93 protein-coding genes, 1 pseudogene and 1 riboswitch (2 of these 95 running past the window's edge) are annotated in these 115,343 nt (G+C 71.2%); of the genes and pseudogenes, 45 read left to right on the top strand and 49 right to left on the bottom strand.

The genetic code is table 11. The annotated features are described in order from the left end of the window. Positions 1–280: the end of an AMP-dependent synthetase/ligase gene (locus tag K1J60_RS33000; RefSeq protein ID WP_220649395.1), read on the top strand. It extends 1,517 nt beyond the left edge of the window; only the last 280 of its 1,797 coding nucleotides appear in the window; the start codon falls outside the window, past its left edge; its stop codon occupies positions 278–280. Between the two features lie 18 nt (positions 281–298). Here K1J60_RS33000 and K1J60_RS32995 read toward each other — a convergent pair whose 3' ends face one another. Beyond that, positions 299–1,921 (bottom strand): GMC oxidoreductase, encoded by a 1,623-nt coding sequence (locus K1J60_RS32995; protein WP_450167298.1) that lies wholly within the window; start codon positions 1,919–1,921, stop codon positions 299–301. Between the two features lie 90 nt (positions 1,922–2,011). After that, positions 2,012–3,154, bottom strand: coding sequence for a glycosyltransferase family 4 protein (locus K1J60_RS32990; protein ID WP_220649393.1), 1,143 nt, complete (start codon positions 3,152–3,154; stop codon positions 2,012–2,014). Positions 3,155–3,297: 143 nt separating this feature from the next. On the opposite strand from K1J60_RS32990, the gene K1J60_RS32985 reads away from it, so the two are divergent. Further along, complete coding sequence (locus K1J60_RS32985; RefSeq protein WP_220651814.1) at positions 3,298–4,524, top strand: glycosyltransferase family 87 protein; 1,227 nt, start codon at positions 3,298–3,300, stop codon at positions 4,522–4,524. Positions 4,525–4,718: 194 nt separating this feature from the next. Here K1J60_RS32985 and K1J60_RS32980 read toward each other — a convergent pair whose 3' ends face one another. The 5 genes from K1J60_RS32980 to K1J60_RS32960 all read right to left on the bottom strand — a co-directional run bounded on the left by K1J60_RS32980 (position 4,719) and on the right by K1J60_RS32960 (position 10,286). Then, the gene (locus K1J60_RS32980; RefSeq protein WP_220649392.1) at positions 4,719–5,984 is read right to left on the bottom strand and encodes a basic secretory family protein; all 1,266 of its coding nucleotides are present in this window, start codon (positions 5,982–5,984) and stop codon (positions 4,719–4,721) included. 54 nt (positions 5,985–6,038) lie between these two features. Then, positions 6,039–7,070 (bottom strand): C40 family peptidase, encoded by a 1,032-nt coding sequence (locus K1J60_RS32975; RefSeq protein WP_220649391.1) that lies wholly within the window; start codon positions 7,068–7,070, stop codon positions 6,039–6,041. Positions 7,071–7,375: 305 nt separating this feature from the next. Then, positions 7,376–8,410 (bottom strand): C40 family peptidase, encoded by a 1,035-nt coding sequence (locus K1J60_RS32970; RefSeq protein WP_220649390.1) that lies wholly within the window; start codon positions 8,408–8,410, stop codon positions 7,376–7,378. Positions 8,411–8,669: 259 nt separating this feature from the next. Then, a complete protein-coding gene (locus K1J60_RS32965; protein WP_220649389.1) occupies positions 8,670–10,013 on the bottom strand; it encodes an NYN domain-containing protein in 1,344 nt (447 codons plus the stop codon). A 33-nt stretch (positions 10,014–10,046) separates the two neighbouring features. Then, a complete protein-coding gene (locus K1J60_RS32960; protein ID WP_033528168.1) occupies positions 10,047–10,286 on the bottom strand; it encodes a hypothetical protein in 240 nt (79 codons plus the stop codon). Between the two features lie 197 nt (positions 10,287–10,483). Here K1J60_RS32960 and K1J60_RS32955 point away from each other — a divergent pair, with 197 nt between their 5' ends. Both K1J60_RS32955 and K1J60_RS32950 read left to right on the top strand, forming a co-directional pair. Continuing rightward, positions 10,484–11,239, top strand: coding sequence for a rhomboid family intramembrane serine protease (locus K1J60_RS32955; protein WP_220649388.1), 756 nt, complete (start codon positions 10,484–10,486; stop codon positions 11,237–11,239). Next, positions 11,236–11,517, top strand: a complete 282-nt coding sequence (locus tag K1J60_RS32950; RefSeq protein ID WP_033528170.1) for an Lrp/AsnC family transcriptional regulator — start codon at positions 11,236–11,238, stop codon at positions 11,515–11,517. The genes K1J60_RS32955 and K1J60_RS32950 overlap by 4 nt, the downstream gene beginning before the upstream one ends. A 272-nt stretch (positions 11,518–11,789) precedes the next feature. Here the strand turns inward: K1J60_RS32950 and K1J60_RS32945 are convergent, their stop codons facing one another. The 6 genes from K1J60_RS32945 to ctaE form a co-directional block, all read right to left on the bottom strand. Next, positions 11,790–13,151, bottom strand: a complete 1,362-nt coding sequence (locus tag K1J60_RS32945; protein ID WP_220649387.1) for an aminotransferase class V-fold PLP-dependent enzyme — start codon at positions 13,149–13,151, stop codon at positions 11,790–11,792. Between the two features lie 128 nt (positions 13,152–13,279). Further along, positions 13,280–13,395, bottom strand: a riboswitch (SAM riboswitch). A 212-nt stretch (positions 13,396–13,607) separates the two neighbouring features. Continuing rightward, positions 13,608–14,672, bottom strand: coding sequence for an anthranilate phosphoribosyltransferase (gene trpD, locus K1J60_RS32940; protein WP_220649386.1), 1,065 nt, complete (start codon positions 14,670–14,672; stop codon positions 13,608–13,610). Positions 14,673–14,824: 152 nt separating this feature from the next. Then, positions 14,825–16,465 carry a cytochrome bc1 complex cytochrome b subunit gene (gene qcrB, locus K1J60_RS32935; protein ID WP_220649385.1) on the bottom strand — a complete coding sequence of 547 codons (1,641 nt, stop codon included), beginning with the start codon at positions 16,463–16,465 and terminating at the stop codon, positions 14,825–14,827. Beyond that, the gene (gene qcrA, locus K1J60_RS32930) at positions 16,462–17,517 is read right to left on the bottom strand and encodes a cytochrome bc1 complex Rieske iron-sulfur subunit (protein WP_220649384.1); all 1,056 of its coding nucleotides are present in this window, start codon (positions 17,515–17,517) and stop codon (positions 16,462–16,464) included. The genes qcrB and qcrA overlap by 4 nt, the downstream gene beginning before the upstream one ends. Then, a complete protein-coding gene (gene qcrC, locus K1J60_RS32925) occupies positions 17,514–18,323 on the bottom strand; it encodes a cytochrome bc1 complex diheme cytochrome c subunit (RefSeq protein ID WP_220649383.1) in 810 nt (269 codons plus the stop codon). Before qcrC ends, qcrA begins: the two co-directional genes overlap by 4 nt. A gap of 99 nt (positions 18,324–18,422) precedes the next feature. Beyond that, on the bottom strand, positions 18,423–19,043 hold the full coding sequence (ctaE, locus tag K1J60_RS32920) for an aa3-type cytochrome oxidase subunit III (RefSeq protein ID WP_033528179.1): 621 nt from the start codon (positions 19,041–19,043) through the stop codon (positions 18,423–18,425). 144 nt (positions 19,044–19,187) lie between these two features. Between ctaE and K1J60_RS32915 the strand changes: the two genes are divergently transcribed. Further along, a complete protein-coding gene (locus K1J60_RS32915) occupies positions 19,188–19,589 on the top strand; it encodes a response regulator (RefSeq protein ID WP_220649382.1) in 402 nt (133 codons plus the stop codon). On the opposite strand, the gene K1J60_RS32910 is transcribed toward K1J60_RS32915, so the two are convergent. The 4 genes from K1J60_RS32910 to ctaC all read right to left on the bottom strand — a co-directional run bounded on the left by K1J60_RS32910 (position 19,586) and on the right by ctaC (position 24,197). Next, positions 19,586–20,926 carry a L,D-transpeptidase gene (locus tag K1J60_RS32910; protein WP_259408033.1) on the bottom strand — a complete coding sequence of 447 codons (1,341 nt, stop codon included), beginning with the start codon at positions 20,924–20,926 and terminating at the stop codon, positions 19,586–19,588. The two genes, K1J60_RS32915 and K1J60_RS32910, sit on opposite strands and share 4 nt — an antisense overlap. A 144-nt stretch (positions 20,927–21,070) precedes the next feature. Further along, on the bottom strand, positions 21,071–21,469 hold the full coding sequence (locus K1J60_RS32905; RefSeq protein ID WP_033528182.1) for a cytochrome c oxidase subunit 4: 399 nt from the start codon (positions 21,467–21,469) through the stop codon (positions 21,071–21,073). Further along, positions 21,466–23,208 carry an aa3-type cytochrome oxidase subunit I gene (ctaD, locus tag K1J60_RS32900; protein ID WP_220649381.1) on the bottom strand — a complete coding sequence of 581 codons (1,743 nt, stop codon included), beginning with the start codon at positions 23,206–23,208 and terminating at the stop codon, positions 21,466–21,468. The genes K1J60_RS32905 and ctaD overlap by 4 nt, the downstream gene beginning before the upstream one ends. Continuing rightward, complete coding sequence (gene ctaC / locus K1J60_RS32895; RefSeq protein WP_398683654.1) at positions 23,205–24,197, bottom strand: aa3-type cytochrome oxidase subunit II; 993 nt, start codon at positions 24,195–24,197, stop codon at positions 23,205–23,207. Before ctaC ends, ctaD begins: the two co-directional genes overlap by 4 nt. A gap of 282 nt (positions 24,198–24,479) precedes the next feature. Here ctaC and K1J60_RS32890 point away from each other — a divergent pair, with 282 nt between their 5' ends. After that, positions 24,480–25,862 (top strand): cysteine desulfurase/sulfurtransferase TusA family protein, encoded by a 1,383-nt coding sequence (locus tag K1J60_RS32890; RefSeq protein WP_220649380.1) that lies wholly within the window; start codon positions 24,480–24,482, stop codon positions 25,860–25,862. 121 nt (positions 25,863–25,983) lie between these two features. Here K1J60_RS32890 and K1J60_RS32885 read toward each other — a convergent pair whose 3' ends face one another. Then, on the bottom strand, positions 25,984–26,958 hold the full coding sequence (locus K1J60_RS32885; RefSeq protein ID WP_033528186.1) for a carbohydrate kinase family protein: 975 nt from the start codon (positions 26,956–26,958) through the stop codon (positions 25,984–25,986). A 134-nt stretch (positions 26,959–27,092) separates the two neighbouring features. Here K1J60_RS32885 and K1J60_RS32880 point away from each other — a divergent pair, with 134 nt between their 5' ends. Together K1J60_RS32880 and K1J60_RS32875 are read left to right on the top strand one after the other, a co-directional pair. Beyond that, positions 27,093–27,302: a hypothetical protein gene (locus K1J60_RS32880; protein ID WP_033528187.1), complete on the top strand. Its 210-nt coding sequence runs from the start codon at positions 27,093–27,095 to the stop codon at positions 27,300–27,302. Between the two features lie 84 nt (positions 27,303–27,386). Continuing rightward, positions 27,387–29,201: a cell envelope integrity protein TolA gene (locus tag K1J60_RS32875; protein ID WP_220649379.1), complete on the top strand. Its 1,815-nt coding sequence runs from the start codon at positions 27,387–27,389 to the stop codon at positions 29,199–29,201. 121 nt (positions 29,202–29,322) lie between these two features. Here K1J60_RS32875 and K1J60_RS32870 read toward each other — a convergent pair whose 3' ends face one another. Further along, positions 29,323–29,679, bottom strand: coding sequence for a HesB/IscA family protein (locus K1J60_RS32870; protein WP_059080740.1), 357 nt, complete (start codon positions 29,677–29,679; stop codon positions 29,323–29,325). A gap of 314 nt (positions 29,680–29,993) precedes the next feature. Here K1J60_RS32870 and nadA point away from each other — a divergent pair, with 314 nt between their 5' ends. After that, positions 29,994–31,178: a quinolinate synthase NadA gene (nadA, locus tag K1J60_RS32865; RefSeq protein WP_220649378.1), complete on the top strand. Its 1,185-nt coding sequence runs from the start codon at positions 29,994–29,996 to the stop codon at positions 31,176–31,178. 39 nt (positions 31,179–31,217) lie between these two features. On the opposite strand, the gene K1J60_RS32860 is transcribed toward nadA, so the two are convergent. From K1J60_RS32860 to K1J60_RS32835, 6 genes are all read right to left on the bottom strand, one after another. Then, positions 31,218–33,470, bottom strand: a complete 2,253-nt coding sequence (locus K1J60_RS32860) for a protein kinase domain-containing protein (protein ID WP_220649377.1) — start codon at positions 33,468–33,470, stop codon at positions 31,218–31,220. Between the two features lie 121 nt (positions 33,471–33,591). Then, positions 33,592–36,726 (bottom strand): efflux RND transporter permease subunit, encoded by a 3,135-nt coding sequence (locus K1J60_RS32855; protein ID WP_220649376.1) that lies wholly within the window; start codon positions 36,724–36,726, stop codon positions 33,592–33,594. A gap of 204 nt (positions 36,727–36,930) precedes the next feature. Further along, entirely contained in the window at positions 36,931–37,620 is a 690-nt protein-coding gene (locus K1J60_RS32850; RefSeq protein ID WP_033528193.1) for a response regulator, read from the bottom strand. 57 nt (positions 37,621–37,677) lie between these two features. Continuing rightward, complete coding sequence (locus K1J60_RS32845; RefSeq protein ID WP_220649375.1) at positions 37,678–38,919, bottom strand: sensor histidine kinase; 1,242 nt, start codon at positions 38,917–38,919, stop codon at positions 37,678–37,680. A 150-nt stretch (positions 38,920–39,069) separates the two neighbouring features. After that, positions 39,070–39,348 carry a PspA-associated protein PspAA gene (gene pspAA / locus K1J60_RS32840; protein ID WP_220649374.1) on the bottom strand — a complete coding sequence of 93 codons (279 nt, stop codon included), beginning with the start codon at positions 39,346–39,348 and terminating at the stop codon, positions 39,070–39,072. A gap of 28 nt (positions 39,349–39,376) precedes the next feature. Next, the gene (locus K1J60_RS32835) at positions 39,377–40,180 is read right to left on the bottom strand and encodes a PspA/IM30 family protein (protein ID WP_220649373.1); all 804 of its coding nucleotides are present in this window, start codon (positions 40,178–40,180) and stop codon (positions 39,377–39,379) included. A gap of 363 nt (positions 40,181–40,543) precedes the next feature. On the opposite strand from K1J60_RS32835, the gene K1J60_RS32830 reads away from it, so the two are divergent. Next, positions 40,544–41,173: a DUF3043 domain-containing protein gene (locus K1J60_RS32830; protein WP_220649372.1), complete on the top strand. Its 630-nt coding sequence runs from the start codon at positions 40,544–40,546 to the stop codon at positions 41,171–41,173. Between the two features lie 158 nt (positions 41,174–41,331). Next, positions 41,332–41,967, top strand: coding sequence for a class I SAM-dependent methyltransferase (locus K1J60_RS32825; protein ID WP_398684315.1), 636 nt, complete (start codon positions 41,332–41,334; stop codon positions 41,965–41,967). A 206-nt stretch (positions 41,968–42,173) separates the two neighbouring features. Here K1J60_RS32825 and K1J60_RS32820 read toward each other — a convergent pair whose 3' ends face one another. Next, positions 42,174–42,386 (bottom strand): hypothetical protein, encoded by a 213-nt coding sequence (locus K1J60_RS32820; RefSeq protein WP_220649371.1) that lies wholly within the window; start codon positions 42,384–42,386, stop codon positions 42,174–42,176. 123 nt (positions 42,387–42,509) lie between these two features. Between K1J60_RS32820 and K1J60_RS32815 the strand changes: the two genes are divergently transcribed. After that, positions 42,510–43,712: a bifunctional adenosylcobinamide kinase/adenosylcobinamide-phosphate guanylyltransferase gene (locus tag K1J60_RS32815; protein ID WP_220649370.1), complete on the top strand. Its 1,203-nt coding sequence runs from the start codon at positions 42,510–42,512 to the stop codon at positions 43,710–43,712. On the opposite strand, the gene K1J60_RS32810 is transcribed toward K1J60_RS32815, so the two are convergent. Continuing rightward, complete coding sequence (locus tag K1J60_RS32810) at positions 43,701–44,609, bottom strand: class I SAM-dependent methyltransferase (protein ID WP_220649369.1); 909 nt, start codon at positions 44,607–44,609, stop codon at positions 43,701–43,703. The genes K1J60_RS32815 and K1J60_RS32810 overlap by 12 nt on opposite strands. A 163-nt stretch (positions 44,610–44,772) precedes the next feature. Here K1J60_RS32810 and cobT point away from each other — a divergent pair, with 163 nt between their 5' ends. Both cobT and K1J60_RS32800 read left to right on the top strand, forming a co-directional pair. Continuing rightward, positions 44,773–45,888, top strand: a complete 1,116-nt coding sequence (gene cobT / locus K1J60_RS32805) for a nicotinate-nucleotide--dimethylbenzimidazole phosphoribosyltransferase (protein WP_259408032.1) — start codon at positions 44,773–44,775, stop codon at positions 45,886–45,888. A 196-nt stretch (positions 45,889–46,084) separates the two neighbouring features. Beyond that, a complete protein-coding gene (locus K1J60_RS32800; RefSeq protein ID WP_220649368.1) occupies positions 46,085–46,801 on the top strand; it encodes a hypothetical protein in 717 nt (238 codons plus the stop codon). Here K1J60_RS32800 and K1J60_RS32795 read toward each other — a convergent pair. Then, positions 46,741–47,508: a hypothetical protein gene (locus tag K1J60_RS32795; RefSeq protein ID WP_220649367.1), complete on the bottom strand. Its 768-nt coding sequence runs from the start codon at positions 47,506–47,508 to the stop codon at positions 46,741–46,743. The genes K1J60_RS32800 and K1J60_RS32795 overlap by 61 nt on opposite strands. A 70-nt stretch (positions 47,509–47,578) precedes the next feature. On the opposite strand from K1J60_RS32795, the gene K1J60_RS32790 reads away from it, so the two are divergent. Then, the gene (locus tag K1J60_RS32790) at positions 47,579–48,388 is read left to right on the top strand and encodes an adenosylcobinamide-GDP ribazoletransferase (protein ID WP_220649366.1); all 810 of its coding nucleotides are present in this window, start codon (positions 47,579–47,581) and stop codon (positions 48,386–48,388) included. Positions 48,389–48,424: 36 nt separating this feature from the next. Here the strand turns inward: K1J60_RS32790 and K1J60_RS32785 are convergent, their stop codons facing one another. The 5 genes from K1J60_RS32785 to K1J60_RS32765 form a co-directional block, all read right to left on the bottom strand. Further along, positions 48,425–49,234: an endo alpha-1,4 polygalactosaminidase gene (locus K1J60_RS32785; protein ID WP_220649365.1), complete on the bottom strand. Its 810-nt coding sequence runs from the start codon at positions 49,232–49,234 to the stop codon at positions 48,425–48,427. After that, positions 49,231–49,944 carry a spherulation-specific family 4 protein gene (locus tag K1J60_RS32780; protein ID WP_220649364.1) on the bottom strand — a complete coding sequence of 238 codons (714 nt, stop codon included), beginning with the start codon at positions 49,942–49,944 and terminating at the stop codon, positions 49,231–49,233. Before K1J60_RS32780 ends, K1J60_RS32785 begins: the two co-directional genes overlap by 4 nt. Continuing rightward, positions 49,941–51,446 carry a hypothetical protein gene (locus tag K1J60_RS32775; protein ID WP_220649363.1) on the bottom strand — a complete coding sequence of 502 codons (1,506 nt, stop codon included), beginning with the start codon at positions 51,444–51,446 and terminating at the stop codon, positions 49,941–49,943. Before K1J60_RS32775 ends, K1J60_RS32780 begins: the two co-directional genes overlap by 4 nt. Beyond that, the gene (pelF, locus tag K1J60_RS32770; protein ID WP_220649362.1) at positions 51,443–52,969 is read right to left on the bottom strand and encodes a GT4 family glycosyltransferase PelF; all 1,527 of its coding nucleotides are present in this window, start codon (positions 52,967–52,969) and stop codon (positions 51,443–51,445) included. Before pelF ends, K1J60_RS32775 begins: the two co-directional genes overlap by 4 nt. A 106-nt stretch (positions 52,970–53,075) precedes the next feature. Beyond that, the gene (locus tag K1J60_RS32765) at positions 53,076–55,112 is read right to left on the bottom strand and encodes a hypothetical protein (protein ID WP_220649361.1); all 2,037 of its coding nucleotides are present in this window, start codon (positions 55,110–55,112) and stop codon (positions 53,076–53,078) included. Between the two features lie 486 nt (positions 55,113–55,598). Here K1J60_RS32765 and K1J60_RS32760 point away from each other — a divergent pair, with 486 nt between their 5' ends. The 7 genes from K1J60_RS32760 (at position 55,599) to K1J60_RS32730 (ending at position 66,637) form a co-directional block, all read left to right on the top strand. Next, positions 55,599–57,146 carry a leucyl aminopeptidase gene (locus K1J60_RS32760; RefSeq protein ID WP_220649360.1) on the top strand — a complete coding sequence of 516 codons (1,548 nt, stop codon included), beginning with the start codon at positions 55,599–55,601 and terminating at the stop codon, positions 57,144–57,146. 290 nt (positions 57,147–57,436) lie between these two features. Next, a complete protein-coding gene (gene lpdA, locus K1J60_RS32755) occupies positions 57,437–58,825 on the top strand; it encodes a dihydrolipoyl dehydrogenase (protein WP_033526487.1) in 1,389 nt (462 codons plus the stop codon). 61 nt (positions 58,826–58,886) lie between these two features. Beyond that, complete coding sequence (gene sucB / locus K1J60_RS32750) at positions 58,887–60,707, top strand: 2-oxoglutarate dehydrogenase, E2 component, dihydrolipoamide succinyltransferase (RefSeq protein ID WP_220649359.1); 1,821 nt, start codon at positions 58,887–58,889, stop codon at positions 60,705–60,707. Between the two features lie 292 nt (positions 60,708–60,999). Then, positions 61,000–61,641: a GntR family transcriptional regulator gene (locus tag K1J60_RS32745; protein ID WP_220649358.1), complete on the top strand. Its 642-nt coding sequence runs from the start codon at positions 61,000–61,002 to the stop codon at positions 61,639–61,641. Positions 61,642–62,169: 528 nt separating this feature from the next. Continuing rightward, positions 62,170–64,872: a pyruvate dehydrogenase (acetyl-transferring), homodimeric type gene (gene aceE / locus K1J60_RS32740; RefSeq protein ID WP_220649357.1), complete on the top strand. Its 2,703-nt coding sequence runs from the start codon at positions 62,170–62,172 to the stop codon at positions 64,870–64,872. A gap of 150 nt (positions 64,873–65,022) precedes the next feature. Next, positions 65,023–66,057 carry a helix-turn-helix transcriptional regulator gene (locus tag K1J60_RS32735; RefSeq protein WP_220649356.1) on the top strand — a complete coding sequence of 345 codons (1,035 nt, stop codon included), beginning with the start codon at positions 65,023–65,025 and terminating at the stop codon, positions 66,055–66,057. Between the two features lie 61 nt (positions 66,058–66,118). Further along, positions 66,119–66,637 carry a DUF4240 domain-containing protein gene (locus tag K1J60_RS32730; protein ID WP_220651810.1) on the top strand — a complete coding sequence of 173 codons (519 nt, stop codon included), beginning with the start codon at positions 66,119–66,121 and terminating at the stop codon, positions 66,635–66,637. A 58-nt stretch (positions 66,638–66,695) separates the two neighbouring features. On the opposite strand, the gene K1J60_RS32725 is transcribed toward K1J60_RS32730, so the two are convergent. Beyond that, a complete protein-coding gene (locus tag K1J60_RS32725) occupies positions 66,696–66,980 on the bottom strand; it encodes a hypothetical protein (RefSeq protein ID WP_220649355.1) in 285 nt (94 codons plus the stop codon). Positions 66,981–67,158: 178 nt separating this feature from the next. Then, a complete protein-coding gene (locus tag K1J60_RS32720) occupies positions 67,159–67,959 on the bottom strand; it encodes a peptidoglycan recognition protein family protein (RefSeq protein WP_220649354.1) in 801 nt (266 codons plus the stop codon). Positions 67,960–68,328: 369 nt separating this feature from the next. Here K1J60_RS32720 and K1J60_RS32715 point away from each other — a divergent pair, with 369 nt between their 5' ends. Beyond that, positions 68,329–69,513, top strand: a complete 1,185-nt coding sequence (locus K1J60_RS32715; RefSeq protein WP_033527467.1) for a MarP family serine protease — start codon at positions 68,329–68,331, stop codon at positions 69,511–69,513. Positions 69,514–69,580: 67 nt separating this feature from the next. On the opposite strand, the gene K1J60_RS32710 is transcribed toward K1J60_RS32715, so the two are convergent. Beyond that, the gene (locus tag K1J60_RS32710; RefSeq protein ID WP_220649353.1) at positions 69,581–70,069 is read right to left on the bottom strand and encodes a GNAT family N-acetyltransferase; all 489 of its coding nucleotides are present in this window, start codon (positions 70,067–70,069) and stop codon (positions 69,581–69,583) included. Positions 70,070–70,170: 101 nt separating this feature from the next. On the opposite strand from K1J60_RS32710, the gene K1J60_RS32705 reads away from it, so the two are divergent. Together K1J60_RS32705 and K1J60_RS32700 are read left to right on the top strand one after the other, a co-directional pair. Further along, complete coding sequence (locus tag K1J60_RS32705) at positions 70,171–71,094, top strand: TIGR01777 family oxidoreductase (RefSeq protein ID WP_220649352.1); 924 nt, start codon at positions 70,171–70,173, stop codon at positions 71,092–71,094. Between the two features lie 300 nt (positions 71,095–71,394). Then, the gene (locus tag K1J60_RS32700) at positions 71,395–72,792 is read left to right on the top strand and encodes an NAD(P)/FAD-dependent oxidoreductase (protein ID WP_220649351.1); all 1,398 of its coding nucleotides are present in this window, start codon (positions 71,395–71,397) and stop codon (positions 72,790–72,792) included. 142 nt (positions 72,793–72,934) lie between these two features. Here the strand turns inward: K1J60_RS32700 and K1J60_RS32695 are convergent, their stop codons facing one another. Beyond that, positions 72,935–74,374, bottom strand: a complete 1,440-nt coding sequence (locus K1J60_RS32695) for a hypothetical protein (RefSeq protein ID WP_033527463.1) — start codon at positions 74,372–74,374, stop codon at positions 72,935–72,937. Between the two features lie 491 nt (positions 74,375–74,865). Here K1J60_RS32695 and lipB point away from each other — a divergent pair, with 491 nt between their 5' ends. From lipB to K1J60_RS32675, 4 genes are all read left to right on the top strand, one after another. Then, the gene (gene lipB / locus K1J60_RS32690; protein ID WP_220649350.1) at positions 74,866–75,657 is read left to right on the top strand and encodes a lipoyl(octanoyl) transferase LipB; all 792 of its coding nucleotides are present in this window, start codon (positions 74,866–74,868) and stop codon (positions 75,655–75,657) included. A gap of 243 nt (positions 75,658–75,900) precedes the next feature. Then, complete coding sequence (lipA, locus tag K1J60_RS32685; protein WP_220649349.1) at positions 75,901–76,866, top strand: lipoyl synthase; 966 nt, start codon at positions 75,901–75,903, stop codon at positions 76,864–76,866. 272 nt (positions 76,867–77,138) lie between these two features. Further along, the gene (locus tag K1J60_RS32680; protein WP_220649348.1) at positions 77,139–77,342 is read left to right on the top strand and encodes an SCO2195 family GlnR-regulated protein; all 204 of its coding nucleotides are present in this window, start codon (positions 77,139–77,141) and stop codon (positions 77,340–77,342) included. A 150-nt stretch (positions 77,343–77,492) separates the two neighbouring features. Beyond that, on the top strand, positions 77,493–78,194 hold the full coding sequence (locus tag K1J60_RS32675; protein WP_220649347.1) for a DUF4191 domain-containing protein: 702 nt from the start codon (positions 77,493–77,495) through the stop codon (positions 78,192–78,194). A 118-nt stretch (positions 78,195–78,312) separates the two neighbouring features. Here the strand turns inward: K1J60_RS32675 and K1J60_RS32670 are convergent, their stop codons facing one another. Next, positions 78,313–78,780, bottom strand: a complete 468-nt coding sequence (locus K1J60_RS32670) for an RDD family protein (protein WP_033527458.1) — start codon at positions 78,778–78,780, stop codon at positions 78,313–78,315. 196 nt (positions 78,781–78,976) lie between these two features. Here K1J60_RS32670 and glnA point away from each other — a divergent pair, with 196 nt between their 5' ends. From glnA to pspAB, 4 genes and pseudogenes are all read left to right on the top strand, one after another. Next, the gene (glnA, locus tag K1J60_RS32665) at positions 78,977–80,386 is read left to right on the top strand and encodes a type I glutamate--ammonia ligase (RefSeq protein ID WP_033527457.1); all 1,410 of its coding nucleotides are present in this window, start codon (positions 78,977–78,979) and stop codon (positions 80,384–80,386) included. 117 nt (positions 80,387–80,503) lie between these two features. After that, entirely contained in the window at positions 80,504–80,761 is a 258-nt protein-coding gene (locus K1J60_RS32660; protein WP_220649346.1) for an SCO2583/SCO2584 N-terminal domain-containing protein, read from the top strand. A 108-nt stretch (positions 80,762–80,869) separates the two neighbouring features. Beyond that, positions 80,870–81,721 (top strand): annotated as a pseudogene (htpX, locus tag K1J60_RS32655) (zinc metalloprotease HtpX); the annotation flags it as partial. A gap of 75 nt (positions 81,722–81,796) precedes the next feature. Then, positions 81,797–82,432: a PspA-associated protein PspAB gene (gene pspAB, locus K1J60_RS32650; RefSeq protein WP_220649344.1), complete on the top strand. Its 636-nt coding sequence runs from the start codon at positions 81,797–81,799 to the stop codon at positions 82,430–82,432. 19 nt (positions 82,433–82,451) lie between these two features. Here the strand turns inward: pspAB and K1J60_RS32645 are convergent, their stop codons facing one another. After that, the gene (locus tag K1J60_RS32645; RefSeq protein WP_220649343.1) at positions 82,452–82,745 is read right to left on the bottom strand and encodes a hypothetical protein; all 294 of its coding nucleotides are present in this window, start codon (positions 82,743–82,745) and stop codon (positions 82,452–82,454) included. Between the two features lie 194 nt (positions 82,746–82,939). Here K1J60_RS32645 and K1J60_RS32640 point away from each other — a divergent pair, with 194 nt between their 5' ends. Together K1J60_RS32640 and K1J60_RS32635 are read left to right on the top strand one after the other, a co-directional pair. Next, the gene (locus K1J60_RS32640; RefSeq protein ID WP_220649342.1) at positions 82,940–83,875 is read left to right on the top strand and encodes a phosphotransferase family protein; all 936 of its coding nucleotides are present in this window, start codon (positions 82,940–82,942) and stop codon (positions 83,873–83,875) included. 278 nt (positions 83,876–84,153) lie between these two features. Next, the gene (locus K1J60_RS32635; RefSeq protein ID WP_220649341.1) at positions 84,154–85,344 is read left to right on the top strand and encodes a winged helix DNA-binding domain-containing protein; all 1,191 of its coding nucleotides are present in this window, start codon (positions 84,154–84,156) and stop codon (positions 85,342–85,344) included. A 226-nt stretch (positions 85,345–85,570) separates the two neighbouring features. Here the strand turns inward: K1J60_RS32635 and K1J60_RS32630 are convergent, their stop codons facing one another. Then, entirely contained in the window at positions 85,571–86,218 is a 648-nt protein-coding gene (locus tag K1J60_RS32630; protein WP_220649340.1) for a DUF4360 domain-containing protein, read from the bottom strand. Between the two features lie 242 nt (positions 86,219–86,460). Next, positions 86,461–86,775: a hypothetical protein gene (locus K1J60_RS32625; RefSeq protein WP_220649339.1), complete on the bottom strand. Its 315-nt coding sequence runs from the start codon at positions 86,773–86,775 to the stop codon at positions 86,461–86,463. 176 nt (positions 86,776–86,951) lie between these two features. On the opposite strand from K1J60_RS32625, the gene K1J60_RS32620 reads away from it, so the two are divergent. The 7 genes from K1J60_RS32620 (at position 86,952) to K1J60_RS32590 (ending at position 94,687) form a co-directional block, all read left to right on the top strand. Beyond that, positions 86,952–87,311 (top strand): arsenate reductase family protein, encoded by a 360-nt coding sequence (locus tag K1J60_RS32620; RefSeq protein WP_220649338.1) that lies wholly within the window; start codon positions 86,952–86,954, stop codon positions 87,309–87,311. Between the two features lie 199 nt (positions 87,312–87,510). Continuing rightward, on the top strand, positions 87,511–88,218 hold the full coding sequence (locus K1J60_RS32615; protein ID WP_220649337.1) for a septal ring lytic transglycosylase RlpA family protein: 708 nt from the start codon (positions 87,511–87,513) through the stop codon (positions 88,216–88,218). A 300-nt stretch (positions 88,219–88,518) separates the two neighbouring features. After that, positions 88,519–89,550, top strand: a complete 1,032-nt coding sequence (glnII, locus tag K1J60_RS32610; protein ID WP_220649336.1) for a glutamine synthetase — start codon at positions 88,519–88,521, stop codon at positions 89,548–89,550. 94 nt (positions 89,551–89,644) lie between these two features. Then, positions 89,645–90,673: a DUF6891 domain-containing protein gene (locus K1J60_RS32605; protein ID WP_259408031.1), complete on the top strand. Its 1,029-nt coding sequence runs from the start codon at positions 89,645–89,647 to the stop codon at positions 90,671–90,673. A gap of 334 nt (positions 90,674–91,007) precedes the next feature. Then, positions 91,008–91,604 (top strand): winged helix-turn-helix domain-containing protein, encoded by a 597-nt coding sequence (locus tag K1J60_RS32600; RefSeq protein WP_220649335.1) that lies wholly within the window; start codon positions 91,008–91,010, stop codon positions 91,602–91,604. Positions 91,605–91,750: 146 nt separating this feature from the next. Beyond that, positions 91,751–92,773 (top strand): NAD-dependent epimerase/dehydratase family protein, encoded by a 1,023-nt coding sequence (locus K1J60_RS32595; protein WP_220649334.1) that lies wholly within the window; start codon positions 91,751–91,753, stop codon positions 92,771–92,773. A gap of 336 nt (positions 92,774–93,109) precedes the next feature. Next, positions 93,110–94,687 (top strand): DUF1996 domain-containing protein, encoded by a 1,578-nt coding sequence (locus K1J60_RS32590; protein ID WP_220649333.1) that lies wholly within the window; start codon positions 93,110–93,112, stop codon positions 94,685–94,687. A 95-nt stretch (positions 94,688–94,782) separates the two neighbouring features. Here K1J60_RS32590 and K1J60_RS32585 read toward each other — a convergent pair whose 3' ends face one another. After that, a complete protein-coding gene (locus tag K1J60_RS32585) occupies positions 94,783–95,235 on the bottom strand; it encodes a hypothetical protein (RefSeq protein WP_033527517.1) in 453 nt (150 codons plus the stop codon). Between the two features lie 115 nt (positions 95,236–95,350). Here K1J60_RS32585 and K1J60_RS32580 point away from each other — a divergent pair, with 115 nt between their 5' ends. From K1J60_RS32580 to K1J60_RS32570, 3 genes are all read left to right on the top strand, one after another. After that, the gene (locus K1J60_RS32580) at positions 95,351–98,479 is read left to right on the top strand and encodes an alpha-N-acetylglucosaminidase (RefSeq protein ID WP_220649332.1); all 3,129 of its coding nucleotides are present in this window, start codon (positions 95,351–95,353) and stop codon (positions 98,477–98,479) included. A gap of 144 nt (positions 98,480–98,623) precedes the next feature. Continuing rightward, a complete protein-coding gene (locus tag K1J60_RS32575; protein ID WP_220651808.1) occupies positions 98,624–100,570 on the top strand; it encodes a hypothetical protein in 1,947 nt (648 codons plus the stop codon). A gap of 69 nt (positions 100,571–100,639) precedes the next feature. Further along, positions 100,640–101,332, top strand: a complete 693-nt coding sequence (locus K1J60_RS32570; protein WP_220649331.1) for a TetR/AcrR family transcriptional regulator — start codon at positions 100,640–100,642, stop codon at positions 101,330–101,332. Positions 101,333–101,364: 32 nt separating this feature from the next. Here the strand turns inward: K1J60_RS32570 and K1J60_RS32565 are convergent, their stop codons facing one another. The 7 genes from K1J60_RS32565 to K1J60_RS32535 form a co-directional block, all read right to left on the bottom strand. Next, positions 101,365–101,721 carry a 5-carboxymethyl-2-hydroxymuconate Delta-isomerase gene (locus K1J60_RS32565; protein ID WP_220649330.1) on the bottom strand — a complete coding sequence of 119 codons (357 nt, stop codon included), beginning with the start codon at positions 101,719–101,721 and terminating at the stop codon, positions 101,365–101,367. 4 nt (positions 101,722–101,725) lie between these two features. Next, positions 101,726–103,330, bottom strand: a complete 1,605-nt coding sequence (locus tag K1J60_RS32560; RefSeq protein WP_220649329.1) for a fused response regulator/phosphatase — start codon at positions 103,328–103,330, stop codon at positions 101,726–101,728. Between the two features lie 85 nt (positions 103,331–103,415). Continuing rightward, positions 103,416–108,842 carry a pullulanase-type alpha-1,6-glucosidase gene (pulA, locus tag K1J60_RS32555; protein ID WP_220649328.1) on the bottom strand — a complete coding sequence of 1,809 codons (5,427 nt, stop codon included), beginning with the start codon at positions 108,840–108,842 and terminating at the stop codon, positions 103,416–103,418. A 44-nt stretch (positions 108,843–108,886) separates the two neighbouring features. After that, a complete protein-coding gene (locus K1J60_RS32550) occupies positions 108,887–110,554 on the bottom strand; it encodes a transposase (RefSeq protein ID WP_220649327.1) in 1,668 nt (555 codons plus the stop codon). A 283-nt stretch (positions 110,555–110,837) separates the two neighbouring features. After that, a complete protein-coding gene (locus tag K1J60_RS32545; protein WP_220649326.1) occupies positions 110,838–112,220 on the bottom strand; it encodes an alpha-amylase in 1,383 nt (460 codons plus the stop codon). Between the two features lie 699 nt (positions 112,221–112,919). Then, entirely contained in the window at positions 112,920–114,596 is a 1,677-nt protein-coding gene (locus tag K1J60_RS32540; protein WP_220649325.1) for a glycoside hydrolase family 13 protein, read from the bottom strand. Between the two features lie 119 nt (positions 114,597–114,715). Beyond that, a protein-coding gene (locus K1J60_RS32535) for a sugar ABC transporter permease (RefSeq protein WP_220649324.1) crosses the window boundary here: on the bottom strand, positions 114,716–115,343 show its 3' portion. The gene runs 296 nt beyond the window's last position; the window shows 628 of its 924 coding nt (coding positions 297–924); its start codon lies beyond the right edge, outside the window; the stop codon is at positions 114,716–114,718.

Below are 115,343 nucleotides of genomic sequence, written 5' to 3'. Positions count from 1 at the left end.
CGACGAGGAGTTCCTGGGCCGTTGGGCCGCCGAGCACGGCAAGCCGGCGGGCTCCACCGCGGCGTCGCTGAGCGCGGACGCCGATCTGAACGCGGCCGTCCAGGCCGCGATCGACGACGGCAACGCCGCGGTGTCGAAGGCGGAATCGGTGCGGAAGTTCCGCATTCTGTCCTCCCAGTTCACGGAGGAGTCGGGCCACCTGACGCCGTCTTTGAAGCTCAAGCGCAACGTGGTGGCGAAGGACTACGCGGACGAGATCGAGGCGATCTACCAGAAGTAGTTCAGACACGTACGACGGTCATGGCGCGGTGTCCTCCACGAGGACCCGCGCCATCGTGCGTTCCGCGAGCGCGGTGATCGTGACGAACGGGTTCACCCCGATCGAGCCGGGCACCAGCGAACCGTCGGTGACGTACAGCTTCGAATACCCCTTCACCCTCCCGTAGCCGTCGGTCGCCTTGCCCAGCACACAGCCGCCCAGCGGGTGGTACGTGAAGTCGTCGGCGAACACCTTGTTGGACGAGCCGAACAGGTCGTACCGGTACATCGTGGAGTTGGCGGAGTTGATCCGGTCGAAGAGCTTCTTGGCCATGGCCGAGGAGACCGCGCTCTGGGCGGCGCTCCAGCCGAGCTTCGCCGAGTCGCTGGCGGCGTCGTAGGTGAAGGAGGCGCGCTCGGTGTTCTTGGTGATCGCCAGGTAGAGGCTGACCCAGTGTTCGAGGCCGGTGGGCAGCGGGGCGATCTCGGCGAAGACGGGGTTGGCGGTGTTGGCCCAGTCGTCGATGCCCATGACCGGCATGGTCGACTGGTTCGCCCCGACCGTGTCCCACAGGTGGTTGGCCCGGCCGAGCATCACGTTGCCGTTCGAGCCCCAGCCGGCGCCGACACTCGTGTCCAGCGCGGGGAGGGTGCCCTTCGCCCGTGCGCGGACGAGGAGTTCGGTGGTGCCGACGCTGCCGGCGCCGAGGAACAGGTAGGTGCAGCCGTACTCCTTGGTCTCGACGACCGCGCCCGTGCCGTCGATACGGTCGACGGTGACGACGTACGTGCCGTCGCTCAGCCGGCGGATGCCCCTGGCCCGTTCCAGGGTGTGGATGGTGACGTTGCCGGTGCCGAGGGCGGCGGCCAGGTACGTCTTGTCGAGGCTCTTCTTGCCGTGGTTGTTGCCGTAGATGACCTCTCCGGCGAGGGCCGACTTCGTCGCCGTGCCGGCGGCCTCGCGCCGCATGTGGTCGAAGTCGTAGACGCTGGGCACGAAGGTGGTCTTCAGGCCGGTCTTCTCGGCGTGGGCCCGGGAGATCCGGCTGAAGCGGTACCACTCGGTGGACTCGAACCACGCGGGGTCGATGGTGTTGACGCCGAGCATGGCGCGGGCGCGCGGGAAGTACGTGGCGTACATCTCGGCGGTGTCGACGGTCGGGAACTGCTCGGCGAAGTACGACCGGAGCGGGGTGACGGCCATGCTGCCGTTGACGAGGGAGCCGCCGCCGACGCCCCGGCCGAGGAAGACCGACATGTTGGCGTAGCGGACCCGGTCCAGCACGCCGGGGTAGGGGCTGATGTCCTGGTTGACGACGTCCAGCCAGAGGAACGTGGCGAGCGGGGCCTCGGTCCGGGTCTTGAACCACATGGACCGCTCGTCCGGTTCCCTGGTCGAACAGAAGATCTTGCCGTCGGAGCCGGGCGTGTTCCAGGCCTTGCCCATCTCCAGGACGAGGGTGCGGATGCCGGCCTGGCCGAGCCGGAGGGCGGCCACGGCGGCGCCGTAGCCGGAACCGATGACGATCGCCGGGGCGTTGTCGACGGCGTCGGGCTCGGCCGCGTGTGCGGACCGGAGGTCGATGCGGGTGAGCCCGAGGGCGGCCGCCGTCTGGAGGGCGGCCATACCAAGTATGTGACGTCTCGTCAGGTGACGCTGCATCAGTTTTGCTGTCATGTGCGCAGCATGTGCGGATTTTCCGGCTCCGGCTAGATGCGCGACAGGGATTGGAACGGACCTATGGGGCGGCCTTCACAACAGGGCTTCCAGCCGCTCCGCCAACTGGTCCCAGCGCCATTTCTCCTCCACCCACTCCCGTCCCCGCTGTCCCATGCGGGCCCGGAGCTCCGGGTCACCGAGGAGGGTGACGACGCGTTCGGCGGTGTCCGTCGAGGAGCCGCCCCGTACGACCCAGCCGGTCTCGCCGTCGAGCACGGCGTCGGGGGCGCCGCCGGAGTCGCCCGCCACGACGGGCAGACCGGTGGCGGAGGCTTCCAGGTAGACGATCCCCAGCCCTTCGACGTCCAGACCGCCCCGTCGGGTGCGGCACGGCATGGCGAAGACGTCACCGGCGCCGTAGTGGGCGGGCAGCTCGGACCAGGGGACGGCGCCGGTGAAGCGGACGGACCCGGCGACCCCGGTCTCGTGGGCGAGCCGGCACAGCTCCTTCTCGTACGGTCCGCCGCCGACGATCAGGAGCACCGCCTCGGGCTCCGCCGCGAGGATGCCGGGCATCGCCCGGATCAGCGTGTCCTGCCCCTTGCGCGGCACCAGCCGGGAGACGCAGACGACGACCGGGCGGTCGGTGAGGCCCAGCCCGGCGCGGACGTCGGCGCCGCCGGAGCCGGGGTGGAACGTCTTCTCGTCGACGCCGGGCGGCAGCTGGACCATCCGCCCGGCCGCGTCCGGGGTGAGGGCCGTGGCGATCCGGGAGCGGGTGTACTCGCCCAGGTAGGTGATCGTGTCCGTGCCCTCGCCGATGCGCCGCAGCAGCTGCCGGGCGGCGGGCAGCTGCGCCCAGCCCGCCTCGTGGCCGTGCGTGGTGGCCACCAGCCGCCGCGCGCCCGCCCGACGCAGCGCGGGGGCCATCAGGCCGAGGGGGGCCGCCGCGCCGAACCACACCGACGTACAACCGTGCTCGCGCAGCAACGAGACCGCGCGGCGGGTGACGGCGGGCGTCGGCAGCAACATGGTCGTCCGGTCACGGACGACGGTGAAGGGCTGCTCGGCGTCGAAGGCGGCCGTCGCCTCCACGCCCTCCCGGCTCCGCTTCCACGTCGACGCGTAGACGACGAGGCGCTCGGGGTCCAGCCGCAGCGCCATGTTGTGCAGAAACGCCTGGATGCCGCCGGGCCGGGGCGGGAAGTCGTTGGTCACGATCAGGGTCTTGTACATCGCCGCCGACCCTACCGAACGGGCCCTCGCCCCACCGCCCCGGCCATGCTTCACGGCAGCCTCACAGCCCGACGGGGGATCATGTCCCTCACCAACACGAACCAGCGCGCGGACGGACAGGGACTCACGTGGCTCAGACGGACATGACGGGCTCGCGACGGTTGCCGTTCGGGCTGCTCACCCTCTGGGGCGCGAGCCGGCTGCTCCTGCTGCTGTTCGTCTTCAAGGTGTTCGTGTTCCCGGGGCCGGACGTCACCGGCGACGTCTCGGTGATCTACCACGGCTGGTACGGGACCCTGCGTGCGGGAACGTATCCCCTGGACGACGTCACCTGGCAGTACCCGCCCGCCGCCGCCCTCGCGATCCTCTCCCCCGCGCTGCTGCCCTTCCTGGACTACGCGTCGGCCTTCTTCGTCCTCGCCTTCCTCGCCGACCTCGGGGTCCTCGCGCTGCTCCTCCACGCGGGCGCGCGTCCCGGGAAGACCTGGCGCGGCGCCCGGGTGTGGGTGGTGGGCCTGCCCCTGCTGGGTCCGACCGTGTACGCCCGGTACGACGTGATGGTGACGGCGGTGGCGGTCGCGGCCCTCCTGGCCGGCAGCCGCCATCCGCGCGCGATGGGGGCGCTGACGGCCTTCGCGGCCCTGCTGAAGGTGTGGCCGGCGCTGCTGCTCCTGGGCGCCCGCCGGCGTGCCGCCTGGACCTGGGCGGCGGCCACCGGCCTCACACTGGCGGCCGGCTTCGCCCTGGCCATGCCCGGCGCCTTCGCCTTCCTGACCTTCCAGCGCGACCGGGGCACCGAGGTGGAGTCGCTGGGCGCGCTGGTGTTCCATGTGGCCCGGCAGTTCGGCTGGGAGGGGGAGGTACTGCTCAACTACGGCTCGGTGGAGTTCCTCGGCCCGCACGTCGACGTCGTCAGCGACGCGGCCCTGGTGCTCAGCGGGGTGGCCTTCGCCTGGCTGCTGCTGTGGCGGGTGCGGGCGCGGCGGTTCGCGCCGCACAGCCTCGCGGACGCGGCGTTCGTGGGGGTCCTGATGTTCACGGCCACGAGTCGGGTGATCAGCCCCCAGTACATGGTGTGGCTGGTGGGCCTGGCCGCCGTCTGTCTCTGCTTCCGGGCGAGCCGTATGGGGCCGTCGGCGGTCATGGTCCTGGTGGCGTCCTTCGTGACCGTCCTGGAGTTCCCGATCTGGTTCGGCCATGTCGTGGCCAGCGACTGGCTGGGCGTCACGCTCCTCTTCGTCCGCAACGGCCTCCTCGTCCTGGCGGCGCTCCTGGCGGCGTTCGAGTTGTGGCGGGAGACGGTGGTGGGGGGCGCTCCGGGGCGCGCCCCGGAGCGGGCCGAGCGTGCGAAGGAGCCGTTGGGTTCCTGAGGGTGGGGGTGTGGGGTGCGGTGTCGGGTGCGGGCGCGTGGGGGCTGGTCGCGCAGTTCCCCGCGCCCCTGAAAGCGCAGGCCCTGCGGGCCTGAAGAGCGCGGGGCGCAGCCCCTGCTTTTCAGGGGCGCGGGGAACTGCGCGAGAAGCCCCACCGGACCCGCACCCGACACCGCACCCCCACACCCCCACCCTCAACCCAGCTGCGCCCGAACGTACTCCCGCCACTCCCCCGTGAACTCCTCGACCGACGTGCCCAGAACCTCCTCCAAGGCACCCTCCACCGCCCCCTCCCGCTCCCCGTGCGCCCCGACCGCCCGGTAGAACTCGTCCAGGCGGACCTCGCCCCAGCGGTCGGCGATCAGGCGGCAGGCCAGCCACCCGCTCTCGTAGGCCTGGGCGAGTCTCCCGGAGTCGCCGTCGAAGCCGAAGTCGGCGTCGGCGGGGAGGGCGGCCGGGAGCCGTCCCTCCGCCAGCGCACGCCGGAGCTCCGGGGCCACCTCGGGGGCCGCGCGGCCGGTGCCCCGGTAGCCGACCCAGTCCGCGTAGCCCTCGGAGAGCCACAGCGGGGTCGCGGCGTTGGTGTGGGCGCGGGTGGCGACGTGGGTCGTCTCGTGGGTGAGGACGACCTGCTTGCCGAAGTCGCCGAGGACGGCGTACGCGTCGGGGTTGACGACGATCCGGTCCGCCGGTGCCTTCGCCGAGCCCCCCGCCTCCCCGGTGGTGACCGCCGCGATCCCCCGGTACCCGGACGCCGGCGCCCCCAGCAGCCCCGCCATCTCGTCCAGCGACTCCGGTACGACGACCACGACCCGCCGCGCCCAGTCCTCGCCCCACGCCTCCGTCACGGCGGGCACGGCCCGGTCCGCCAGCGCCGCGTACGCCCGCAGGAGGTCCGCCGACCGCCCGACCCCCAGCACGAGGCTCCGCTGCCCCCGTACCGCGATGATCCGCCCCTGCTCCCAGAGTTGTTCGGTGCCCTTGGTCGAGGGCTCGTCGGCGGCGACCCGCCACGCCCCGTCGTCGTCCCGGACGAGGGTCAGGGTCCGTACTGCGGTGACGGGCGCCTTGTCGTAGCCGCGGATGCGGTAGCGCAGGGCCGCCTCGGCCGTGGCCCGGTCGCCGGAGCGGTCGAAGGAGTTGAGGTCGTACGACCAGGAGGACAGCGGCAGACCGCGGAGGTTGGCGAACTCGGCTGCCCCGGTGGCCAGTTGACCGGCGACGGAGGAGTGGGGCGCCTCGGTGGCGCGGTAGGCCGCCCCGTCCCGCTCCAGGACCGCCGTGGCCCGCCGGTCCAGCATCCGCTGGACGTCGGCGCGGGCGGCGTCCGGGGCCGCGTTGCCGCCGCAGCCGACGAGGAGGGCGAGGACGAGGGCCGAGGGGACGCCTACGCGTCCCGGGAGCCCGCGCCGGCCCCCCGACCCGGGCCGGGAACGCGTCGTGCGCCTTCGACCAGCCACGTTCCCGATCGTACGGGGGTCCGGCCGCCCTGCGGCGGCCGGGAGCCAAAGCGGTCAGGGGCGGGTGACCGAGGCGATCGGCATCATGCCGACGGGGTCGTAGCGGACCGGGGCGCCCGGGTACGGGGCGTGGATGACCTGTCCGTTGCCGACGTACATGCCGACATGGCTGGCGTCGGGCCGGTAGGTGACCAGGTCGCCGGGCTGCGCCTGGGAGAGCGGGACCTGCGTGCCGGCGTACCGCTGGGCCTGCGAGGTACGGGGCAGACCGACACCGGCCTGCCCGTACGACCAGACCATGAGGCCGGAGCAGTCGAAGCCGTCGGGGCCGGTGGAACCCCACACGTACGGCTTGCCGAGGGCGGAGCGGGCCGCGGCGACGGCGGCGGCCGCGCGGCCGTTGAGGGCGACGGCGCCGGAGGGTTCGGGCATGTCGGTACGGCCCGAGGCGGTGGAGCGGGAGGCGCGGTCGTACTCGGCGCGCTCCTCGTCCGGGAGGGAGTTGAGCAGCTGCCGGGCGGCGGCGAGCTTGCCCTCGACGGTCCGCTTGTGCCGGGCGACGGCCTCGCGGCTCTTCTCCAGCTCGGTCAGCTTGTCGCCGGCCTCCGCGCGGTTCTGGTCGAGGCCGCGCATGGCCTGCTGGAGGTCGTGGAGTTCGCCCGCCTGGTGGGCGCTGATGCGGTCCAGGGCGGCGGCCCGGTCGAGGTAGTCGTCGGGGTTCTCGGAGAACAGCAGGGCGATCGACGGATCGACGGCGCCGGAGCGGTACTGGGCTCCGGCGAGCGAACCCAGCGACTCCCGCATGGCGTTGACGCGGTCCTGCTGCCGGGCGATCGAGTCCTGTGCGGTGCCGATCTGCTCACGCAGCTCGTCGGCGCGCTCGTCGGCCTTGTTGTACGCCTCGGTGGCCTTCTCGGCCTCCTCGTACAACCGGTCCACCTCGGCGCGGGTGTTGTCGTGCGGCGCGGCGGCGGCCTGCTGGACGGGAATGGCGCCGAGGGCGGCGGCAGCGGCGGACAGCACACCGAGGGCGGCGGCCGCGCCCCGGTCGAACCCGGACGGTACAAGGCGACTGTGGGACACCACGGGAAGCCGCACTCCCTTCGACGATGGACAGGGACCTCCCCCGGGCCGGGCACGCCCCGTGGGGCGCTCACGGCGGGTGAGGGAAGCGCGGCCGACAGTAGCCGCGCGACGGTGTCCCAGCCAAAGACCTCCACGACAACGCAGCGTGACGTCCGGCCTGGGACCCAGGTCACCAGCGGGGGAAGGGGTCAGCACGAGGTGTCGGAATTCGCCCGTTCGGGCGGCACTGTGTCCTGATCTTGAAGAAAAACAGGGCCGATCGTCACAGAGTGTGACGATCGGCCCTGTCGGAGGCGAAACGGGTGTCAGGCGACGCGGACACCGAACTGGAAGCTGCCGATGGTGCTCATCGACTCGTAGCGGACGACCTTGCCCGGGTACGGGGCGTGCAGGACCATGCCGTTGCCCGCGTAGAGGCCGACGTGGCCGAGGTCGTTGAAGAACACCAGGTCACCCGGCTTGAGTGCGTCACGGCCGATCTTCGTGCCGTCGTTCTGCTGGGTGTACGTGGTCCGGGTGATCGAGACACCGGCCTGGGCATAGGCCCACTGGGTCAGCCCGGAGCAGTCGTAGGAGTTGGGGCCGCTGCCGCCGGAGACATAGGGCTTGCCGACCTGGGTGTCGGCGGCGGCGAGGGCGGCGGCACCCCAGTTGGAGGCGGGCGCCTCGTTGCCGAGTTCGACGCGTTCCCCGGCGTCGCGGCTGGCGCGGGTCTCCTGCTCGTCCAGGGCGGCCTTCTCCTCGGCCGTCAGGGTGTTGAGGAGCTTCTGCGCGGCGGCCAGCTTGCTCTGGACTTCCTTCTTCTTGTCGGCCAGGGTCTCGCGGGTGTCCGCGAGGTCCTCCAGCTTCTCCGTGGCCTCCTGGCGCTGCTGCGCGAGCGTGCGCTGCTTCTCCTGGATCTTCTTGAGCGCCTCGACCTGCTGGCCGGTCAGCTGGTCGAGCGTGGCGGCCTTGTCCAGGTAGTCGTCGGGGTCGGCGGAGAGGAAGAGCTGGATCGAGGAGTCGATGCCGCCCGAGCGGTACTGGGCGCTGGCCGCCAGGCCTATGCCCTCACGCAGCTCGTTGAGCTCCTCCTGGCCCTTGGCGACGTTGTCCTGGATCGTGGAGATCTCTTTTTCGAGCTTCTCCTGCTTCTCCTCGGCCCCGTTGAGCTTGTCGGTGGCCCGCCCGGCGTCCTCGTAGAGCTTGTGGACCTTCGCCTGGACGTCGTCCTTGCTCGGCTTCTCGGCGGGCGCCGCGTTGGCGGCCTGCGAGCTCAGGGCCACGGCAGCGGCGGCAGCAGAGGTGAGCACGGTCACACGCGCACGGCTCGGCTGCTTGGGTCGACGGTGGGACGCCACGGTAGGTGAACTCCTTCATGTGAGCGACCGACCGGCGGGGACTCCGGCGACGATCACCCGTTCAGAGGTTTGAGCCCAGACCCTAGTGACCCAATGGTGATCACTTCAAATCCCCCACAGGAAAAATCCCGCCCCAGGGCGCACAATTTACACTCAACACACACGCAGTAGCGCTCGGTTGACGCTACGTTGCGCAACAGTTCCGTCAATTCGGGCATAGAGCCCGTACGTTGCCCTTGGTGCGCACGGCGTCAAAAGGTCACGAAAGGCGCTTGAGGAGCACCGCGGAGGCGACCGGCCGGGCCCCCGCCCTGGCGATCCCGTCGGCCACCTCACGGTCGGTGGAGGCGACGATGACCGGCCGACCGGGCGGTTCGGCACGCACCAGCTGGCGGATCAACTCGTCGGCCGTGACACCCGGTTTCGAGAACAGCACCCGCACCCCGCGCGGCGGCGCGAGCAGCACCGGCGCGGCCAGCTCCGCACCATCGAAGACACAGGTCACCTCGGCGCCGGTCTGCGCGGCGAGCTGAGAGAGCTGCCCGAGGAGCCGGAGCCGCTGCTTCTCCAGCGGCATCTGCGGATAGCCGGTCTTGGTGACGTTGTAGCCGTCGACGACGAGATGGGCCTGCGGCAGCGCCAGCAACTGGTCCAGGATGGCCGGGTCGTTCTCCGACAGCGCGCGAGCGGCGATGTCCTTCGGGGTCATCCGGCCCGGCTCGACCGCGTCGACGGTCTCGGCGGGCCGTACGGAGACCGGCGGCAGTGCCAGTTCCCGCCGCAGGCCCTGGGCCGCGTCCAGCACGGTGTCCAGCAGCAGCCGAACCCGCATGTCCTCGACGCTGCGGCCCTCGCGGGCGGCCCGCCGGGTGGCCTCCAGGGCGGCCTCCGCCTCGCCGAGCCGGGCCTTGAGCCGCCGGGTCTCGCTCTCGGCGGCGGACACCTGGGCGTGGCCCTCGGCTCGCAGGGTCTCCATCTCGGCGTGCAGCTTGCGCAGGGCGGCCTCGCCGCGCTTGACGTCGCTGAGGGCGGCCCGGAGCTTGCGGTGCAGCGAGTCGGCGTCCTTCTTGGCCGATTCCAGCTCCGCGCGCAGCCGCTCCGTCTCGGCCTTGGTGTGGCCGCGGGCCTCGGCGAGTTGCTCGCGCAGCCGCTCCAGTTCGGCCCGGCTCTCCTCGTCGGCGCGCTCGGCGTCCGCGCGCAGGGCCTCCTCGCCGGCGGCGGCGACCAGCTTCACCCAGCCCGTGGGACGCAGTACGTAGGCCGCGGCCGCCACGTCCAGCGGGTCCGCGGCCGGGGGCGGCGCGCCCGTGTCGAGAGCGCCGGCCAGCTCCGGGTGGGCCTCCCGGAACCGCTCCCCGATGCGCTGCCTGAAGAGCGTGTCGCCCTCCACGGCGGCCGCCATCGCGTTCCCGGCGAACTTCACCCGGCGGTTCGGGGCGAACCGGGCGTACTGCCTGAGCTGGGCGGGCAGTTCGGCGACGGTCAGCCCGCCGAAGCCGTCGGAGACGATCTGCACGACGCGTTTGCGGACGCCCTCGGGCAGCGGACGGTCGAGCACCTCAGCGGCGCCGTCGCCCGGCCCCCCGCCTGAGCTCTCCACCATCCGTCACCCCAATGTCTGTGCGGGACCGCTCCCTCAGGAGCCGGCGCCCGGCCTGTCCACGAGTTCCACCTGGTCCACGGCGTTGCACCAGCGGCAACGGACCGACTCGATGGTCTCACTGACCACGTTGCGCTCCTCGACCTCCGGCTTCCCGGCGAGGTCGAGGTGAACGTACTCGACGACCTTCGACGAGCGGGTCACGTCGAACCGCGTGAGGTTGCCACAGAGCGTGCAGCGCCAGCGGGTGGTGTCCGTCGGCAGGGGAACCGTCATCGTGGCTGCTCTTCCTTCTTCCAGTCTCCGTGAAGCACCGGCTCCCGGTGCGTGTGGCTCGTAACCCTACGGCCTGACCGGTCCTGGACGCCTGTTCGCCTGCGGTGACGGCGCGGATTGCCCGCGAGGGCGGGGCCACTCACCGTCGGCGGCGAGGCGGTCTGTGCGGTTGAGTCCCGTTACGTCATGCTCTGTTCATGATCGGCAAGTGGAGCACCTCGGCCGCCCGGGCCGTACGAAACGAGTCGGCGCCGGTGACGTACGGGCTGATCGCCGTCTGCTGCGCGATCTTCCTGATCGGACCGGCGGCGGGCCTCAACCCCGTGTACGGCACCGGCGACGAGCTGCTCGCCGCTCAGAGGGCGTACTTCCGACGCTGGGGCGTCGTCCCGGCCGAGCTGTTCCACGGCCCTCCGCGCGCGGCGCTCACCCCCCTCACGGCGCTCTTCGTCCACGGCAGCTGGCTGCATCTCCTCGGCAACATGCTCTTCCTCTTCGTCTTCGGGGCGATGGCCGAGGAACGCATGGGCCATGTGGAGTTCGCCCTCTTCTACGCGGGCTGCGGTTATCTCGCCCTGGTGGCGTACGCGGCCGCGCACGCCGGGTCGCCGCAGTCGCTGGTCGGTGCGTCGGGGGCGATCTCGGCGGTCCTCGGCGCGTTTCTCTTCCTGTTCCCCAGGGCGCGGGTGACGAGCCTTCTGCCCTTCCTCTTCTTTCTTCCGTTGCGGTTCCCGGCGTGGGTGACCCTGCCGTTCTGGGTGAGCCTGCAGTGGCTGGCCGCCGGTCGCCAGACCTCGGGTCCGGGGGTCGCTTATCTCGCGCATCTGGTGGGGTTCGGACTGGGTTTCGTCTACGCGTGGGGGCGTTACGGGCGTGGGGCTAGAGTGAAAGCGCCCGTGGATGTTCCGTCGGACGTCCCCGCTCCGGCCCCCGAGGGAGAGAAACAGCCGTGATCACCGCGATCGTGCTCATCAAGACCAGCGTGGACCGGATCCCGGAGATCGCGGAGTCGATCGCCGCGCTCGAATCCGTGAGCGAGGTGTTCTCGGTGACCGGTACCTACGACCTGGTCGCCATGGTCCGGGTGAAGGCCCACGACGACCTGGCCGATGTGATCCCCGGGTCCATCAGCAAGATCCCCGGCGTGCTGGGCACCGACACGCATGTGGCGTTCCGGACGTACTCACAGCACGACCTGGAGGCCGCGTTCGCCATCGGACTGGACGGCTGAGCGCCCACAGGCCGTGCCGAGATGAAGAAGTCCTCATCTCGCCCTCATCCGCGCCGACGGGTCCGCTCCGCGGGATCGTCTCCATGCTCTTCTCTCGCCGGCCTGGTGATGGCCCTCGCCGAGGCCATGGTCCGCGCGAGTGGACTCCTCACGGACGCCACGGAACGGGCCCTACGGATGATCGTGCTGGGCGCGGGGGTGACGGCGGGCAGCCGGACGACCGACCATCAGCCGGCCGACCGTCGGACAACCGACCACCAGCCGGACGACCGTCAGACGGCCGGGACGCAACGGCCGTCCTCCGTACGGTAGTTCCACTTCGCGCCGTCCCGTACGAGTTCCTTCACCGCGCCCACGAACCGCTCCACGTGCTCGTCGGGCGTGCCCGCGCCGAAGCTCACCCGGATCGCATTGAGGGAGCGCTCGCCGGGCGCGGCCTCGGGGGCGCCGCACTCTCCCTGGGTCTGCGGGTCACTGCCGAGAAGGGTGCGGACGAGGGGGTGGGCGCAGAAGAGGCCGTCGCGTACGCCGATGCCGTACTCGGCGGAGAGGGCGGCGGCGAAGTGGGAGCTGTTCCAGCCGTCGACGACGAAGGAGATGACGCCGACGCGCGGGGCGTCGTCTCCGAAGAGGGAGAGGATCCGCACCTCGGGCACCTCGGCGAGCCCGGCGCGCACGGTGTCGATCAGGTGCCGCTCACGTGCGACCAGCGCGTCGAACCCGGCCTCGGTGAGGGCCTTGCAGGCGGAGGCGATGGAGTAGGCGCCGATGACGTTGGGCGAGCCGGCCTCGTGCCGGGCGGCGGTGTCGTGCCACTCGACGTCCACGCCGCCGTCCGTGCGCCGGGTCACCTTACGGGAGGCGCCGCCTCCGGCGAGGTACGGCTCGGCCGTGGCGAGCCAGTCGGCGCGGCCGGCCAGGACGCCCGCCCCGAAGGGCGCGTACAGCTTGTGGCCGGAGAAGGCGACCCAGTCCACGTCCAACTCCTGTACGGAGAGGGGGTGGTGGGGTGCCAGCTGGGCGGCGTCGAGAACGATGCGCGCGCCGTGCGCGTGCGCGGCCGCAGCCAGCTCACGCACCGGCCAGATCTCGCCGGTGACATTGGAGGCACCCGTGACGCACACCAGCGCCGGCCCGCGCGGATCACGTTCGGCGAGGGCGGCCTCCAGGGTGGTCACGGCCTCCCGCGGCGTACGCGGCGCGTCCAGGTACGTCACCCGCGCGTTCCGCCAGGGCAGCAGGGAGGCGTGGTGCTCGGTCTCGAAGACGAAGACCTGGCAGTCGGCGGGGAGGGCCGCGGCCAGGAGGTTCAGCGAGTCGGTGGTCGACCGGGTGAACACGACCTGGTCCCCGGCCCGGCAGTCGAGGAACTCCGCGACGGTCCTGCGGGAGTTCTCGAAGAGGTCGGTCGACAGCTGGGAGAGGTAGCCGGCACCGCGGTGGACGCTGCCGTAGTAGGGCGCGTAGGCCGCCACGTCGTCCCAGACGCGCTGCAGGGCCGGGGCGCTGGCCGCGTAGTCGAGAGCGGCGTAGGTGACCTCGCCGCCGGTGACGAGCGGGACGGTGACATCTCGCCCCAGAACGGGCAGCGGGGCACAAACGGACCGGTCGGCGGCAAGGGTGGAGACAGACATGGCGGGACTCCCGTGAGGAGGCATGCGAAAGGAAGGCATGCGGAAGGAAGAGAAAGATGAGAAAGGGGTGCGCGGAGGCGGGGCTCGGCGGCCCTATCGCATTCGCTTGCTCACGGAAGACTCCCTCGAAACCGCGCTTGCCGTAGACCTCACTGCCTACGACCCGGTCTTCACCCGGGGCACCCCGCCACGGACGGAGGGTTGCCGGACAGCCAGCCGGGGCTATGGGCTGTCACTCATGACCTGAACGAGAACGTACGTGAAGTGATCGTCGCGCCGCAACTTATGTCCGGATGGCGGGATGGACGCGTGAGAGGTCGGAGGTGCGGGAGCGATGGCGGGTGCGGGTGGGTGGGGCTTCTCGCGCAGTTCCCCGCGCCCCTGAAAAGCAGGGCCTGCGCTTCTAGGGGCGCGGGGAACTGCGCGACCAGCCCCCACGCACCCGCACCCGACCCCCTACCTGTTCGTCGCCGCGACCCACCGCTCAAGAACTCGCCGCGCCGCCCCGGAATCGATCGACTCCGCGGCCTTGGCCATCCCACCCCGCAACTGCTCCGCCAGCGACCCGGACGTCGGCTCCAACGCCACCAGCGCCGCAGCCGAGTTCAACAGCACCGCATCCCGCACCGGCCCCGTCTCCCCGCCCAGCAACCGCCGCGCGACATCCGCGTTGTAGGACGCGTCGGCCCCCCGCAGCGCCTCCACCGGCACGAGTTCCAAGCCCACGTCACGCGGGTCGAAGCCCTCCTCGGTCACCTTGCCGTCCCGCACGACCCACACCCGCGAAGTCGCCGTGGTCGTCAGCTCGTCCAGCCCGTCGTCGCCCCGGAAGACGAGCGAGGAGTTGCCGCGCTCGGCGAAGACACCGGCCATGATCGGTGCCATTCGGGGGTCCGCGACACCGACCGCCTGCGCCCGTACCTTCGCGGGGTTGGCCAGCGGCCCGAGCGCGTTGAAGACGGTCCTGATGCCCAACTGACCGCGCGCGGCCGCCACATGACGCAGCGCCGGATGGAACTTCACCGCGAAGCAGAAGGTGATCCCGGCCTCCTCGGCGACCTCGGCGACCCGCTGCGGCGTCAGCTCCAGATTCACGCCGAGCTTCTCCAGCACATCGGACGCCCCGGAGGCCGACGACGCGGCCCGGTTGCCGTGCTTGACGACCTTCGCGCCCGTACCGGCGACGACGATCGACGACATCGTGGAGATGTTGACCGTCCTGGCGCCGTCCCCGCCCGTACCGACGATGTCGACGGTCCTCCCGGACACCTCGATCACCTTGGCGTGCTCGTACAGCGCCTCGACGAGACCGGTGATCTCCTCGACGGTCTCCCCCTTGGCCCGCAGTGCCACCACGAATCCGGCGATCTGCGCGTCCGTCGCCTCACCGCGCATGATCTGGTCCATCGCCCAGAAGGTCGCACCGGCGTCCTGGTCGTGCCCGGACAGCAACGCGTTCAGCACGGCGGGCCAGGAACGGCCCGCCGCGGTGTCGCCTCCAGCGGGGGTCACAGCGCTCATAGCCGCTCCTGGGTGTTCTGGCGCGCGAGAGAACCGCGCGATCCGTGAGACCTGTTGGTGCGTCCACCCTATCCAGGTCGGAGCACGGCGAAGGGCCCCCGTCCGAAGATCGGACGGGGGCCCTTCGACCGTGGTGTGGCGAAGCGAAGCGATCAGTGGTGGCCGTGGCCGCTCGTGATCTCCTTGTACTCCTCGACGGTCGGCTTGGCGATCTGGCTGTCCTCGCCGTAGTAGCCCTTGCTCAGCTTGACGCGGGCCTTCTCCAGGCGCGAGACCTTGCGGGCGACACCGTTCTCGTCGACCGCGGGACCGATCTCGGCCGGCTTGTACTGCTCGTGCGCCGTGAGCGTGTGCAGCTGCTCCTGGCTGAGCGGCTCGTGGACCTCGATGAACTCACCGTGCGGCAGACGCTTGATGATGCCGGTCTCGCGACCGTGCAGGATCTTGTCCTTGTCCCGGCGCTGCAGGCCGAGGCAGATGCGCTTGGTGACGATGAACGCGAGGACCGGGGCCACGAAGAACCCGATCCGGACGAACCAGGTGATGGCGTTGATCGACAGGTGGAAGTGGGTCGCCCAGAGGTCGTTTCCACCACCGATCAGCAGGACCATGTACCAGGTGATCCACGCGACACCGAAGGCCGTACGGGTCGGCGCGTTGCGCGGGCGGTCCAGGATGTGGTGCTCGCGCTTGTCGCCGGTGACCCAGGACTCGATGAACGGGTAGACCGCGATCGCGACCAGGACCAGCGGGAAGATCACCAGCGGGATGAAGACGCCCAGGACGAGCGTGTGACCCCAGAAGTTGATCTCCCAGCCCGGCATGACACGGATCAGACCCTCGGAGAAGCCCATGTACCAGTCGGGCTGGGCACCGGTGGAGACCTGGTCCGGCCGGTAGGGGCCGATGCTCCAGATCGGGTTGATCGTGGCGATCGCCGAGATGATCGCGATGACGCCGAAGACCAGGAAGAAGAAGCCGCCGGCCTTCGCCATGTACACGGGGAGCAGCGGCATGCCGACGACGTTGTTGTTCGTCTTTCCGGGGCCCGCGTACTGCGTGTGCTTGTGGTAGAAGACCAGGATCAGGTGCGCCACCACCAGACCGAGCATGATGCCCGGCAGCAGCAGGATGTGGACCGAGTAGAAGCGGGCCACGAAGTCGCCGCCCGGGAACTCTCCGCCGAAGAGGAAGAACGACAGGTACGTGCCGACGATCGGCACGGACAGGACCGCGCCCTCCATGAAGCGGACACCGGTGCCGGAGAGCAGGTCGTCCGGGAGCGAGTAACCGGTGAAACCGGTGAACATGCCGAGGACGAACAGCAGGAAGCCGAACAGCCAGTTGACCTCACGCGGCTTGCGGAACGCGCCGGTGAAGAACACGCGCATCATGTGCACGAACATGCCGGCGAGGAAGACCAACGCGGCCCAGTGGTGGATCTGCCGGATCAGCAGACCACCGCGCACCTCGAAGGAGATGTGCATGGTCGAGTTGAACGCCTCGGACATCAGCTGGCCCTGCAGCGGGACGTAGCTGCCGTGGTACTCCACCTCGTTCATCGACGGGTGGAAGAACAGCGTCAGGTACACACCCGTGAGGATGATGATGATGAAGCTGTACAGGCAGATCTCGCCCAACATGAACGACCAGTGGTCGGGGAAGATCTTGCGCATGTTGGCCTTGGCCAGGGAGTAGATCCCGAGCCGGCCGTCGGCCCAGTCGGCGACGCGCTCGCCGGCCGGGGCCTTGTCACGCTTGTCGCGCGCGTCGGTGCTGGTCGTAGTGCTCATCCGCGCTCCCAGAAGGAAGGACCGACGGGCTCTTCGAAGTCGCTGACCGCTTCGAGGTAGCCGTCTTCACCGACGGTGATCCTCAGCTGCGGAAGGGCGTGACCCGCGGGGCCGAAGATGACCCGGCCGCCGTCGGCGAGGTCGAAGGTGGACTGGTGGCAGGGGCAGAGCACGTGGTGCGTCTGCTGCTCGTACAGGGAGATCGGGCAACCGACGTGGGTGCAGATCTTCGAGTACGCGACGATGCCCTCGTGCGACCACTCCAGCTCGCGCTTGTCCTTGATGTCGTCCGGCTGGATCCGGACGATCATCAGGGCGTCCTTGGCGATGTTCTTCTGGAAGTCGTGGTCGTGCTCGTCCAGGCCGTCCGGCATGGCGAAGGTCAGCGACCCGACCGCGACGTCCGAGGGACGCAGCGGCTCCATGGTGTTCATGTTGACGAGCTTCTTGCCCTTGGCCCACGTGGTGTGCCGCAGCTTGGTGCCGGGCGCGGGGCCGAGGCCGCCGAGCAGGAAGACACCGGAGAGCGGGAACAGCGTCAGCGCGCCGAACATCGTGTTGCGGATCAGCTTGCGGCGGCCGAGCGCGGACTCCTTGGCGCCCTGCTTGAAGTCGGCCAGGACCTTGGCCTTGACCTCGGGCGAGGCCTCGATCGGGTGACGCTCGTCGGCGACCTCCACGTCCGACATCAGCGTGCGGGCCCAGTGGACCGCGCCGGCGCCGATGCAGAACAGCGACAGGCCCAGCGTCATGCCCAGCGCGAAGTTCAGCGCGCTGATGTGACCGATCGGCCAGACGTAGATCGACTTGTCGACGTCGATCACCAGGTACGAGGCGATGAAGCCGACGGTGGCCAGCATCGACACCGTGAACAGCAGGGCGACCGTGCGCTCGGACCGCTTGGCGGCCCGCTCGTCGATGTCCTGGACCCGGTGCTGGTGGGGCGGCAGGCCGGGGTCCGCGAAGGGGTTCTCCTCGTCCGCGACCGTCACCACGCCGTGCGTGTCCTGCTCGGTGGGCAGGTTCTCTTCTGGAATCTCTTGGCTACTCATGACTTCTTGGCCTTTGCGGTCCGAGCGGCGACCCACACGGCGACGGCGATCAGCGAGCCGAGCCCGAACACCCAGCCGAAGAGGCCTTCGCTGACCGGGCCGAGCCCGCCGAGGCTGAGGCCACCGGGCTCCACGGTGTCGTCGCTGTTGACCGCGTCGAGGTACGCGATGATGTCCTTCTTGTTCTCCTCCGACAGCGTGGTGTCGGGGAAGGACGGCATGTTCTGCGGGCCCGTCTGCATGGCCTCGTAGATGTGCTTCGGGTCGACACCCTCAAGGGACGGCGCGTACTTGCCCTCGGACAGCGCACCACCCTTGCCGGTGAAGTTGTGGCACTGGGCGCAGTTGGTGCGGAAGAGTTCGCCGCCCTCGGCGATGTCCGCGCCCTCGGGGTCGTACTCGTTCTCGGTCGGGATCTCCGGGCCCGCGCCCAGGGAGGCGATGTACGCCGCGAGCTGGTCGATCTCGGCCTGCGAGTAGACGACCGGCTTCTTCGGGACCTGCGCGCCCGGCTGCTGGGCCGGCATACGGCCGGTGCCGACCTGGAAGTCGACGGCCGCCGCGCCCACACCCACCAGGCTGGGACCGTCGGAGGTGCCCTGACCGCCGGTGCCGTGGCAACTCGCGCAGCCGACGGCGTAGAGCTTCTTGCCCTCCTCGATGGTGAGGGTCTGCGCGGTTTCTTCGGCCACCGCCTTGTCCGCGGGTGCGAAGGCGGTGTACAGCCCCGCGCAGGCCGCCAGCGCGATGGTTAGGACGACGAGCGCCGCCAGCGGATGGCGTCGTCGTGCGGAGAGCTTTTTCACGGATTACCCCGGTGTCAGGATCTTCTGCGTCGGTGCTTCTGGAAGGGTCGTTCTCGGTGCGAGGCGGGCGCGTCGGTCGGCCCGGCTCGGCCGACCGATCTACTTGATCATGTAGATCGTGGCGAAGAGGCCGATCCAGACGACATCGACGAAGTGCCAGTAGTAGGACACGACGATGGCCGCGGTCGCCTGCTCGTGGGTGAACCTCTTGGCCGCGTAGGTGCGTCCGAGGACCAGCAGGAAGGCGATGAGACCGCCCGTCACGTGCAGGCCGTGGAAGCCGGTGGTCAGGTAGAAGACCGAGCCGTACGGGTCGGACGAGAGCGACAGGCCCTCGTGCTTGACCAGCTCGGTGTACTCGAAGACCTGACCGCCGATGAAGATCGCACCCATCACGAACGTGACGATGAACCACATCCGGAGCTTCTTCACGTCCCCGCGCTCGGCGGCGAACACGCCGAGCTGGCAGGTGAGGGAGGAGAGCACCAGGATCGTGGTGTTCGTCGCCGAGAACGGGAAGTTCAGGGTGTCGGCCTTCTCCGACCAGAACTCCGGACCGGTCACCGATCGCAGGGTGAAGTACATCGCGAAGAGGGCCGCGAAGAACATCAGCTCGGAACTCAACCAGATGATGGTTCCGACGCTGGTGAGGTTCGGCCGGTTGACCGACGGGTGCGCGTGCCCGGTTTCTACTGTCGTTGCTGTCGCCACGACCGACATTATGTCGGTCGCTTATCCCGCCCTCACTCCGGGGGGTGCCGTTCGGAGTGTTGCTCCCTTCCGTACCGGTGCTGACGTGGTGTTCGAGGGAGTAGCATCCGCGCATCGGGCCTGTCCTTAAGACGCTGACGTCACGGAGGAACAATGCAGCCGACCGCCACGGTGCTGGTCTACAGCGACGACTCCAACACCCGCGAACAAGTTCGGTTGGCGACGGGGCGCCGTCCGGCACCGGATGTGCCCCAGGTGGAGTTCCTGGAGTGCGCGACCCCCGCCGCCGTCATCAAGGAGCTGGACAAGGGCGGGATCGACGTCTGCGTCCTGGACGGCGAGGCCGTGCCCATGGGGGGCATGGGGGTGTGCCGCCAGATCAAGGACGAGATCTTCGAGTGCCCGCCGGTGCTGGTGCTGATCGGGCGGCCGCAGGACGCGTGGCTCGCGACGTGGAGCCGGGCGGACGCCGCGGTGACCCTGCCGGTGGAGCCGGTGGAGTTCGCGGCGGCGCTCGCCTCCCTGCTCCGTAGCAGGCAGGCACTGAGCGCCTAGACCGACTCCGGCCTCAGGCGGGCCTGCACCTGGGGCCCGGGGACCTCCTTCGTGCCGCCCACCAGGGCGCTGCCCTCGCGCCAGTTCTTCCAGTCGAGGTTCCAGTCGCCGTAGCCGTTGCCGAAGGGGGCCATGGTGTCGCCGGCCGAGTTGACGACCTCGACGATGTCGCCCTCGTTGATGGTGTCGTAGAACCACTGGGCGTTGCCCATGCTCATGCCGGTGCAGCCGTGGCTGACGTTGGCGTATCCCTGGGAGCCGGTGGACCAGGGGGCGGCGTGGACGTACTCGCCGCTGTTGGTGACCCTGACGGAGTGGTGCACGGTCAGGTCGTAGAAGTCCGACGCACCTATGCTGGCGCTGGTCATGCGAACGGTACCTTCCTTGGCCAGTACCACTTTGACGCCGTTGCGGGTGTCGTAGCCGGGCATGCCGGTGGTGACCGGTATCTGCTTGATGACCTCGTCGTTCTTGTAGACGGTCATCTGGTGCGAGGCGGCGTCCGTGACGGCGACTATCTTGGCGCCGGTCGTCAGCTCGATGGGCTCGGCCTTCCCGCCCCAGAGCCGGTCGCCTATCTTGAGGCCCTCCAGGTTGCTGTGCACCCGGATGGTGGCCTCGGCGGGCCAGTACTCCTTGGGCCGGTAGTGCAGCTTCTTGTCGTCCACCCAGTGCCAGGCGCCCTCCGCCGCGGGTGTGGAGTCCACCTTGAGCGCCCGTTCGACGACGGCCCGCGCGGCCTTGTCCTTGACCGGTCGGCTGAGCTCGGCGGTGACGGGCTGGCCGACGCCGTACCTGCCCTCCTTCGGTCCGAAGGTGACGTTCAGGCGCTTCTTGGTGAGCGGGCGGCCGGTGTCGAAGGCGACGGTCTCGCGGCCGGGGGCGCCGTCCTCGTCCTCGGTGCTCACGTGGACCGTGTAGCGGGCGTTGGCGGCGAGCGGTGAGGTGGAGTGCCAGCGACCCCCGTCGGCGGAGAGTTCGCCCGCCACGTAGCGTCCTGCGGCGTCCACGGCGGTGACGTCGGTGATGCGTCCGTCGTTCTCGGCGGTGACTTCCAGCGGCTTGTCCGGGTCGGCCTTCTCACCGTCACCGGGGGTGTTGAAGGAGACGTGGTCGGCCGCGTCGTAGGGCTTGCCCGAGAGGGGGTGGCCGCCGGAACCGCAGGCGGTGACGCCCGCTCCCAGGGAGACCACCAGCAGGGCGCAGCCGGCGACCGTGCGGTTACGGCGCGGGCGCGCCGGTGTCGAGAGTCCGAGCGCGCGGAGGCCCGAAGGGTCGAGCACGGTCGGGCTCTCGACACCGGCTGTGGCGCCCTTGCAAAGTTCTGCTGTGTTCATGGGTTCAACGTAGGAACGCCCGTCGGGCGTGGCGCGCCGGGTGACCCGAGTGGGCTACGCGGGACGTGGCGAAAGGGGGAAGCCCGGACCTCCTGTCGGAGTGTCCGGGCTTCCGTGCGCGCGGTGCGTGCTAGCGGCGCCGTGCTACTGGTTCTGGTTCTCGCCGCGGTAGTACTCGAAGACCCAGCCCCACAGGCCGATCAGGATGATCGGGGTCGAGAAGTACAGCAGCCACCAGCCGAAGACGACGCCCATGAAGGCGAGCGCGCCGCCCACGCCCAGGGCGAGGGGCTGCCAGCTGTGCGGGCTGAAGAAGCCCAGCTCACCGGCGTCGTCCGCGACGTCGGCCTCCTTGTCGTCCTGCGCGCCCACGTCGACCCGCCGAGCCGTGAAGGCCAGGTAGTAGCCGACCATGATGCACAGGCCGAAGGCCAGGAAGAGGGCCGTGGTGCCGGCCGGCTCCTTCGACCACACGCCATAGACGATCGCCATGGCGAGGACGAAGACGCTCAGCCAGATGAACATCTTGCCTTGGACCTTCACTTGCCGGCCTCCTTGCCGCTGGTCGCGAGCTCGTTGGCCGCCGGGCCGCCTTGCGCGAGCTGTTCGAGCGCGGCGATCTCCGGGTGGTGCAGGTCGAACGCCGGGGATTCACTGCGGATCCGCGGCAGGGTGAGGAAGTTGTGCCGCGGCGGCGGGCAGGAGGTCGCCCACTCCAGGGAGCGGCCGTAGCCCCACGGGTCGTCGACGCCGACGGGCTTGCCGTACTTGGCGGTCTTCCACACGTTGTAGAGGAACGGCAGGATCGACAGACCGAGCACGAACGAGGCGATCGTGGAGATCGTGTTCAGCGCGGTGAACCCGTCGGCCGCGAGGTAGTCCGCGTACCGGCGCGGCATGCCCTCGGCGCCCAGCCAGTGCTGGACGAGGAAGGTGCCGTGGAAGCCGATGAACAGCGTCCAGAAGGTGATCTTGCCGAGGCGCTCGTCGAGCATCTTGCCCGTCATCTTCGGCCACCAGAAGTGGAAGCCGGAGAACATCGCGAACACCACGGTGCCGAAGACGACGTAGTGGAAGTGCGCCACCACGAAGTACGAGTCGGAGACGTGGAAGTCCATCGGGGGCGAGGCCAGGATGACACCGGTCAGACCACCGAAGGTGAAGGTGATCAGGAAGCCGGTCGCCCAGAGCATCGGCGTCTCGAAGGACAGCGAGCCCTTCCACATCGTGCCGATCCAGTTGAAGAACTTCACACCGGTCGGTACGGCGATGAGGAACGTCATGAAGGAGAAGAACGGCAGCAGTACGCCACCGGTGACGTACATGTGGTGCGCCCACACCGTGACGGAGAGGCCGGCGATCGCGATGGTCGCGCCGATCAGGCCCATGTAGCCGAACATCGGCTTGCGGGAGAAGACCGGGATGACCTCGGAGATGATGCCGAAGAACGGCAGCGCGATGATGTACACCTCTGGATGGCCGAAGAACCAGAAGAGGTGTTGCCAGAGCAGGGCGCCGCCGTTGGCCGCGTCGAAGACGTGCGCACCGAACTTGCGGTCCGCCTCCAGGGCGAACAGCGCGGCCGCGAGGACCGGGAAGGCGAGCAGGACCAGGACACCGGTCAGCAGCACGTTCCAGGTGAAGATCGGCATGCGGAACATGGTCATGCCGGGCGCGCGCATGCAGATGATCGTGGTGATGAAGTTGACCGAGCCGAGGATCGTGCCGAAGCCGGAGAAGGCCAGACCCATGATCCACATGTCGGCGCCGATGCCCGGGCTGCGGACCGCGTCCGACAGCGGGCTGTAGGCGAACCAGCCGAAGTCGGCCGCGCCCTGCGGGGTGAGGAAGCCACCGACCGCGATGAGCGAGCCGAAGAGGTACAGCCAGTACGCGAACATGTTCAGCCGCGGGAACGCCACGTCGGGCGCGCCGATCTGCAGCGGCATGATCCAGTTGGCGAATCCGGCGAACAGCGGCGTCGCGAACATCAGCAGCATGATCGTGCCGTGCATCGTGAACGCCTGGTTGAACTGCTCGTTCGACATGATCTGCGTACCCGGGCGGGCGAGCTCGGCGCGCATGAAGAGCGCCATGACGCCGCCGATGCAGAAGAACGCGAACGACGTGACCAGGTACAGCGTGCCGATCGTCTTGTGGTCGGTGGTCGTCAGCCACTTCACCACGACGTTGCCGGGCTGCTTGCGCCGTACCGGCAGCTCGTCCTCGTACGAGCCTCCGGTCTCGGCGGAAGCACCCTGGGGTTCGTTGAGGATGCTCACAGTTGGTTCGTCTCCCGGTTCTTCTCGTGGCTCGTCTGCTCAATGCCGGCCGGGACGTAACCGGTCTGGCCCTTCTCCACGAGCGACTTGAGGTGCTCCTCGTAGCGCTCCTGGGAGACGACCTTCACGTTGAAGAGCATCCGAGAGTGGTCCACGCCGCAGAGTTCGGCGCACTTGCCCAGGAAGGTGCCCTCCTGGTTGGGGGTCACCTGGAAGGCGTTGGTGTGGCCCGGGATGACGTCCTGCTTCATCAGGAACGGCACCACCCAGAAGGAGTGGATGACGTCACGCGAGGTGAGGACGAAGCGGACCGTCTTGCCCTCAGGGAGCCAGAGGGTCGGGCCGGGGTTGCCGGTCTGCGGGTTCTTGTCGCCAGGAATGCCGCAGGTGTAGGCACCGCCGGCGTTCGCCGGGAAGTCCTCCTTGAACCGGTCCGGGATGGCGGCCAGGTTCTCGTCGGTCTTCGCGTCGCCCGTGGAGCCGTCGACGTTCTCGATGTAGTTGAAACACCAGCTCCACTGGAAGCCGACCACGTTGACCGTGAGGTCGGGCTTCTTCGACGTGTCGAGGAGCTTCGACTCGTCGCGGGCGGTGAAGTAGAAGAGCACCGAGACGATGATCAGCGGGACGACCGTGTACAGCGCCTCGATGGGCATGTTGTACCGGGTCTGCGGGGGAACTTCGACCTTGGTGCGGCTGCGCCGGTGGAAGAAAGCACTCCACAGGATCAGGCCCCACACCAGCACGCCCGTGGCGAGCGCGGCCGCCCACGACCCCTGCCACAGGGAGAGGATCCGCGGAGCCTCTTCCGTGGTCGGGGTGGGCATACCCAGGCGGGGGAAGTCCTCCCATGTGCAACCGGTGGCGGTCGCCAGGACCAGGCCTGCGGTCATTGCCTGCAGCAGCTTCCGCCGCATCGGGCGCCGCGGCATGGGGGTACCGCCCACGCCCTTAAGGCGGTGGGGGAGGTCGGAGCCGTTGGGACTCACGTAGCGCCTTCCCGAGGTTCTCGCCCGCGCGGTATGGGTGCGGCCTTCTCGCTGGTCGGTCGCCGCCCTGCGACGGGCAGGGGTTTGGATGTTTATGCGGACCAAACCCTACTGGACGCGTTTTGGGGTCGCGCGGGGAGGGGGTACCAACTCGCCGGGGGTCACGCCCGGCGCCTAATAGCTCGGGGGTTCGGGTGTTTTGGCGGGTGCGGGGTGTGTTGTGGTCGTTCGCGGAGTTCCCCGCGCCCCTTTGTTGTCGGCCCGAGGCTTTAGCGTTGACCTGTGGCCTACTTCGACTCCGCTTCCTCCGCTCCTCTCCATCCCGTCGCCCGGCAGGCGTTGCTGGCTTCGCTGGACGAGGGGTGGGCGGATCCCGCGCGGTTGTACCGGGAGGGGCGGCGGGCCCGGCTGTTGCTCGACGCGGCCCGGGAGGCCGCCGCCGAGGCCGTGGGGTGCCGGGTGGACGAACTGGTCTTCACGTCGTCCGGGACGCGGGCCGTGCATTCCGGGGTCGCGGGCGTGCTGGCCGGGCGGCGGCGGACGGGACGTCACCTGATCGTGTCGGCGGTCGAACACTCTTCGGTGTTGCACGCGGCGGAGGTGCACGAGTCCGTGGGCGGAACGGTCACCCAAGTGGCGGTGGACCGTGCCGGAGCCGTCACCGCCTCCGCCTACGCCGAGGCCCTGCGGCCGGACACCGCGCTCGCCTGTCTCCAGTCCGCCAACCACGAGGTGGGGACCGAGCAGCCGGTGGCCGAGGTGGCGGCGGCCTGCCGGGAGGCCGGGGTGCCGCTGCTGGTGGACGCGGCACAGTCGCTCGGCTGGGGGCGGGTGAACGGGGACTGGTCGGTGTTGACCGGCAGTGCCCACAAATGGGGCGGACCGTCCGGAGTCGGGCTGCTCGTCGTCCGCAAGGGTGTGCGGTTCGCGGCACAAGGGCCCACCGACGAGCGGGAGTCGGGGCGGGCCGCCGGCTTCGAGAACATCCCGGCGATCGTGGCGGCCGCCGCCTCACTGCGGGCCGTACGGGCGGAGGCCGACGAGGAGGCCGTACGGCTGCGGGAGTTGACGGAGCGGATCCGGGCGCGGGTGCCGTCGCTGGTGCCGGACGTGGAGGTGGTGGGCGACCCGGAGCGCCGGCTGCCCGGCGTGGTCACCTTCTCCTGTCTCTATGTCGATGGGGAGACACTGCTGCACGAGCTGGACCGCGAGGGCTTCTCCGTCTCCTCCGGGTCCTCCTGTACGAGCAGCACGCTGACGCCGAGCCATGTGCTGCGGGCCATGGGGGTGCTGAGCGAGGGGAACGTGCGGGTCTCGCTGCCGACGGGTGCGGCGGCCGAGGATGTCGAGCGGTTCCTGTCCGTGCTGCCGGGGGCCGTCGCGGCGGTGCGCGAGAAGCTCGGGGCGCCGGCGGCCACCACCGTGGCGGCCGTGCGGGAGGACACCCTCGTCGTGGACGCGCTCGGCAAGCGGTGCCCGATCCCCGTCATCGAGCTGGCCAAGGTGATCGGGGACGTCCCGGTCGGCGGCACGGTCCGTGTCCTGTCGGACGACGAGGCGGCCCGCCTGGACATCCCGGCGTGGTGCGAGATGCGGGGCCAGGAGTACGTGGGCGAGGAGCCGGTGGAGCGGGGTTCGGCGTACGTGGTGCGCAGGGTGAGCTGATGTTCCCCGCGCACCGGGAAACCCGGGGCGCGGGAAACTGCGCGAACAAGCGCGAATAAGCGCATCGAACCGGCGGCCGACGACGAGCGGCCTCGGCGACCCGGTGGTCGCGGCGGCGACCTCAGCCGAGGTGAGCCTGAACCTCTTCGGCGGCGTCCTGCCCGTACGCCTTGGTGAAGCGCTCCATGAAGTGCCCACGCCGCAGCTGGTACTCCTGCGTGCCGACCGTCTCGATGACCAGCGTCGCGAGCATGCAGCCGACCTGCGCGGCCCGCTCCAGCGAGACGCCCCACGCGAGCCCGGACAGGAACCCGGCCCGGAAGGCGTCGCCGACGCCGGTGGGGTCGGCCTTGCGCTCCTCCTCGGCGCAGCCGACCTCGATCGGGTCGTGCCCGGCCCGCTCGACCCGGACACCGCGCGCGCCGAGCGTGGTCACCCGGTGGCCCACCTTCGCGAGGATCTCCTCGTCCGACCAGCCGGTCTTGGACTCGATGAGGCCCTTCTCGTACTCGTTGGAGAACAGGTACGTGGCGCCGTCCAGCAGTATCCGGATCTCCTCCCCTCCCATACGGGCGATCTGCTGGGAGAAGTCCGCGGCGAACGGGATGGCCCGCGAGCGGCACTCCTCCGTGTGGCGGAGCATCGCCTCCGGGTCGTCCGCGCCGATGAGGACGAGGTCGAGGCCGCCGACCCGGTCGGCGACGGTCTTCAGCTCGATGAGGCGGGCCTCGCTCATCGCGCCGGTGTAGAAGGAGCCGATCTGGTTGTGGTCGGCGTCCGTGGTGCACACGAAGCGGGCCGTGTGCAGCGTCTCGGAGATGCGCACGGAGGAGGTGTCCACCCCGTGCCGGTCGAGCCACGCGCGGTACTCGTCGAAGTCGGCACCCGCCGCGCCGACCAGGATCGGCCGCGTGCCGAGCTGCCCCATGCCGAACGCGATGTTCGCGCCGACACCGCCTCGGCGTACGTCGAGCTGGTCGACGAGGAAGGAGAGGGAGACCGTGTGCAGTTGGTCCGCGACGAGTTGGTCGGCGAAGCGGCCCGGGAAGGTCATCAGATGGTCGGTGGCGATGGAGCCGGAGACTGCGATACGCACGGCGAGGACACACTCCTGCGAAGGGAGGGGGATTGACAGTTCACGCTACCGGGTCGTACGCGTGCGCTGAAGCAGGCGAAACTACCCGATAGTAGGTCTTTCTTCGTGGGGTTTCCGGTGCGTACGGTGCCGTTATGACAAACCCCAAGATCCACGGCACCGTCCCGTTCGACCCGGACGGCGGCCTCGCGGCCCTGCGTGGCGACTGCGCCCGGATGGTTCCGCACTGGGCGGCCCCCGCGAAGGTCATTACGGCTCCGGTGTCCCCTTCGCTCATTCACGGGGTGACGGTGCCGGCGACGTCCGCGCGCCTGGTGGACGCGATGCCGGAGTACGGCGACTGAGGGAACCGTCGGCTCCTCCGCCGCGTCCCATCGCTGTCCCCCGTATAGGGGAGGCGGTGTACGACTTGCCGAAGGAGCGATGCGGTGAACCCCGAGCGACCCGACAACCCCGAGAACCCGGACGAGGGCCCCGAGCCCGACGCCACCGCGGAACTCGGGGCTGCCGGGGACGACGCCCCTGAGGCCGACGCGACCGGGAAGGCCGACGCGACCGGGAAGGCCGAGGGGACAGAGACGGCCGCGCGGGCGGAGAGCGCCGAGAAGACCGTGCAGGCCGAGAAGGCCGAGAAGGCCGATGCTCCTGCCGAGCAGGCTCCGGCTTCCGATCCGGCTCCGGCGTCCACTTCCGTTACCGATCCGGCTCCGGCTCCGGCCCCAGCTGCGGCTCCGGAGAGTGACCGGGCCGAGCCCGAGCCCCTACGACGTCCGCGGCGTCCCCGTTCGCGGCTGGTCGTGGCGTCGGTGGCCGCCGCCGTGTTGCTGGTCGGGGGTGGCGGGGCGCTTCTCGCCTCGACCTCGTCCGGTGGGCCCGGCGGCAGCAGTGGCGGCTCCGGCTCGCCCGGCGGTGACGGCACTCCCCCGCCGCTCGCGCTCGACGGGTACACCGGCGGTGGTTCGAACGGCATCGCACCCGGTGAGCCCGACCCCAACGGGGTCACCTACCGCGCTGACGGCGACCTGCCCGACGGCCCCGACTCCGCCGCGGTCCACCTGGTCAAGGGCGAGGTGACGGCCGCGGAGGTCGCGCGGCTGGCGAAGGCACTCGGAGTGGAGGGCGAACCGACCACCGAGGGTGAGGCCTGGCGGGTGGGGGCGGCCGGAGACGGTTCGGGGCCGGTGCTGCGGGTGAACCGGCAGGCACCGGGGACCTGGACGTTCAACCTGTACACACCGGGCACCGACAACTGCCGGAAGGTCGACGTCTGCACGTCGGGCACCGCCGAGGGCGGGGACCCGGTGAGCGAGGCGGTCGCCAGGAAGGCGGCGGCACCCGTCCTGAAGGCCGTCGGCCAGGACGACGCCAAGCTCGACACCGGTCAGCTCATGGGCGCCGTACGCGTGGTGAACGCCGATCCCGAGGTGGGTGGACTGCCCACGTACGGCTGGTCGACCGGTGTCCAGGTCGGCGCCGACGGCCAGGTGGTCGGCGGCAGCGGCAACCTGAAGTCGCCGGTGAAGAGCGACACGTACCCCGTCGTCGACGCGGCGCGGGCGCTGGAGCTGATGAACGGCTCGGGCCAGGGTGTCGGCACCGAGCGGGGCGGCATCGGCGGCTGCACCGGTCCCGTACCGCTGGCGGGCGAGAACGGCGCGGCCGGGGAGGGCGGGACGGTCGTGGCGGACGAGACGCCGTGCGAGCGGATGACCGCGCTGCCGAAGCCGGAGGCGGTCACCGTCGAGGACGCGGTGTTCGGCCTCGCGTCGCATCAGGTGGACGGTCACCCGGCGCTGGTGCCGTCGTGGCTCTTCGAGGTGCGGCCGACGGGAGCCCAGGACAGCTACACGGTGACGCATCCGGCGGTGGATCCGGCGTACCTGGCCGCCCCCGAGCCCCGCTCGGAGCCGACCGAGCGGCCCGGCGAGCCGGGTGACACACCGCCGACCGGATCGTCCTCGCACGAGGTGAAGGTGCAGGGCTACACGGTCGACGGGGACAAGCTGACCGTGTCCTTCTGGGGCGGCGTGTGCAGCGACTACTCGGCCTCGGTGAGCGAGGAGTCGGGCGAGGTGAGGGTCACCGTGACCGACACCCCGTGGGAGGGCAAGGTCTGCATCATGATCGCCAAGGTGGTGGAGCGTACGGTCACGCTGGACGAGCCGCTGGGCGACCGGAAGGTGGTCGGGTCGGACGGCGAGACGATCCCGGAGGGCGGCATCGCGGAGCTGCAGCCCCGGTAGGCATCCCGGCGGCGGGCGGGACGAGGACGCACGACGGTACGACGAAGGCGGCGACCCCCTCGGAGGGGGTCGCCGCCTTCTCGTACCTCTGGCGCGCGTGGCGCCACCGCGCGGGCGGGGCTCAGCTGAAGGAGTCGCCGCAGGCGCAGGAACCCGTCGCATTCGGGTTGTCGATGGTGAAGCCCTGCTTCTCGATGGTGTCGACGAAGTCGATCGTGGCGCCGCCCAGGTACGGGGCGCTCATGCGGTCGGTGACGACCTTCACACCGTCGAAGTCCTTCTCCACGTCGCCGTCGAGCGAGCGCTCGTCGAAGAAGAGCTGGTAGCGCAGGCCGGAGCAGCCGCCGGGCTGAACGGCGACACGCAGGGCCAGGTCGTCACGGCCTTCCTGGTCGAGCAGGGCCTTGACCTTGGCCGCGGCGGCGTCGGTCACGATGATGCCGTCGGTGACGGTGCCGGTCTCGTCCGATACGGACATCTACATCTCTCCCGGGTTGTACGGAGACTGCTTGCCGACGATTGCAACCGCCGGGGCGCCGGATTCATTCCGGGCCGCGCGGATTCGTTCGCGTCTCTCTTCATGCTCGCACATGGCCGGTGCGGTGGGCACCGAGCGGCTCAAGGCTGTGGACAACTCCACGCCGGGATTCATGTCACATCGACGCTATGGGCATCGTCAAAGTGACGTGAAGCGGTTATGATAGATAACGTCAATTCGACGAAAAGGATAGCCCGAATGTCCCGCCGACCCTCCCCCGGGCGGCGAGCCGCAGAACAGAAAGGGTGCGTGTCGTGACCACCGCCCAGACCCAGGAGCTCGACGTACAGCCGACGCCCCTCGCCCTGCTGCTGCTCGGCCGCGAGGCCGACCCGAGGAGCGAGCGCGGTGTCGAGTGCCCGGGTGACCTCCCCTCCCCGTCCGACCCCGATCTCGTGGAGCGCGCCCGCGCGGCCAAGGAGAAGCTCGGAAACAAGGTCTTCGTGCTCGGCCACCACTACCAGCGCGACGAGGTCATCCAGTTCGCGGACGTCACGGGCGACTCCTTCAAGCTGGCCCGCGACGCGGCGGCCCGCCCCGAGGCGGAGTACATCGTGTTCTGCGGTGTGCACTTCATGGCCGAGTCGGCGGACATCCTCACCGGCGACGACCAGAAGGTCGTCCTGCCGGACCTGGCCGCCGGGTGCTCCATGGCCGACATGGCCACCGCCGAGCAGGTCGCCGAGTGCTGGGACGTGCTGACCGAGGCCGGCATAGCCGAGCAGGTCGTGCCCGTCTCGTACATGAACTCCTCCGCCGACATCAAGGCCTTCACCGGCAAGCACGGCGGCACGATCTGCACCTCGTCGAACGCGAAGCGGGCCCTGGACTGGGCCTTCGAGCAGGGCGAGAAGGTCCTGTTCCTGCCGGACCAGCACCTCGGACGCAACACCGCCGTGCGGGACATGGGCATGTCGCTCGACGACTGCGTCGTCTACAACCCGCACAAGCCGGGCGGCGGCCTGACCGTCGAGCAGCTGCGTGCGGCGAAGATGATCCTGTGGCGGGGCCACTGCTCGGTGCACGGGCGCTTCAGCCTGCAGTCCGTGAACGACGTACGGGAGCGGATCCCGGGCGTCAACGTGCTGGTCCACCCCGAGTGCAAGCACGAGGTCGTGGCGGCGGCGGACTACGTCGGGTCGACCGAGTACATCATCAAGGCGCTGGAGGCCGCGCCCGCCGGTTCCAAGTGGGCGATCGGCACCGAGCTGAACCTCGTGCGGCGGCTGGCGAACCGTTTCGCGCCCGAGGGCAAGGAGATCGTGTTCCTCGACCGCACGGTCTGCTTCTGCTCGACCATGAACCGCATCGACCTGCCCCACCTGGTGTGGACCCTGGAGTCCCTCGCCGAGGGCACCCTCGTCAACCGCATCGAGGTGGACAAGGAGACGGAGGCGTTCGCGAAGCTGGCGCTGGAACGGATGCTGGCGCTGCCGTAACCCTCCTCCGGCACCTCTTCGTGGGCCTCGGCCCCGCGCTCACCCCGACACGGGCTCCCGGTGGGGGTGAGCGGGGTCGAGGGAGAAGAGGGTGCCGTCGGGGACGGCCACGGCCAGCGTTCCCGTGTGGGGCAGCACCCGGGGCTCGCCCTGGACGGACCAGGTCGGCGTGGCGCGGGGCAGGGTCTCCCACAGCAGGGTGCCCTTGAGCCTGTCGAGCGCCGCGACCCTGCCGGTGTCGCTTGCCAGGTAGAGGGTTCCCGTGGACGCGTCGTACCCGGGCTCGCCCGGCCGTTCCAGACTGGTCCTGGTCCGCCACAGCGGCTCGCCCGTGTGCGGTGACACGCCGGTCACCTGGCCGCTGGACCGGGTGAACACCAGCACGCCGCCCACCAGTGCCGCCCGGCCCCGCCCGTCCTCGCCAGTTCTCGTGTTCACCCGGGTCCCGGTCTCCAGGTCCAGGAGCAGGATCGTGTCGTACGTCGGGTCGTCGCCGCGGGTCGCGTCGGTGTACTCGGTGCCGTCCACGACCAGGACCAGGTCGCCCTGCTTGACGCCGAGGAGGATGCTGTCCAGCGGCACCTCCACGGTCCTGGCCGAGCCGTCGGCGCGGTCCACGACCAGGACCCGGGATTCCGAGTTCACCGCCTTCGCGTCCCGGGTCACCGGCCGGCAGTGCGCGTACGTGCCCGCTCCGGCCGTGGTGAACGAACAGAGGTGACCGGCGGGCATCGGCAGGGACCAGCGCTCGGCGCCCGTGCGCGGCGAACGGGCCGTGACCGTCACGCCGTCGGGTTCGGGGGTGAGGACGAGGTCGCCGGCCAGGGCCGAGGAGACATGGGTGGGGTCCACCTGACGGGTCCACAGTCGCTCACCGGTCTCGGCGTCGAGGGCGACGACATGGACCGGGTCCACCACGGGTTGGTCGCTGGAGACGGACTGCTGCACGAGGACGGCGCCGTCCCGGACACCGAGGACCGAGGCGTGGTACAGCCCCCGCTCGGTGGTGGCCGGTGCGACGGCCGCGCGCCAGACGGTCCTTCCGGTACGGCCGTCGACGCGGACCGGGAGGGCTCCCGCGCCACCGCAGTAGACGTCGCCCCCGTGCACCTGGCAGGAGGGAGCGCCGCCGTCGTTGCCGTCCCCCGCGGACAGCGGTCGGCGTGCGCCTGCCGCGGCCTTCGCGAACACCGTCGTCTGCCAGGGTTTCCAGGCGCTGGGCGGTGCCGTCCAGCGGGAGGTCGCGGTCGGCGCGGGGGCCGCCGTGTCGGTCGTGTCCGCGCCTCCCGGCCCCAGCAGATAGGCGGTCAGCCCGAGGACCAACGCGCCGACGGTGCCAGTGGCGGCGAGCAGAGGGCCAAGACGGCGTCGGCGGGCGGGGAGCGGGTCCGGCTCCGGGCCCGTCCCGGTCCCGAGGTGAAGCTCCGTGACGGCGGCAGCGTCCTCCTCGCGCCGGGTCACCACCGGCAGGGCTCCCGGCTCCGGCTCCGGCAGAGCCGCCTCGAACTCCCGCGCCAGTTCGTCGAGTCCGGGCCGGTCGGCGGCCTCCTTGGCCAGACAGCGGGCCAGTACGGTGCTCAGCCGCGGGTCCACACCGTCCAGCACGGGTTCGTCGTGGATCACCCGGTAGGCCGTCAGATAGGGGCTGTCCGCGTCGAAGGGACCTCGCCCGGTGACGGCGTACACCAGCAGCGTCCCCAGCGAGAACACGTCCGAGGCGGGGCCGGCCGTACGGGCGTCGGTGAGCTGTTCCGGGGACATGAACGGCGGGGTGCCGATCATCTGGCCGGTCTCGGTCAGGGAGAGGTTCTCCGCCGCGCGCGAGATGCCGAAGTCGATGACCCGGGGGCCGTCGTCCGCCATCAGCACGTTGGCCGGCTTCAGATCCCGGTGCACCACACCGGCCCGGTGGATCTCCCGCAGCGCCTCCACGAGCCCCAGGGCCAGGGGGCGCAGTTCGGTGTCGTGGAGCGGGCCCCGGTCGCGGATGCGCTGGGCGAGCGAGCGGCCGGGCACGTACTGGGTCGCCATCCAGGGGCGCTCCGCCTCCGGGTCGGCGTCCACGACCGCCGCGGTGAAGGCGCCGCTGACCTTGCGGACGGCCTCGATCTCCTGGCGGAACCGGCTGCGGAAGACGGCGTCCTGCGCGTACTGGGCGTGCACCACCTTCACGGCGACCTCACGGCCGGAGCGGGATCTCGCCCGGTAGACGACGCCCATGCCGCCGTTGCCGAGCCGGTCGACCACCTTGTACCCGCCGACCGATCTCGGGTCGTCGCTGCGCAGCGGCACGCCCAGGTCCCTCCCCCCGACAAGCAGTTCGAGGCACAGGATACGTAAGGGCGACGCACGGTCGGCCGGGTCGCGGACCCTCATGGTTCCGCGACCCGGCCGACCTGGACCTTCGGGGGTGTCAGACCCCGGCGGGCTCCGGCTTCTCCGCCTCCGAGCCGGACTCCGGCTTCGTCGGCTCGGACGCGGTGCCCGCCCGCTTCAGGGCCTTCTTCTTGGCCCGGCGCTCCTTGCGGATCTCGATCATCGTGTAGAGGGTCGGGACCAGGAGGAGCGTCAGCAGTGTCGACGTGATCAGGCCGCCGATGACGACCACGGCCAGCGGCTGGGCGATGAAGCCGCCCTCACCGGTGATGCCGAGGGCCATGGGCAGCAGCGCGAAGATCGTCGCCAGCGCCGTCATCAGGATGGGACGCAGGCGGTGGCGGCCGCCCTTGATGACCGCCTCGACCGTGCCGTAGCCCTGGCGGCGGTACTGGTTGATCAGGTCGATCAGCACGATCGCGTTGGTCACCACGATGCCGATCAGCATCAGCATGCCGATCATCGCGGGGACACCCATGGGCGTGCCGGTGACGATCAGCAGGCCGATCGCGCCGGTGGCCGCGAACGGGATCGAGACCAGCAGGATCAGCGGCTGGATCAGCGACCGGAAGGTGGCCACGAGCAGCATGAAGACGATCGCGATGGCCGCGAGCATCGCGAGGCCGAGGGAGGCGAAGGCCTCGTCCTGGTCCTCGGAGACGCCGCCGATGTCGGCGGTGGCGCCCTCGGGCAGCTTGATCGCGTCCAGCTTGGCGGTGAGGTCGGTGCTGACCGCGCCGGTGTTGTCGCCCTTCGGCTTCGCCGTGATCGTCGCGGCCCGCTGGCCGTCGATCCGGGTCATGGAGACCGGGCCGTCCACGAGCTCGACGTCCGCGATGTCGCCCAGCTTCACCGCGCCCAGCGGCAGGTCCCGCAGCTCCTCGATGGTCTCGGCGGGCTTCGCCGACTTGATGACGACGTCCCGCTCGGTGTCGTCGAGGATCGCCCGGCCGCTGGTCGTACCGCGGACGGCCTGGGCGACGGCCGCGCCGAGGGTCTGGTCGTCGAAGCCGGCCGCGGCCGCCTTGTCGGTGGCCTTCACCGAGATGCGGGGCACGCTCTGCGCGAGGTCGCTGGTGACGTCGGTGACGTTGTCCATGGTCGACACGGCGTCACGGACCTGCTCGGCGGCCTTGCGCAGGACGTCGCCGTCCGCGGCCTTGACGACCACGCTGAGGTCCTGGCTGCCGAAGGCGTCGCCGACCGCGACGGTCGTCGTACCGATCCCGGAGAGCCCGGCGAGGCCCTTCTCGATCGTGTCCTGGACACCGGCGGCGTCGGCCGAGTCGTCCAGCATGACGCTGTACGAGGCCTGGTTGGTGTCGGTGCCACCGCCGAAGGCGGCCATGAACCCGGAGGAGCCGACGGTGACCTGGTAGTCCTTGACCCCCTCGGTGTCGGCGAGCAGCTTCTCGACCTTCCTGGTCTGCTCGTCGGTCGCCGCGAGGCTGGTGCCGGGCTTCAACTCCTGCTTGAGGCTGAGGACTTCCTGGTCACCGGGGTCGAAGAAGTTCGTCTTCAGCAGCGGGGCCATGCCGAACGTGCCGATCAGGACGGCGGCCGCGATGGCGATGCTGGTCAGCCTGCGGCGGGTGGCGAAGCGCAGGACGGGGACGTAGAAGCGCTGGAGACGGCTCTTCGCCTCCTTCTCCTCGGCCTTGCGGCGCGCCTCGTCGGCGTCCTCGGGCGTGCCCTTCGGGGCGCGCAGGAACCAGTACGACAGCACCGGGACCACGGTCAGCGAGACCAGGAGGGAGGCCAGCAGGGCGGCCGTCACGGTCAGCGAGAAGCTGCCGAACAGCTCGCCGACCATGCCGCCGGTGAGGCCGATCGGGAGGAAGACGGCGACCGTCGTCAGGGTGGAGGAGGTGACCGCGCCGGCGACCTCGCGGACCGCCTTGAGGATGGCCTCCTCGCGCTCCTCGCCGTAGCCGAGGTGGCGCTTGATGTTCTCCAGCACCACGATCGAGTCGTCGACGACCCGGCCGATGGCGATGGTCAGCGCGCCGAGGGTGAGCATGTTGAGGGAGAGGTCGCGGGTCCACAGCACGATCAGCGCCAGGACCACCGACAGCGGGATGGACACCGCGGTGACCAGCGTCGAGCGGATCGACGCCAGGAAGACCAGGATGACCAGGACCGCGAAGACCAGACCGAGGGCGCCCTCGGTGGTCAGTCCGTCGATGGACTTGGAGACCGCCGGGCCCTGGTCGCTGACCACGGTGACGGTGGCGCCGGAGCCGAGGTCCCGGCGCATGTCCGCCAGCTTCTCCTCGACGGCCTCGGAGATGGCGACCGCGCTGCCGTTCCGGTCCATGGTGACCATAACCGCGAGGCTCGGCTCACCGTTCGTGCGGGTGAGGGAGTCGGCCTTGGCCTGCTCCTCCTTGACGGCGGCGACGTCGGCGAGGCGTACGGGCTTCTTGGCGCCCTCGCCGCGCACCATCAGGTTCTCGATCTGCTCCAGCGAGGTGTAGCCGCCGCCGACCTGGACGGTGCGGTTGGCGCCGTCCTCGTCGAAGGAGCCCGCGGGGACGGTGACGCCGCCGGCCTGGAGCGCCTGGGAGAGGGCCATCGTGTTCAGGCCCGCCTTCGCCAGCTTCGCGTCGTCGGGGGTGACGGTGACCTGGAGGTCCCGTACGCCGTCGACGGTGACCTGGCCGACGCCGTCGATGCCCTCAAGCGTGGGCACCACGGTCCGGTCGAGCCGGTCGGCGAGGGCCTGCTGGTCCTGGCCCGCGGAGACGGCGAGGACGACGGTCGGCATGTCGTCCGTCGAGCCCGCGATGACCTGCGGGTCCACGTCGTCCGGCAGCTGCGCCCGGACCCGGTTGACGGCCTGTTGGACGTCGGCGACGAGCTGGTCGGTGCCGGGGCCGTAGTCGAAGGACGCCATGATCAGGGCGTTGCCCTCGCTGGCGGTGGAGGTGACGCCCGTGATGCCGTCGACGGCTTCGAGGCTGTCCTCGATGGGTTCGACGACCTGCTTCTCGACCACGTCCGGGGACGCACCCTGGTAGGGCGCGAGCACGGACACCATGGGCAGTTCGATGGTGGGCAGCAGCTGCTGCTTGAGCTGGGGTATCGCGATCGCCCCGAAGACGAGCGCGATGATCGACATCAGACCGACGAGGGCCCGTTGTGCGAGGCTGAACCGAGACAGCCAGGACATGGGTCAGGGTCTCTCTTCTGTGGCGTGAGCGGGTGACGAACGCCCATGCCACATGCGGCTTGGATCCCCCCATGTGTCGCCCGTGTGAAGCGGTTGTGAGCGCTCACCTCATACCCTGGGCCATGGGGGGTGCCTGTTCCCTCGCTCCCCAGGGCCATTTCCTTATGCCGCGCATACTCCGAGTGGAGTAGTCCCCGGCGGCTGTCAGTCCACCTTCGGTCGTACCAGGCCCGACTCGTACGCGAAGACCACCAGTTGCGCCCGGTCGCGGGCGCCGAGCTTCGCCATGGCCCGGTTGACGTGTGTCTTCACGGTCAGCGGGCTCACCTCCAGACGCTCGGCGATCTCGTCGTTGGAGAGCCCGCCGGCGACCTGGACGAGCACTTCCCGCTCGCGACCGGTCAGGGTGGCGAGGCGCTCCGAGCGGGCGGCGGCTCCGCCCTCGCCGTCGGCCGAATCGTCGGGCTGGGCGAGGAAGCGGGCGATCAGGCCCTTGGTGGCGGTGGGCGACAGCAGTGCCTCTCCGCCGGCGGCCACCCGGATCGCGTTCAGCAGTTCGTCCGGCTCGGAGCCCTTGCCGAGGAAGCCGGAGGCGCCGGCGCGCAGCGACTGGACGACGTAGTCGTCGACCTCGAAGGTGGTGAGGATGACGACGCGGACCTGGGCGAGCGTCGGGTCGGCGCTGATCATGCGGGTGGCGGCCAGTCCGTCCGTGCCGGGCATCCGGATGTCCATCAGCACGACGTCCGCCCGCTCCTCCTTCGCGAGCCGCACCGCCTCCGCCCCGTCCGAGGCCTCCCCCACCACCTCCATGTCCGCCTCCGAGTCGACGAGCACCCGGAACGCGCTGCGCAGCAGCGCCTGGTCGTCGGCGAGCAGGACGCGGATCGTCATAGGGGGTCCCCCGGGGCGCTGGTCACGGTCGTACGGCCGCCGCCTCGACCGTGCGGCTCACGGTCGTACGGCTTCCGCGGTGGTCGTTCGGGTCTTGAGCGGCAGGATCGCATGGACACGGAAGCCGCCGCCGTAGCGGGGGCCGGTGGTGAGGGTGCCGCCGAGTGCGGCGACGCGTTCGCGCATGCCGAGGAGACCGTGCCCGCCGCCCTCGCGGTTCTCGTCGTCCTGGTCGTCCCTCGCCGGCTGTCCGGCGCCGTCGTCGAGGACGGTGATCTCCACGTTCGGGCCGACGCGTACGACGCTGACCTCGGCCTTCGCCGCCTCGCCCGCGTGCTTGTGCACATTGGTGAGGGCTTCCTGGATGACCCGGTACGCGACGAGGTCGACGGCGGCGGGCAGGCTCACGCCCTCGTCGGCGCGGACCACCTCGACGGCGAGGCCCGCGCTGTGGAAGGTGCCGACGAGTTCGTCGAGCCGGACCAGGCCCGGGGCGGGTTCGGTGGGCGCCTCGGGGTCGCCGGACTGGCGCAGCAGGCCGACCGTGGCGCGGAGTTCGCCCAGCGCGGAGCGGCTGGCCTCGCGGACGTGGGCGAGGGCCTCCTTGGCCTGGTCGGGCCGCTTGTCCATGACGTGCGCGGCGACTCCGGCCTGCACATTGACGAGGGCGATGTGGTGGGCGACGACATCGTGCAGGTCACGGGCGATCCGCAGCCGTTCCTCGGCGACCCTGCGTCGGGCCTCCTCCTCACGCGTCCGCTCGGCCCGTTCGGCGCGCTCCCTGATGGCGTGCACGAAGGCGCGGCGGCTGCGGACCGCGTCCCCCGCCGTGGCGGCCATGCCGGTCCAGGCGAAGATGCCGATGTTCTCCTGGGCGTACCAGGGGAGCGGACCGGCGAGCATGGCCGTGCCCGTCAGCACGGTCATCGTGAGCAGGCCGACGCGCCAGGTGGTGGGGCGGTCGGTGGCGGAGGCGACGGTGTAGAGGGCGATGACGGCGGACATCGCGACGGGGGCGCGCGGGTCGCCCGTCACCAGTTCGGTGAGGGTGAGGGCGCAGGTCGCGGCCAGCACGGCCATGGGGGCGCGGCGGCGGGCGACGAGGACGGCGGCGGCCGGCACCATGAGCGCGATGCTGAGGGCGTCGGGGGTGCGGGCGCCCCATTTCTCACCGTGGGCGGCGTTCGGGTCGACGAAGGCGCCGGCGACCATCGCGACGAGGACGCCGAGGGCGAGGGCGGCGTCCAGCGCGAGGGGATGCGCGGTCAGCCAGGTCCTGGCCCGCTGGAGGGTGCTCACGACTGTTTACGGTACGGGGCGGTTGCCGGGGGCGGAACCGGTGGTGGCGGCGCCTTTGGGGGGGGCGGGCGGAGATTGAGGTTGTCGCCCCCGCCGCCCGTGCCCGTCCTGAAAGAGGCCTGCGGCCCTTTCAGGGCTGTCCGGCTGTCGTCACCCCGGGATCAGGCCGTCGTCGCTCAGCATCTGCCTGACCTCCTCCAGCGTCGCGTCCGGCGCCGGGAGGATCAGTTCGGACGGTTCCAGGGAGTCGTCGGGCAGGGGCGTGCCCAGTTCGCGGACCTTGTCCAGGAGGGCGTGGAGGGTCTGCCGGAAGCCCGGGCCGTCGCCGCCCTCCATCTCCGCCAGGAGTACGTCGTCCAGCTTGTTCAGTTCGGCGAAGTGGACGTCGTCCAGCCTCACCTGCCCCTCCCCCATGATCCGTACGATCATGTCGCCCTCCTCGGGGACGAGTGTCCCCTTACTTGTCGAAGCGCGGGGTGTCCTGGTGCTGGGACTGCTGCTGCGGCGCCGACTGGCCGGTGCCGCCCTCGATGGCCTGCTGCTGCGCGGACGACGGGCCGCCCGCCAGCTCCGCCTTCATGCGCTGGAGCTCCAGCTCGACGTCCGTACCACCGGAGAGGCGGTCCAGCTCGGCCTGGATGTCGTCCTTGTGCATCCCGGACGGGTCGTCGAGGGCGCCGGAGGCGAGCAGTTCGTCGATGGCGCCGGCCCGGGCCTGGAGCTGGGCCGTCTTGTCCTCGGCGCGCTGGATGGCGAGACCGACGTCGCCCATCTCCTCGGAGATGCCGGAGAACGCCTCGCCGATCCTGGTCTGGGCCTGGGCGGCGGTGTACGTGGCCTTGATCGTCTCCTTCTTCGTACGGAAGGCATCGACCTTGGCCTGCAGGCGCTGCGCGGCGAGGGTGAGCTTCTCCTCCTCGCCCTGGAGGGTGGAGTGCTGCGTCTCCAGGTCCGTCACCTGCTGCTGCAGCGCGGCACGGCGCGACAGGGCCTCGCGGGCCAGGTCCTCGCGACCGAGCGCGAGTGCCTTGCGGCCCTGGTCCTCCAGCTTCGAGGACTGGGACTGGAGCTGGTTGAGCTGAAGCTCCAGGCGCTTGCGGGACGTGGCGACGTCGGCCACGCCTCGACGCACCTTCTGGAGCAGCTCCAGCTGCTTCTGATACGAGTAATCGAGGGTTTCGCGCGGGTCCTCGGCCCGGTCAAGGGCCTTGTTCGCCTTCGCGCGGAAGATCATCCCCATACGCTTCATGACACCGCTCATGGGCTTCGCGCGCCCCCTTCTGACGGACTCCAGCTCACAGGTCTGCGACAGAACCCACAGTACGGGCCCTGCATCCATTACCGCACTGTTCGGGGGCGGATGCGGTCATCCCCAAGGACGACTGTGTGCGGCGCCGATCCGGCGTAGGGAGTAGGTGTCCCCCGGGGTCATGTACGGGCCGACCCCCGGAATACCTCAGCCCCGCTACGGACGAACCGTCACCGCGTTCCCCCTTTTTCGACTTTCTTCGGTCTTCTCCGGCTTTCTCCGGTTTTACGGGTCTCCCCGTCCACCATCGCCCCGGCTCTGTCTCCAGTACGGACGCCGGGTGTTGCCGGATCGTTCCCCACTGGGCTGGGGTCCATGCCCCGGCACCCCGTACCCTTGGGTTTTGTGTTCCGTAGCCGCGCCAAGAGCGAGAAGGAATCGGCCGCCGACAAGGCGCTGGTGACCGACTCCAAGCAGACCCGTGACCCGCAGGCCCCCAAGGGGCGCCCCACTCCGAAACGGAGTGTGGCCCAGGGCCAGCGCCGAAGCGTCGCCAATACGCCGACGACGCGCAAGGAGGCCGCCAAGCGTTCCCGCGACGAGCGCCGTGCCGCGATGGAGAAGCAGCGCCAGGCGCTGGCCACCGGTGACGAGCGGTATCTGCCGGCGCGGGACAAGGGTCCGGTCCGCAGATTCGCCCGCGACTACGTGGACTCGCGATTCCACATCGCGGAGTTCTTCCTGCCGCTGGCCGTGATCATCCTCGTGCTGAGCATGGTGCAGGTGGCCTCGCTGCAGAACGTCGCGCTGCTGCTGTGGCTCTTCGTGATCGTGTTGATCGTGGTCGACTCGATCGGCCTCGGGTTCCGCCTGAAGAAGCAGCTGGGCGAGCGCTTCCCCGACGCGAACAAGAAGGGCGCCGTGGCCTACGCCCTGATGCGCACGCTCCAGATGCGTCGCCTCCGGCTGCCCAAGCCGCAGGTCAAGCGCGGAGAGCGGCCCTGAGCACCACCCCTTTCTCCGAAGGTGCCGCGCAGGCATGGCTGGACCGACTGGGCACCCTGCGTGAGGTCGTACGACAGGAGCTGGTCTCCCGGCAGGTCGACGAGCAGATAGCCGGACGCTTCCCGGTCGGGCAGCGGCTCCGGGTGCTCGACGTGGGCATGGGGCAGGGCACGCAGGCACTGCGGCTGGCCCGGGCCGGACACGCGGTGACCGGGATCGAGCGGGAGTCGAAGCTGATCGCCGTGGCCCAGGAGGCGCTCGCCGCCGAGCCCGAGGGCATTCGCGGGCGGATGCGGATCGTGGAGGGCGACGGCCGGGACACCGGGGTGCACTTCCTGCCGGGCAGTTTCGACGTGGTGCTCTGTCATGGGGTTCTGATGTACGTCGAGGAGCCCGACGCCCTGCTGGCCGGGCTGGCGCGGATGCTGGCGCCGGGTGGGCTGCTGTCCCTGCTCGTCCGCAACGGCGACGCGCTCGCGATGCGGGCCGGGCTCGCCGGGGACTGGGCCGGAGCGCTGGGCGCCTTCGACACCACGGCGTACCGGAACCGGCTCGGGCTGGAGGTGCGGGCGGATCGGCTGGGGACGTTGACGGACGCGCTCGCGGGGATCGGGGCGCCGCTGCGCGCCTGGTACGGGGTGCGGGTGTTCACGGATCTGGCCGCGGACGACGCGGCGCTGCCCGAGGGGGACGGGGATCTCGATGCGCTCCTCGCGGCGGAGGAGCGGGCCGGGCGGACGGATCCTTATCGGCAGGTGGCGGCGTTGCTGCACCTGTGCGGTGTGCGCGGCTGAGGGCGCCTGTCAGCTCGGGAGTGCGGGTCCGCAGGGCTTCGCCCCGTGCTTTTCAGGCCCGCGGGGCCTGAAGCCTTCAGGGGCGCGGGGAACTGCGCGACCAAGCCCCACCGGACCCGCACCCGTCCACGAACTCGCGCCCCCCGACCCCTTTCACGGGGATCGGGGCGGAGCCCCGGGCAGGGACCCCGCCCCGTCGCGGAGCGCTACGCGTCCTGTGCGTGCAGGCTCATCGGGCCGTAGATCTCCGTCGTGTCCTCGAAGAGACGGACCTGGTCGGCGCCGCCTTCGCGGAGCGCATTCCAGTGTTCTCCGATCCACGACTCGGCATCTCCCTGGGTCGTGAACTCCTCGGGCTGGACCGCGGGCTGGACCTCCGTCCCGTCGGCCTTCTCGAAACGCCACGTCCATGCCGCCATGTGAGCCTCCGTAAGTACCGGCCCGGCACCGCACACGGCACCGAGCAAGATCCGGTTCCCCCTGAGCCTAGTCGGACGCACAGGATCTGCGGGTGTTCATCCGGACGCGGGAAAATGGTCACTGTGGAACTGACATTGCTCGGCACCGGCGCCCCCGCGGGACTCCCCCGCCCCGACTGTCCGTGCGCGGTGTGCGCGACCGCGCTCGGTGTGGCCGCGCGCGGGGCGACCGCGCTGCTCGTGGACGGCACACTGCTGCTCGACCTCACTCCGGGCGCCGCCCTCGCGGCCGCCCGCGCCGGGCGCACGCTCACCGGGGTGCGGCAGGTCCTGCTGTCGCATCCGCACGACGGGCCCGCCGTGGAAGTGCCGGCGGGGTTGCCGCAGCCGGTGCGGGTGCCGGACGGGCGGGAGCTGGCGCTGCTGACCGGGCACCGGGTACGGGCCCAGGCTTTGGACGCGCCCGGCACCGGGTACGCGGTGACCGGTCCGGGCGGCCAACGGTTGCTGTACCTGCCGCCGGGGGGCGCGCCCGCCGGCGTGGAGGAGCGGTCGGAGCCGTACGACATGGTCCTCCTCGATGTGCTGGGGCGGCCGGACGCACTGGCGCGGCTGCGCGCGGCGGGGGCCGTGGGCCCGACGACGGATGTCGTCGCCGTGCACATCGACCACGACGTGCCGCCGGACGGCGAGTTGCCGCGCCGGCTCGCGGCGGCGGGCGCGCGCGCCGTGCCGGACGGGACGACGCTGGCGGTCGGCGCCTACGAGGACGTACCCGATGTGCCGCGCCGCACGCTGGTGCTCGGCGGGGCACGGTCCGGGAAGTCGGTGGAGGCCGAGCGGCGGCTGGAGGCGTTCCCCGACGTCCTGTACGTGGCGACCGGCGGGCTGCGGGGCGGCGACGGGGAGTGGGCCGAGCGGGTCGCCGCCCACCGTGAGCGGCGGCCCGGGTCCTGGCGCACGGTCGAGACCTGCGACCTCGTCCCGCTGCTGAAGGACGACGACGGGGCGCCACTGCTCGTGGACTGTCTCTCGCTGTGGCTGACCGATGCCATGGACGCGGTGGGGGCGTGGGACGACGCGGAGTGGGCCGGCGGCGGGGAGCGCGCGCTCCGGGCGCGTGTCACCGAACTCACCGACGCCGTACGGCACACGCGCCGCACACTCGTCGCCGTCTCCAACGAGGTCGGCTCCGGCATCGTGCCCGCCACCGCCTCCGGCCGCCGCTACCGCGATGAACTCGGCCGCCTGAACGCGGCCTTCGCGAAGGAGTGCGAGCACGTGCTGCTGGTGGTGGCGGGGCAGGCCCTGTCGCTACGGGGTTGAACGGTCCGGCCGTTCGGCCGTCGGCGCCCGGGGTGTTGTAGGGGCGCTCGGTGGTGTGGTGCGGCGCGCGAGGATGCGGTGAGCGCGGGGCGGGAGAGGGGTGCACGGGCGGGCCGCGAGGATCTCGAAGTCCAGGGAGCGCAGTTCGGCGAGCAGGTTGCGCAGGGGCACGAGGTGCAGGGGGCGGGGGCGGTCGTGCGGCTTCCACAGGCGTCGGTTCCTGGCGGGCAGCGCGCCCAACGGGCGGGCCGGGTCCAGGACTTCGAGGAGGAGATGACCGCCGGGGCGCAGCACCGCGCGGGCGGCACGGAGCTCCTCGCGGGGGTCGGCGGTGTGTTCGAGGTGGTGGAACATGCTCACCACCTCGTAGCGGGCGCGCAGCCGCGCCATGATCCCGGGGTCGGTGAGCAGACCCCGATACGCCTCCTCCACGCGCCCGGCCTCCCATGCCAGGTCGACGCGCGGGGTCGGGTCGAGACCGTCGAAGGAGGTGTACGGGTGGATCTCGCGCGCGGCCTCCGGGAAGTGGCCGTGTCCGGTGCCGACGTCGAGCCAGCTCTCCGGTTCGAGGGACGGCGGCAGCGCGCGGGCGGCGCCCCGCAGACGCCGGCGGCGCCGTCGCCCGACGGGGTCGGGGTGGACGTCGTCCTCGACGGCGTGCCGGCGGTACCGGAGCAGCAGTCCGTCCGCCGTGGGCCGGGGGTTCTGGAAGGCGTGCGAGCAGTCCCGGCACTCGTCCACCACGAACGTGCCCGGCGTGCGCCGCCGCCCCTCCGGCGCGCGCACCCGCGTACGCAACTGCCGCGAGCCGCACCACGGACAGTCGTCCCGGCGCGGTTCGTGGAAGGGGTCGACTCCCGCGAGTGGGCCGGGCTCCGGCCGCGGGGTGGGGGGCATGGCGGCTCCTGTGGGCGACATAGGGACATTGACCCCGAAAAGGTATGTACGTGAGCCTGGTTCCCGGTGCAATGACGTGCCGGTGGCGCTATGGGACGTTCGTGCGTCGCGGGGTCATGGTGTGGCGGCGTCGTGTTCGATCCCTGCCGGTACTGTTCGGCGAATGAGCTCGCTTAATCTCGACGACTTCACCGATCTGATCGAGCGCCCCGACGGTGGGGTGCGCCGCGACGCCGAGGCGCGGCGGGAGAAGCAGATCGTGCCGCCCGGGGCGCTGGGCCGCCTCGACGAACTGGGTGAGTGGCTGGCGGCGGCGCAGTCGGCCGTGCCGGTGCGGCCGATCGAACGGCCCCGGGTGCTGCTGTTCGCGGGCGACCACGGGATCGCCGAACTGGGCGTCTCCGCGCGGGCCGCGGGCACCGCGGACCAGCTGGTGCGGGGCGTCCTGGACGGCAGCAGTCCGGTGGCGGTGCTGGCCCGGCAGCTCGGCGTGCCCGTCCGCGTGGTGGACCTCGCGCTCGACTGCGACCCGGAGGCGTTGCCCGGCGAGGTCGTACGGCATCGGGTGCGGCGCGGGTCCGGGCGTATCGACGTCGAGGACGCGCTGACGGCGGAGGAGGCGGAGGCCGCCTTCCGGGTGGGCGTCGCCCTCGCGGACGAGGAGGCGGACTCCGGGACCGACCTCGTCGTCCTCGGTGACGTGAGTGTCGGGGGGACCACGGCGGCGGCGGTCCTCGTCGCCGGGCTGTGCGGGACCGACGCGTCCGTCGTGACCGGGCGCGGCGGGCGCGCGATCGACGATCTGACATGGATGCGCAAGTGCGCGGCCGTACGGGACTCCCTGCGGCGGGCCCGGCCGGTGCTCGGCGACCAGTTGCAGTTGCTGGCGACCGTGGGTGGGGCGGATCTCGCCGCCATGACCGGGTTCCTGCTGCAGAGCGCGGTGCGCAAGACGCCGGTGATCCTGGACGGTGTGGTGTCGGCGGCGTGTGCGCTGGTCGCCCAGCGGGTCGCGTTCCGGGCGCCGGACTGGTGGCTGGCCGGGCAGGGCAGCGGGGAGCCGGCGCAGGCCAAGGCGTTGGACCGGATGGCGATCGAACCGCTGCTCGACCATGGGGTGAAGGTCGGCGAAGGGGCGGGCGCCCTGCTGGCGTTGCCGCTGGTGCGGGCCGCGGCCGCGTTGGCGGCGGAGCTGCCCGAGCGGGAGGCCGCGGCGGGGGAACCGGCGAAGCCGGGGGGCGAGGAGAAGAACCTCGGGGAGGAGTACGACGCGACCTAGGGTCCCGGCATCCGGGGTGCGTTTTCGGGTGCGGGTGGGTGGGGGCTGGTCGCGCAGTTCCGCGCGCCCCTGAAAAGAGCGGCTGCGCCCCGTGCCTTTCCCCACCCACCCGCACCCGACAGCAAACCGGAGAGATCGGGATCACTGGGGCATCACTCAACTACACGGTCCCCCGCCCGGTCTTCGCACCGTGAGGATGAACCAGACGCATGCGGGCCGGGCCCTCCGATGGGTCCGCGCCGAGTGGGGGCTCCTGTGCGCCACCGTGCGCCCACCCCTGGTCCGCCGTCGGCTGCGGGCGATCCCGATGACGGTCGTCGCCGTCTGTCTCGCTGCCGTCGTCCACGTCACGCACCAGCAGTCCTGGGGCTACCGGTTCGTCGAGAACGCCGGTGCCGTACGGGCGGAGGACCCGCTCTGGACGGCCCTGGCCCGGACGCCGCTGTCCCTCTTCGTACCGGCGCTGGACCTGCCGGTGTGGGGAGCGCTGGCGCAGATCCTGATCGTGTTCGGCATCGCGGAGATCTGCCTGGGCCGACGGCGGACCCTGGCGATCGCCCTCCTGGCCACCCTGGCCGGCACGCTGTACGCGCGCGTGGGCGTCGCACTCGGTCCGGACGTCCCCCTGCTGGGGCTGCCCGCCTCGGACGCGCGGGTCGTGGACACCGGTCCGTCGGCCGCCGTGGTCGGGCTCGCGGTGTACGTCGGATGGCGGTACCGGGCGTGGGTCACGGCGGGCGCGGTGGTCCTGGCGATGGTCGTCGAGGTGCTGGTGAAGGAGAACCTCGCGGGCAAGGAGCATCTGGCGGCCCTCGCGGCCGTGCTGGTGGTGTGCGCGGCGGAGGCCGTCCGTCAGCGGCGCTCCGGGGTCGCGTCCGGGGTCGCGTCCGGGGTGCCGCCGATCCAGTCCTGAAGGCGGCGGCTGGGTCCCGCCCAGCGGCGGTCGTGGCGGTAGGAACGCTTCCACGCCCGGGCGCGGGCGCGCGGTCTGCGGCGGTAGAAGCGGCGGGCCCAGGCGGAGGTGGGGCGGGCCAGACGGATGGCGCCGACGACGGCGACGATCGGGATGACGACGCCGAAGATCGCGGTGCGGGCCTTGCCCTTGGCGAGGGCGACCAGGGCGATGAGGAAGTTCGTCCCCATGCTGACCATGACGGCACCCCGGTCCTGCAGTTCCTCCTCGTCGAGGTCGTTGACGCCGAAGGGCAGGAAGCCGACCAGCATCAGCCCCACCAGGGCGGCCGTCAGCACGACCACCTCGACGCTCTTGCGGCCGGCCTCGCTCCAGTACACGTCGTCGAGGTGCAGGATCAGCGCGAACTCGTCCAGCACCAGACCCGCGCCCATGCCGAACAGCACGGCGGAGATCAGCGCGCCGAGACCGTGTCCGTCACTGGCCACCGCGCCGAAGCCGCCGGCGACGGTGAGCAGGACACCGGGGACGACGTGGTGGATGTGGACGCCGCCGCTGCCGCTGATGTTGCGGAACGGTCCCTTGCCCGCGCGGATCATTCGGGTGACGACCCGGGTGATCAGGAACGTCAGGACGAACGCGGAGAGCGCGAGCAGCAACGGCAGTTTGCCCGGCTCGATGACGTTCCGTTCCCACCAGTAACCCATATGCGAACTTTATCCAGGACTGCTCCCGGGCGCCGCCGAGCCGGTCCGCCCCGGCGGGTAACCTGCGCCGGTGTCCACGCCACCCGAGCCCCCCGTCCCGTCCGGCCCGACGCCCGCCGACGGCCTGCGCTTCGCCTTCGGCACCCTGACCGTGCTGCCGGTGACCGTGCACCGCTGGGACCGTGAGGCGGCGCGCGTCGGGATGCTGTGCGCGCCCGTCGCCGGGCTGGTCGTCGGCCTGGGCGCGGCCCTGCTCGGCGGTCTCCTGCTGGTCCTGGGGGCCGGGCCGCTGCTCGCCGCGGTGGCCTCCGTCGCCGTACCGGCCGCCCTCACCCGGGGCCTCCACCTGGACGGGCTCGCCGACACCGCCGACGGTCTCGGCAGCGGCAGGCCCGCCGAGGACGCGCTGCGGATCATGAAACAGTCGGACATCGGGCCGTTCGGTGTCATCACCCTCGTCCTCGTCCTGCTGGCCCAGGTGGCCGCGCTCACCGAGGCGTACGGCGAGTCCTGGGCGCTGGGCGCGCTCGCGGCGGCCGTCGGCGCGACCAGCGCCCGGCTGGCCCTGACGCTGGCCGCGCGGGTCGGCGTGCCCGCCGCCCGGCCGGAGGGACTGGGGGCGGCGGTGGCCGGGGTCGTGCCGGTGCGCGGCGCGCTGCTCGTGGCCGCCCTGACCGGGTGCGCGGCGGCGGGCGCGGGGGCGTTCCTCGGGCCGTACGACATCGGCCGTACGGTCCTCGCGGTCGTCCTCGCCTGCGGGGCCGCCGAACTGCTCCTGCGCCACTGCGTACGGCGGTTCGGGGGCGTCACCGGCGATGTGTTCGGCGGGCTCGCGGAGACGGCGGCGACGGTGGCGCTGGTGGTGTTCACCCTGGGCTGAGCCTCCCGCCGACCTCCCCCGCCCCTCCCGCAGGGGTCAGCAGGCCTCCCGCCAGACCCCCAGCTCCCACTTCTTCAGCAGTGAGCTGAGCTCCAGACGGCGGGCCTCGGGGCAGAAGTCGCCCGTCTCCATCTCGTACTCGACGTGGAAGACGGCCTTGCCGGCCTCGATGAACGGCGTCAGGTCCTCGCACTCCTCGTACTGGGCGCACTGTTCGTTGACGGCGAAGTCGAAGTCGTCGACGAGTTCGGGTATCTGGTCGAGGTCGTTCTTCAAGCCGACCGCCAGGCCCCGCTCGTGGGCGAGGCGGGCGATCAGGCGGTTGTAGCGGAGCTGGTCGGCGGCCGTGAGCGGGAAGCCGGTCTCGTTGCGGTAGCCGTCCATGTTGTCGGGCTCGACCGCGTCGAAGCCCTTCTCCGCGCACATGTCGACACGGGCGGCCATCAGGGGTTCGAGGACGTCGGTCGCCCGGATGTCGAGCCAGCGTTCGCCCTCCCAGCCGTTGCCCTTGCCTATGACCGACTTCGGGAAGTCGTCGGCGTCCGGACGCCAGTCCTCCCAGGCCCCGGTGGAGAGATAGCAGATGACCTTGCGGCCGTCGTCGTGCAGCTCGGCGACCGTGCCGGCCGACTGGTCGAAGCCGTCGATGTCGTACACGGGGACGTCGACGGAGGTGTCCAGTCGCCCGCTGAGCTGCCACTGCCACCCGGTGCCCGGCTCCGGTCGCCAGCGGGCGGCCTCGCCCGTCCCGCCTCCGGTGTCCGGCCGGTCGTCGGAAGCGCTCGTGCACCCCGCCACCAGCAGGAGGAGGGGCAGCAGGGCAGTGCGGGCGAGGACACGGCTCATCGTCGGGGCTCCAGGGCGTGCGGCAACGTACCCCAGGGATGATCCCCCACGCCGGGTACCGCGCAGTGCACGGAGGCACCCCGGGCGCGGGCGACACCTCCGACGTCGGTGCCCGACGGCACCCCGTGCACCAGATGGCACACCCGCGCCCCGAGGCCGCCGCTGCCGCCGGGCCAGGGCTCGGACGGCTGGTCCCGGTACGTCTCCCATGTGCCCTCGAAGGTGACGACGAGGTCGGCGATCCGGGCGTACGCGGGGTGCGGAGGGGTGCCGGGGTTGAGGGCGAGGGTGGCGGCGCCGGCGCCCCAGACGGCCGCGGCGAGCCGTCGGTAGTGGTCGAACGCGCCGAGTTCCGCGGCCACTTGGTCGAGGAAGGCCCCGTCGGTGCCGTACCAGGCGTGGTAGCGGGTCAGCTCCCGTACGACGTCGGTGACGGGTCTGCGGCCGTAGCCGGTGTCGGCGTACCCGAGGAGGCGTACACCGGCCGCCCGCAGTCGGCTCGCGACCCGGATGAACGCCGGGTCGGGGCCGTCGCCCGGCCCGTTCGCCGGGTTGAGGACGACGCCGTAGAGGCGGGGCGCGGCCTCGACGAGGGCGTCCCATTCGGCGGGGCGGTCGGCGGGGTGCTCGTAGTAGGGAACCAAGAAGGAGGGGTGGGAGGGGTGGGAGGCCCGGTCCGTTCCCGGGCGCGCCGGTCCGTGTGCGGTCATCGGTGAGCCGTCGCCCTCCCCAACAGGCCGCAGACCAGGCCCGCCTGGAGGGCGGCCGCGACGCCGTACACGAGCAGGCCGATCCCGTGCGGGTCGCCCGGATGGGTCGCCAGGGCCAGGGTCTGGGCGGCGGCCGTGGCACAGCAGACGACGGCGGCGCCCAGGACCGCGCCGAAGGACTGGAGCAGCAGGCCGGTCCAGAGCACCGCTCCCAGCAGGAGCAGGCCGGCGAGATGGACGCCGTCGAGGTCCGGGGCCTGCGGCCACAGCGCGGCGGTGGCGTGGGCCAGGACCAGCAGGGTGGCGAGGTAACCGGCCAGGCACTGGACCAGGGTCACGGAGGTGGCCCGCCAGAAGGCGCCCGGTGTGCTGGTGGAGCGCAGTCCTGCGAGACCTCCGCTGCGGAAGCGGTACAGCAGCCATTCGGCGGGGCCCATGCTGAGGGTGAGTGCCACGGCGGCGGGCGCGGCGGCCGTGCCGCCCCCGTGGGCGATGACCTCTCCGAGCGTCGCGTGGAGCACGAGCACACCGGTACCGAGGCCGAAGACGGCGTACGGGAGGGAGGCGGGGAGCCGGGGCGCGGCCGGGCTCCGTTCCGGGACGCCGCCGGGCACGCCGAGGAGGGCGGCGAGTCCGGGCCGGCGGCCTCCGGCGCCCGACTCCCGCAGGGCGGGCGCCACCTCGTGGACGGCGAGGAGCACGACCGCCACCAGGGAGACGGTGAGCAGGGTGAGCCCGGACCAGTCGGGCACCTGCCGGACCAGGGCGAACAGCGCTCCCACGGTCATGGGCAACAGACAGTGCAGCAGGGCCCGTTCGCGGCCCAGGACGAGCAGGACGGTCGCGGCGCCCAGGTAGCAGGCCTCGCCGGTGGCGAAGGCCACCGCGCCCGGGTCGCCCCCGCCGGCCGCCAGGCAGGCGACCGTGGTGCAGAGCAGGGCGCCCGCCGGGGCCCCGCGGGCCAGGGAGCGGCGGCAGGCATCGCGGTCGCCCAAGGCGAGCCAGGAGTAGGCCCGGTGGGCGAGGCCCTGGTTCCACATCCAGCCGCACAGGGCTCCGGCCAGCAGCGGAACCGTACCGGCGGGCAGGCCGGAGTCGTCGCGGGGGCCCGTCAGGAGCGGCGCGCCGAGGACGTAGGCGAGGCCGGGCAGGGCGAAGACGACGCCTCTCAGGAGGCAGCCGAGCAGGCCGATCCGCCAGGGGTCGTGCGGGGGTCCGGTCGGTTCGGGGTGGGTGCGCTCGACGCGTTCGTACAACTCCTCGGCGAGGGCGAAGGAGTTGCGGCAGCCGTAGCGGGCGCGGATCCGGTCGTCCGAGATGCCGTCGGACTCCAGCAGGGCGGCGATCTCGTCCGGGTGGACGGCTGCGGCGATGAACTCCCGGTGCTGTTCGGCCAGTCGGTCGACGGGATCGGGATCGGCCCGGCGCGGCCGGCGCGGGCGGGGGACGGCGGGGAGCCGGGCCGGCCCTGCGCCCGGGGGCGGGCTCGGGTGGCCGCTCATCGGTCGGTTCCGTCCGTCGTGCCGGTCCGGTACCAGGGGTCGCGCAGTTCGGCGGTCCAGTCGGCGACCGTCGCCGGCGCGGCCTGGTACACGATGTCGTCCCGGCCCGCGAGTTCCTGGTAGATCATGCGGAACGCGTCCACGGACCGGCGCAGGGTGAACCGGTCGATCACCCGCCGCCGTGCCGACTCCCCGAGGCCCCGGCGGCGTTCGTGGTCGCGGAGGAGGGTGAGCGCGGCGTCGGCCATCGTCTCCGGCTCTCGGGGCGGCACGACGATCCCGGTGTCGCCGACCGCCTCGCGGACGCCTCCGACATCGGTCGACACGGTCGTACGGCCGCAGGACATGGCCTCGATGAGGGAGAACGGGAAGCCCTCCGAGATCGAGGACAGCATCACGACGTGCCCGGCGGCGTAGGCCCGCCACACCTCGCTGATCCGGCCCTCGAAGGTGAGCCCGTCGGTGACGCCCAGTTCGGCGGCGAGTTTCTCCAGCTCGGTGCGGTACTCCTCGCCGCCCGGCGGCACGGGCCCGAACAGCCGGAGCCTGGTCCCGGGGAGTTCGGCGCGGACCAGGGCGTAGGCGTGCAGCAGCGTCTCCAGGTCCTTGATGGGGTCGACGCGTCCGCACCAGGTGAGGGTGGGTACTTCGGGTTCGGGGCCGGCGTGCGGGAAGGCGGCCGGGTCGACGCCGTTGTAGACCGTGCGGATCCTGTCGGTGTCGGCGCCGCCGCGCTCCTCCCAGCGGCGGTTGTACCGGTTGCAGGGGGTGATGAGGTCGGCGGCACGGTAGCCGAGCCTGGTCAGCTCGCGGTGGAAGCCGAGCATGAAGGCCTTCACGGGCCAGCGCTGGTCGGCGGCGCGGTGGCCGAGATAGCGCTCTCGCAGATAGATGCCGTGCTCGGTGAGGAGGAACGGTACGCCGTCCAGCTCACGGGCGGCGAGCGCGGGCAGGGTGGCGAGGCCGCCGCTGACCGCGTGGGCCACACAGTCCTCGGGGATCCGGGCACCGAGCGGCCGCAGGGAGTGCTCCAGCAGATCGGTCGCGGTGAGCGCGTCGTGGACGGTGGGGAGCGCGGCGGCCGTCGGGAGATGGGGCATCGTCCAGATCCACATCAGCGAGCGGAGCGCGGACTCGGTGCGCAGGGCCGCCGACAGGCGTCCGTCGCGGGCGAGTCCGGCCAGCTCGTACAGGGCCTCCTCGAAGCCCCGGGGTTCGTCGGGGTCGAGGACGGAGAGCAGCAGCCGCTCGTAGGAGTCGGTGAAGCGGCGGCGGGCCGCGCCGTACGGGGCGCGGGCGCGGCCGGGGCGCGGGCCCCAGGTCGGTACGGAGGTGTGCCGGTACACGTTCGGCGGCAGATCCCAGGTGACGGGTTCGCGGCCGGTCCCGGTGAGCGACACGAGGTGGAACTCGACGTCGGGCATGCCCTTGACGAGCTGGTCGCACCAGGTGCTGACCCCGCCGTGGACATGCGGATAGGTGCCTTCGGTGAGCATCGTGACATGACGGCCGTCGCGCATCATGCGGTCCCCCTGTGGACGTTCCTACGTCTCGAAAGCGCGCACCCCGGCCGGCCAGTGGCCGGGGTGCGCGTGCTGGCCGGTGTGCTGCCCCGCGCTGCCGGTCGGGTCAGGAGGGCAGTTTCAGCGTGAGCGCGGACTGCGGGGCCTCGGGCGTGTCCCAGGCCGAGCGCGCGCCGGCGTACGGGGTGCCGAACGCGGCGGTCCCGAGCGCGAGTTTCTTCTGTGTGCCCGCCGGCGCGGTCACCGGGACGGCGGTCCCCCTGGGGGCTTTCACGGTCACCGTCGTGCCGATCCGGTACGCCGTGACCGTGCCGTTCGCGACCGCGGTCTGCCAGGCGGCCCGGCGCTTCAGTTCGGTGCCGACCGCGCTGTGCCGGGGGTTCTCCAGGGGGGTGTCGGAGGCGAAGAGCGCCCGGTAGTCGGCGAGCACCTGGTCCAGGACCGGGTAGAGCAGCCGCTCCTCGGCCAGGTTGGACTGGTGGGCGTAGTGCGATCTCGGGTCGTTGCCGACGGCGTGCAGCAGGGCCGTACGGACCTCCTGCGGGACGATGTGCGACGCGTAGCCCGTGGCCGGGTCCAGTGGGGCGGCCAGGCAGGTGGAGGTCGCGTGGTTCTCGCAGACGCCGCTGCCGCCGTCGGCCGCCGAGGTGTAGACCCAGTTGTACTCGTCGACCATCTCCGCGGCGGTGCCCACGTTGTAGTAGACGTTCATCGGGTGGCGCGGCACGGTCAGCGCGGCGCCGACCGGACGCTGGGCCGGTTCGCGGGAGTTGTCGGAGGCGATCCACTTGACACCGTTGTCGGCGAGGGCGCCCGCGAGGTTCGGGTTGTCGTCCGGCTGCTGCGGCAGTGTCCGCAGGCCCGAGTGCTCTCCCGTGACCAGTTCGTCGCGCTGCACGGGCAGTCCGCGCGCGACCGCCCAGGCGTGGTTGTCGCGGATCTGCGCGGCGATGTCGGCGCGGCTCAGATAGCGGGTGGTGCCGTCCGCGTTCTTCGCGCAGCTCCACGGGACGGTCGAGGTGTCCTGGAGGCAGCCGAGGTACTGGTGGGTGTAGGTGTGGTTGATCCAGCGGAACGCGTTCCGGTCGGCGACCAGCCGGTCGGTGAGGGCGTCGGTGCCGCCGTTCGCCTCCTTCCACTCCTCGCCGCTGCCGCCGTTGTAGACCATGTCGAGAGTGAGGCCGCTGGACCGCTGCCACTGCTCGGCGTACTCGGCGTCGGCGGCGGTCATCCGGATCGGCTCGGCCCGCGCTCCGTCCCCGCCGTCGCAGTTGAAGCTGCCGGGCGTGCAGTCCCGCTCGGTGTCCCAGCGGCTGTCGGGCGCGAAGACGTCGTCGATGTGGACGCCGAAGTAGTTCCGGCTCCGGCCGAGGTGCACGCCGCCCGTGAGCCACTCGACGATCCCCCGGGCCAGCACCCGGAACTGCCGCTGGTGCTGGTTGTAGGCGAAGGTGACGACCAGTTCGCGACGCCCCTCGTGGGCGTACTCCCCGACCAGACTGCCCCGGCCGCTGCCGCCGGGCACCGGGAGGTCGACATAGCTGGTGTAGCCGGCGCGGGGACGCGCGACGAAGCCGTAACTCTCCTGCGTGGAGGCGGAGTTGTCCTCGAAGGCGAACTGCCCGTCGAGATAGCCGAAGCGGCTCGCCCGGCCGGCGTCGGTCACCGTGGCCGCACGCCCGTCGAGGGAGCCGGCCCAGCCGCCCTCGCTCGTGTAGTCGAGCCCGACCCCGGGGTGCGCCCAGGTGTAGGCGTCGACCTGCGGGATCCCGTACGTCCGCTCGTACGTCTCCAGCGCGCTCTGCTCGGCCGAACCCGGGCCGAACGGGGCCTCGTTGGGCAGGACCACGCCCTGGTACCTGGCACGCGGGGTGCCGCCGACCGTGTCGCTCAGGAAGGCCGCGTCGATGGTCGGGCGGTTCGCGTCGTCCAGGTTCACGCGGGTGTACGGGATGCCGGTGCTCTTCAGCTCCGCGGTGATGGCCTGGACGGGGCTGTCGCCGTTGTCCACCACCAGCACCCGCAGATCGACGCGTGGTGCGGTGGCGGCCGACGCTCCCGGTATGCCCACGCCCGCCGCCAGCAGGCTCGTCGTCGCCACGACGGCGGCGGCGTTCCTCCATCCGGGCACGCTGTGCGCCATGTTCGCCCCTTCCCCCGAGAAGATCCCCCGGGGCCGGACTGAACGGCCACGCCGAGGGGAATCTGTGGAAATGATGCAGACCGATGAGCTGATCACTCACCGGCGGGACGAGTGTCACCCAGGTCAGGGCGCATGAGGGCAGGAAAATGACCATGAAGCCACATAGGGGTGAACGTCCGCAGGGATGATCGAAATCGGTGGCCCGCGCTACGCGCGGAGACCGTCGGAGCCACGCGCGCGGACAATGGACGCCCGACCCCGGAGCCGCGATAAGGGATCCCCCTACGCCTGAGTCATGGGGATCTCCCTGCACGTTCGCGACGGAAAGTCGGGGAGGCTGGTCGCAGCGGACGCCATGCGGACGGCGCGGCGCAACCGGCCGACGCCCCAGGTCCGATGGGCCGAACAAGGGCCTAGGCTCGTTCTCGGCACGTCGACCCATCCGTTCGGCCACCGAAACTCAATCGGAAGCGAGATTTCACCACCGTGACTGCTCTCACTCTCAGCACCGCCGCCGTGTCGGGCCTCCGGGCCGACGCGATCGTGGTCGGTGTCGCGAAGGGCCCTGCATCCCGGTCCGGGGACCTGGTCGTAGCGCCGGGTGCCGAGGCCGTGGACCAGGCGTACGACGGCAAGCTGGCCGGCCTCCTGGAGACCCTCGGCGCCTCGGGTGCCGAGGGCGAGGTGACGAAGCTGCCCGCGCCGTCCGGCTTCAAGGCGCCGCTCGTGGTGGCGGTGGGCCTGGGCTCGGTGCCCGAGAAGGACGGCACGTTCGGCACGGAGACGCTGCGCCGTGCGGCCGGCGCCGCGGCCCGCGCGCTGACCGGGACGAAGAAGGCCGCGTTCACGCTGCCCGTCGTCGACGCCGTCGCCGTGGCCGCCGTCGCCGAGGGCGCGCTGCTCGGCGCGTACTCCTTCGACGCCTACAAGGGGCTGGCGCCTTCGGACAAGGACGCGAAGGCGAAGAACGGCAAGGCGCCGCTCGCCGATGTCGTCCTGCTCGGCGCGAAGCCCCGCGACAAGGCCCACAAGGCCGCCGTCGAGCGCGCGATCGCGGTGACCGAGGAGCTGAACCGCGCCCGCGACCTCATCAACACCCCGCCGAACGACCTCGACCCGGAGGCCTTCGCCGCCGTCGCGCAGACCGCGGCCAAGGAACACGGCATCAAGGTGACCGTCCTCGACGAGAAGGCGCTCGCCAAAGGCGGCTACGGCGGCATCCTCGGCGTGGGCGCGGGCTCCGCGGCCACGCCCCGGCTGGTGCAGCTGACGTACACCAGCTCCAAGGCGAAGAAGCACCTGGCGTTCGTCGGCAAGGGCATCACCTACGACTCGGGCGGCATCTCGCTCAAGCCCGCCGGGCACAACGAGACGATGAAGTGCGACATGAGCGGCGCGGCCGCCGTGTTCGCCGCGGTCGTCGCCGCCGCCCGGCTCAAGCTGGAGGTCAACGTCACGGGCTGGCTCGCCCTCGCCGAGAACATGCCGTCCGGCTCCGCCACCCGCCCGGGTGACGTGCTGCGCATGTACAGCGGCAAGACGGTGGAGGTGCTGAACACCGACGCCGAGGGCCGACTGGTGCTGGCCGACGCGCTCGCCAAGGCGTCCGAGGACAAGCCGGACGCGATCGTCGACGTGGCCACGCTGACCGGCGCGATGATGCTGGCGCTGGGCAACCGGACGTTCGGGATCATGGCCAACGACGACGCCTTCCGCTCCGCGGTGCACGAGGCCGCCGAGGAGTCCGGGGAGCCGGCGTGGCCGATGCCGCTGCCGGACCACCTGCGCAAGGGCATGGACTCCCCGACCGCCGACATCGCGAACATGGGCGAGCGGTACGGCGGCGGCCTGGTCGCCGGGCTGTTCCTGAAGGAGTTCGTGGGCGAGGGGATCACCTGGGCCCACCTGGACATCGCGGGGCCGGCGTTCAACGAGGGCGGGCCCTTCGGATACACGCCGAAGGGGGGTACCGGGACCGCGGTGCGGACCCTGGTGCGGCTCGCCGAGCGTGCGGCCTCGGGTGACCTGGGGTGATGTCCGCCTAGCAGCTAGGTCCGGTCCGTTGTACGGCGGCTGCGGGGGTGTGGGGGCTGGTCGCGCGGTTCCCCGCGCCCCTTCAGGCGCGCTGCCCGGCTGTCCCGTCACATCTGAGCGTGTGGTGTCTCACACCCCGGCCCGGCGTCTCGTTCGCCCGCGACAAGTGCGAAGATGGGGCTCGGCAGGACAGGGCCCCCACCACAGGGCCGAAGAAGAGCGGCCGGACACCAGCCGCCGCGCGGGTCTCGGACGACCGGCGTACGGCGCACATGCATGGAGGACGTGACGTGGCGAACGACGCCAGCACCGTTTTCGACCTAGTGATCCTCGGCGGTGGTAGCGGTGGTTACGCCGCGGCCCTGCGCGGGGCTCAGCTGGGCCTGGACGTCGCCCTGATCGAGAAGGACAAGGTCGGCGGCACCTGCCTGCACCGGGGATGCATTCCCACGAAGGCCCTGCTCCACGCGGGCGAGATCGCCGACCAGGCCCGCGAGAGCGAGCAGTTCGGTGTGAAGGCCACCTTCGAGGGCATCGACATCGCCGGGGTGCACAAGTACAAGGACGGCGTGATCTCCGGCCTCTACAAGGGTCTGCAGGGTCTCGTCGCCTCCCGCAAGGTCACCTACATCGAGGGTGAGGGCCGTCTGTCCTCCCCGACCTCCGTCGATGTGAACGGCCAGCGCGTCCAGGGCCGTCACGTCCTGCTGGCGACCGGCTCCGTGCCGAAGTCGCTGCCGGGCCTGGAGATCGACGGCAACCGCATCATCTCCTCGGACCACGCCCTCGTCCTGGACCGTGTCCCGAAGTCGGCGATCGTCCTCGGCGGCGGTGTCATCGGCGTCGAGTTCGCCTCCGCCTGGAAGTCCTTCGGCACCGACATCACGATCATCGAGGGGCTGAAGCACCTCGCCCCGCTCGAGGACGAGAACTCCTCCAAGCTTCTTGAGCGCGCCTTCCGCAAGCGCGGCATCAAGTTCAACCTGGGCACCTTCTTCTCGAAGGCCGAGTACACCCAGGACGGTGTCAAGGTCACCCTCGCCGACGGCAAGGAGTTCGAGGCCGAGGTCCTGCTCGTCGCGGTGGGCCGCGGCCCCGTCTCCGCCGGTCTCGGCTACGAGGAGCAGGGCGTCGCGATGGACCGCGGCTACGTCCTGGTCGACGAGTACATGCGCACGAACGTCCCGACCATCTCCGCCGTCGGTGACCTGGTCCCGACGCTCCAGCTCGCGCACGTCGGCTTCGCCGAGGGCATCCTGGTGGCGGAGCGTCTGGCCGGCCTGAAGACCGTTCCGATCGACTACGACGGTGTCCCGCGGGTGACGTACTGCCACCCCGAGGTCGCCTCCGTGGGCATCACCGAGGCCAAGGCCAAGGAGATCTACGGCGCGGACAAGGTCGTCGCTCTGAAGTACAACCTCGCGGGCAACGGCAAGAGCAAGATCCTGAACACCTCGGGCGAGATCAAGCTCGTCCAGGTCAAGGACGGTGCCGTGGTCGGCGTCCACATGGTCGGCGACCGCATGGGCGAGCAGGTGGGCGAGGCCCAGCTGATCTACAACTGGGAAGCCCTCCCCGCCGAGGTCGCCCAGCTGATCCACGCCCACCCGACGCAGAACGAGGCGCTCGGCGAGGCCCACCTGGCCCTCGCGGGCAAGCCGCTGCACTCGCACGACTGACCCCTCGGTCGACGAAGCGACGATCCAGACTTCCGCAATTCGTTAAGGAGCAACAGAAACCATGGCGGTTTCCGTAACCCTTCCGGCGCTCGGCGAGAGCGTCACCGAGGGCACTGTCACCCGCTGGCTGAAGGCCGAGGGTGAGCGCGTAGAGGCCGACGAGCCGCTGCTCGAGGTCTCGACCGACAAGGTCGACACCGAGATCCCCTCCCCCGCCGCGGGCATCCTGGCGTCCATCAAGGTCGCCGAGGACGAGACCGTCGAGGTCGGCGCCGAGCTGGCGCTGATCGACGACGGCACGGGCGCGCCTGCCGCCGCCCCCGCCCCGGCCGCCGAGGAGGCCCCGGCTCCGGCGCCGGCCCCCGAGCCCGCCGCGGCCCAGCCCTCCACCGAGCAGGCCGCGCCCGCTCCGGCCCCGACCGCCGAGGCGGCCACCGGCGCCGGCTCCGCCGAGGGCACCGACGTGGTCCTCCCGGCGCTCGGCGAGTCCGTCACCGAGGGCACCGTCACCCGCTGGCTGAAGGAGGTCGGCGACTCCGTCGAGGCCGACGAGCCGCTGCTCGAGGTCTCCACGGACAAGGTCGACACCGAGATCCCGGCCCCCACCTCCGGTGTGCTGCTGGAGATCACGGTCGCCGAGGACGAGACGGCCGAGGTCGGCGCCAAGCTGGCCGTCATCGGCGCCCCGGGTGCCGCTCCGGCGGCTGCCCCGGCCGCCCCGGCCCCGGCTCCCGCTGCCGCTGCCCCGGCCGCTCCGGCTCCCGCGCCCGCCCCGGCGGCTCCCGCGGCTCCGGCTCCCGCGCCGGCCGCCCCCGCCGCCCCGGCTCCCGCGCCCGCCGCCGCTGCCCCGGCCGCTCCGGCTCCCGCGCCCGCGCCCGTCACCCCGGCCCCGGCAGCCGCCCCGGCCGCGTCGGCTGCCACCCAGGCCACCGACGAGGGCGCGTACGTCACCCCGCTGGTGCGCAAGCTCGCCGCCGAGAACGGCGTGGACCTGGGCTCCGTCAAGGGCACCGGTGTCGGCGGTCGTATCCGCAAGCAGGACGTCATCGCCGCCGCCGAGGCCGCGAAGGCCGCCGCCGCTGCCCCGGCTCCGGCCGCGGCCGTGACTGCCGGAGGCCATGCTGCCGCCGCGAAGAAGACGCCGAGCCTGGAGGCCTCCCCCCTGCGTGGCCAGACCGTCAAGATGCCGCGCATCCGCAAGGTCATCGGCGACAACATGGTCAAGGCGCTGCACGAGCAGGCGCAGCTGTCGTCGGTCGTCGAGGTCGACGTCACGCGGCTGATGAAGCTGCGTGCCCGGGCGAAGGACTCCTTCGCGGCTCGCGAGGGCGTCAAGCTCTCCCCGATGCCGTTCTTCGTCAAGGCCGCGGCCCAGGCGCTGAAGGCGCACGCGCCGATCAACGCCAAGATCAACGAGGGCGAAGGCACGATCACCTACTTCGACACCGAGAACGTCGGTATCGCGGTGGACTCCGAGAAGGGCCTGATGACCCCGGTCATCAAGCACGCCGGTGACCTCAACATCGCCGGTATCGCCAAGGCCACGGCGGAGCTGGCCGGCAAGGTCCGCGCCAACAAGATCACGCCCGACGAGCTGTCCGGCGCGACCTTCACGATCTCCAACACCGGTTCGCGCGGCGCGCTCTTCGACACGATCATCGTGCCGCCGGGCCAGGTCGCGATCCTCGGCATCGGTGCCACGGTCAAGCGCCCGGCGGTCATCGAGACCGAAGAGGGCACGGTCATCGGCGTCCGCGACATGACGTACCTGACCCTCTCCTACGACCACCGTCTGGTCGACGGCGCCGACGCGGCCCGTTACCTGACGGCCGTCAAGGCGATCCTGGAGGCGGGCGAGTTCGAGGTCGAGCTCGGTCTGTGACCCCTCTTGACCAGGGGCTTCTGAACAGAGGCCACTGAACGCGGTACGCGGTGCCCCGTCCGGAGTCCTCCGGGCGGGGCACCGGTGCGTCGGCGCCCCGTACCGGCCGGGCGAGGAACCGCCGTCGAGCCTGGCCGGTACGGGTCTTTACAAACCGGTCCCCAGTGGGAGCGTGTAAGTCTCGTCTCACCTGCGCGAAAGCACCCCCGTGCGCCTCTCCACCGAAGGGCCACGGCTTTATTGTCTAGAGGTCAACGCCCTTGGGGCTCTGTCCCCCGCCGAAGGAGCCCGCATGACCACCGCGCCCGTCGTCCACTCGCTGCGCGAACAGATCCGCGAGCACATCGTGGAAGGGATCGTGAGCGGACGCTGGAAGCCGGGCGAGCGGATCGTGGAGCGGCGGATCGCGACGGAGCTGGAGGTCAGCCAGACGCCCGTGCGGGAGGCCCTGCGCGAGCTGGAGTCGCTGCGGTTGATCGAGTCCGCGCCGAACAAGGGCGTACGGGTGCGGAACCTGACGGCGGCCGATCTGGAGGAGAGCTACCCGGTCCGGGCGGGCCTGGAGGCCATCGCGGCGGAACTGGCGGCGGAGCGGCTGGCGGAGGACTGCTCGGCGCTGGAGCCGCATGTGGCCGCGCTGTACGAGGCGGACCGGAACGCCGACGGCACGTCCCAGGTGCGGCACACGGTGGCGTTCCACCGCGAGCTGGTGCGGGCGGCGGGCAACTCGGTGCTGCTGCACACCTGGGAGGGGCTGGGGATCGAGGTCTTCACGGCGCTCTCGATCCGCTGGCTGGGCACGGTCCAGCAGTCGTACGCGGAGGAGCACGAGGAGTTGGTGGCCGCGTTCCGCCGGCGTGATCCGCGGATCGCCGACCTGGTCAAGGCCCACGTGCTGGGCTGCGCCCCGCACACGGACGACGAGCCGGTTTAGCCGCCAGGGGTGCGTGGTCGGGTGCGGGTGCGGGGGGCTTCTCGCGCAGTTCCCCGCGCCCCTGAAAAGCAGGGGCTGCGCCCCGTGCTTTTCATCCCACGACCCCGTCGCCTTTCTTCCTGCGGCCCCGTCACTTTTCAGGCCCGCAGGGCCTGGGTCTGTCTTTCAGGCCCGCAGGGCCTGGGTCTTTCAGGGGCGCGGGGAACTGCGCGAGAAGCCCCACCGGAGCCGCACCCGCCAACGCACCCCAACCGGCCCACCCCCTGAGTGCACCCACGCTCAAACGCCGCCCCACCTGCACAAACCCGGGATCGCCAAGGCACCCGGTGTCGCCACCGAAGGCACCCCGTGCCGACTTTCTCGTGATCAAGATATTTTGCCCGCAACCCTTTGATCGATCATCGATCAGCGGGTTACAGTCGCCGACGGGCTTCCACCGAAGCCCCCAGCCCTGTCCTGCCAAAGACCAAGGGCACCCCCGAACCCTTACCGATGAGGGAACCCCCTTCGACTGAGGAAGGCGGCGCAATGACCGACCCCAACGCCATCCAGCGGAGCGCGCTCGACCAGCTCCCCGACCGCGACCCGGAGGAGACCGCCGAATGGCAGGCCTCGCTGGACGCCGTCACCAAGGCGGCCGGGCCGCACCGCGCGGCATACCTGATGCGCCGCACCCTGGAGCGTGCGGAGGGCAACGGCATCGCGCTGCCCAAGCTGCTCGAGACCGACTACGTCAACACCATCCCCACCGCCGGCGAGCCGGGCATCCCCGGTGACGAGGCGATGGAACGCCGTATCACCGCGTGGAACCGCTGGAACGCGGCCGCGATGGTCACCCGTGGCTCCAAGTACGGCGTCGGCGGCCACATCGCCACCTTCGCCTCCGCCGCCTGGCTCTACGAGACGGGCTTCAACCACTTCTTCAAGGGCAAGGAGGCCGACGGGTCGGGCGACCAGCTCTACATCCAGGGCCACGCCTCCCCCGGCATCTACGCCCGCGCCTTCCTCGACGGCCGGCTGAACGAGTCCCACCTGGACAACTTCCGCCGCGAGTCGGGCGGCGACGGCCTCCCGTCGTATCCGCACCCCCGCCGCCTGCCCTGGCTGTGGGAGTTCCCGACGGTGAGCATGGGCCTCGGCCCCCTCTCCGCGATCTACCAGGCGCGCTTCAACCGCTACCTCACCAGCCGCGGCATCAAGGACGTCTCGAACTCCCACGTCTGGGCGTTCCTCGGCGACGGCGAGATGGACGAGCCCGAGTCCACGGCGGCACTCGCCCTGGCCTCCCGTGAGGGTCTGGACAACCTCACCTTCGTCATCAACTGCAACCTGCAGCGCCTCGACGGCCCGGTCCGCGCCAACTTCAAGATCGTGCAGGAGCTGGAGGCCCAGTTCCGGGGCGCCGGTTGGAACGTCGTCAAGTCGCTCTGGGGCTCGGCCTGGGACGAGCTGTTCCAGCTCGACACGACCGGCGCTCTCGTACGCCGCCTGCGCGAGGTACCCGACGCGCAGGTGCAGACGTACCAGACCCGCGACGCCGCCTACATCCGCCAGGACTTCTTCGGCAAGGACCCGGCGCTCGTCGAGATGGCGAAGCTGCTGAGCGACGACAAGATCCTGGAGTGCTTCCACCTCTCGCGCGGTGGTCACGAGGCGCGCAAGGTGTACGCCGCCTACAAGGCCGCCGTCGAGTTCAAGGGCGCGCCGACCGTGATCCTGGCCCAGACCGTCAAGGGCTTCACCCTCGGCGAGGGCTTCGCGTCGAAGAACGCCAACCACCAGATGAAGAAGCTGTCGACGGACGAGTTCAAGCAGATGCGTGACCTGCTCGAACTCCCCATCAAGGACAGCGACTTCGTCGACGGGGTCGTGCCCTACGGCCACCCCGGCGCCGACTCCGCCGAGGTCCGCTACCTCCAGGAGCGCCGCGCCGCCCTCGGCGGTCCCGCCCCGGCCCGCCGTACGCACGCGCTGGCCCCGCTGCCGGCCGCCGCCGACAAGACCTTCGCCGCCTTCGACAAGGGCTCCGGCTCGCAGAACGTGGCGACGACCATGGCCTTCGTCCGCCTGGTCAAGGACCTGGTCCGCGACAAGCAGACCGGCCGGCGGTGGGTGCCGATCGTCCCCGACGAGGCGCGCACCTTCGGTATGGAGTCGCTCTTCCCGTCCCTCGGGATCTACTCCCCCAAGGGCCAGACGTACGAGCCGGTCGACCGTGACCAGCTGATGTACTACAAGGAGGCCAAGGACGGCCAGATCCTCAACGAGGGGATCACCGAGGCCGGTTCGATGGCCGACTTCATCGCCGCTTCCACGTCGTACGCGACGCACGGCGAGGCGATGATCCCGTTCTACATCTTCTACTCGATGTTCGGCTGGCAGCGGACGGCCGACCAGATGTGGCAGCTCGGCGACCAGCTCGGCCGCGGCTTCCTCGTCGGCGCGACGGCCGGCCGTACGACCCTGACGGGCGAGGGCCTCCAGCACGCCGACGGCCACTCCCCGGTCATCGCGGCGACCAACCCGGCGGCGCTGACGTACGACCCGGCGTTCGCGTACGAGGTCGCGACGATCGTCAAGGACGGTCTGCGGCGGATGTACGGCGAGGCGGCGCCCGACGAGGACCAGAACGTCTTCTACTACCTGACCGTCTACAACGAGCCGCTCCCGCAGCCCGCGAAGCCGGCCGTGGCGGGGGTGGACGAGGGCATCGTCAAGGGCCTGTACCGCTTCAACACGGCCGAGTCGGCGGGGCTGTCCCCGGTGGCGAACGCGCCGCGCCTCCAGCTGCTCGGCTCCGGTACGGCGATCCACTGGGCCCTGGAGGCTCAGAAACTGCTCGCGGAGGAGTGGGGTGTGGCGGCCGACGTCTGGTCCGCGACGTCCTGGAGCGAGCTGCGGCGGGACGCGCTGGATGCCGACGCCGCGCTGCTGCGCGGGGAGGAGCGGGTGCCGTTCGTGCGGCAGGCGCTGCAGGGTGCCGAGGGGCCGGTGCTGGCCGTCTCCGACTACATGCGGCAGGTTCCCGACCAGATCGCGCAGTGGGTGGAGCAGGACTACTCCTCGCTCGGCGCGGACGGGTTCGGGCTGTCCGACACGCGTGAGGCGGCGCGGCGGCACTTCGGGGTCGACGCGCAGTCGATCGTGGTCGCCGCGCTCGCGCAGCTCGCGCGGCGGGGTGAGGTCAAGGCGACGGCGGTGAAGGAGGCGCGGGAGCGGTACGGGCTCTGACGCCTTCGACCCCCGTCCGCGGGTCCGGTGGGGGCTGGTCGCGCAGTTCCCCGCGCCCCTTCAGGTGCGCGGGGAACTGCGCGACCAGCCCCACCACCCGCACCCGACAACACACCCCCTTTTGTCAGTGCGGCCCGGCATCATGGCCGCATGCGTGCTGCTCGGCTGATCAAGATGGTGTTGTTGCTTCAGTCCCGGCCCTCCATGACCGCCGCCGAACTCGCGCGGGAGCTGGAGGTGTCGGAGCGGACGGTGACCAGGGACGCCCAGGCGCTGTCGGAGGCGGGGGTGCCGGTCTACGCGGACCGGGGCCGGGCCGGGGGGTACCGGCTGATCGGCGGGTACCGGACGCGACTGACGGGGCTGGCCCGCACCGAGGCCGAGGCGTTGTTCCTCAGCGGTGTGCCGGGCGCGCTGCGGGAGATGGGGTTGGAGGACGCGGCCTCAGCCGCCCGGCTGAAGGTCTCGGCCGCCCTCCTCCCCTCCCTCCGCGACGCCTCCCGCACGGCCTCCCAGCGCTTCCACCTCGACGCGCCGAGCTGGTTCAAGGAGCCGAAGACACCCGAGCTGCTGCCCATCGTGGCCAACGCGGTGTGGGACGACCGAAGGATCGTCGCCCGGTACCGCAAGGGCCACACCGAGGTCGAGCGCGGCCTGGAGCCGTACGGTCTCGTGCTCAAGGCCGGCATCTGGTACCTGTGCGCCCGGGTCCCCGCCCCGGCCACCCCCTCCGGCCCCGACGCCAGGTCGGGTTCCGGCGCCCGGTCGGGTGCGGGGGTCTTCCGCACCTACCGCATCGATCGCTTCACCACCGTCGACACCGCCGACGACCGCTTCACCCGTGACGAGGAGTTCGATCTGCCGGCCCACTGGGACGAGCAGGCGGAACGATTCGCCCGTTCGATCCTGCGCGCCGAGGTCGTCGTGCGACTGTCGGCGGAGGGGGTGCGCAGGCTGCCGCACGTCGTGGACCCCGTGTCGGCCCGGGACGCGCTGAGCACCGTGGCCGACACCCCCGACGAGCACGGCCGGGTGACCGTCGCCCTCCGCGTGGAGTCGGAGGAGGTGGCCCACACCCAGCTCACCGCGTTGGGAGCGGAGGCCGAGGTGCTGGCTCCCTCTGGGCTGCGGGAGCGCTTCGCGGACGACGCGCGCCGTCTCGCCGGGCTGTACGCGGCCCCCTGAGACAAGAATGGGTCGTTCTCCACGTGCGTCCCACCCGCCCAGGCCCGATGCTGGACCAGTGATGGACGAGACGGAGTTCTGGGAGTTGGTGGACACGGCCCGGGAGGACGCCGAGGGCGATCCCGAGGACCAGGCCGACCTGCTCGTGGAACGGCTCGGCCGGTTGGACCCGGAGGCGGTGCTGGACTTCGCCCGGCACTTCGAGTCCCGTTACAACCGCGCGTACACCTGGGACCTTTGGGGCGCCGCCTGGGTGCTGCTCGACGGCGCCAGCGACGACGTGTTCGACTTCTTCCGGTGCTGGCTGATCGGCCAGGGCCGGGAGGTCTTCGAGCACGCGGTGCACGACCCCGACTCGCTCGCCGATCTGCTGGACGACTTCGACGACGAGATCGACGGGGACGGCGAGGAACTGGGTTACGCCGCGGACGAGGCGTACGAGCAACTCACCGGTGTGGTCGCCCCGGACCTCGGCATCCCGCCCCCGCCCGGCGAACCCGAGGGCACCCCGCTCGACTTCGAGGACGAGTCCGCGCTCGCGGAACGCTTCCCGAAGCTCTGGGAGCGGTTCCGGGCCTAGGGGCAGCCCTAGGGGCCCTCTGATCGGTCTGACGCGCCGCCCGGCTGCGGGCCGCGCGTCAGACCCGCAGTCCACGGTTGGTCGTGCGCGGCAGGTACGCGTACGGCTCGGTGGTGTACGGCCGGCCGTGGTGGCGTCGCTCCTTGCCCGGGGCCGGGTGTTCGGGGGCCGAGGCGCCGTGCAGGGGCGCCGAGTTGGCGCGCTCCAGCGCGGACGCGGTGACGGCGGACGGGCCGAGCACGACGACGGCGGCGGCGCACGCCACCGTCCACGGGCTCCGCAGGGCCGAGGACCAGGTCTTCCTCGGGTCGCGGGACGAGTGCTTCGTACGGCTGCTGATCATTTTCCCCACCTCCGGTCGGCGTGACGACCACGAAGGTAGGGCGCGGATCTTGGAGAACTCTGTGAGTCCGCGGCGCGCTGTCTGTGAACCTCATGAGATCCGGCTCGACGGGATGAGAACGGTCTGCGGGAGAGCGGTCGCGCGGGCACGATAGGGCCCAGGGTCCATCAGAAGGGCCCTAGGTCCGGCCCTGGAGGCGGGCCGCCAGTTCCCGGATCGCGGGCAGGCGCTCGGCGAGGGCCGCGCCTGGGCAGCTCGTCATGTAGCCGTCGCTGTGGCCCGCGAGCGTGGGCAGCAGGACGGTGGTGCCGGCGGCGTAGCGGCTGAGGCTGTTGCTGGAGGTGAGCCGGACGCTGCCCCGGGGGTCGCTGTCGGAGAGCCCCAGTTTCCAGGCGGCGAGCGCGGCGATCGCGTCGGTCATGACCTGCGGGACGGGGACGCCGGCGGTGAAGGTGCCGAGGGCGGCGATACCGGTGGTGCGGTGGTTGAAGCCCTGGGTGTGGGCGCCGGTGACGGGGCGGTCGACGCCGCCAGCGCGACCCTCGTAGATGGTGCCGCAGCGGTCGACGAGGAAGTTGTAGCCGATGTCGTCCCAGTGCTTGGCGTCGGTCTGGCCGGTGTAGAGGCCGCGGATGATGCGGGGTGCGTCGGCGCAGTCGTAGCCGTTCGGGGAGTCGGTGTGGTGGATGAAGACCGCTGCGACCTCGTCGTCGTAGCGGGCGGGCGGCTGGCTGGGCGCGTCCTTCTCCAGCCAGCGGGCCCTGGGCACGATGGGTGGCCGGGGCGCCCGGTGGGGCGGGGCGGGCCGGGCCGTGGCGGGCCCGTCGGCGCGGTCGGCCGTACGGTCCACGCCGATCGCGAACAGCACCAGGGCGAGCACGGCCGCCAGCCCCGGCAGACAGGCCAGCAGCAGGAGGACGGGCCGGGGCAGGTCCACGCGTTCCCGCGCCAGGCGCGTACGCTCCCGGACCTGGCGCATACGCTCCCGGACCGGGCGCGCGCGGTGGTGGGACCCGCGCGGCCGCCGCCGGGCGGGGTCCGGGGCGCGCGGGATCCGTGTGCGGCGGCGCCACACACGGAGCAGCCGCCGTATTCGCGCCCCCCGCGACATCCGGAACACACGCATGGCCCCAGAGTCACCCTGATGCGCGTCGGCCGCGATGTGGAGTGGGCCACCCGGTGGAAGCGGAAGGAACCAACGCCGTGGTCCGGGACGTTTTTACGATTCGGGGCGCGGGCGGCGCGGTGGTGGCCGGTTCGCGCGGGCCACCGGGGTGCCGTGCGGGCACAGCTGATCACTGCACCCGTGCCGCGCGTACTACAGGGTCCCTAGAGAGAGGCGGTCGGAGTGGACGTGCTCGACATCCTGCTGATGCTGGTGATCCTGGCCTACGCGGCGTCCGGTTACCGTCGCGGCCTGGTGGCGGGATGTGTGTCCCTCGCCGGTTTCGTGGGCGGCGCGGCGACAGGCGTCTGGGTGCTGCCCTGGATGATGGAGCTGGTGGAGGCGGGCACCCCGGCGGCGACGGTCACGGCGGTGCTGACGGTCCTGGTGCCTGGGGTGATCGGGCACGAGCTGGCGGGCCGGCTGGCGCTGCGGCTGCGCCGGGAGATCGACCGCAGTCCGCTGCGGGTGGCCGACGGCGTCGGGGGCGCCGCGGCCAACACGGTCGCCGTGCTGATCGTGGCGTGGGTGGCCGCAAGCGTCCTCGGGGCCTCCTCGTCTGCGGTGGTGACCAACTCGATCCGTGACTCCGCGCTGCTCGGCGCCGTGCAGGACACCATGCCGGAGACCACCCCGGCCTGGTTCTCCGACGCCACCTCGGCGCTCACCGAGGCGGGCTTCCCGCAGGTCTTCAACCCCTTCGAGAACGAGGCGACGGCCGAGGTGGCCAAGCCGTCCGGCGACAGTGTCACCGCGGCCGCGACCGCCGCCGCCAAGCGCAGCACGGTGAAGATCGAAGGTGTGGCGGGCACCCAGGGCCGCGAGGGCAGCGGTTTCGTGTACGCCACCGAGCATGTGATGACCAACGCGCACGTGGTGGCAGGCATCGACGAGCCGAGCGTGCGGGTGGGCGGTGTGGGCAAGGCGTACGAGGCGAAGGTCGTGCTGTTCGATCCGGACAAGGACGTGGCGGTGCTGTACGTCCCGGGTCTGCGGGCCCCGCTGCTGCGCTTCGACGACAGCGCCGGGCGGGGTGACGCGGCGGTGGTGGCCGGTTATCCGGAGGACGGCGGCCTCGACCTCCAGGCGGCCACGGTCGCCAGCCGTATCGACGCGACCGGCCGGAACATCTACAACACCGACTCGGTGACCCGCGACATCTACTCCATCCGCTCCACCGTCCGCCCCGGCAACTCCGGCGGCCCCCTCCTCACCACCGACGGGCAGGTCTTCGGCGTCGTCTTCGCCCGCTCCACCTCGGACGCGGAGACGGGTTACGTGCTCACCGTGGACGAGGTCGTCCCCGACGCGGAGCGCGCCGCGAACGCGACGGCGGCGGTGGACACGGGCGACCTCGTGACCTCGTGATCCGGTGACCTCCTGATCCGGTGACCTCGTGACCCGGTGACCTCGTGACCCGGTGGGGATGGCAGCCTCAGAGCCGACGGCCCATCAGCACGTCGTCCACGTAGACCCCGTCGATCAGGAACTCCTCCGGCAGGACGCCCTCCACGGCGAAGCCCTCGGACGCGTAGAGCTTCCTGGCCGGGGTGTTGTGGCCGAGGACCCGCAGGGTGAGCCGGCGGGCGCCGCGCCGCCGTGCCTCGTCCCCCGCGGCGCGCAGCAGGGCGCGGGCGACACCCGAGCCGCGCGCCTCGTCCGCGACGGCGAGACCCTGGATCTGGCGGACGTGGGCGTGACAGGCCAGATGGGAGGGCAGGGCGAGGCGGATGTACCCGACGACGTCGCCGCCGATCTCGGCCACCAGGTGGTCGTGAGGGCCGTAACGCTCGTTGAAGAACGGCTCGTACGGCTGCGTGGGCCGTTCCTGGACGGAGTGCAGGGTGGACCAGGTCTCGCGGTCGAGCCGACCGAGCGTGTCCTCGTCCTCCGAGGTCGCGAGGCGTATGTACGGAACGGGCATGGCGGCCACTGTACGGCCGCGGCACGGCGCTCGGGCGGCCGGTGCACGCCGATCGGGCGCCCCGGTCCACGGTCACGCCGTCCGCCGGGCAGGATGGGGGCATGACCGTTGAATCGCCCGTTCCGCCCGGTTCTCGTATCGCGATCGCCGGCGCCTCCGGCCTGATCGGTTCGGCGCTGGCCCGTTCCCTCACCGCCGACGGCCACGAGGTGCTCCGGCTCGTGCGACGGGAGCCCCGGACGCGGGGCGAGGTGCGCTGGGACCCGGACGCGGGACGGGTCGACATGGCGGGGCTCGCGGGGTGCGCGGCCGTCGTCAACCTCGCCGGCGCCGGGGTCGCGTCCCGCCGCTGGACGGACGCGTACAAGGCGACGATCCGCGAGAGCCGGGTGCGCGGCACCCGGACGCTCGCCGAGGCGGCCGCGGCCCTCGACACTCCGCCGAGCGTATTCGTCAACGGCAGCGCGATCGGGTTCTACGGCTACACCGGTGACCGGGTGGTGGACGAGTCGGCGGAGCCGGGGTCGGAGTTCCTGTCCGCGTTGTGCGTGGAGTGGGAGGGGGCGACCGAGGCCGCGCGGGAGGCCGGGATCCGTACCGCCTTCGCCCGTACGGGGCTGGTGGTGGCCCGGGGCGGGGGCGCCTGGGGTCCGCTGTTCCCGCTGTTCAAGGCCGGGTTGGGCGGGCGGATGGGGGACGGCCGCCAGTACTGGAGCTTCATCTCCCTGCACGACGAGGTCGCGGCGCTGCGCCACCTGCTCTTCACGCCGTCCCTGTCCGGGCCGTTCAACCTGACGGCGCCGACCCCGCGCACCAACCGCGAGATCACGGCGGCGATGGGCAGGGTGCTGCACCGGCCCACGCTGTTCACGGTGCCCGCGTCCGTGCTGCGGCTCGCCCTCGGGGGCGTCGCGGGTGATGTCCTGGGCAGCACGCGGGCCGTCCCGACCCGGCTGCTGGAGTCGGGCTTCACGTTCACGTATCCGGAGATCGACGACGCGATCCGGGTGGCGGCGGCAGGTTGAAGGCTGCGGCCAGGTCGGGGGGTTCGTCGTCGGGTGCGGGTGCGTGAGGGCTGGTCGCGCAGTTCCCCGCGCCCCTGGAAAGTCAGGGGCTGCGCCCCTGACTTTTCATCCCGCGGCCGCCGACGAACCCGCACCCCCCGAACGCCCGGCGCACGAACGCCCCGGCCATGCCCCCGTGCGAGGTCACACGCTCCTTCCCCGGGACCGGCCCCCACCTTCACTCTCGTGCCGAACTCAGGTATTTCAGATGGGTGTTGGGGGCATAACGTCCCCGCAGCCGCGCGACCTCGGGAGGGGCACGTGCTTGAGTCGGTGCACCAGTCGGCGTACCAGGCGGACACGGGGAACGTGGACGTCATCGTCGTAGGAGCCGGCGTGGCCGGCCTCGCTGCGGCCGGACATCTGACCAGGGCGGGTCTGCGGACCACCGTCCTGGAGGCCGCCCCCGCCGTCGGCGGCCGTATGTCCACCGAGAAGATCGACGGCTTCCGCCTCGACCGGACGGCACATCTGCTCTCCACGTCGTACCCGGAACTGCGCCGCACCCCGGGCGTGGACACCCTGCCCCTGCGCCCGTTCGCCCCCGGCGTCCTGCTGCACTCCGACGGCCGTCATCAGCGGGCCGGCGCCACCCCTGTCCTGCGAAGCGCGAGGGGCGCACTCACAGCCGCACGCGCCCTCGCAAGCGCCCCCAGGCTCCCCCGGAACCAGGGCCGCACCCAGGCCCGTTCCACGGGCACCCGACCCGGTCGGCTGGGCGCCCCCGCCGACCAGTCCCGGCTGGCCATGGCCCTGGCCCGCCTCGCCGCGACCGCGCCCGAACGGCTCCTCACCCGGGCGGAGGTCCCGGCCTCCCAGGCCCTGGCGACCCGGGGATTCCCGTCCCGGACGATCGACGGTTTCGTCCGTCCCCTGCTGACCGCGCTGCTCGCCGACCCGACGCTGGCGACCTCCAGCCGCTGCGCCGACCTGGCCCTGCACACCTACGCGACCGGCCGGCTCTGTGTCCCGGAGGGCGGCGCCGACGCCCTTCCGGAACTCCTCGCGGCCGCGCTGCCACCCGGCTCGGTCCGTACGGGGGTGCGGGTGACCTCCATCAGCACGACCTCGGTGACCACGGCGGACCACGGCGAACTCGCCTGCCGGGCCGTGGTGCTGGCCACGGACGCCCGGTCCGCCGCCGAGTTGCTCCCCGGCCTGCGCGTGCCGGGGTTCCACCCGGTGACGGTCCTGCACCACGCCACGGACGAGCCTCCGTTGACCGAACCGGCGCTGCTTCTCGACGCCGACCGCGGCGGACCCGTGTCGCACACCACGGTGATCAGCCAGGTCGACCCGAGCCGGGCGCCGGCGGGCCGCGCCCTGATCACCTCCACGGTCCTCGGCACTCCCCCGGACGCCGCGCACCTCGACGCCACGGTCCGCGCCCAACTGGCCCGCCTCTACCGCACGTCCACGACCCGCTGGGAACTGCTCGCCGCGTACCACCTCCCCGAGGCCGTCCCCGCGATGCCCGCGCCGCACGACCTGCGCCGCCCGGTGCGTCTCCTCGCCGGCCTCTACGTCTGCGGCGACCACCGCGACACCAGCACCGTCCAGGGCGCCCTCCACTCCGCCCGCCGGGCCGCCCACGCCGTCCTGACCGACCTGGACGCCCACCCCACGTTCCTGGAGGAGCCACTGGAAACGGCCGCGTGAGACCTCGCGGGGCTGCTGGGACCGCTGGGACCTGCTGCTCGGCCCCAGGGGGCCTCAGGGGCCGCGGGGGCCTCGCTGGGCCGCGTGAACGGCGCAGGGGCGCCCGGAGTGTCTCCGGGCGCCCCTGTCGCGTGCCGCGCGCCTACAGCAACGCCGCCACCTTGTCCCGGTAGCCCCGGACCGGGGCCGCGTCCCGGTACGGCTCCAGTCGGCGTTCGAAGTCGCGGACGTACTCCATGGCCCTGACCGACCGCATCTCGGCGGCCTGGCCCGCGGCCTCCGCGCCGAGCTGACAGGCCTGGTCGAGTTCGCCGAGGCCGAGTCGGGCGGAGGCGAGGACGACACGGCAGAAGAGGCGGCTGCGGGCATAGGCGGGTGCCCGCAACTGCAGGGAGCGTTCGGCGTGTTGGGCGGCGGCCCGGTACTGCTGGAGGTCGCGGTGGCTGTGGCCGAACTCGTCGGCGAGCTGCGCCTCGTCGAAGAACCGTGCCCAGTACGGGACTTCGTCCCCAGGGCGGGCCGTCTCCAGGGCGCGTTCGGCACGGACCAGCGCGGCCGTGGAGGCCCGCACCTCGCCCAGTACCGCGTGCCCGCGCGCCTCGACGGAGTGCAGCAGCGACTGCACCACCGGCGGCACCGCCGACCCGACACCCTGCTGGGCGACGCGCGCGAGCTGCACGGCCTCCCGGCCGTGCCCCAGGTACACCGCCTGACGGCTCATCGTGACCAGGACGTACGCCCCGTACGCCCGGTCCCCCGCCGCCTGCGCCAGCCTCAGCGCCTGCACGAAGTACCGCTGGGCGAGGCCGTGCGCGCCGATGTCGTACGAGGTCCAGCCGGCCAGCCGGGTCAGGTCGGCGGCGGCCGCGAACAGCCGTCGGCCGATCTGTTCGCCGTAGGCGCCGCGCAGCATGGGCTCCGCCTCGTGCTCCAGGTAGCGCACCAGGGCCTGGCGGGCGTGGCCGCCGCCGTAGGCGTCGTCGAGGGCCCGGAAGAGTTCGCCGACCGAGCGGAGTGCGGCGATGTCCCCGCCGGTGACCTTCTGGCCGGGGCCGCGCTCGGTCTGGCTGCGCTGCCGGGGGACGCCCGGGCGGCCCTGCGGGGGGACCCGGGTGGCGCCCGGATCACCTCGGCCGACCCGGTCGTCGGGCCTGCCGATCAGCCAGTCGCGGCTGGGGACGACGAGCCCGGCGGGCGTGAAGGCGATCTTGCGGAGCTCGGCGTGGCTGCCGGAGTCCTTGCGCCACAGACCGCCGACGATGTCGATGGCCTCCTCGGGGGTCGCGGCGAACTCCAGGCCCGCGTAGACGGGGGCACAGGCGTCCAGTCCGAGGTCCTGGGCGGTGAGCCGGCGGCCGAGGCGGCGGGTGAACACCTCGGCGATGAGTGCGGGTGTCGTCCCCCGGGGCTGCTGACCACGCAGCCAGCGGGTGACCGACGTCTTGTCGTATCTGAGGTCGAGGCCGTGTTCGAGACCGAGCTGGTCCACACGGCGCGCTAGTCCCGCGTTCGAGAACCCCGCTTCTGCGATGAGGGCGGCGAGCTGGCGGTTGGGGGTGCGCTGCGCGGGTCGTTCCGTCATCTGCGGTGCGGTCTCCTGCCTTCCGGGTGTCGGCGGGGTTTCCCGGATTGCCTGGTGAGAAGCCTTTTGCGGCCTTGTGAACGGCGCGAATGTAGCGGAGAGTAAGCGTCCGATCGCACACTTCCGCGTCCATTCATCCGATCGTGTGAGGATTTGCCGCACGGCTGACGCGGTCGGCCTCCGACATGCGCCGGCTGGGCCCCTCGTACGCCCGGCGTCCGCGGCGTACGACGAGCGTCGGCCCGCACCCCCGCGCCTCGCACGACGGCCGCCGGACTCCCTCGCCACGTCCGCATGACCGTCCGCATGACCGTCCGTACGGAGGCGGTACGGACGAACGGTGGCGGCGGGCGGGTCGTCGGTGCCGGAGACCGCTCGAACAGTGCGCGGGCGCACGGTCGTACAGTGGCTTGGGCGCGTCACGCGCCTGACAGAGCCACAGGGCTATCGCGGTGCCGCCGCCGGCGGTACCGCCGAGGGAGGCGCTTGCCGTGAGTGGGTTGCGGTTCGTCCGTATGGGGTTCGGCACGGAGGCCGTCGAGTACCAGCAGGCCTGGGACGAGCAGCGCCGGGTGCACGCGGCGCGCTTCGCGGACGAGGTGCCCGACACCGTGCTGCTCCTGGAGCACCCGCCGGTCTACACGGCCGGGCGGCGCACGGCCGACAACGAGCGCCCCCTCGACGGCACCCCCGTGATCGACGTCGACCGCGGCGGCAAGATCACCTGGCACGGTCCCGGCCAGCTGGTGGGCTACCCGATCCAGAAGCTCCCCCGCCCGGTGGACGTGGTGGCGCACGTACGGCGCCTCGAAGAGGCCCTCATCCGCACGTGCGCGGAGTTCGGCCTGGAGACCACCCGCGTCGAGGGTCGCAGCGGTGTGTGGGTGCTCGGCGATCCGGTCGAGCAGCGGCTCGGCGGGCTCTCGCTGGATCTCGACCCCCGGATGACCGACGACGAGTTCGACCCCCGGATGAACGGGCCGGAGTACGCGCCCTCCAACGCCGGGCAGCGGCGCGAGGACCGCAAGATCGCGGCGATCGGGATCCGGGTCGCGAAGGGCGTCACCATGCACGGCTTCGCGCTGAACGTGAACCCCGACAACAAGTGGTTCGACCGGATCATCCCGTGCGGGATCCGTGACGCGGGGGTCGCGTCCCTCGCGGCCGAGCTGGGGCGGGACGTCACGATCGCCGAGGTGTTGCCGGTGGCCGAACGTCATCTGCGGGCGGTTCTGGAGAACGCCGACCTGCAGCCTCGGGTGGTGGAACGGGCGTCGGCCTGACGAAGGGTTTCCTCGCCCCCCGCCCCCTGCCCGTCCCACCCCAGGGGCTGCGCGCCCCTTCGACCCCCGGTCGAAGACTTCGGGGCTCCGCCCCGGGCCCCGTTCGCTCAGTTCCCCGCGCCCCTGGGGCGCGGCGGGGCGGGGGAATGTCCCCTCGGAGCCGATGGTTGCCCACCCCGGGGAGCCAGAACCGTACGGGCGTACCCTGGTGGACGCCGAAGAATCGAAGCACAGGGAGCCGATGTGTCCGCAGTCGCACCCGACGGACGCAAGATGCTGCGCCTGGAGGTCCGGAACAGCCAGACCCCCATCGAGCGCAAGCCCGAGTGGATCAAGACCCGGGCGAAAATGGGCCCCGAGTACACCAAGATGCAGAGCCTGGTGAAGAGCGAGGGCCTGCACACGGTCTGCCAGGAGGCGGGCTGTCCCAACATCTACGAGTGCTGGGAGGACCGCGAGGCCACGTTCCTCATCGGCGGCGACCAGTGCACCCGCCGCTGCGACTTCTGCCAGATCGACACCGGCAAGCCCGAGGCGCTGGACCGCGACGAACCCCGTCGCGTCGGCGAGTCCGTGGTCACCATGGACCTGAACTACGCCACCATCACCGGCGTCGCCCGCGACGACCTGGAGGACGGCGGCGCCTGGCTGTACGCCGAGACGGTCCGCCAGATCCACGAGCAGACGGCGGGACGTGAGGCCGGCCCCACCAAGGTCGAGCTGCTGGCGCCCGACTTCAACGCCGTCCCGGAGCTGCTGGAGGAGGTCTTCGCCTCCCGCCCCGAGGTGTTCGCGCACAACGTCGAGACGGTCCCCCGGATCTTCAAGCGCATCCGCCCCGGCTTCCGCTACGAGCGCTCCCTGAAGGTCATCACCGAGGCCCGTGACTACGGTCTGGTCACGAAGTCGAACCTCATCCTCGGCATGGGCGAGACCCGCGAGGAGGTCAGCGAGGCGCTCAAGCAGCTGCACGACGCGGGCTGCGAGCTGGTGACCATCACGCAGTACCTGCGCCCGAGCGTCCGGCACCACCCCGTGGAGCGCTGGGTCAAGCCGCAGGAGTTCGTCGAGCTGAAGCAGGAGGCCGACGAGATCGGCTTCTCCGGGGTGATGTCCGGCCCGCTGGTCCGCTCCTCGTACCGGGCCGGCCGCCTGTACCAGATGGCCGTCGAGAAGCGGGGTTCCTACGTCGCTTCGCAGGCCGTCTGACCCTTACTCCGAATGGCACGGAGTGCCACCCGATTCGTGTGAATCTGAGCACAAGAGGCTACTCGTCGGTAATGGCCGATTGAGCGCGGTCCTGATCGTCCTCGCAGTTGAGGGCACTGTCAGGGCCGCGTCGGGGTTTAAAAGCCGCGTATCAAGGCTTCACTGGCGTTTGACCGGCCGGTCACGCCCTGGTAACACCAATCAGTGACCCTGGTTTCACGCCCGGTACAGGGTCCTAGCCAGAGCAGCCATCCCAAGGGGGAGGACCTCTCATGCAGGCCGCACCCGTTCGCGCCACAGCGATCCCGTCGTTCACCGATGCACTCCGTGCCGTCGAGTCGCTGCTCATGAGCAGCGGTCAGCGCACCGCACGTCGCAACGCCTGGACCTCCGTCCTGGAGGACCGCCGCCGCGCCAAGGACCGTGTCGAGACCGAGCGCGTCCTCGAAGCGGCCGTCGCCTCGCACACCTCGTAACGCACCACGCCGCACCACCCGCTCCACGCACCGCCGCACCACGCCGGCACCGCCGCCGCCCGGCGCCGCTTCCCCAGCGCAGCCGCCGGTCTCCGGTCCCCACCGGCACCGCCGTCGTCCTCGCTTCCCCGGACACGTAGACTTCGTGCCATGGCGAGGAAGGAACCCGCAGCGGACGCTGCGACCCCCGGGCGACTCAAGCAGATCGCTCTGACGTACAAGATGACCCGCAGGGCCGACAAGAAGATCGGTCTTGTACTCGCGGCTGTCGGAATCATCACCTTCGGTGTCTTCCTCGCGATCGGTTTCTTGATCGGTCACCCCATCTATCTCGGCATCCTGGGCCTCCTGCTCGCCTTCCTCGCGACGGCGATCGTGTTCGGACGGCGGGCCGAGCGGGCCGCGTTCGGACAGATGGAAGGCCAGCCGGGTGCCGCGGCAGCGGTGCTGGACAACGTGGGCCGTGGCTGGACCACGACGCCCGCGGTGGCGATGAACCGCAGCCAGGACGTGGTGCACCGGGCCGTCGGCAAGGCCGGCATCGTCCTGGTCGCCGAGGGCAACCCGAACCGGGTGAAGAGCCTGCTGGCCGCCGAGAAGCGGAAGATGGCCCGCATCGTGGCGGACGTCCCGGTGCACGACCTGGTCGTGGGCACGGGCGAGGGCCAGACCGAGCTGAAGAAGCTCCGCACGACCATGCTCAAGCTGCCGCGCGTCCTCTCCGGCCCCCAGGTGACCGCCACCAACGACCGGCTGCGCGCGATGGGCGACCTGATGAGCAACATGCCGCTCCCCAAGGGCCCGATGCCCAAGGGCATGCGCATGCCGAAGGGCGGCCCGAAGGCCCGCTGACGACATGCGTACGACGAGCGGTACGACGAGGGGCGCCCGGAATGATCCGGGCGCCCCTCGTCGTACCGCTCGTCGTACCGCTCGTCGTACGGCGCGGGATCCCCTCGTCGTACCGGTACTAGATGCGCACCTCGACCGTGCGGGCCAGCCGGTCGTGCAGGCCGCGTCCGTCCCGGTCCCAGACCAGGGCCGGGATGGCGAGGCAGAGGAGGGCGGTGCGGGCCAGGGCGCGCCAGGGGTTCACCGCGCCGGTGTCCTGGGCGACGACGCGCAGGCCGAAGAGGCGCTTGCCGGGCGTGAAGCCGACCGTGCCCAGGGTGAGGGCGTGCAGCAGGAAGAAGATGAGCAGGGCCCAGTTGCTGGTGGCCTGGTCGTAGCCGTCGGTGATCAGGCCGTATGCGATCAAGAGGCACAGCCCCCAGTCGACCCCGAGGGCGCCGAGACGGCGGCCGGGGCGGGCGATGGAGCCGGGTCCCTCCTCCGGCAGACCGAGCTGCTCGCCCCTGTACCCGAAGTCGACTCCGGCGTCCTCCGCGGCGGCGCGGGGGCCGGAGAGCCACGATCCGATTGCTTGCCTCTTGTCCACGCGACCACGGTACTGCGACCGTTCTGCCATACGGACAGGTGGGGTGCGGGGCGGGATGTCCGGTTAACTTGTGCGAAACAAACGGGTCACGTACGAGAAATCACCCGTCCCTAGTGTCGACGACAGCGTGTGCCACCGCACTGGCAGCACGAACGAACTACCACCCCGGCAGGACGTCGGGAGTAGGAGGAGCTGGATGTTCCAGAACGCCGACGAGGCCAAGAAGTACATCGCGGACGAGGACGTCAAGTTCGTCGACGTCCGCTTTTGCGACCTGCCGGGTGTGATGCAGCACTTCACGATCCCGGCCACGGCCTTCGACCCGGCCGAGGAGCTCGCGTTCGACGGCTCCTCGATCCGCGGCTTCCAGGCCATCCACGAGTCCGACATGGCGCTCCGCGCCGACCTGTCCACCGCGCGCGTCGACCCGTTCCGCCGCGACAAGACGGTCAACATCAACTTCTTCATCCACGACCCGATCACGGGCGAGCAGTACTCCCGTGACCCGCGGAACGTGGCGAAGAAGGCGGAGGCGTACCTGGCGTCCACCGGTATCGCCGACACCGCGTACTTCGGCCCCGAGGCCGAGTTCTACGTCTTCGACAGCGTGCGCTTCAAGACCTCGGAGAACGAGTCCTTCTACCACATCGACTCCGAGGCGGGCGCCTGGAACACCGGTGCGCTGGAGGACAACCGCGGTTACAAGGTCCGCTACAAGGGCGGTTACTTCCCGACCCCGCCGGTCGACCACTTCGCCGACCTGCGTGCGGAGATCTCCCTGGAGCTGGCCAAGTCCGGCCTCCAGGTCGAGCGCCAGCACCACGAGGTGGGCACCGCCGGCCAGGCCGAGATCAACTACAAGTTCAACACGCTGCTCGCCGCGGCCGACGACCTCCAGCTCTTCAAGTACATCGTGAAGAACGTGGCCTGGCGCAACGGCAAGACCGCGACCTTCATGCCGAAGCCGATCTTCGGTGACAACGGCTCGGGCATGCACGTCCACCAGTCGCTGTGGTCGGGCGGCTCCCCGCTCTTCTACGACGAGGCCGGTTACGCGGGCCTGTCGGACACCGCCCGCTACTACATCGGCGGCATCCTCAAGCACGCCCCGTCGCTGCTGGCCTTCACCAACCCGACGGTGAACTCGTACCACCGTCTGGTCCCGGGCTTCGAGGCCCCGGTGAACCTGGTCTACTCGCAGCGCAACCGCTCCGCGGCCATGCGTATCCCGATCACGGGTTCGAACCCGAAGGCCAAGCGTGTCGAGTTCCGCGCGCCCGACTCCTCCGGCAACCCGTACCTCGCCTTCTCGGCCCTGCTCCTCGCGGGCCTCGACGGCATCAAGAACAAGATCGAGCCCGCCGAGCCGATCGACAAGGACCTCTACGAGCTGGCCCCCGAGGAGCACGCGGGCGTCCCGCAGGTCCCGACCTCGCTCCCGGCCGTCCTCGACTCGCTGGAGCGCGACCACGAGTTCCTCCTCCAGGGCGACGTCTTCACGCCGGACTTGATCGAGACGTGGATCGACTACAAGCGCGCCAACGAGATCGCCCCGCTGCAGCTGCGTCCGCACCCGCACGAGTTCGAGCTCTACTTCGACGTGTGATCGACGCGTAGTCCGTACGCCTCCACGGCGGCGCCCCCGTTCCCGTTTCTCGGGACGGGGGCGTCGTCGTATGGTTCTGGCACGACTGTTCGAGAGAGACGACGGGGAGACGCGGGGATGCCCGAACAGGACGACGACGAGCGGGAGTTCGACATCAAGTGGGCGGACGACGCCGAGCACAAGGAGCCCTCCGCCCGGGCCCGGATGCTCGCGGCCCGCTGGAAGGAGAACCCACCCGCGCCACAACCCTTCCGCGCCGCTCCGGGGCCGAGGGTGCCGCGCCGGTCGTCCTGGGTGTCGACCGTGATCGTGTTCGGGTGCGTGGCGGGGCTGATCGCGCTGATCGGGTACATCAACTATCGGTCGTCGTACTGAGCCTTTGCCCTGCTGGGCGGCGATCACGACCGCGTGACCCCTTCATGGGGATACCCGGGCGCACAAGGGAATCGGGACGAGCTGCTGCCTGAGCGTGGGGTGGTACGGATGTCTGAGCGGTTCCGGAGTGATCCTCGGCCGGCCGTGCGGATGACGGTCACGTTGTTCCTGCTCGGGTTGCTGTATGTCGTGTTCGTGGCCGTGCTGATCGCACTGCTGAGGTCCTGGGTGCTGGTCGTGGTGATCGCCGCGGGACTGCTGGGGGCGCAGTACTGGTACTCCGACCGGGTCGCCCTGTGCGCGATGCGCGGGCGGATCGTGGAGCCGGAGGAGTATCCGCTGCTGCACGGGGTGGTGGACCGGCTGTGCGCGGTGGCGGACGTGCCGAAGCCGCGGGTCGCGGTGGCCGACATGGAGATGCCGAACGCGTTCGCGACCGGGCGGAACGCCGATCACGCCGTGGTGTGCGTGACGACCGGTCTGCTGCGGCGGCTGGAGCCGGACGAGCTGGAGGGTGTGCTCGCGCACGAGCTGTCGCATGTGGCGCACCGCGATGTCGCCGTGATGACGGTCGCCTCGTTCCCCGGGGTGATCGCCGGGCTCGTCGTCCGGGCCGCGTTCTACTCGCACATGTTCGGCGGGCGGCGGGACCAGAACACCGCCGTCGTGTTCAGTGTGATCATGGGCGTCTCCGCCGCCGACCGGGCGGGTGCCCTGCTCACCGGGCGGCCCTCGGCGCTCGCGTCCGCGCTCACCAAGGTCACCGGTGACATCGCGCGCATCCCCACCCGGGACCTGCGCACCTCGCAGGCCGTCAACGCCTTCTACTTCACCCCCGCGCTCGGCGACCACCCCCATCTGGCCCGCTTCTTCGCCACCCACCCGCCACTGGAACAGCGGCTCGACCAACTGGCCCGCATCTCGGGGGAGCTGGATGCGGCTGCCGCGCCGGGGAGCTCCGAGGGGTCGGGGAGCTCCGACGGCCCGGGACGTTCCGGTGGGTCCGTGGAGCCGGGGAAGGCGGGCTGAGCGGGCATGGGGCTGCTGGACATCCTCCTGGGCCGTACGAAGCCGGTCGCGCCCGACCTCGACCGGCTCTTCGCCCTCCCCTCGGCCGCCGTCGCGCTGGAGGCGGCCGCCTCCCTCACTCCGACCGGCACGGGCGCGGTGTGTTTCGCGACGGTCGAGGGCGCGGCCTTCGACGGCGTACGCCGGGAGGTACGGGCCCTGCTCGACGCGGACGCGGGGCGGACCGGGCCGCCGGTCGGGATCGAGCGGGACGAGTACGGCTACTCGTGGCTGGTCTCCCGGCGGGATCCGCGGGACCTGCCCGCGCTGGTGAGCGATCTGCACGCGGTCAACAGCGCCCTGGAGGGCGGCGGGTTCGGACCTCAACTGCTGTGCTCGGTCGTCGGGTTCCGACGTGAGGGCGAGGGCGGGAGCGGAGGTTGGGGCGGGGGCGCCGGTGAGGGGGACCGTGTCGGTGCGCGGCTGGGGATCGTCTATCTCTACAAGCGCGGGACGTTCTATCCGTTCGCGCCGCTGCCGGGTGACGGGCAGCGGCGGGACAACGCGCTGGAGCTGCGGGTGCGGGCCGTGCTCGGGGACGGGCTGCGCGTCGAGCCCGAGCTGAGCCGGTGGTTCCCGATCCGGGGTGCCCCGGGGGTGTGACCGCGGCCCCGGGGCGCCGTTACTTGTTGCTCTTGTTCCGCTCCTGCCGACGGGTCTCGAAAGGCCGTTCACGGCGGTAGCGGCGCTCCCACTTCGCCTGCTGGTCACGGCGGTCGCGGTACGCGCGGTAGGAGGCGGGCTGGGCCGGGCCGCCACCCGCCGGGGAACCCGACGAGGACGCCGCCGAGCCTCCCCCCGTGCGGCCGTAGCGGACGTACAGGTAGAGCAGGGCGACTGCGGCCAGCCAGAGGATGTGGTGGGAGAAACCCATGACGACCAGAACCGCGGTCGCCGAAAGGATCAAGGTGCCCATGACGGGACTCCTCGGGGCGTGGCGTGGTGATGACTGTGCGGAAGAGTAGCCCCGGGGCCGGAAAGTGGTGCCCGTCGTGCACGGGCCCGGTGTTCCGGGGGCCTTCGCTCCGCGTTTCCAGGATGCTCGTGCGACGGGTGCGGGGGCATCCCATTTATCGGTGGCGTCGGCCTCTTGTCGGGGATGCTGGCTCCATGGGATTCGACGATCAGGAGTGGGCGGCGACGCGTGCGTGGGTCGCCAAGCAGCTCCCTGCGGGCCGGGTGGTGCGCGACTGGGCCGATCTGCACGGGGGTTGGACGTCGCGAATGCGCCGGCTGGGACTCGACGACGGGACGGATCTCGTCCTGCGCTCGTTCGTGAAACCGTTCTTCCGACTGCACGCGCCGGGCCTGCTGAGCCGCGAGGCCGCCGTACTCACCCTGCTCGCCCCGTACGACGACGTTCCCGCACCCCTCCTGCACGCCGTCGACCCGACGGGCGAACTCGCCGACCACCCCTCGTTGTTGATGTCCCTGCTGCCGGGGTCCGTGCGGGTCTCGGAGGACGCGGACCTGGAGCGGCGGCTGGAGCTGCTCGCCGGGCAGCTCGCCCGGATCCACGCGGTCGTACCGGAGCAACGGCCTCGCACCTACCAGGCCTGGACCTCGCCCGAACGGGCCACCACGCCCGGCGGTCCGCTGTGGGAGCGGGCCGTGGACGTGATCCGGCGGGAGGCGCCCGCGTACGAAGGATGTTTTCTGCACCGGGACTTCCATCCGGGGAACGTGCTGTTCACGGGGGCGGGTGCGAGTGGTGATCTGCGGGTGGGCGGGGTCGTGGACTGGGTCGAGACCTCGTGGGGGCCCGCCGACCTGGATGTGGCGCACTGCTCGACGGCGGTGGCGCTGCTGTACGGGGCCGAGTACGGGTCGGGGTTCCGTGCGCGGTACGAGGCACGGGGTGGGCGCCGGCTGTCGCGGGATCAGGACCACCTGTACTGGCTGCTGCTGGACGCGCTCGCGTACGCGCCCGAGGCGGAGAAGCTGGCGGGGCCCTGGCGGGAGCTGGGGCGGACGGATCTGACGCCGGACGTGCTGGGGGCGCGGCTGGAGGCGTATGTGGGCGGGGTGTTGGAGCGGTACGCGTAGGGAGGGCCGGGGCGAGGCCGCGTCATCGGACCGGCGTCACACGCCCCGGCGTCGACATCACACCGCTCGGCGTCGCCGTCACCACTCCCGCCTCGTTCGCCGCGCCGAGGGCGGTGAGTCACGGGGCGGGGGATTGTCAGTGGGGGCCGGGAGGATGTGGGTCGGAGGGCTGGGTTCGGTGGTGTTCGAGGCTCTCCGCGGATGTGACGGGCTGGCGGGAGCGTCAGGGCTTCGGGGCCTTTCGGGCAGGACGCGACGTGTGGGTGGAGGCGGCTGGAATGGGTGACGGGCGGCGGTACGTCGGGGCGGGCGAGCGGCGCGTGCGGTTGGGGCTGCGGCAACGGCTGGCCGGATCGGCGCGGTCGGCGGGTCCCGAGGAGGTGGCCGATGCGCTCGTCGCCCTGCACGGCTCGGACCCCGCGACGGTGTTTCTGGCCGTGGGCGCACGGCTCGCCGACGCCACGCGGACGGTGAGCGAGACCGAGCGGGCGCTCTACACGGACCGGACGCTCGTCCGGATGCACGGCATGCGGCACACGGTGTTCGTGTTCCCCACGGAGCTGACCGCCGTGGTGCACGCCTCGACCGGCCTCACGGTCGCCGCGAGGGAGAGGGCCACGCTGCTGAAGGACATGGCGGCGGCCGGGGCCCCCGACGCGGCCTGGCTGAAGGAGGTCGAGGAGTCGGCGCTGGCCGCGCTGGCCCGCCGGGGCCAGGCCACCGCATCCGAACTCGCCGAGGACGAACCGAGGTTGCGGGAGCGGTTCGTGTACGCGGCGGGCAAGAGCTACGAGGGGACGCACACCGTCTCGACCCGGCTGCTCAAGGTGCTGGGCGTGGAGGGAAAAGTCGTACGGGGTCGGCCGCTCGGCTCCTGGACGTCGAGCCAGTTCCGTTGGGCCGTGGCTCCCGCCCACCCCGAGCTGGACGTGGCCGAGGCCCAGGCGTCCCTGCTGGGCCGGTGGTTGGCCGCCTGCGGGCCGGCGACCGAGGCGGACCTCAAGTGGTGGACGGGATGGCGGGTCACCGAGGTACGGCGGGCACTGGCGGCGATCGGAGCGCGGGCCGTGACGCTGGACGAGGGCACGGGGTTCGTGACCGCCGAGGACGAGGACCCGGTCCCCGACTCCGGTGAGCCCTGGGCCGCCCTGCTGCCGGGGCTCGACCCGACGGCCATGGGATGGCGCGAACGCGACTGGTACCTCGCCCCCGGGATACGGCCCGCCCTCTTCGACTACAGCGGCAACATCGGCCCGACGGTGTGGTGGAACGGCCGGGTGGTCGGTGGGTGGGCCCAGCGGGCGGACGGGGAGGTCGTGTGGCGGTTGCTGGACACGGAAGGGGTGGGGCGGGAGGCCGAGGAGAAGATCCGCGCGGAGGCCGCGCGGCTTCAGGGGTGGGTGGGTGACACCCGGGTCACACCGCGGTTCCGGACGCCCCTGGAGAAGGAGTTGGTGGCGGGCGCCTGATGGGTGAGGTCGGGGCCTGATGAGGTCGGGCGCCTGATGAGTCGGGGGTTCGGGGGGTGTGTGGCGGCTGCGGGTGGTTCGTGGTTGCTCGCGCAGTTCCCCGCGCCCCTGAAGGGCCGGGCCCCGCATGCCTGAAGGGCCGGGTGCCCGCGTGCCTGAAGGGCCGGGTGCCCGCGTGCCTGAAGGGCCGGGTGCCCGCACAGCGTGGGGCACCCGGCGCCACGGCTCACTCCTCGGGGCACTCCTTCCAGGCCAAGTGGTAGATCGTGCTGATGTCACCGTCCGTCGAGTCCATGGTCATGAAGCTCGTGCTGCTCGCCGGCGACGACCCCCGGTTGACCCGCAGCTCGGTGTTGATGTTGAAGTTCCGCTCGACCCCGCAGGGCGCCCACACCAGTTGGGCCCAGTCGGTCTCGTCCGTGGCCTGCCAGTTGTCCTCCAGCGGGCCGTTGAACGTGTGGGTCCGGGCGGCCGTGTCGGGGGACCCCTGGAAGTAGTACGAGGCCTTCTCCACCCCGCTCGCACCGCGTTGCAGGGAGGCGAAGCCTCGGTAGTCGACGCTGGCGATGGCGTAGGTGAAGCCGCCGGGCACATGGACGATCAGGTTGAGCTGGCAGTTCTTGCGGAACGCGGTGGACGGGGCGCCACCGCCGACCTGGGCGAGGTAGTCGCTGTAGGTCACCGTGAACGCGGTGTTGTCCGGTGAGACGGCGACCGCGGCCGTGCCCTGGGGACAGCCGGAGCCGTTCACCGTGGCGACCTTGATGACGATCTTGTCCGGGGGCGGGTCCTCGAACGGGGAATCGGCCTGCGCGGGTAGCGCACTGGCGAAGAGGGCGGCCACTGCGCCGCCCAGGAGGAGACCACGAACCATGGGGGGTTCTCCCATCAGAGTCATGCACATGTCAACAAACACGTGCGAGGACCCCGCGGTCCGCGAGAAACACAGCCATGCGGACACAGTCTGTGAAACACCTGTGAAGACCGAGGGGCGACCGCATCGTATGGACCCGGGGCGGGCAGTGCTAGGGCGATCTCCGGCCAACCCTGGCGGCCGGAGATCGCCCCTTTTCCGGGCGGCGTCAGCGGTCGTACCGCGTCAGCCGCCCCACCGCGTCAGCGGCTGTAGCGCATCAGCGCCCGCACCATGTGGCACGTGGTGTCCGACGGCGGGTGCACCCCGATGACCTCCGCCGTGCTCCGGATCGTCTCGTTGCGCGCCTGGTTCGGCATGTAGACGCCGGAGTCGAGCAGGGCGATCGCGAGGCGCATGGCCTTCAGGCGCCGGTTGTGGGTGACGTACCACTCGCGCGGACGGCCCGGCGGCAGCGTGTGCTTCACCACCGGCGCGTAGGGCAGGTCGAGCAGGACGGGGTGCTGGACGGTGGACTGGGTGGGCAGCGGCTTCGACTTCAGTGCGGCAGCGGGCAAGACATCCTCCTGTCGCGGTCTGGGCGCCGCCGGAATCCCCCGTCGGCAACCCTCGAACACTGCTTCTATTTTACTACCCACCACTGACAATCGCCCCTGGCCAGAAGGGATCTGACGGGTCCTGTGACAGGGGTGGAACACGGGTTTCCGGGGTCCGGTTGGCTACGGTGAACGCCATGGAGATCTGGATCAATCCGGCCTGTTCCAAGTGCCGCAGCGCGATCAGCCTGCTCGACGCCGAGGGCGCCGACTACACCGTCCGCCGCTATCTGGAGGACGTCCCGACCGAGGACGAGATCCGTGCCGTACTGGAGCGGCTCGGGCTCGAACCCTGGGACATCACCCGCACCCAGGAGGCCGCCGCCAAGGAACTCGGCCTCAAGGAGTGGGCCCGGGACGCCGGTACGCGCGACCGGTGGGTCAAGGCGCTCGCCGAGCACCCGAAGCTCATCCAGCGGCCGATCATCACCGCGGACGACGGCACCGCGCTGGTGGCCCGCACGGACGAGGCGGTGCGGGACGCCCTCTCCAGGTAGCGGACGGGCGAGCGCGGCCGTGGGGCGGTTCGGGTGCACCGAGGACGGCCGGCACGGCCGGGCTTCGACTGCGATGTGACGTGCGTTACTTGAGAGTTCGCTGTGACCGCTGAGTAGCTTCGTTCGGGATCTCGTACATAGCGGCGTACTCGTCCGATCCGGTGGCCCGGCGAGGGTCCACCGGGAACAGGAGGCGCGCATGTCGCGTAGGAGAACGCTCGGCACGAAGAAGAAGGTCGCGCTGTTCGTGACCGCGGCGGCGGTGGCGGGAGGCGGGGCCTTCGCCATGGCGGCCACGTCGAACGCGGCGCAGACCGCGGCGGATTCCAGTGTCTGTCAGGGTCTGGCCACCGCGCTCGGCAACAACGAGCGGTTCATCGCGGACCAGCGGGCGAAGCCCGACGCCCAGTCGGCGGCCCGGATCGCCAACCGCGAGGCGGTCATCGCACAGATCAAGGTCCAGCAGAAGGCGTCGGACTGCGTGGTCGGGGAGTCGGCTCAGGGCTCCCAGGCCGCACCGCCGGCACAACCCGCGCAGCCGTCCGCGCCGGCCACGGAGACCGGGGGGTCGGCTCAGGACCCCCAGGGCGACGAGGCCGCGGGGAACGCGGGTGGCGCCGGAGACGCGGCCGGCGGGAACACGGGGAACGCCGGGGCCGGCGAGCAGGTCTGCAACGGCTCCACCGTCACCCTCTCCGGCGAGGGCGGCGCCCCGGCGGCGTCCAGCAACGAGTTCCCGGCGGGGACGAAGCTGCGGGTGACCAACCTGGACAACAACAAGTCCACCACCGTGGAGGTCACCTCCGTCTCCGGCAGCTGTGTCCTGTTGAACAACTCCGCCTTCGAACAGGTCCGGGAACCCGGCAAGTTCCTGATCCGCCGTGCGCTGATCGAGAAGGTGGGATGACCCCGGACCGGACGGCGGGGCGGGCCCGCTCGTTACGGTGAGGTGAAGGGCAGGCGATCGCCGCCCACGGGGGCCGGCCACCGCGCGCTGCGGTGGCCGGCCCCCGCGCGGGTACGACCAGCGCGTCCACCAGGACGTGAGTCGCACCACAGAGACACCAGGTAACACGGGGTTCACATTCGAGCAATGATCGGGAAATCGCAGGTTGACAGGCTGCCCGGCATCAGCGCGGCGTTTCAGTGCCGCAGCGCCGCAGCACCCGCACATGCGCCTAGTGACCCACCCCGAAGGATGTGTCCCGTGACCTTCAAGGCTGAGTACATCTGGATCGACGGCACCGAGCCGACGGCCAAGCTCCGTTCCAAGACGAAGATCATCGCGGGTGAGCCCGCCGGTCTGGACGCGCTGCCGATCTGGGGCTTCGACGGGTCCTCGACCAACCAGGCCGAGGGGCACTCCTCGGACCGTGTGCTCCAGCCGGTCTTCACCTGCCCGGACCCGATCCGCGGCGGCGACGACGTCCTCGTGCTCTGCGAGGTCCTCAACATCGACATGACGCCGCACGAGTCCAACACCCGTGCCGCGCTGCGTGAGGTCGCCGAGAAGTTCGCCGCGCAGGAGCCGATCTTCGGCATCGAGCAGGAGTACACGTTCTTCCAGGACGGCACCCCGCTCGGCTTCCCCAAGGGCGGCTTCCCGGCCCCCCAGGGCGGCTACTACTGCGGTGTCGGCGCCGACGAGATCTTCGGCCGTGACATCGTCGAGGCCCACCTGGAGAACTGCCTGACCGCCGGTCTCGGCATCTCCGGCATCAACGCCGAGGTCATGCCCGGCCAGTGGGAGTTCCAGGTCGGTCCGCTGGCCCCGCTGGAGGTCGCCGACCAGCTGTGGGTGGCCCGCTGGCTGCTCTACCGCACCGCCGAGGACTTCGACGTCGCGGCCACCCTCGACCCCAAGCCGGCCAAGGGTGACTGGAACGGCGCCGGTGCGCACACCAACTTCTCCACGAAGGCGATGCGCGAGGGCTACGACGCGATCATCACCGCGTGCGAGTCGCTGGGCGAGGGCTCGAAGCCGCTCGACCACGTCAAGAACTACGGCGCCGGCATCGACGACCGACTGACCGGCCTGCACGAGACCGCCCCGTGGAACGAGTACTCCTACGGTGTCTCCAACCGCGGCGCCTCGGTCCGTATCCCGTGGCAGGTCGAGAAGGACGGCAAGGGCTACATCGAGGACCGCCGTCCGAACGCCAACGTCGACCCGTACGTCGTGACGCGGCTGATCGTCGACACCTGCTGCACCGCGCTCGACAAGGCCGGCCAGGTCTGATCCGCGAGCGCTCCACAGCGTTTCCCGCGAGGGCGTCCACCGGTTCCGGTGGGCGCCCTCCGGCGTTGTCGGTGGGGCGTGCCATGGTGGGGGCATGAAGATCGACGGGGGCGACCCGACTCGTACGAACGAGCCCATCGACACGGACGGGCCGACCGCCAAGGACGCGGACGGACCGGCCGTCGAGGACACGGACCGGCTGGCCGTCAAGGTCGAGACGGAGAACTGGGAGAAGCACGCCCGGATCACGGCGGAGCGGCTGCGCGAGCTGGTGTGCCGGATCGGGGAGCACGGCGACCGTTTCCTGGTCGTCCAGCGGATACCGGACGTGCCGGACGTCTTCGTCCAGGTCTGGCACCAGCGGGCCGACGACGGCACCGACGGCGAGTACCAGCTGGAACACCGCGAGGGCCGCGACCGGTTCTTCGGGACCGTGCTGACCGACCCGGAGCGCGTCGCGCAGGCCATGACCGGCTGGGCTCGGCGGACGGCGGGCTGGGACACCGGCATCGAGTGGACCCCGCTGGAGCACGACGCCCCCGAGGAGGTGCCGGAGCTCGACGACGACGTACAGGAGCAGGTCGAGGAGCGGGTACGGGAGCTGCTGCGCTGCGGATACGGCGACCGGGCACAGCTCACCGAGGCCGCCGAGGAGTACCTGGTCGAGGGCGACCACCGGCCCGTCTCCCGCGCGCAGGCCCGGCAGCTCGTCGACCGGCTCTGGGTGGAGCGGCTCGCCGAGCAGGACACCTGGGACGGGGTCACCGACCCCGAGCGGCTCACCCGTGCCTTCGCGGCGCTCCAGGGGACGCACGGCATCACCGCCCGGGAGAACTTCACCTGCTGCCGCAGCTGCGGTACGAGCGAGATAGGCGCCGAAGGCGCCACGGACGCCCGGGGGTTCGTGTTCTTCCACTCCCAGTGCACCGAGGGCGCCGCCGCCGGGCACGGACTGATGCTGCTCTACGGCGGGTTCGACGGGTCCCCCGAGACCACGACGGCGGTCGGACGGGAGGTCGTCGCGGCCCTCGCGGCGCAGGGGCTGTCCGCACAGTGGGACGGCGATCCCGGCACGGCCATCACCGTCACCCCGCTGGACTGGCAAAAACGCCTGGTCGGCTGAGGTCACGGCAGACTCCCGTCATGTCCAAGACGCGACCAAGCAGTGGGAGCGGACTCCTGCGGCGGGCGTGTGTCTGCTTCAATGGGGCCATGGCCGGCTTCCAGAACCCACGCGCGACGGGTCGTCATGACCTGGAGCCCTTCTGGCCTTCCCGTCAGCACCACGACTTCGACCGGGTGTGTTGCCGCGCGACGAACGCGCCGGCCCTCTAAAGCCGTACACCCCGGCCTTCGGTCGGCGCGGAACGACGTACGTCCCTCGGCGGGTCACCGACCACGAGCTCGGTCGCCGAGGTCTCCCGGACGAACTTCTCGCGCGAAAGAGCTGACCTCTCATGGCGAACACCCGTTCCCTGTCGACCGCCACCCCGCTCACGACCGCGTCGGGCTCCGCCACCGACGCCGTCCCCTCCCCCGGCCCCTCGCCCCGCCACCGGCTGCGTGCGGTGGGCCGGGACGAGGTCGTGGACATCGCCGACTTCCTGCCGCCGGGTGCCACCTGGATGCCCGCGCCCCAGCACACCCTGCCCACGCTGCCGGGCCGGCCGCCGATGATCGGCTACCTGGTGCTCGTGCCCGCCGACCAGCAGCCGCCGGTGCCTCCGGTACCGACGGTGCCGACGGTCGAGGTCGGGGACGACGAGCTGGTCCGCGTCGACACCGCGCAGCGCACCGCGCAGGTCGACGGGCGGCCGCTCGACCTCACCTATCTGGAGTTCGAACTCCTCGCCCATCTGGTCGCGCATCCCCATCGGGTTCACACCCGCGACCAGTTGGTCACGACGGTGTGGGGCTACGGGCATGTGGGCGACGGGCGGACCGTCGACGTCCACATCGCCCGGCTGCGCCGCAAGCTCGGCGCGGAGTTCCGCCAGGCGATCCGGACGGTCCGGCGGGTGGGGTACAAGTACACGCCGCCGCTGCGTGGTTGATCTCCCGCGAGGAGACCTCCTGAGAGGAGGCTTCCCGAGAGGAGGCCTTCCGAGAGAGGCTTTCCGAGAGGAGGCCTTGCGAGAGCAGATCTCCTGAGAGCAGATTCCCGTTCCGTACCGGGGTCCCCGCGGGCAGAGTCGGCGGTATGAGACTTCTGATACTGGGTGGTACGGAGTTCGTGGGCCGCGCCGTCGTGGAGTCGGCGCGGGCCCGCGGCTGGGAGGTGACCGTCTTCCATCGGGGACGCCACGCGCCTCCGGCCGGGGTGCGGTCGTTGCTGGGCGACCGCACCGCACCGGACGGGCTCGCGGCGCTCGTCGAGGCCGTCTCCACCGGTTCCGGTTCCGGCGGCGGCGGGTGGGATGTCGTCGTCGACACCTGGTCGGCGGCGCCGCGAGCGGTCCGGGACGCCGCGCGACTGCTGGCCGACCGGGTCGAACGTCATGTGTACGTGTCCAGTTGCTCGGTGTACGCCTGGCCCCCGGCCGCCGGGTACGACGAGCGGGCACCCCTGGTGGAGGGCGCGTCGGCCGACGCGGAGCAGACCGACTACGCCCGCGACAAGCGGGGCGGTGAGCTCGCCGCGGTCGAGGCGTTCGGCGCCGACCGTTCGCTCCTGGTGCGCTCCGGGCTGATCCTCGGACCGTACGAGAACATCGGCCGGCTGCCCTGGTGGCTCAACCGTGTCGCCCGGGGCGGACCGGTCCTGGCGCCCGGCCCCCGGGACCTCCCTCTCCAGTACGTCGACGTCCGCGATCTCGCCGACTGGGTGCTCGGCGCGGCGGAACAGGGGCTGAGCGGCGCCTACAACCTGGCCGGCCGCACGGGCACCACCACCATGGGCGAGCTGCTCGACGCGTGCGTGCGGGTGACCGGAGGCGGAGCCGAACTCCGCTGGACGGCCCCGGAGTTGATCCTAGACGCCGGGGTCGAACCGTGGACCGCGCTGCCGGTGTGGGTGCCCGACGGGAGCGACCTGCACGACGCGCTGCACCGGGCGGACGTGTCGCGGGCCGAGCGGGACGGACTGCGCTGCCGGAGCGTGACGGAGACCGTGCGGGACACCTGGGAGTGGCTGACGGGGCTCGGTGGCGTCGCACCGCACCGGCCCGACCGGCCGGTGGTGGGTCTGGACCCTGCGGTGGAGGCGAAGGTGCTGGGCCTCTAGAGCCCGCGCACGGTTTCGGTGGCGTTCGCAACCGCAGCCGCAGCCGCAGCCGCAGCCGAACAGGCAATCGGCACGAGGACGGCGGTACTCGCTCATCCTGACCAGGGCCGCCGAAACGATCCCGTCACGGACCCCGCTCGGGACCCTCACCGCGCACACGCCGTAGAGAAGTGACAACTCCCGGTGTTCCGTGGGGCGTTGAAACCACTTTGTCCCACGAATCTCTCATCAATTTCTGAGTCGTCTGAACACTCCTGGGACTCACCGCGTATGTGAGGGAGCCGCTTCACTCCTGTCGGGCGCCTCGATGCCCCGCAAGGAAGTCAGAGGAGTTCCATGGGACGCAACACACGCAAACGACGTTCGCCGCTGGCCGTCCGGGCCATCGCCGCATCCGCGGCGCTCGCGGTCGCGGGCGGCGGCCTGGTCTGGGCGAACTTCTACGCCTCAGCGGGCGAGTCGAAGTCCGGGCAGAACAGCACACTGGCCTCCGCGCAGGTGGCCACGATCGACTGCCCGGACGTCGGCCAGCAGCTGACGAACGTGCCCGAGAGGGCGCGCCAGGGTGTCGCCAAGGAACTGGCGCTGCTGGACCAGCAGATCACCGAGGCCTACAAGCGCCTCGCCGACACGCGCCAGGCCCAGGCGGGAGACGCCGGCTTCGTCAACAACGCCATCATCGGCCCGCTCAAGTCCAAGCGAGTGGCCACCCTCGACCGGATCGGCATCAACATCCGGAACGCGGGCGGGCAGGTTCCGCAGGGCATGGACCAGCTCGCCGGCTGCAAGGGCGTCGCCGACCCGAACCAGACCAACGCGGGTGGCGGCCAGGACCAGGGCGGCAACAACGACGGCCAGGACCAGAACCAGGACGGCCAGAACCAGGGCGGCGACGGCCAGGACCAGAACCAGGGCGGAGACGGTCAGGACCAGAACCAGGGCGGCGACGGCCAGAACCAGGGCGGCAACGGCCAGGGCGGCAACGGTCCGGTCGCGGGCGACTTCATCGACATCAACCAGGTCCAGCCGAACGGCGGTCCGAAGGGCGTCAACGGCAACGGCCTCGCGGCCAACGGCGACGGCGGTTCGACGGGTTCCTTCACCACGAACTGCGGCACCAACGAGAACGAGCTCCGCAACTCGGACAACGTGATCGTCGCCCCCGGTGTCAGCAACGGTGCCCAGCACCAGCACGACTACGTCGGCAACCAGAGCAACAACGCCTTCGCGAGCGACCAGGACCTGGCCAACGCGCAGACCACCTGCCAGAACCAGGGCGACAAGTCCTCGTACTTCTGGCCGGTCATCCGTCTGCAGGACGGCACGAACGACATCGACGCCAACGCGCCCGGCGGTGGCCAGGACGGCAACGTCGGCAAGATCGTCGAGCCCAGCCAGGCCGAACTGAAGTTCGTCGGCAACAAGCAGGGCGACGTCGTCGCGATGCCGACCGCGCTGCGCATCATCACCGGTGACGCGAAGTCCTTCGTGAACGGCCTGAACAACGCCAACACGAACTGGAGCTGCACCGGCTTCGAGGACCGTGTGGTGACGGACAAGTACCCGATCTGCCCCGAGGGCAGCTCCGTGGTCCGGACGTCCTTCTTCCAGAGCTGCTGGGACGGCCAGAACATCGACAGCGCCAACCACCGCACGCACGTCGACTTCGTCGAACAGGACGGCAGCTGCTCCAACGGCTTCCAGGCCATCCCGCAGCTCCAGGTCCGCCTGGTCTACGACATCCCGGCCCCGTCCATCCAGAACGGGCAGCTGCAGAACGCGTACGCGATCGACTCCTTCCCGGACCAGCTGCACAAGGCCATCACCGACCACAACGACTTCATCAACTTCTTCGACGAGAACACGATGAACCAGGTGGTCGACTGCATCAACAGCGGCCAGGACTGCCAGTAGCACCCAGGCGGTAGCGCCCGAGCAGTGACGAGGAAGCCGGCGGTGGGAGATCCCACCGCCGGCTTTCGTCGTTCCTCGTGGCCGGCCGCGCGCGGTCAGCCGCTGTGGTCGCCGTTGTTGTGGCTGCCACCGGGGTTCATGTGCTCCGACCCCTCCTGCACCTCCCCCCCGAGCGTGCTCTGCAGCCCGCCCACCGTCTTCTTCTCCCCGACGGCGACCCACTTGCGGCCGACGAGGTAGTAGCCGCCGTAGTCCTTGGCGCCGGCGAGCCATTCCGCCTGGCCCCGGTCGGTGGCGAAGGTCGCGAGGACGAACTTGCCGTCGAAGTCGCCGTCCTTGTTCGTGCAGAGGGCCTGCCGGATGGTGTCCGCGTCCGTCTGCATGTCGGGCTTGCAGCCCACCTCGCCCGCGATGTGCTCCAGCGTGCCGGTCGCCGTCTTCGGAACGGCGGCCTCGGCGTCGTCGCCCGAGCCGCAGCCGGTCAGCAGCAGCAGGGCGGCGACCGTGCCGGCCGCGCTCCCCGCAAGGCTCTTCCTCGTCAAACTCATCCGTACCTCCGGGTCCATTCCGGCGACATGAACTCGCCAGCTCCGTGCGCACCGTTGTTCACGGACGGTCGCCCCGTTAGCGTGCCGCCACCGTCGACACAGGGGGCACACAGACATGAACAGTCCGTCGCGACGCACGGTGCTGGGCTCGGCCGGTGTCATCGGCCTCGGAACCTACCTGCAGTGGTCGGCTCCGGCCCACGCCGCAGAGAGCCCCGGCGAGGGCCCCGCCTTCGATACGGCTCCCGCGCGCTCCGCGCTCAATCGGCTGCTGCCCGGCCATGCCGGACAGTTCCGGCTCAGTCTGCTCGACCGCAGCGGCACCGTCGACCGGTTCCGGGTCACGGGAACCACCGGACGCATCGAGGTCCGGGCCACGACACCGGCCACGCTGCTCATGGGCGTCCACTGGTACCTCAAGTACGTCTGCGGGGCACACCTCGCCTGGAACGGCAGCCAGCTCGACCTGCCCGAGCGCCTCCCCGCGCCGGCCCGCCCCCTGGAGAGATCCACCGCCCTCCCCCACCGCTTCGCGCTCAACGACACCAACGACGGCTACACCGCCCCGTACGCGGACTGGTCGTACTGGGAGCACCAGATCGATCTGCTGGCGGCGCACGGCTGCAACGAGGTGCTGGTCATCGCGGGGATGGAGGCCGTCTACCACCGGCTGCTGAAGGACTTCGGCTACTCCGACGAGGAGTCCCGGGCCTGGCTGCCCGCGCCCTCGCACCAGCCCTGGTGGCTGCTGCAGAACCTCTCCGGCTACGGCGGGCCCCTCTCCCCCGAGCTGATCGCCCGCCGGGCCGCCCTGGGCCGGCGGATCGCCGACCGGCTGCGCGAACTGGGCATGTCCCCGGTACTGCCCGGCTACTACGGGCATGTGCCCAAGGAGTTCGTGGCACGCAACGGCGGTGACGCGCACGTCGTCCCGCAGGGCATCTGGCACGGCTTCGAACGCCCCGACTGGCTCGACCCGCGCACCGACTCCTTCGCCCGGGTCGCCGCCTCCTTCTACGGGCACCTGGAGGACGTGTACGGGGAGGCGTCCCACTTCAAGATGGACCTCCTGCACGAGGGCGGCACGGCCGGCGACGTGCCGGTGCCGGACGCCGCGCAGGGCGTGGAGAAAGCCCTCCAGAAGGCCCACCCCGGCGCCACCTGGGTGATCCTCGGCTGGCAGGAGAACCCGCTGCCCGAACTGCTGGACGCCATCGACCGGTCGAAGATGCTGATCGTGGACGGTGTCTCCGACCGCTACACCAGCGTCACGAACCGCGAGCGCGACTGGGGCGGCACCCCGTACTGCTTCGGCACGATCCCCAACTTCGGCGGCCGTACGACCATCGGGGCCCGCGCGCACCTCTGGAACGACAAGTTCTTCGCCTGGCGGGACAAGGCGGACAGCGCGCTCGTCGGTACGGCGTTCATGCCGGAGGCCACCGACCGCGACCCCGCGGCCTTCGAGCTCTTCTCCGAACTGGCCTGGACACCCGAGAAGATCGACCGGGCCGCCTGGTTCTCCTCGTACGCCGACTTCCGCTACGGCGGCCGGGACGACGGCGCCCGCAGGGCGTGGCGGGCGCTGCACGACACCGCGTACCAGCAGCGGGCCGTGGAGCGCAGCGACCCGCACGACTCCCTGTTCTGCGCCCGCCCCGACCTGGCCGCGGACCGGGCGGCCGAGTACGCGCCGAGGACCCTGACGTACGACCCGGGCCGCTTCGACGCGGCCCTCGCCGGGCTGCTGAGCGTAGCGGGCGGGCTGCGCAGCAACCCGGCGTACCGGTACGACGTGGTGGACGTGGCCCGGCAGGCGCTCGCGCACCGGAGCCGCCAGTACCTGCCGCAACTGCGGGCGGCCTACCGGCGGGGCGATCTCGCGACGTTCCGTGCGCTGTCCACGCTCTGGCTGCGGCTGATGCGGCTGTCCGACGAGGTGACGGGGACGAACGCGGCGTTCCTGCTCGGGCCGTGGGTGAACGACGCGCGGCTGATGGCCACGAACGACGCCGAGCGGGCGGAGTTCGAGCGGACGGCGAAGGTGCTGATCACGGTGTGGGGCGGGCGGGCCACGTCCGACACGGGGAATCTGCACGAGTACGGCAACCGGGAGTGGAACGGTCTCATGGCCGACTTCTACGTCCCGCGCTGGCAGAAGTGGCTGGACGCGCTGGAGGACGCGCTCGCCACGGGGACCGCTCCGGTGGCCGTGGACTGGTTCGCGTTCGAGGAACCGTGGACACGGGAGCGGAAGGACTATCCGTCGCGGCCGGTGGGGGACGCGTACGGTGCGGCGGTGCGGGTGCGGGACGTGCTGGCGCGGGCGCCGTACCAGGGGTCGCTGACCGTCACGGCCGAGCCGCCGGTGCTGCCGCCGGGCGGCAGTGCGCGACTGTCGGCGGTCTTCCGCAACGTCAACGGGCTGCGGGCCACCGGGCGGGTGGACTTCGCCCTCAGCGGCTTCGGTGGTACGGCCGAGCCGGAGGGTCCGACATCGTTGGCGAGCGTCGCGGCGGCGGGGTCGGGGACGGTGCGCTGGCGCGCGGACGCGCCCGACGCGCCGCTCGACCGGCCGTTGCGTCCGCTCCCCTACACGGTCACGGTCGAGTACGGGCCCCGTGGTGAGGACCGGGTCGAGGGGCGTTTCGACGGAACGCTCTTCGAGGCGGGGGCGCTGGATTCCGGGTGGCTCACCCATACCAACAACGCGGCCGTCTTCGGGCAGTTGGGGGAACGGTTCGGGATCGACGGGGCCGGGGCGGACCTGTGGCGGGGGACGACGGAGTTCGGCACGGTCTATCGGGCGGGGGCGCTGCGCGACGGTACGTCCGTCACCCTTCGGGTCGACTCCCAGGCGGCGACCGGGAACTGGGCGCGGGCCGGGATCGTGGTGCGCAACAGCCTCGGTACGGCCGGGTCGGCGGGGTTCCTGAACCTGGCGGTCACTCCGGCGAACGGGGTGGTGTTGTCGTACGACAGCACGGGGGACGGGACGCTCGACACCTATCGGCGGATCACGGGGATCAAGGCGCCGGTGCTGTTGCGGTTGCGGCGGACGGGGGTGGGGGCGTACACGGGGGAGTGTTCGGTCGATGAGGGGGTGAGCTGGCGGGTAGTGGCGTCGGTGGTGGTGCCGGGGGCGGTGGCCGGGGGGCAGGACGTGGGGCTCTTCATGAGCGCGACCAACGGGGGGAGCGGGGCGCGGGGGTTGGTCGAGTTCAGTGGGTGGTCGCTGGGCTGACTTCTCGTGCGGGTCCGGTGGGGGCTGGTCGCGCAGTTCCCCGCGCCCGCCCACGAGACACGCACCCCCACCCCACTGGGCGCCCCGGCCAACCCCAGTGGAGTGGCGTGGTGACCATCCGACCATTCGCTCGTTTTGTTGAACGTGCAGTCACAGGATGTCGCCCCGCGCCCCGCAGCTTCCCGCGCTCAGGAGTCGGTCGTGGACGTCGAGCAGGCGGAGGCCGCGCTCGTCGAGCACTACCCGCGTCTGGTGCGGCTCGCCTATCTGACGTTGCCGCCGAGCCTGGGCCGCAACCGTCGGGTGCTGACGGCGCACGCGCTGACGCAGCGGGCGTTGCCGAGGGGGCGCAGGTCGGCCTCCCTGATCCCGGCGCAGGCGACGGGCACCGTGGCGGGGCGCGAGCGCAACCCCGGGTACGCCTACGTCCGGCTCCAAGTGGTCCGCACCGCCCTGGAGGCCGGACTCCCGCTGCGGCGCGGGGCGTGGCCGAAGCGGTCCCAGCTGCCGCCGCTGCTGCCGCGGGTGTGGGGGCTGCGGCTCTTCCCCCGCTCGGGCGGCGCCGACGAAATGGCCCTGGACCAGCGGCTGTCGGCGCTCTCCTCACCGGCCCGCGCCGCCTATATCCTGCGGGGCCTGGAGAAGCTCCCCGACCCGGTGATCCGGACGCTCCTCGAAGAGGCCGGGGCCGCTGATCCGGCCGCCGCGCTGCGGGAGGCCGACGCGGTGCCGGCACAGCAGTACGCGCTGCTCCTCTCCCCCGAGTACGACCCCTGCTCGCTGCACGCCCGCCCCACCGATCTGGTGCGCCGCCGCCAGCACACGAAGGCCGCGCTGGCCGCCACGGCCGCCGTGGTCGTGTGCGGGTCCCTCCTCGGCCTGCCCGGGGAGGGGTGGGGCCCGGACGGCGCGGCGGCGCCCCCGTACGCCCGGAACCCGGCGGCCCAGGCGGCCCTCGATCCGGGCAGGCTGACGACGGCGACGGCCACGGCGTGGCAGGCGACGGGGCGGACCGACTTCACCACCTGGCCCGCGCGCGGCGGTCTCGTCAAGGACGAGGCCCTGCTGCGGCGGGCCCTCGCGGTCTGGGCCCGCCCCGGCCGGTCCGTGCAGGTCGCGGTCACCCTCGGCACCCAGGCCGGGCCCCCGCCGGGCCCGCCGCAACTGCTGTACGCGGGCGAGGTCGACAACCTCCGGGTGGTGCTGCTCCACGACGGCCTGCGGATCGCGCGGTACGCCGAGCCCCTCGACGCCCCGGGCACGGCGGCCCTCGACCTGACCCGGGTGGACGGGGCGACCGGCGCCGGCGCGAGCGCCCTGGTGCTGGGCCGGGTCGACGGCAACGTCCGCTATCTGACGGCTCCTTGGGTACGGGAGGCGGCCGTACGGGATCTGGCGAAGGCGGACGGCGGGGTGCGGAGGCTGGCACTGGCGAAGGACGGGACGACGGCCCCGTTCGCCAGCCCGGCGGTGCGCGGCGGCACGTGCGAGTCGTGGGACGTCCTGCAGCTGACCGATGCCACGGGGGGTACGCGGCTGCTGAGTGACCTGTCCGAGGTGGTTCCCGCGCACCTCACCGTCGGCCGGCCGACGACCGTGCCCGCCCGCGACGCCTCAGCCGCCCCCGGGGCCTGGGCGCCCTTCGCCTGCTCCCTGGCCGCCGTACGGTCGCAGGGTGTGCGGACCGTCAACGCCTGGCGGTTCGCCCGCCAGCCGCTGCCCGACGGCAGCGGTAAAGCCGACTGGGTGTGCGTCCGCACCGAGACCTGGCGGGGCGCGGGCACCCGGGCGATGACCCAGTTCAACACCCCGGCGGGCGCGTACGTCACGGCCGCCGCCGACGAGGTCCCGGCCTGCGGCCCGGCCGACCCCCATGTCCTCGCCGCCGGCCCCTGGAAGTCCGCGGCCGGCGTCTCCTATCTGCTGGCCGCCGGGAGCAAGGACACCGTCTCCGTCGAACTGAGCGGCGGGGCGAGCGGATCGGCGCGGGGCAACCTTCTCGCCGTACCGGCTGAGGAGGGCGCGCGGGCGGAGTTGAAGGGCACGCTGGCGAACGGCCGGGAGATCCACGGGCTCCAGCCCGCCCGGTGACCGCGAACCTCGAACACCTATACGCTATCCAGCCGATGCCCGGCTGGAATCAATCGGTAAGGTGTTCGTATGCGAACCGGTGTGCGCCGCAGGATGGGTGTGGAGGAGCGGCGGCAGCAGTTGATCGGGGTCGCCCTCGACCTGTTCAGCCGGCGCTCGCCCGACGAGGTCTCCATCGACGAGATAGCGTCGGCGGCGGGCATCTCACGCCCGCTCGTCTACCACTACTTTCCCGGCAAACTCAGCCTGTACGAGGCCGCGTTGCAGCGTGCCTCCGACGATCTCGCGAACCGTTTCGTGGAACCCCGGGAGGGCCCGCTCGGCGCCCGGCTGCTCCGTGTCACCCACCGGTACTTCGACTTCGTCGACGAACACGGCCCCGGGTTCTCGGCCCTGATGCGGGGCGGCCCGGCCGTCGGCTCGTCCCGTACCAACGCCCTCGTCGACGGCGTACGGCAGGCCGCCTATGTCCAGATCCTTTCGCACCTGGATGTCGACACCCCACCGGCCCGCCTCGAACTCGTCATCCGCTCCTGGATCTCGCTCGCCGAGTCCACGGCCCTCATCTGGCTGGACGGCCGCCGCATCCCGCGGCGGGAACTGGAGATCCAGCTCGTCCACGACTTCGCGGCCCTGGCGGCCGTGAGCGCGGCGCAGGACGCGGAGATGGCGGACCTGCTGCGCGGCATGCTGGCCGACGAACCGACGGACGGCCCGTTCAGTGAACTGGCGGGCCGCCTGGTGGCCCTGGCCCGCGGCTGATCCTCGCCCGGGGCCCTTCCATCAGAGGGGCCCTAGCTCTCGAACTTCCGGTACGAGGGGTCCAGGTCCCGTACCTCCGCCGACGCGTGGAACGCCAGCCCCTCCCCCAGCTTCACGTACTCCCGGAGCAGCCCGAGCACGTTCTCGGTCAGCGTCACCTTGGTCTCGTCGGTCCGTCCCGCGAGCAGCCCGAGAGTGACGTGCACGATCGCGTGGCCGTCGGTGTCGGGCCCGACGACCGTGTCCTCGGTGGCCCGGAACTGCGTCTTGCAGGCCTCCGGCTTCGCGGCGGCGGTCCGCACGACCTCCTCGTGCAGGGCCTTGGCGAACGCGGGCCGGTCGAAGCCCTCGGAGAGGACGGCGGAGTAGTCAACAGTGATCTGCGGCATGAGGTCACCCTAACCGCAGCCGCAACGCCAGCATCGCGATGTCGTCCTCCCGGTCCCGGCCGAAGCAGTGCAGCAAGGTGTCGCAGAGCGCGACGGTCCCGGCCGGCGCGTCCGCCGCGGCGGCCCGTAGTTGCTCCAGGGAGAGCGACAGGTCGATGCCCCGGGTCTCGACGAGCCCGTCCGTGACCATGAGCAGCCGGTCCGTGGGCCACAGCACCGTCTCCGTGGGCTCGGGCCGTTCGAGGCCGAGCCCGAGGAGGGGACCTGCGGCCTTCACGTACGCGGCCTCGCCGGAGTCGCGGACGACCAACGGCGGGATGTGGCCCGCGTTGGCGACCCGCACCCGCCCGCTGCCCGGCTCGACGAGGGCCAGACAGACGGTGGCGGTGGCATCGGGGTGGTAGTGCTGGAGCATCCGGTCGAGCCGCCGGGCGAGCGCCGCCGGGTCGGACTGCTCCACGCAGTAGGCGCGCAGGGCGTGCCGGATCTCCACCATCACGGTGGCCGCTTCCAGGGAGTGCCCGACGACGTCGCCGACGGCGGTGAGAACCCCGCCGGGGGTGGACAGGGCCGCGTAGAAGTCGCCGCCGATCTCGGTCCGGCGGGAGGCGGGCACATACCGTACGACGACTTCGAGGCCGGGGAACTCGGGCACCCGCTTGGGCAGGAAGCTGTGCTGGAGGGTGAGCGCGACATGGCGCTCGACCTGGTACATGAGCAGGGGTTGCGCGGCCAGCGCGGTGGCCTGCGCGAGGCGGGCGACCAGCCCCGAGTTGTCGGATGCCGTGCGGGTGTCGTGCACCGGCGTGGCGACGCAGACGGGTGTACCGCTCTCGGTGCGGGCGAGGGCCAGACGGGCGTCCTCGGTGACGCCGGGCCGGAAGAAGCCCGCGGGCCACAGGGGCGCGGGGACGACGGTGTCGTGCGGGCCCAGGTCGCCGTCGGTGACGCGGCGGATGAGCCGGGCCACGGCGTCGTGCGCGCCGGCGTCGGGGAGGGTGGTGCGGGCCCTGGCGCGGGAGGTGCCGCTGTACAGGTGGCCGTCCTCGCCGAGCACGAACACGGCGGCGGGCGACCGGGTGAGCCGGGCGGCTCCCTCGGCGGCGGCTCCGGCCAACTCCTCCAGGGTGCGGGCGGCCTGGACATCGACGATGGTCTCGGAGAGCAGCGTGAGCCGTCGTACGAGGGCCTCGGCGCCGTTGCGCATCCGGGCGCCGCGGACGGCCGCGCGGACGACCGCCTGGATCTCCTCCGGTTCGGCGGGGACCGTCAGATAGGCCTCGCCGCCCGCGTCGAGGCCCCGGCAGCGGTCGCTGGGGGCGACGGAGGCGGCGGAGAAGTGGACGACGGGCAGGGCGGACATCGGGGCCTGCGCCTTGAGCCGGCGACAGAGTTCGAACCCGCTCATGTCGGGGAGGCCGACGTCGACGAGCGCCACGTCCGGCAGGACTCCCGAGCGCAGCCGCACGTCGAGTTCGGCGAGGGCCTCGCCGGCGCTGGCGACGGGGACGACGCTGTGTCCGGCTCTGCGCAACACCGCGCCCATCGCGTACCGGCTGGCGGCCGCGTCGTCGACCACCAGGACCGTCGTGCTTGCTTCGTCGGCCATCAGGCTCATGAGGCTCTCGTCGTCGCGGGCGCTCGGATGGTGCGGACCGGACCCCTTCTCCGCCCGCACCACCCAAGCTAGCGCGCTACCGGTCGGATCGTGCGAAGACCGCCACGGTCCGCCCCGGAACGACGAAGGTCCCCGATTCCGCTTCGTACGAGGCCTTTCGGACGGTAGAGTCCGCGCCCGACGCCTGCACCGGATGCAGGGCGTATGCCGTCCCGGCCAGGTCGTCCACGGTCTGCTTCCGCTCCTCGGGGGTGGCGTTGAAGACGACGACGAGGTCACCGAGGTGCATGGTGATCACGCCCGGGGTCTCGTCCTTCCCCGACAGCGGGAACGACAGCTTCGACTGGACCTGTCCGGCCGTGTCGAGGGAGAAGACGTCCTCCGTCGTACGGATCCGCAGCAGGTCACGGTACGCGGCCGAGCTGCCCTCGATCTGCTCGCAGCCGACCTTCACCGAGGTCAACAGGGGCTTGGCGTAAGGCCACTTGGACCGGTTGTCGGCCGCGAGGGGCAGGCCGCGCCCGAAGCCGTTGCCCTCCCGGCAGTCCCAGTGGATCGCGTTGAACCAGTCCCCGCTGTCGTAGGAGTTGCGGTCGAGGGACTTGGACCGCAGCAGGTCGGTGCCCGCCTGGGAGAGCGCGGGGCCCTGCGAGAGGACGGCCGTCGCCATGGCGAGGACCTGCATACGGGCCCGGTCGGCCGCGTTCGTCGAGGCGGGCAGCTTGAAGGCGAGCGCGTCGAACAGCGACTCGTTGTCATGGGCGTCGACATAGGCGAGGGCGTCGCCGGGGGCGTCCGCGTATCCGGCGGCGACCCCGTTGTAGTCGACCTCGGAGCCCTTGACCTCCTTGCCGTCGGTGTCGGTGAACCGGTAGTTCGCGAGGTTGCCGCTCAGGCCGACCTTGATGAGGTCCTGGTAGTGCAGCAGGCGGGCCTTCTGCTCGGCCGGAGTGCCGTTGTCGTCCGATGAGTTGGGCTCGGTGTGGAGACCGGACGCGAAGCCCTGGACGCCCGGGTCCTCGTCGAAGGGGCCGCCGCCGCGCACCGCGTCCCGGGCCCGGTCGGAGAAGGTCGCGATGCCCGTGCCCGCCATGTTCTTCTGGGTGGCCTGGACGAAGCGCGCGTCGTCGGCGACCTCGCCGAAGTTCCAGCCCTCCCCGTAGAGGATGATCCGCTTCCCGTCGACGCCGTCCTTCTCCGGCGTCAGGGCGTCGAGGGCCTTGCGGACGGCCAGGATGTTGGCCTTCGGATGGTGGCCCATCAGGTCGAAGCGGAACCCGTCGACCTTGTACTGCTTGGCCCAGGTGACCATCGAGTCGACGACCAGCTTGCCCATCATGGTGTTCTCGGGCGCGGTGTTGGCGCAGCAGGTGGAGGTGGCGACCGAACCGTCGGCGAGGAGCCGGTGGTAGTAGCCGGGGACCACCTTGTCGAGGACGCTCTTGTCGGCCTGGCCGCTGGCCGGGGTGTGGTTGTAGACCACGTCCAGCACGACCCCGAGACCGTCGTCGTTGAGCGCCTTCACCATCTTCCGGAACTCGACCGTGCGCCGCGTCCCGTCCGGGTCGGTGGCGTACGAGCCCTCCGGGACGGTGTAGTGGTACGGGTCGTAGCCCCAGTTGAAGCCGTCCTTCGCGGCGGCCTTCGCGACGCACTCCTGCTGCTGGTCGGAGTCGGCGGCGTAGGAGCCGAGGTCGCAGTCGACGGTCGCCTGGTCGGCCTTCCTCTCGGGGATGGTGGCGATGTCGGCGACGGGGAGGAGGTGCACGTACGAGGTACCCGCCGCCGCCAGCTTCCGCAGGTGCTTCGAGCCGTCGCTGCCCCGGTCGGTGAAAGCGAGGTAGGTGCCCTTGTCCTTGGCCGGCACGGTGCTGTCACCGATCGAGAAGTCCCGGACGTGCAGCTCCTGGATCTGCGCGTCCTTCAGCGGGACCGCCTTCGGCTTGGTGTACGACGACCAGCCGCTCGGTGCCAGGGATGTGTCCGCCAGGTCGACGACGAGGCTGCGCTTCGAGTCGGCGGTCAGCGCGACGGAGTACGGGTCGGTGACCTTGTTGGTGACGATCTCGCGGACGCTGGGCGCCCACACCTTCACGACGTACCGGTAGGGCTTGTTCTTCCAGGACTTCTTGCCGGTGACGGACCAGACGCCGGTGGTGTGGTTCCGCTTCATGGCGACACGCTTGCCGTCGAGGTCGAGGGAGACCTGCTGTGCGGTGGGCGCCCAGACGGCGAGCGTGGGGCGGCCGTCGCGGAAGGTCGGGCCCAGGTCCGCCCTGGACGCGTCGTACAGGTCGTCGAGCACGCCGGCGATCTGCACGCCCGTCGCCGCGAGCACCGCGCCGTTCGCCGCGCGCTGGGAGACGACGAGCTGGCCGCGCAGGGCCTCACGGACCCGGTCGCGGTCGCGGGGGTCGACGGTCCACGCGGTGGACGACTTCAGGTGCGGGAACCTCGCCTTCTGTGCGTCGGTGAGCGCCGACTCGGTCAGCCGCAGCCACCGCTCGTCGGTGCTGGTCAGCGCGCCGTCCTTCGCCGTGATGGAGCCGGTGCGCGAGTACAGCAGCTGGGTGGAGGCGGCCGTGTCGTCGCCGTTGAAGGCCACGGTGTTCCGGTCGATCCAGACGGCCTTGGAGGTGGTGAGGTCGAGGGCGGCGGCGGAACCGGCCGGCTGCGGGAGCAGGTACTTCTCCTGCCCGCCGAGCAGCCACACCTCGTGCCCGTTGGCCTTGAGGTCGAGGGCCTGGTCGGCGGAGAGGTCCTTCTCGTCGCCCTTGTGGATGATGTAGCTGAGGCTGGTGGCCCCGTCGGTGAGGGGCACCTCGAAGACGGCGCCGTAGGCGTCGGTCCGCACCGGTTCCAGGGGCTTGGACCAGTCGGTGGGGTTCGCGGCGCCGGACCAGACGTGCAGGCCCCAGCCGTCGTGGTTCCCGTCGGCGCGGTGGTAGTGCAGGACGGCCTTGGACGTGTCCTGCTGCGGGTAGTCGGCCGTGGGCCTCTCCGTCAGCACGGCCTCCTTGCCCTGCTCGACCCAGATCTCGCCCGTCCTGGTGACGTCGATCGAGCGGTCGGCGGAGACGTCCTTGGTGCCGTCCTTGTCGATGACCAGATAACTGACGTTCGAGGCCCCGGGCTTGAGCTTGACGTAGGCGAAGGCGCCGTACGCGTCCCGCCCGACGAAGTCGTGGCCGTCCGGCCAGGTGGTCCCCTCGCCCTCGGCGATGTCGCCCCAGGCGTACAGCCGCCAGTCCGTGTAGTCGTTGTCGGCGCGCTTGTAGTGGACGATCGCGTAGTCGCGCGAGGAGGCGGTGGGGACCTCGGGGGCGGGCGGGGTGCCCGTGGTGGAGGTCGCGGTGGCGCTCGCCGTACGCCCGGTTCGGTCGATCACCACTGCTTTGTACCGCAGGGCGGTTCCGGCGGGTACGTCCTCGCCGAGGGTCTGGGTGACCTTGTACGGGGCGTGGTCGGCGGAGCCGAGGGTCTTCCACTTGCCGTGGCCGACCTGGGCGGCGAAGACGACCCGGTTGAGCTGTCCGCCGTCGACATCGGCACCGACCTCGACGGTGCCGGTGGCGCCGGCGGCCGGGGCCTTGAGGGTGAGGGACGGCTCGGTCGCGGGCTTCGCGAGGGGGCCGGCCGCCTTGAGGACGATCGAGGAACGGGCGGGGACGGTGACGGTGACCTTCTTGTCGGCGCCGCTCGTCACCTTGTCGTCGGTCCCGTGGACGCCCTTGAAGGTCATGCCGGCCGAGCCGGTCGCGAAGGTGGCCGACTTGGCCTCGCTCGCGTTGTTGAGGGCGACGACGTACTCGGTGCCGGTCCGGGCGTCGGTCCGCGAGAAGGCGTAGACACCCGCACCGTCGGCCGCGTAACGCTCGGTCTGGACGCCGTCGGCGAGGGCCGGGTGGGCCTTGCGGAGCTTGGCGAGCGCGCTGATCCGCCGGTAGAGCGGCGCGCTCGTGTCGTACGCGTCCGTGGCGTGCGTACGGTCCGTGCCGAGCAGGTCGTCGTCCAGGTAGTCGGCGGTCTTCGAGGCGAACATCGTCTGGCGGGCGTCCTTGTCGCCGCCCGCACCGGTGAAGCCCTGCTCGTCGCCGTAGTAGACGACCGGGTTGCCCCGGCTGAGGAACATCAGCTCGTTGGCGAGCCTGTCCTTGGCGAGCAGTTCGGCGGCGGAGGCCTGGGGGTCGTCCTGCTTGAGGAAGGTCCCGATGCGGCCCATGTCATGGTTGCCGAGGAAGGTGACCTGCTCGTACGCGTTGGCCTTGTCGGTCGTGTACTTGTAGTCGTCCCCGAAGACCGAGGCCAGCTTCTTCGCGCTGCCGCCCTGGGAGGCGTACGAGCGTGCCGCGTCCTGGAAGGGGAAGTCGAGCGTGGAGTCGAGGCGGCCCTGGGTGACGTACGGGGAGGTCACGGAGGTGTCGGCGGAGTAGACCTCGCCGAACATGAAGAAGTCGTCGCGGCCCTTCTTCGCGGCGTACGCGTCGAGCGCGGTCGCCCACCGCGTCCAGAACTCCATGTCGACGTGCTTCACGGTGTCGATCCGGAAGCCGTCGATCCGGAAGTCCCTGACCCACTTCTCGTAGATCTTCTCCATGCCGGAGACGACCTCGGGGCGCTCGGTCCACAGGTCGTCCAGCCCGACGAAGTCGCCGTAGGTGGCGGACTCGCCGGCCCAGGTGGAGTCGCCCCGGTTGTGGTACATCGTCGGGTCGTTGAGCCAGGAGGGGACCTTGGTGTTCTTCTCGGCGGCCGGGACCACGGGGGTGCGGGGGAAGGAGTCCCGGTCGACGGGCGGAAAGCCGGTGCCCCCGCCCGCGTGGTCGGCGTCGTCGAAGGGCTTGCCGTCCTTCGTCAGATAGGGGAAGGCGCCCTTGGAGAGGTAGTCGTAGGACTTCTCCTCGTTGTCGACGACATCGGCGGTGTGGTTGGTGATGACGTCGAAGAAGACCTTCATGCCCTTGGCGTGGGCCTTGGAGATCAGGGTCTCCAGGTCCTTGTTGGTGCCGAAGTGCGGGTCGACCTGGGTGAAGTCCGTGATCCAGTAACCGTGGTAGCCGGCGGAGGCGTTCTCACCGGTGCCCTGGACGGGCTGGTTCTTGAAGATCGGCGCGAGCCAGATGGAGGTGGTGCCCAGGCCCTTGATGTAGTCGAGGCGCTTGGTGAGGCCCTTGAGGTCGCCGCCCTGGTAGAAGCCCTTGTCGGTGGGGTCGTAGCCGGTGGCGAGGCGGGTGCCGGTCAGGCCGCCCTTGTCGTTCGCCCTGTCACCGTTGGCGAAACGGTCCGGCAGGACGAAGTAGAACTGCTCGCGGGTGAGGTCGTGACGGGCGGCGGCCTTCGCCAGCTTCGCGTCGGACGGCGGTGCGGGCGGGGTGGCGGCCCCGGCGGTGTGGGGCTGGACGAGCGCCGCGGTCAGCGCGGTCACGGTGACCACGCCGATCACGGCGGTCCGTCCGGCGTGGGCGGTGCGGCGCCTCGACGGCGTCGGCCATCTCGGTATCACAGATGGACTCCTTGCGATGACGGCTCTGGTGGGTCCGACCGTTCCTAAAGACCGAGCGGGAGTGAGTCCTGTTGCCAGGTCTCAGGCTCGGCCGAACGCCCCGGACGGTGTTGGGCGTTCTGGTTGCCCGCGTTCGCTCCGCACCCGGCGCGCACGGATCGTGTCCGTGGTCCGGGGATGCGGGGGCGGGGTTCCTCACGCCCGGGAACACCTGGTCGGGCCTGGACGGTCCGATGCCCCGCACGATCACTCCGGTCGTGTGGGGGCGGTGTCGTCCGTCGCCGGATCGGGTGTCCCTGGGCGCGCCTTCCGATCGCCACGGCAGCAGCATCATGGCGAGTCGTCATACGGGTGGTGCTGGTGAGGGGCTTCTTCCAGTGCTGGGCCCCCCAGCGGCTGGTGTAGGCGGGATCGACGGCGATGATGGCGATGCCCATGGCGTCGGCCATCGAGGCCAGTCGGGCACGGAGCCTGGCGGTGGGCATGCCGGAGATCAGCTGCCGGAACCGTGTGCGGCGGCCGTGTTTCTCCCGGGTCTTCTCCGCGGCGAAGTCCAGGTCCCCCACCGCGATCGCCTTCACACCGCAGGTCTTCGCCCAGTGCAGGAGGCGGGTGAGGGCGTGGCGGACCTGAGCGTCACGGTGTTGGGCGGTGCCGGTCAGGTCGTAGGAGAAGCGGCGCGGGCTGCCGGTCGGGTTGCCGTGCGTGTCCAGGCGCCAGGCGGCCGTGGGGGTCCCCCCGCGCGAGCGAAGCCGAGCGTGGGGGAGATCGGCGTTCATGTCGACGCCGATCACGCCGTGCGCGAGTGCCGCCTCGATCGGGACGGTGGGGGTGGGCGGGATCTGCCAGGACGCGGTCACATACCAGCGGCCCCGGCCCGTATCCAGGTGGATGCGGTAGGCGATCGCCCGGTTCGCCGCGACGCGGTCCGCCCAGTCACCGCCCCGGTGTGCGAACGCGACCTGGCCGGTGAGGACGTACCGTCCGTGCGGGGCGTTCGCCAGATACGCGAGCGGCGCGGGCAGTTTGATGCTCACCTCGCCGTCGGGGCTGATACGGATGGTCTCGTTGCCGTAGCGCTTGCCGGACTCCCCGTCCGCCTGGAAGAACCAGCGCTCCGCCTCCCACCGCCCCCGACACGCGGACTCCGTCAGCCCAGCCTCCTCCAGATGATGCCGGGAGCGGGCCAGCCGCTTACCGCCGCACACCACGTGCACGATCCCGGCCTTCCGGTCGGCCCGCGCGGCAGCCAGCCGGTCCCCCAGTACCCGCAGCCGCCGCGACTTCGCATGCCACTCCCGCCGCGACCGGTAACCCCCCGGCGCCTTCTTGTTCCCCTTCTGCCCGACCGGCAGCGCCAGGCGAGCCTCGATGGTGCGGATCCCCGCTTCCAGGTTCTGGATGTGCGCCGACTGGCAGCGGCGGGCCAGCGCCCACTGATCGTGCGTGCCCTTGGTGATACTGCCCGCCCAGCGTGACGACGAGGCGGGCGTCAGCTCCCGCTTGCGGACCGCCCACGCCTGCCCGGAATGCGCCAGACCGTCCCGGCAGCGTGCCCTGAGATCCTTCGAGGCCAGCGACCCCAGATGCCCGCCCGCCAGACGCAGCACCTTCTCATCGCCGGGAGACAGACCCTTGAGGCGGGTCCGGACAGCCACACCGGACGGCCCGGACACGACGAACGGCGCCTCGATGCTCCGCACCTCACCCACCCCGCCACCTCCGCCCGGCCCGACTCGAATACACCGTCGCCCTGGAAACGAGCACCACCCATGAAGGTCACGCATTCGATGAGAGAACGTCAGTTCCCCACCGAAAACCGGCATCACAAGCCAGGAGCGCGGCACGACACAAGCCATCCACACTCACCCCCGCTCACCCGAACGCCCCTGAACGCACTCCAACGCCGGCAGTTCCAAACCCCGCGTGACCGTATCGCCGCCGCAAGCGTTTCAGCAAGAGGCTTGAAAATAACGGTAAGGACTTACAAGACCGTCAGCAGCTGGTCTTGCCCGCGTAGATCGCGAGGGCGGTGTTGGAGCCGAGGGTCGCGGTGAGCTGGCCGGAGCCGTTCACGGTGACCGTGGTGTTGTTCTGCACGTTGCAGTAGGCGCCGGCCGCGAGGGAGGTCTGGTACGTGCGGCTGAGGCTGCTCGACTCGTGGTTGATGGCGACGAAGCCCTTGCTGCCCCGGCCGAACGCGATCGCGTCGCCCCCGTTGTCCCACCAGTTGGTGACGGCCTCGCCGCGGGTGGCGTTGCGGAAGGGGACCATGCGCATGATCTCCGGCCAGGCGTGCTGGCACTTCCAGCCGTTCTGCCAACAGGCGCTGACCGCACCGCCGTTGGGCGGGCCCGCGTCGTGGTCGGTGAACTCGTACCCGGAGTTGATGTCGGGCGCGCCGTACGGGTACGCCAGCATGAACACGTTGGCGAGGGTGTAGGTGGCGTTGTCCTTGTAGCTGAGGGTGGAGCCGTTGCGCTCGGTGTCGTGGTTGTCGACGAAGACCCCGGCGACCGAGCTGTTCATGTAGCCCCAGCCCTCGCCGTAGTTCTTCAGGTAGGCGAGGTTCTCGTTGTTGAAGACCCGCTTGAGGTCGAAGGCGTACCGGAACTCCTGCACGTCCCCGTTGCCGGTGTACTCGCTCGGCTGCACGGCCTCGCCGGAGCCGTAGATGGCCTCCTGCTTCCAGTACACGGAGGTGTTGCTCAGTCGCGACTTGATGTTGGCGAGATCGGCGGCGGGGATGTGCTTGGCGGCGTCGATCCGGAAGCCGTCGACGCCATAGCCGAGCAGGCTGTTCATGTACCCGGCGATGGCCGACCGCACGTACTCCTCACCGGTGTCCAGGTCCGCGAGCCCGACGAGTTCGCAGTTCTGGACGTTGGCGCGGTTGCCGTAGTCGCTGATGGTGGCGGTGCAGTTGTCGAAGTCGAAGGAGGAGTAGAGGCCGGGGTAGGTGTACTTGGTGTACGACGAGCCGCCGGTGCCGGTGCCGCTCCCGGCGGACATGTGGTTGATGACGGTGTCGACGACGACCTTGACGCCGGCCGCGTGACACGTGTCGACCATGTTCTTGAAAGCGGTGGCGTCGCCTAGCCGCCCGGCGATCTTGTAGCTGACGGGCTGGTACGACGTCCACCACTGCGAGCCCTGTATGTGCTCGGCGGGCGGTGAGACCTGGACGTAGCCGTACCCGTTCGGGCCGAGTGTGCTGGTGCACTCCTTGGCGACGGAGGCGAAGCTCCACTCGAACAGGACTGCGGTCACGTCCTTGGTGCCGGGAGGCGAGGCGTACGCGGTCGTGGTGGGCACCGCGAGCGCGATCGACGCGCCGGCCGCGAGAGCGAGCGCACCGGAGAGGGTTCTGCTGGCCATGTGTGGGGTCCTTCTCCGTTGAAGGGTTCCGAGTGGGAGTCTCGTGGGCCTTGGAGGGGCCCGCTTGCGGCAGGAGCGTTGCGGATTCTTGCTGCAAGATGGCTGAAAACTTTCAACCGAGAGGAAAGTACGAGGCACTTGCCAAACGGTCAACCCTCCGGACACACCTTCTTCACGCGCGCGAAATCTCTTCACAGAGTGGGGTGTTGGGCGAGGCCACCGGGGTGACGTTCAAGGGCGTGAGCGCCGGGTTCCCGCCATGAGTGACACAGGCGCCGAGCAGCCAGGCAGAAAGCCGAGACCCGGTTCAAGTGCATCACGTTGTGGAATTCATTCGCCGCGGCCCTCATCGCATGGACGGGGGCGATGGTCGCCGTATGGAACTCGTCCTGGTTGGGCCTGGTCAGCACGGCGCTTGCCGGGTCCATCGGCGTGGTCAACTCGTGGGACGGCATGTTCCGTGAGCGGGAACTCTGGATCCAGCGCGGCGAAAAGCTGGGGCAGGTCCAGCTGGTGAAGAGAACCCTGGAGGGCCGGCTCGGCTTACGGCAGGATCAGTCGGATGTGACCACCACGCCTGACACCCGGACCAACGGTGGCCAGCCAGGGTCAGCGAACGAGAAGGCTCGCCACCCGGCCGATAGGGGGTGGCGAGCCTCTAGTCCCGTCAGACGGGACGGCGTCTTCTCGGACGGCCCGTCAGCCGGTCGTCCACCACACCGTCGTGTCCCCCGGCAGCTTCGCCTCGTCGTCGGCCACCGTCACCTCGCCGCTGGCGACCAGGACGCGACCGTAGGCCGGAATCGTGACCGCCTCGCCGGTCGTGTTCGCGACGCACACGAAGTCGCCCCGGCGGAAGGCCAGGACGCCGGCGGGGGCCTTCAGCCACTCCACCGAGTCGCCCGCGCCGAGGGCGCGCTGTGCACGGCGGACGGCCAGGGCCGTGCGGTACAGCTCCAGGGTCGAGTCCGCCGCGCCCGTCTGGGCCTCGATGCTGAGGTCGCCCCACTCGGCGGGCTGCGGCAGCCAGGAGCCGCCGGGGCCGAAGCCGTACGACGAGCCGTCGCGGGTCCACGGGATCGGCACCCGGCAGCCGTCGCGGAAGCCGTCCTGGCCGGCGCCCCGGAAGTACGCGGGGTCCTGGCGGACCTCGTCCGGGAGGTCGACGACGTCGGGGAGGCCGAGTTCCTCGCCCTGGTAGACGTAGGCCGAGCCGGGCAGCGCCAGCATCAGGAGCGAGGCGGCGCGGGCGCGGCGCAGGCCCAGCGCGCGGTCGCCCGCGAGGCGGATCTGCGTGCCGAGGCCCGGCTCGTTGGCGAAGCGGGTCGCGTGCCTCGTCACGTCGTGGTTCGACAGCACCCACGTCGCGGGGGCGTTCACCGGACGCATCGCGTCCAGCGTGCGGTCGATGACGACCTTCAGCTCTGCCGCGTCCCAGTCCGTGCCGAGGTACTGGAAGTTGAAGGCCTGGTGGAGTTCGTCCGGGCGGACGTAGTTCGCGGTGCGTTCGACCGTGGGGGTCCACGCCTCCGCCACGAAGATGCGCTCCCCGGCGTACTCGTCCAGCACCAGGCGCCATTCGCGGTAGATCGCGTGGACGCCGTCCTGGTCGAAGAAGGGCATGACATCGTTGCCCAGCAGCTTCAGCTGGTCGTGGGCACCGAGGTCCGGGAGGCCGTCCGCCTTGACCAGGCCGTGGGCGACGTCGATACGGAAGCCGTCGACGCCCATGTCCAGCCAGAAGCGGAGGATGGAGCGGAACTCGTCGCCGACCGCCGGGTGGTCCCAGTTGAAGTCGGGCTGCTCCGGGGCGAAGAGGTGCAGGTACCACTCGCCCGGGGTGCCGTCCGGCTCCGTCACCCGCGTCCACGCCGGGCCGCCGAAGATGGACTCCCAGTCGTTCGGGGGGAGTTCGCCGTGTGCGCCCTTGCCGGTGCGGAAGTGGTAGCGGTCGCGCAACGGCGAACCGGGGCCCTCCGCGACCGCCCGCCTGAACCACTCGTGCTGGTCGGAGGAGTGGTTCGGGACCAGGTCGACGATGATGCGCAGGCCCAGCTCGTGGGCGTCGCGGATCAGGGCGTCCGCGTCCAGCAGCGTCCCGAACATCGGGTCCACCGCGCGGTAGTCGGCGACGTCGTACCCGGCGTCGGCCTGCGGGGAGGCGTAGAAGGGGCTCAGCCACACGGCGTCGATGCCGAGGTCGCGCAGATAGGGAAGCCGGGAACGTACACCCTCCAGGTCGCCCATGCCGTCGCCGTTGCTGTCGGCGAAGCTGCGCGGATAGACCTGGTAGATCACCGCGTCGCGCCACCAGTCGCTGCGCTCAGCCTGGGCGGGGGTTGCGGTGGGGGTGGCGGTGGAGTGCTGATGGCTCATGACGTCCTTGATACGTGACGGGTCGTCCGGGCAGAGGCAGGGAGGTGGTGACGAGGCGGCCGCGGTGACAGCGGGGTCGGATGGACACCGCGACCGCCTCGGGTTCCGGGGAGGGGGCGTCACCCCTTGGTGCCGCCCGCGGTCAGGCCGGTCACCAGGTTCTTCTGCACGAGGTAGAAGAACGCGGAGACGGGGATCGCGACCAGCACGGCGGTGGCCGCCATCAGGTTGCGCTGGGCGTCGTGTTCGCTGACGAAGCTCTGCAGACCGACGGCGAAGGTGTACTTCGTGTCGGACAGCATGAACGTCGAGGCGAAGGCGACCTCCCCGAACGCGGTGATGAAGCTGTAGAAGGCGGCGACCGCGAGTCCCGGCTTGGCGAGCGGCAGGATCAGCCGGGCGAAGGTGCCGAACGGGGTGAGCCCGTCGACGCGTCCCGCCTCGTCGATCTCGAAGGGGATCGTGTCGAAGTAGCCCTTGAGCAGCCAGGCGCAGTACGGCACGGCCGTCGAGCAGTAGACGAGGATGAGGCCGAGGTAGCTGTCGACGAGCCGCAGTTCCGACAGGATCTCGTACATCGGCACCATCAGGACTGCCACCGGGAACATCTGCGTGACCAGGAGCACCCACATGAACTTCCGGTAGCCCGGGAAGCGCATGCGGGAGACGGCGTAACCGGTGGTCGCCGCGATCAGCACCCCGATGACGGTGGTGCCGAGCGAGACGACGAGGGTGCTGACCAGCCAG

The organism is Streptomyces akebiae (assembly GCF_019599145.1).
Classification (GTDB): Bacteria; Actinomycetota; Actinomycetes; order Streptomycetales; family Streptomycetaceae; genus Streptomyces; species Streptomyces akebiae.
This window is presented reverse-complemented; position numbering and strand designations above follow the sequence as displayed.

Coding starts and splice junctions, on each gene's coding strand:
- glnA (WP_033527457.1), top strand. CDS start 78,977: ATGTTCCAGAACGCCGACGAGGCCAAGAAGTACATCGCGGACGAGGAC.
- sucB (WP_220649359.1), top strand. CDS start 58,887: ATGGCGGTTTCCGTAACCCTTCCGGCGCTCGGCGAGAGCGTCACCGAG.
- K1J60_RS32560 (WP_220649329.1), bottom strand. CDS start 103,330: ATGGCCGACGAAGCAAGCACGACGGTCCTGGTGGTCGACGACGCGGCC.
- K1J60_RS32705 (WP_220649352.1), top strand. CDS start 70,171: ATGACCGTTGAATCGCCCGTTCCGCCCGGTTCTCGTATCGCGATCGCC.
- K1J60_RS32675 (WP_220649347.1), top strand. CDS start 77,493: ATGGCGAGGAAGGAACCCGCAGCGGACGCTGCGACCCCCGGGCGACTC.
- K1J60_RS32605 (WP_259408031.1), top strand. CDS start 89,645: ATGAAGATCGACGGGGGCGACCCGACTCGTACGAACGAGCCCATCGAC.
- aceE (WP_220649357.1), top strand. CDS start 62,170: ATGACCGACCCCAACGCCATCCAGCGGAGCGCGCTCGACCAGCTCCCC.
- ctaE (WP_033528179.1), bottom strand. CDS start 19,043: ATGTCGGTCGTGGCGACAGCAACGACAGTAGAAACCGGGCACGCGCAC.
- K1J60_RS32725 (WP_220649355.1), bottom strand. CDS start 66,980: ATGATCAGCAGCCGTACGAAGCACTCGTCCCGCGACCCGAGGAAGACC.
- K1J60_RS32880 (WP_033528187.1), top strand. CDS start 27,093: ATGACAAACCCCAAGATCCACGGCACCGTCCCGTTCGACCCGGACGGC.
- K1J60_RS32620 (WP_220649338.1), top strand. CDS start 86,952: ATGGAGATCTGGATCAATCCGGCCTGTTCCAAGTGCCGCAGCGCGATC.
- pspAB (WP_220649344.1), top strand. CDS start 81,797: ATGGGGCTGCTGGACATCCTCCTGGGCCGTACGAAGCCGGTCGCGCCC.
- K1J60_RS32945 (WP_220649387.1), bottom strand. CDS start 13,151: ATGTCTGTCTCCACCCTTGCCGCCGACCGGTCCGTTTGTGCCCCGCTG.
- K1J60_RS32985 (WP_220651814.1), top strand. CDS start 3,298: ATGACGGGCTCGCGACGGTTGCCGTTCGGGCTGCTCACCCTCTGGGGC.
- K1J60_RS32695 (WP_033527463.1), bottom strand. CDS start 74,374: ATGACGGAACGACCCGCGCAGCGCACCCCCAACCGCCAGCTCGCCGCC.
- pelF (WP_220649362.1), bottom strand. CDS start 52,969: ATGATGCGCGACGGCCGTCATGTCACGATGCTCACCGAAGGCACCTAT.
- K1J60_RS32600 (WP_220649335.1), top strand. CDS start 91,008: ATGGCGAACACCCGTTCCCTGTCGACCGCCACCCCGCTCACGACCGCG.
- K1J60_RS32680 (WP_220649348.1), top strand. CDS start 77,139: ATGCAGGCCGCACCCGTTCGCGCCACAGCGATCCCGTCGTTCACCGAT.
- K1J60_RS32960 (WP_033528168.1), bottom strand. CDS start 10,286: ATGACGGTTCCCCTGCCGACGGACACCACCCGCTGGCGCTGCACGCTC.
- pspAA (WP_220649374.1), bottom strand. CDS start 39,348: ATGATCGTACGGATCATGGGGGAGGGGCAGGTGAGGCTGGACGACGTC.
- K1J60_RS32710 (WP_220649353.1), bottom strand. CDS start 70,069: ATGCCCGTTCCGTACATACGCCTCGCGACCTCGGAGGACGAGGACACG.
- K1J60_RS32870 (WP_059080740.1), bottom strand. CDS start 29,679: ATGTCCGTATCGGACGAGACCGGCACCGTCACCGACGGCATCATCGTG.
- K1J60_RS32990 (WP_220649393.1), bottom strand. CDS start 3,154: ATGTACAAGACCCTGATCGTGACCAACGACTTCCCGCCCCGGCCCGGC.
- K1J60_RS32995 (WP_450167298.1), bottom strand. CDS start 1,921: ATGCAGCGTCACCTGACGAGACGTCACATACTTGGTATGGCCGCCCTC.
- trpD (WP_220649386.1), bottom strand. CDS start 14,672: ATGAGCGCTGTGACCCCCGCTGGAGGCGACACCGCGGCGGGCCGTTCC.
- K1J60_RS32855 (WP_220649376.1), bottom strand. CDS start 36,726: ATGTCCTGGCTGTCTCGGTTCAGCCTCGCACAACGGGCCCTCGTCGGT.
- K1J60_RS32785 (WP_220649365.1), bottom strand. CDS start 49,234: ATGAGCCGTGTCCTCGCCCGCACTGCCCTGCTGCCCCTCCTCCTGCTG.
- K1J60_RS32745 (WP_220649358.1), top strand. CDS start 61,000: ATGACCACCGCGCCCGTCGTCCACTCGCTGCGCGAACAGATCCGCGAG.
- K1J60_RS32660 (WP_220649346.1), top strand. CDS start 80,504: ATGCCCGAACAGGACGACGACGAGCGGGAGTTCGACATCAAGTGGGCG.
- K1J60_RS32570 (WP_220649331.1), top strand. CDS start 100,640: ATGCGAACCGGTGTGCGCCGCAGGATGGGTGTGGAGGAGCGGCGGCAG.
- K1J60_RS32795 (WP_220649367.1), bottom strand. CDS start 47,508: ATGGGTTACTGGTGGGAACGGAACGTCATCGAGCCGGGCAAACTGCCG.
- K1J60_RS32825 (WP_398684315.1), top strand. CDS start 41,332: ATGGGGCAGGGCACGCAGGCACTGCGGCTGGCCCGGGCCGGACACGCG.
- K1J60_RS32730 (WP_220651810.1), top strand. CDS start 66,119: ATGGACGAGACGGAGTTCTGGGAGTTGGTGGACACGGCCCGGGAGGAC.
- K1J60_RS32780 (WP_220649364.1), bottom strand. CDS start 49,944: ATGACCGCACACGGACCGGCGCGCCCGGGAACGGACCGGGCCTCCCAC.
- K1J60_RS32765 (WP_220649361.1), bottom strand. CDS start 55,112: ATGGCGCACAGCGTGCCCGGATGGAGGAACGCCGCCGCCGTCGTGGCG.
- K1J60_RS32965 (WP_220649389.1), bottom strand. CDS start 10,013: ATGGTGGAGAGCTCAGGCGGGGGGCCGGGCGACGGCGCCGCTGAGGTG.
- K1J60_RS32830 (WP_220649372.1), top strand. CDS start 40,544: ATGCCCCGGCACCCCGTACCCTTGGGTTTTGTGTTCCGTAGCCGCGCC.
- K1J60_RS32580 (WP_220649332.1), top strand. CDS start 95,351: ATGAACAGTCCGTCGCGACGCACGGTGCTGGGCTCGGCCGGTGTCATC.
- K1J60_RS32540 (WP_220649325.1), bottom strand. CDS start 114,596: ATGAGCCATCAGCACTCCACCGCCACCCCCACCGCAACCCCCGCCCAG.
- K1J60_RS32635 (WP_220649341.1), top strand. CDS start 84,154: ATGGGTGACGGGCGGCGGTACGTCGGGGCGGGCGAGCGGCGCGTGCGG.
- K1J60_RS32820 (WP_220649371.1), bottom strand. CDS start 42,386: ATGGCGGCATGGACGTGGCGTTTCGAGAAGGCCGACGGGACGGAGGTC.
- K1J60_RS32720 (WP_220649354.1), bottom strand. CDS start 67,959: ATGCGCCAGGTCCGGGAGCGTACGCGCCTGGCGCGGGAACGCGTGGAC.
- K1J60_RS32645 (WP_220649343.1), bottom strand. CDS start 82,745: ATGGGCACCTTGATCCTTTCGGCGACCGCGGTTCTGGTCGTCATGGGT.
- K1J60_RS32955 (WP_220649388.1), top strand. CDS start 10,484: ATGATCGGCAAGTGGAGCACCTCGGCCGCCCGGGCCGTACGAAACGAG.
- K1J60_RS32850 (WP_033528193.1), bottom strand. CDS start 37,620: ATGACGATCCGCGTCCTGCTCGCCGACGACCAGGCGCTGCTGCGCAGC.
- K1J60_RS32910 (WP_259408033.1), bottom strand. CDS start 20,926: ATGAACACAGCAGAACTTTGCAAGGGCGCCACAGCCGGTGTCGAGAGC.
- K1J60_RS32835 (WP_220649373.1), bottom strand. CDS start 40,180: ATGAGCGGTGTCATGAAGCGTATGGGGATGATCTTCCGCGCGAAGGCG.
- K1J60_RS32565 (WP_220649330.1), bottom strand. CDS start 101,721: ATGCCGCAGATCACTGTTGACTACTCCGCCGTCCTCTCCGAGGGCTTC.
- K1J60_RS32545 (WP_220649326.1), bottom strand. CDS start 112,220: ATGGCCAGCAGAACCCTCTCCGGTGCGCTCGCTCTCGCGGCCGGCGCG.
- qcrB (WP_220649385.1), bottom strand. CDS start 16,465: ATGAGCACTACGACCAGCACCGACGCGCGCGACAAGCGTGACAAGGCC.
- K1J60_RS32775 (WP_220649363.1), bottom strand. CDS start 51,446: ATGAGCGGCCACCCGAGCCCGCCCCCGGGCGCAGGGCCGGCCCGGCTC.
- qcrA (WP_220649384.1), bottom strand. CDS start 17,517: ATGAGTAGCCAAGAGATTCCAGAAGAGAACCTGCCCACCGAGCAGGAC.
- K1J60_RS32810 (WP_220649369.1), bottom strand. CDS start 44,609: ATGCCCCCCACCCCGCGGCCGGAGCCCGGCCCACTCGCGGGAGTCGAC.
- K1J60_RS32915 (WP_220649382.1), top strand. CDS start 19,188: ATGCAGCCGACCGCCACGGTGCTGGTCTACAGCGACGACTCCAACACC.
- K1J60_RS32800 (WP_220649368.1), top strand. CDS start 46,085: ATGAACCAGACGCATGCGGGCCGGGCCCTCCGATGGGTCCGCGCCGAG.
- K1J60_RS32735 (WP_220649356.1), top strand. CDS start 65,023: ATGCGTGCTGCTCGGCTGATCAAGATGGTGTTGTTGCTTCAGTCCCGG.
- K1J60_RS32615 (WP_220649337.1), top strand. CDS start 87,511: ATGTCGCGTAGGAGAACGCTCGGCACGAAGAAGAAGGTCGCGCTGTTC.
- K1J60_RS32590 (WP_220649333.1), top strand. CDS start 93,110: ATGGGACGCAACACACGCAAACGACGTTCGCCGCTGGCCGTCCGGGCC.
- K1J60_RS32640 (WP_220649342.1), top strand. CDS start 82,940: ATGGGATTCGACGATCAGGAGTGGGCGGCGACGCGTGCGTGGGTCGCC.
- K1J60_RS32595 (WP_220649334.1), top strand. CDS start 91,751: ATGAGACTTCTGATACTGGGTGGTACGGAGTTCGTGGGCCGCGCCGTC.
- cobT (WP_259408032.1), top strand. CDS start 44,773: ATGAGCTCGCTTAATCTCGACGACTTCACCGATCTGATCGAGCGCCCC.
- K1J60_RS32585 (WP_033527517.1), bottom strand. CDS start 95,235: ATGAGTTTGACGAGGAAGAGCCTTGCGGGGAGCGCGGCCGGCACGGTC.
- K1J60_RS32630 (WP_220649340.1), bottom strand. CDS start 86,218: ATGGTTCGTGGTCTCCTCCTGGGCGGCGCAGTGGCCGCCCTCTTCGCC.